We start from the raw sequence: 109,565 nt of genomic DNA on the forward strand, positions 1-109,565 counted from the left end.
CTCAATCGCCGCCAGATCGCAAGCCTTGCCGGGCTTGCTCCCTTCGTCCGTCAGTCCGGCCGATGGAAAGGCCGGAGTAAGATCGGTGGCGGACGCACCGCCTTGCGGGCAGCTCTTTACATGGCCGCCCTGTCGGCCATCCGATGCCACACGAAGCTCAAGCTCTTCTATCGTCACCTCGTCAGCGCCGGTAAGCCGAAAATGGTCGCCCTCATCGCCGTGGCCCGCAAGCTCATCACCATCCTCAACGCCATGCTCAGGGATCGAAAACCATGGCAACCCGCTTGACAAAGAACACAGTCGCTGAGGTGCGCGCCATGCGACGCGAAGCGGCGTATGGGAAGCCTCGAAGGATGCACGGCCCCGCTGATACGGCCGGGCCGTCGCCCTTCGAGGGCCGCTGAAGAAGCGAGCCACCTCAGGGTGACGGTGATGGTGTGCGCGGTACGCAGCTGTAGCAACAATCCCTCAATTACAGGGCTTGCTGTCCTTGACGTCGAACTTGCCCATCGCGCCGGAAATGACAAAGTCGTTGTAATCGAGCACGAGCTGGCGCGAGACGCCGTTTTCGTAGAGCTCGAACGCCATCGCATAGACCGGCGTCTGCTCGCCCTCTTTCTGCTGGGCCTCGCGGTCGAAATAGCTGACCGTGACGGGCCAGCGCTTGAGCGATTTCATGTGCTCGTCGGAGGTCGACGGATCCGGCGCGGCGGCGCGGTCGGCGGGGATCGGCTGGCCGATCACGGTCAGCGTGTTGTAGACCTTCTGGCCGTCGTCGGAGCCGTCATAGACGGAGAGCTCGAGCAGCGGCTTGCCGTCCTTGGCGGCGGCGATGATGCGCTGGATCTGCTCGGTCGGGAATACGATCTTGCCGTCGAGGGTGAAATTCTTCGGCGCCGGCAGCTTCAGCTTGACGTTGATGTGGTCGCCGTCGCGCTCGGCCGAGCCGTCAACGCGGCCGGCATCGGCCTCGTTCATGCGGGTCTCGATCTTGAAGCGGTAGCTTTTTCCCCCGGCGTCTTCCCAGGAGTTGGAGCGGAGGTCGCTGAGCGTGACCTTGCCCTCGCCGCTGTCGAGCTCGGACACCTGGCGGAATTCGGACGTGTAGCCCTCGCACGAGCTTCCGGAGAAGTTGTAGAGGATGCGCCCGCGCGCGCTATTGACCGAATTGGAGCGCGATTTCACCAGGCTCAGGTCGTAAAGCGCCTGGTGCGCGAGGAACGGGCCGCTGGCGGCCTGCGCGGCGTCGCCAAGGCCTAAATCGCCAAGTCCGAAACTGGCCGCCGCGAGCGCCATTACACCGAGCGAAGTCCGGAAAAGGTGCACCATGTCTGTTCCTTGGGGACGCGTCCTTGGGATGCGCAGATTCGACATTTTAATGACCGTTCCATTGCGTCGCAACTGAGGCCGTTTCACGTAAAGTTGCGGCCCTGCCGTTGAACCTGCGGCCTCACCTCGACAAAAGGCAGCCTGCCGCGGGTTGCTTGCATGTGGCGGCACGATGGGCGAAACAGGGCGCGGCCGGCCCCCACGGATGCGCCGGAGCGAATGGAATTTCTGGACAACGAGGTCGAACATGGCGGGCACGGTCGAGCAAAAGCTGGCGGAACAGGGCATCAAGCTGCACGAGGCCCCCACCCCCGTGGCCAATTACGTCCCGTTCGTGCGCACTGGTAATTTGCTGTTCGTCTCCGGCCAGGTCTGCTTCGACCCCGCCGGCAAGCTGATCGCCAAGGGCAAGCTGGGCGCCGGCGTCTCGATCGAAGACGGCGCGGCGGCCGCCCGCGGCTGCGCGGTCAATCTGCTGGCCCAGGTCAAGGCGGCGCTCGGCGACCTCGACAAGGTGGTGCGCGTGGTGCGCCTCGGTGGCTTCATCAACTCGGCCCCCGACTTCCTGGACGGGCCGAAGGTGCTCAACGGCGCCTCCGACCTGATGGTCGCCGCCTTCGGTGACAAGGGCCGCCATGCCCGCACCACGGTCGGCGTCGCCTCGTTGCCGGCAGACGCGGCGGTCGAGGTCGAAGGCGTGTTCGAGGTCGCCTGACGGACAATGCGCGCTCCTGATTGGCTGACAGCCCGGCCGGTCGCCCATCGCGGCCTGCATGACATTTCCCGCGGCATTGTCGAGAACATGCCGGGCGCGGTGCAGGCTGCGATCGCAGGCAATTTCGCGATCGAGGTGGACATCCAGCTCTCGGCCGACGGCGAGGCCATGGTGCATCACGACCATGCGCTCGGCCGCCTCACCGAGGCCACCGGCGAGGTCGTGTCGAAGACCGCCGCGGAGCTGAAGGCCGTCACATTCAAGGACACCGACGAGCGGATGATGTCGCTGTCCGACCTCTGCTCCTTGGTCGCCGGCCGCGTGCCGCTGGTGATCGAGGTGAAGAGCCATTTTGGCGGCGACCGCAAGCTGGTGAAGCGGATGGCCGAGGTGCTGGCGTCCTATGACGGCCCCGCCGTCGGCATGTCGTTCGATCCCGACCAGGTGCTGGCGCTGCGCGAGCTGTTGCCCTCCCGTCCGCGCGGCATCGTCGCGCAGCGGACCTATGAGGACGACTACTGGGCCAAGCTCACGCAGGAGCGGCGCGATAGCATGCTCTACCTGCGCCATGGCTTTCAGACCCAGCCCCATTTCGTCGCCTTCAGGGTCGACGACCTCCCGGCCCCCGCCCCCTGGATCGCCCGCAACCTGTTCGGCTGCGCCCTGCTCGGCTGGACCGTCCGCACCCCGGAGCAGCGGGCACGCGTCGGGCAATATGCCGACCAGATGATCTTTGAGGGGTTCGTGCCGTAGGCCTCGCCCGTGTCCCGGACGCGCTGCAACGCGCAAGCGTTGCTGCGCTGAGCCGGGACCCAGAAGGCGGCACGCGACGCAGCGAGTTGGGCCGCGGCTCGGCAGCGCGTCGCTGAAGGGCGCTGCGCTGCGTCCGGGGCACGAGAGCGCGTTCCCCGCCCCCTTGAAGTCACTGCTGCAATGCACGATCTTGGGCAACGATGGCATCATCCGAAATCACGCTCGAGGCCGTACCTTCGATTGGCGAGGTATCCCCGGAGGACTGGGACGCCTGTGCCAATCCCGGCAAATGCAACGGGCTTGGCGCGGAAACCTCATCCGGACTTCCAGGCGATTCCCTCGGCCTCTCAAAACCTGCCTATAACCCGTTCGTCTCACACGCCTTTCTCTCGGCCGTTGAGAAATCGGGTTCGGCGACAATCCGCACCGGCTGGGGACCGCGGCATCTCGTGGCCAAGGTCGACGGCCGCGTCGCCGGTGTCGTGCCCTGCTATCTGAAATCGCATTCGCAGGGCGAGTACGTCTTCGACCGCGGCTGGGCGGACGCCTATGAGCGCGCCGGCGGGCGCTACTATCCGAAGCTCCAGGTCTCGGTTCCCTTCACCCCTGCCACAGGCCCGCGGCTACTGGTCCGCGACGGCGTCGATCACGAGCGCATCATGGACGCACTGGCGAGCGGGCTGGTGGCGCTGTGCGGCGTCAGCAAGGCCTCCTCGGTGCATGTCACCTTCGCGCGCGAGGCGGAATGGAAGCTGCTCGCCGAGCACGGCTTCCTGCAGCGCACCGACCAGCAGTTCCATTGGCACAATGAGGGCTTTGCGAACTTCGACGATTTTCTTAGTACCCTGAACTCGCGCCACCGCAAATCGATCAAGCGCGAGCGGCGCGATGCGCTGCCCGCCGGCATCACCATCCACTGGCTGACGGGCAAGGACATCACCGAGGATGCCTGGGACGCCTTCTTCGCATTCTACATGGAGACCGGCTCGCGCAAATGGGGCCGTCCCTATCTGACGCGCGAGTTCTTCTCGCTGATCGGCGAGACCATGAGCGAGGACGTGCTGTTGGTGATGGTCCGCCGCAACAATCGCTGGATTGCGGGCGCGATCAACTTCATCGGCTCGGACACGCTGTTCGGCCGCAACTGGGGCGCGGTCGAGCATCATCCGTTCCTGCATTTCGAGGTCTGCTATTACCAGGCGATCGACTTCGCCATCCAACGCGGCCTCACCCATGTCGAGGCCGGCGCGCAAGGCGAGCACAAGATCGCGCGCGGCTACCTGCCACGCACCACCCATTCCGCGCACTTCATCGCCGATCCCGGCCTGCGCCGCGCGATCGATGATTACCTCAAGCGCGAGCGCGCCTATGTCGCCGAGGCCGGACGGGAGCTTGCCGAGCTCGGCCCGTTCCGGAAAGGCGCCGACGAGGCGCCTTGACGGTTTGCCGCGGCTGGTGACAGTAAGCGCAAAATCTCTAGGGAGCCGTCATGACCGCCTACGACACCAACAACATCTTCGCGAAGATCCTGCGCAGCGAGCTGCCCTGCTCCAAGGTCTACGAGGACGAGCACGTCTTCGCGTTCCTCGACATCATGCCGCGCGTGCCTGGCCACACGCTGGTGATCCCGAAGTCCCCTGCCCGCAACATCCTCGACATCAAACCCGACGATTACGCCCATGTCGCCCGTGGCGCGCACAAGATCGCAGCCGCCGCAATGAAGGCCTTCAAGGCCGACGGCATCACCATCCAGCAGTTCAACGAGCCCGCCGGCGGACAAGTGGTGTTTCACCTGCATATGCACGTGATGCCGCGCCACGACGGCGTGGCGATGCTGCCGCCCGCCAGCCGCAAGGAAGAGGCCAAGGTGCTGGAAGAGCATGCGGCGAAGCTGATCGCGGCGTTGAAGAGCTGATTGTCAATCCGGGGCGTGTCCCCTTGGTGCGAGCCCGGAATCCATTTCACCACCGACTCTGACGCCTGACGGATTCCGGGCTCGCGCCTTCGGCGCGCGCCGGAATGACAGATTACTCCGTCTCGAAATCCCCTGGCTGGGGCGCCGCCAATGGCGTGAACTCGCACCGATCTGGCTTGATGTCGATCAGCGGCGTGTTGTCGAGGCAATCGAGGCCGCGCACCAGGATCGCATTACCCTCGATGCCGACCAGCTTCACGATCGACGTGCCGATCGGATTGGGACGCACCGGCGAGCGCAGCGAGAAGGTGCCGCGGGTCTTCTCGTTGTTCTTCGGGCTCTGCAGGATGATGTCGCGGCGCGATTGGTCGAGCCAGTAAAGCACTTCGAGATTGCTGTAGAAGTCGACGCCCTTGATGGCCGGCACGAAAGGCTCGAAGATCTCGAGCCGGCAGATCGGGCCATCCTGACGTCCCTGCCGCGGTGTCTCCATCCGCGAGGTCCAGGGCGTGCGGATGCGGCCGATGAAGACCAGGCCGGCATCCTGCGCGGGCGGCAAATCGATGGCGACCTCGCCCTCGCGGAGCTCGTTTTTACGAACCATATTTCCAGTTCCTTGCTGTTGGGCAGCGTTTTAGCCCAACCACCAGGTGCCGGCCAGCATGAAGACTTCGCCGGTCACGACGCCCGCAAAGATCGAGCGGCGGGTCAGCAGGAACACGACGAGGCCGGCGGCCACCGCGCCGTAGCGCAAGGTATCAGGCACGCTGGCGAGCGCGCCCGGCGGCTCGACCACGATCTGCGCGATGACACCGGCGAGGATCGCGGTCGCGACCGCCCGCACCCAGACCAGCAGCTCGGAGCCTTCGTCGATGCCGCCGCCGAACCACAGGCCCAGCATGCGCCAGATCTGGTTGGGAATGACGCCGGCGACGAACAGCACCGCCAGCGCATGCCAATCGCCGATGGCCTGCGCAAAACTCATGCGCGCACCTCGCGCCACCAATGCACGCCATAGGCGATCGTGCCGGCCACCACCCCGCTGACCAGGATATCGACGCCGGAGTTCATCTTCGCGGCCAGCGGATACAGCAAGATGCCCAGCACCAGCGCGACGACGTCGGCGACCTCGCGGCTGTTGCGCGCAGTCGAGAACAGGAAGGACAGCGGCGTCAGCAGCAGGATCGCCGCTCCGAGCGTTTGCGTCAGGTTGGCGGCGAGGAAATAGCCCACCGTGTTGGCGACCAGGCACACCGAGACGAGGCCACAGCCGAGCCCGTGAACGAAGGCGATGCGCCGCTCACGCGGCACCTGCGGCAGGAAACGGTGGCACTCGACCCACAGCGTCACCGCGGTGAGATGCGCGGCAAAGACCAGCTCACGCCGTTTGGTCATCGGCGTGCGCATCAGCGGCAGCACCGAGACCACCATCGGGAACAGCCTGATGGCGCTGACGGTGACTGCAATCGCCGACTGGATGACGGTGGCGCCCGAGCCGAGTGTGGTGATCAGGATGATCTGTGCCGGCCCTGCCCACACGAACAGCGTCGAGGCGAGCGCCCAGACCAGGCTGAAATGGGTGTCATGGGCCAGCGCGCCGATGCCGAGATAGGTCACGAACAGCACGATGGTGAGGATCGTCTGCGTGATCGAGCGCAGCCCCCAGCCGAAGGCACGCCAGGGACTATTCCATTGCGATGAATCGAGCGGAGGAAGCGCCACGGAGTTTTGGCCGGGTTGCGGAATCGTGCCCGCATAACGGGTGACGCGGCGTCTCGCGTCAAGGAAACACGTGGCGGGGCTGGCATGCGCGCCGACGAGGCCCCCTACCCGCTCACACCCCTGTTCTTCAGCACGAAGCACGCGCCGCCTGCCTTCCTGATCCGGTTGCAGAGATCATCCGCCTCGCTGCGCGTGTCGGCGCCGATGCGTACCTGGTAGAACGCGCGGGTGCCGCGGCTGCGCATCACCGATGACAGCAGACTCGGATCGTGATCGCCGATCGCGGCGCCGAGCCGCGTGACCGCGCGGGAATACATCACCAGTGCCCTGTTGCGGTCGAAGCCGGCGGCAAGCTGCACGCCCCAGACCTTTGCGGCCGCGAGCTCCACATGCTGCTCGAGCTCAGCGACGAAGGCATTCGGCGCGCGCTTGAGCAGCGCCATCAGATCCCGGCAGCTCGTCGGCGGCGAGCTCGGCGGGCCCTTGCCGGTCGCACCTGCCTTGGCCCAGGCATCGACGCTGGTCCCGGTGATGGCGAAAACGTAATTGCGGGTCTGCTCCGGCATGCCGCCGGTGCCGGCGAGCCATTCCTGCACGCGCCGCGGACCTGCGTTGTAGGCAGCGGCCGCAAGGCCGAGATTGCCGAACTGGTTGCGCAGCTCGTTGAGGAATTCCGCCGACTTCGGCAACGCCTGCACCGGATTGAACGGATTGAGCAGCCCGCGCTCGCTCGCGGTGCCCGGCATGAACTGCGCGATCCCCTGTGCGTGCTCGCCGCTGCGTGTCGTGGGTCCTACCGCATCGGCCTGGAAGCGGCTTTCCTGCCAGATCACGCGGGCGAAGAATTCCAGCGGGAGATTGGCATCGCGCGCGGCGGCCTCGATGATCAGGCAGATCGACTCCCGCGTGTCGCTCTCGTGCGCCGACTCGGGCGATGGCGACGGTTTTGCGGGGGCTTCGGGGCCGAGCTGCGTGGGAGGAACCGGTGCGTCCTCGGCCAGCGCCGGCGCGCAGACGAACGCTGCCACGAGCAACTGCCAGATCAGCTTCTGGACCCCACCAAGCCGCATTTCGCTCCAAGCCCTTGAACTCGGGCCCCAAGCCAACTAGCAACGGCCGGAATAATCAACGCTGAGCTCGGCCAAAATGCGGACAATCTATTTTGATCTCGACGGCACACTCACCGATCCAAAGCCCGGGATCACCGGTTCGATCCAGTATGCCCTGAAAAAACTCGACCAGCCGGTCCCGAGCCAGGACGAGCTGACCTGGTGCATTGGGCCGCCGCTGCATGCCAGCCTGAAGAGGCTCGTCGGAACCGACGAACTTGCTGACCGGGCGCTGCTACTCTACCGCGAGCGGTTTTCCGAGGTCGGCCTGTTCGAGAATGCGCTCTATCAGGGCATCCACGACACGCTCGCCGCGGTGGCCGCAACGACGCCGCGCATGTTCGTGGCGACCAGCAAGCCCGCGGTCTACGCTACCCGCATCGTCGATCATTTCGGCCTGAAGCCGTACTTCGAGCGCGTGTTCGGCTCCGAGCTCGACGGCACCCGCGTCGACAAGCGCGATCTGCTGCGCTACGCGCTCGACGAGACCAAGGTCGATGCCGGCAGCGCGATCATGATCGGCGACCGCAGCCACGACGTGATTGGCGCCCGGACCAACGGCATGACCGCGATCGGCGTGCTCTATGGCTATGGCAGCGAGGCCGAGCTCAGGGACGCCGGCGCGCATCACATCTGCGCCGCACATCCCGAGCTGCTTGGTCATTGCGTGGGCTAGGCGCTGACGGCCTCCACCGCCGTCAACATGCCGGTCTTGGGATGGCAGTTCAGATATTCGAAGAACTGCTCGTCCGCAGCTGCCACCGTGACCTCGTGATAGAGCCGCAGCTTGGCTGACGGGCCGAGCGTGGACAGATATTTCATCGCGGCACCAAAAATCCGGACATGGGTCGGATGCGACTCCGCCCAGCGTTCGAGCGCCGCCAGGCTCTTCCACCAGCTCTGGCCGTAGGACTTTTCGCTCACGCTGCCATCGGCCTGTAGCACCTGCATGTAGCGGTTGGCATAGCAGCCGATCGCAAGACCCTCGTCGCGCAGGAAATCCATGCCTTCGCGCAGCACCGGCTCGACGTCGTCGAGATAGAGCTTTCGCTCCGATGCCTCGGTATCGCTCCAGTCCTGCCCGGACCTGATCAGGCAGAGATTGTCGTGCGCCCTCACGCGGAGCCGCGCGCCGTCGCGGACCAGTTCCGGCGCGCCGCCGGGCGTCATCGCGTCGGTTTGCGACAGCGGGATACGGTCGCGCATGCCGCCCCAATAAGCGTGCTCCTGCACCTCGCCGCTCATGCCGCCGGCGATGGCGGCGACACCTTCGGGCCGGTCAGGCGAGGAGAACAGCGTCTCGTGCCGCGCCACAATGGGACGCAGCACCTCGATGAAGGTGCCGACGCCCTCGCGCTGCCTCCCGGTCCATGCCGCGCGTGCCGGTTCGAGCCAGGCGTCGAAGCGTACAATGTCGTCCCAATAGGCGACCGAGACGATGGTCTCATAGCCGGCCTGGTCGACATAGCGCGCGCGATCCCAATGCAAAGGCCCGCTTTCGGCCGAAAAGCGCTCCGCGATCTCAAGGAACGCCTCCGTTGCGGCAGCCGGCGCCGTGCCGCGATACTGCACGCCGAAATAAGCCATCACGACGCGGCTCACGCCGGGCCTGTAGCGCGCCACGAACGACGGATATGGCGGCTGGTAATCATCAGGCACGCGCTTGTGGCGCGTACGCTGAGTCTCGAGATGCTGAGGAATTGCAGATTCCATGATCGTACCCTCCCCTCGATCTCGGTGATCAGCTCGCCGCCGCGGCAATGTCGGCGGGCTCGACGGTGTCCACCGGCAACGCAAATTGCTCGACGCGTTGGTACCGCTTCTTGTTGAGCAGCAGCCGCGTCACGTCGGGCCGCGAATAATGCCCGGCCGGATCTGCCGCGTTCTTGGCAACACCGATGGCGCCGAGATCGATCTCGGCGATCAATAGCCCCTCCTGATCCGGCGCTAGCTTCTCGCCGATCTGGCTGCCGTCGGGACCGTAGATCGCGGCAAAGCCGCCGCCGGCATGCAGCAGCGCGTGCTTGTCCGGCCGGTCGCAGAGCTCATCGATCATCGCTTGCGAGACCGTCGCGCAAGGCGCCAGCACGAAGCAGGAGCCCTCCACCGCATAGACACGCGAGGCGGCGTTGTTGACCTCGGCCCCAAGCGCCGGCGCGAAGGGATCGTAGAGCGAGAAGCTCGGCCAGGCCGCGACATGCACCTGCTCGTTCTGGGCGTACATCGCGTATTTGGACAGCGGCTGGAGATGCTCCCAGCAGCACAGCGCGCCGAGACGGCCGATGTCGGCCCTCGCATGCACGGCGAGATCGCTGCCGTCGCCCTCGCCGTAGACGGTACGCTCGGCATGGGTCGGCCGCAGCTTGCGGCGCTTGGCGATGGTCTCGCCATCGGGCCCGATCAACCACTGCGCCAGATAGAGGCTGCCGCCGTCGCGTTCGGACAGGCCGATCACGGCGGTGAGCTTGGCTTTCCGCACTTCGTCGCGCAGCCGCTCGGCCTGCGGGCTGTCATAGGACAGCGAATTGTCGAAATAGCGCTGCACGAAGCCGCGGCCGATCGCCCAGGCCGGCGAGTCCATCCAGATGTGCCAGGGGTAGCCGGGGATGAAGGCCTCGGGAAAGGCGATCAGCCTGGCGCCCTTTTCCGCGGCCTCCCTGATCAGCGCGATCGACTTGTCGATCGAGGCGTCGAGATCGAGCCAGGCCGGCGCCGCCTGCACCACCGCCACCTTGTATTTCGGATGTTCGATGCCCATTGCCGCCTCCATTGCCGGTTGATCGGAAGCCATCTCCGATGCAGTCTATTGGGCCAAAGCGGGCAACCGGCCGCTCGACCGCGGCGGAACAAAAACTCGACCGGCCGGGATTTCGGCCCGGTACGGGATTTGCCTCGGATCGGCTTGAATCTGCGCCAACATGCGATTTCGCTGGATGTGAAAGGGAGGCCTGTCGATGCCAATCCAGTTCACGACGGACGGCAGCCCGGGCTACCGGCGGCTCGCCCTCTGGCAGGACATCGTCTGCGACGTCTTCGTCGGGCTCGACTGCAAGTCCGATCTCGGCAGCGCCTTTCGCGGCTCGGTGACGCAAGCCGCGCTCGGCAAGGCGGTGTGCTCCGAGGTCTGCTCCGATCGCCAGCATGTGTTCCGCACGCCCTCCCGCATCGCGCGCTCGGATCAGGATTTCGTCCTGGTGGCGCTCGGTCATCGGGGCGACGGCGGCGTGGTGCAGGACGGCCGCGAGACCATGGTTCATCCCGGCGAATTCGCGCTCTACGACACCACGCGCCCCTATGAGCTGAAGTTCAACGACGCTTTCACGCAGACCATCTTCAAGGTGCCGCGCGAAATGTTGCAGCGCCGGCTCGGCGGCACGGAGACGCTGACCGCGATGTCGTTCGGCACAGAGGCACCGCTCGAGCGGCTCGCCTATGATTTCATCTTCCGGCTTTGCCAGAGCGCCGACCGGCTCGCCCCTGGCAACGCCGCTGTTCTGTCGGAACAGGCCGTCGATCTGCTCGCGATGGCGCTGAGCGAGCGGCTCGGCAAGACGTCGCTGCCATCCTCGACCCACCGCTCCGCGCTGATATACCGGCTCAAGGCGCATGTGCGCGCGCACCTCGCCGACCCCGACCTTTCATTGTCGGAGACCGCGGCCGCGCTCGGCATTTCGCCGCGCTACGTGAACGACCTTCTCGCCGACGAGGAGACCTCGTTCCAGCGTTACGTCCTCGCCGAGCGCCTTGCGCAGTGCCGGCGCGACCTCGTCTCGCCCATGCTCGTCCATCGCCACATCAGCGAGATCGCCTTCGCCTGGGGTTTTAACGACCTCTCGCATTTCGGCCGGGTCTTCCGCGAGCATTTTGGGATGTCGCCGCGCGATTTCAGGCAGAGCCAGCTGCGGCACTGAGCAGCCATCTTCGCAAGCCTTCGTCCTGGCCGAAGGCAACGCTCGCCAATTCCAGATTGTCTTGCGTTGCGGCGTGGATCAGGCTGCCACGCATGAGGACTCAGTCCACGATAAGCGGAACGGAGCTGTTGCTGAGCGTCATCGCGATCCGTCTCGCCGTGCTGGTCGTGGTGGGATGGGGTTTGACTCTCCTGCCGCAGCAGACGCGCAATCGAGAGCTCGGCTGCGCTCCCCCATCCCAGGCGAGGGACGAGGCGAAACTTTCGGCGAAGATTGTCGGCCCGCGCATCGTTGATGCCGCGTTCGACGACATGCTTCGGCACGATTAGGGCGTCCAAGCAAGGCCGGTATGTGAGCGCGTGATAGGACAAGGCGTCCGCTTGCGCTAACCTCAGTGCCAAGGCGACAACGATCAATCAGCGGCCAGCCGAGGAGCATATCGATGGAATACCGACGCTTGGGCCGGTCAGGCCTCATGGTGCCCGCTTTGAGCCTTGGCACCGGCACCTTCGGCGGCGTCGGCCGCCTTGCCGCGTGGGGCACGACCGACGCGACCGAGGCGCGGCGCCTGCTGGATATCTGCCTCGAGGCCGGCGTGTCGATGTTCGACACCGCGGACGTCTATTCGCTCGGCGAGTCCGAACGCGTTCTCGGCGAGGCCATCAAAGGCCGCCGCGACAAGGTGCTGGTTTCGACCAAGGCAACGTTTCGCTTCGGCGATGGCCCCAACGACATCGGCTCGTCACGGCAGCATCTGCTCGCAGCCATCGACGGTTCACTGAGCCGGCTCGGCACCGACTACATCGACCTGTTCCAACTCCACGGCTTCGACGCCTTCACCCCGCCCGAGGAGGTGCTCGCGACCCTCGATACGCTCGTGCGCGCCGGCAAGATCCGCTATGTCGGCGTTTCGAATTTCTCGGGCTGGCACCTGATGAAGTCACTCGCCGTCGCCGACAAGCACGGTTTTCCGCGCTACGTCGCCAACCAGACCTATTATTCGCTGATCGGGCGCGATTACGAATGGGAGTTGATGCCGCTCGGCCTCGACCAGGGGCTAGGTGCCGTGGTCTGGTCGCCGCTCGGATGGGGACGCCTCACCGGCAAGCTTCGCCGAGGTCAGCCGAAGCCCGAGGTGAGCCGCCTGCCCAAGACCGCCGAGTTCGGCCCGCCGGTGCCGGACGAGCATGTCTATCGGGTCGTCGATGCCATCGACGAGATCGCGAAGGAAACCGGCAAGAGCGTCTCGCAGATCGCGCTGAATTGGCTGCTGCAGCGCCCGACCGTATCGACGCTGATCATCGGCGCGCGCAACGAGACGCAGCTGCGTGAAAATCTCGGCGCGGTCGGCTGGTCCTTGACCAAGGACCAGATCGCCAAGCTCGACGCCGCGAGCAAGGTGACGCTGCCATACCCCTACTGGCACCAGCGCACGACCTTTACCGACCGCAATCCGCCGGCGGTGTAGCGCAAGAATCTTTGTGTTTGCCGAGCCGCCACGAGTGCTTCCGTTGGGGAACTGCGGAAAGCCTGACGGGTTGCCGTCAATCCGGCAATTTCCTAATCCGGAGATGAAACACGGCTCGAATCAAGCGCGCCTCCATCATGTCGTCCGCCCCCATCGAGCACGCCGACGGCCTGCCGCAGCCGCAGCGCAACCAGGCTGTGCTGACCATTGCGCTGGGCATCATCATGGCGGTGGTCGACAGCGCCATCGCCAATGTCGCGCTGCCGACGATCGCGGCCGACCTCGACGCAAGTCCAGCCTTCTCGATCTGGATCGTCAACGGCTACCAGCTCGCGATCACGATCTCGCTGCTGCCGCTGGCTTCGCTCGGCGAGATCGTCGGCTATCGCCGCGTCTATCTGGTCGGGCTGGTGCTGTTCACGCTGGCATCCGCCTTCTGCGCGCTGGCGCATACGCTGCCGCTGCTCACGCTCGCGCGCATCCTCCAGGGCTTTGGCGCGGCCGGCATCATGAGCGTCAACGCGGCGCTGGTGCGCTTCACCTACCCGCGCAGCCAGCTCGGCCGCGGCATCGGGCTCAACGCGCTCGTCGTCGCCTTCTCGGCTGCCATCGGCCCGACGCTCGCCGCAGGCATCCTGGCGGTCGGAAGCTGGCCGTGGCTGTTCGCCATCAACGTGCCGCTCGGCGCGGTGACGCTGGTGCTGGGCCTGCGCAGCCTGCCGCACACAAAGCCCGCCAGCCATTCGTTCGACTGGCAGAGCGCGGGGCTTTCGGCGATCACCTTCGGCGTCGGGATCGCGGCCGTCGACAGCGTCGGTCATGGCGAGGCCGCGGTCACCTGCCTGATCCAGTTCGCCATCGCTCTCGTCGCAGGCGCGCTGCTGATCTGGCGCGAAACCCACATGACCTCGCCGCTGCTGCCGGTCGACCTGTTGCGTATCCCCGTGTTCGCGCTGTCCATTGCGACCTCGATCGCCTCGTTCTGCGGGCAGATGCTGGCCTTCGTCGCGATCCCCTTCTACCTCCAGAGCCGCTTCGGCTATTCGGCGGTGCATATGGGCCTCCTGATCACGCCATGGCCGATCGCAGTGGCCTTCGCGGCCCCCCTCGCCGGCCGCCTGGTCGAGCGTTATCCGGCCGGCCTGCTCGGCGGCATCGGCCTCACGCTGTTCGCCTGCGGCCTCGCCGCGCTCGCCTTCCTGCCGGCAGCGCCTACGGCGCTCGACGTGATCTGGCGCATGGCGCTGGCCGGCGCCGGGTTCGGCCTGTTCCAGACCCCCAACAACCGCACCATGATCGCAGCCGCCCCGCGCGAGCGCGCCGGCGGCGCCAGCGGCATGCTGGGCACGGCGCGCCTGCTCGGCCAGACCACTGGCGCCGCGCTGGTGGCGCTGTTGCTCGGACGGTATCCGGTTGAGGGGACCAGGCTGGCACTGCTCGTGGGCGTCGGGTTTGCACTCTGCGGCGCGGTGCTGAGCATGTTGCGGCTGTCTCCGGTTGGCGCGCGCGGCGCCGAACAGGTCCGCGTGCAGGACGATCAGCGCCTGCGGGGCGACTGACAGAGCCCCACGTGCAGGTACGGGCCATTCCCGTGCACAACCCCTGCGTGGCTTAACTATCAGGACCAATGACCTATTGCCCTCGCGCTCCGGTTGCGCTTCATTGGCGTGGGGAATAAGGGGCATTTCATGCGTTTAGTGGGAATTGTGGCGCTCAGCGTCATGCTGGGCGGTTGCGCGTCTGTGACACGCGGCACGACCGAAAATATCAGCATCTCATCGACACCGTCAGGCGTGGAAGCCATGGTCTCCGGGCTCGAAGTGCCCACCACCTGCACCACACCCTGCGCCATCGTCGCCAAGCGGAATGCCGACATCACGATCACCTTCGAGAAGGAAGGCTATCAATCCCAGACGGTGCAGCTCACCAAGGAAGTTTCAGGCACCGGGGCCACCGGCTTCGCCGGCAACCTCTTGCTCGGCGGCGTCGTCGGGATGGGAGTCGATGCCGCAACGGGGGCGGCCACCGATCACAAGCCCAATCCGGTCATCGTGACGATGCAGCCGTCGGTCCGCGCGCGGCCGGCCGCGCCGAAGAAGCCACGGCCTCCTGCGGCGGCGCCCGCGCCTGAAGCAGGGACGTAACGGGTCACGCACAACCTCACAAACAAAAAGGCCGGCTTTTCAGCCGGCCTTTTCGATTCATGGCGTGCCGATCAAGCCTTGACCAGCGGGCCCCTGGAGGTCGGGCCCTTCGAGCCGCCGGGGCCGCCCGGCTTGGACTTGCCCGGCGGGCGCTTGCGGGTGCCAGGGAGCTTCTCCTGCTTCGGCGTGACCGGCCCCTCGACGAATTCGAAGCCGATCTTGTCCTTGGTCTCGTCAGCCTCGTCCTTGACCAAGATGACGCGGACGTGGCCGCCGCCCTTCAGCTTGCCGAACAGCACCTCGTCGGCGAGCGGCTTCTTGATGTGCTCCTGGATCACGCGGGCCATGGGACGTGCGCCCATCTGCTCGTCGTAACCATGCTGGACCAGCCAGGCCTTGGCGGGCTCGGACAGCTCGATGGTGACGTCGCGGTCGCCGAGCTGGGCTTCGAGCTGAAGCACGAACTTCTCGACCACGGTGCCGATCACCTCGACGCTGAGATGGCCGAACGAGACGATGGCATCGAGACGGTTGCGGAATTCCGGCGCGAACTGCCGGTTGATCGCCTCGTGGTCGTCGCCTTCCCGCTTGGAGCGCGTGAAGCCGAACGCCTGCTTGGCGAGATCGGAAGCACCCGCGTTCGTGGTCATGATCAGGATCACGTTGCGGAAATTGACCTGCTTGCCGTTGTGGTCGGTGAGCCGGCCGTGATCCATGATCTGCAGCAGCACGTTGTAGAGATCGGGATGCGCCTTCTCGATTTCGTCGAGCAGCACCACGCAATGCGGATGCTGGTCGACGCCGTCGGTGAGCAGGCCGCCCTGGTCGAAGCCGACATAGCCGGGAGGCGCGCCGATCAGGCGCGATACGGTGTGCCGCTCCATGTATTCGGACATGTCGAAGCGTAACAGCTCGACGCCGAGGCTTGCCGCGAGCTGCTTTGCAACCTCGGTCTTGCCGACGCCGGTCGGACCTGAGAACAAGTAGCAGCCGATCGGCTTCTCCGGCTCGCGCAAGCCGGCGCGCGCCAGCTTGATCGATGCCGCAAGCGACTCGATCGCCTTGTCCTGACCGAACACGGTGCGCTTCAGCGTCTGCTCGAGATGCTTGAGCACCTCGGCATCATCCTTCGACACGCTCTTCGGCGGGATCCGCGCCATCGAGGCGATCGTGGTCTCGATCTCCTTGATGCCGATGGTCTTCTTGCGCTTGTTCTCGGCGACCAGCATCTGCGCCGCGCCGGACTCGTCGATCACGTCGATCGCTTTGTCCGGCAGCTTGCGGTCGTGGATGTAGCGCGAGGAGAGCTGAACCGCGGCCTCGATCGCCTCGTTGGTGTACTTCAGCCGGTGGTAGTCCTCGAAGTACGGCTTGAGACCCTTGAGGATCGCAATGGCGTCTTCGACCGTCGGCTCGTTGATGTCGATCTTCTGGAAGCGCCGCACCAGCGCGCGGTCCTTCTCGAAGTGCTGACGGTATTCCTTGTAGGTGGTCGAGCCCATGCAGCGGATGGTGCCCGAGGCCAGCGCGGGCTTGAGCAGGTTCGAGGCATCCATCGCCCCGCCCGACGTCGCGCCCGCACCGATCACGGTGTGGATCTCGTCGATGAACAGGATGGCGTTGGGATGCGCCTCGAGCTCCTTCAGCACTTGCTTCAGGCGCTCTTCGAAGTCGCCGCGATAGCGCGTGCCCGCGAGCAGTGTGCCCATGTCTAGCGAGAACACCGTGGCAGCAGCCAGAACTTCCGGCACTTCGCTGTCGACGATGCGCTTGGCGAGGCCCTCCGCGATCGCGGTCTTGCCGACGCCGGCTTCGCCGACAAACAACGGGTTGTTCTTCTGCCGGCGGCACAGCACCTGGATCGCACGGTTGATTTCGGAATTGCGTCCGATCACAGGATCGATCTTGCCGTCGCGCGCCTTCTTGTTGAGGTTGACGCAATAGGTCTCGAGCGCCTCGCCCTTCTTCTTGGCGTCCTCGGCGCCCTTGGTCTCGGTCTCCTCGTCGACGCCGCGCACCGGCCGCGCCTCGGAGACGCCAGGCCGCTTGGCAATGCCGTGACTGATATAGTTGACCGCGTCATAGCGCGTCATGTCCTGCTCCTGCAGGAAATACGCGGCGTGGCTCTCGCGCTCGGCGAAGATCGCGATCAGCACGTTGGCACCGGTCACCTCTTCACGGCCGGAGGACTGCACGTGAATCACGGCGCGCTGGATCACGCGCTGGAAGCCGGCGGTCGGCTTGGCGTCGTCCGCGCCATCGGTGACCAGATTCTCGAACTCGGTCTCAAGATAATTAACCAGGCTCGTGCGGAGCTTGTCGAGATCGACACTACAGGCGCGCATCACGGCGGCTGCATCGGAGTCGTCGATCAGGGAGAGCAACAGATGCTCGAGCGTCGCGTATTGGTGATGACGCTCGTTTGCGATCGCCAGTGCACGATGCAGGGATTGTTCAAGGCTTTGGGAAAAAGTCGGCATTCGCGTCCTCTATGGCCCCCACCATCATGGTCGTGATCGCCCGGTCAGGCAACAACAACCTTTGTCACATATAGTTATACAAGACCGCGGCGAAAGACCGGTTCCGCGACTCTGGCAGCGACACACCCGCGGTATTTTCGATGCAAAACCCGTTCCGATTTGGGCAGACTACCCATTTGGGCAGGGTTGACGCCGGCGCCGAAGTTTACCGGATCATGCAGCAGGATGCGCTGCCATCACACACCGCACGAGCAGAACCACTCTAAAGATGGGACCGGCGACTACTTCTTTTCCATCACGCATTGCAGCGGATGCTGGTGCTTGCGGGCGAAATCCATCACCTGCGTCACCTTGGTCTCGGCGATCTCGTAAGTGAACACGCCGCACTCCCCGATGCCATGATGATGGACGTGCAGCATGATCTTGGTCGCGGCCTCGATGTCCTTGTTGAAGAACTTCTCCAGCACGTGGACGACGAACTCCATCGGCGTGTAGTCGTCGTTCAGGATCAGCACGCGGTAGAGGTTCGGCCGTTTGGTCTTGGGCTTGACCTTGGTGATGACCGAAGTGTTCGGACCCGAGGGGTTGCCCGAACGGTTCTCGTCATTGCTCATGCGAGGAGCGTAGGCAGCGGCTGGCGCGGACAGGTCGAGTCTGGAAGTCAATTGCGGCATGGCTCAGGCGTTCAAATTCCCCATGGAAGCGAATGGCGGTCGCCGCGCGACCCCGCCCTTCGGAGCCTGGCGCAGGCGCGCCGCCTTGTTGGATCGCCGCTCCCGACAATCCGGTCCAAGCCGGATCGTTCGCCAGCAATATGGGCCTGCCCCCGGCCCGCCGCAAGCGGGCAAAGGTCCGGCCGATGCGGCCACGGCAGTCCCGATTCCCGGTCCGGGCGATCAGGAGCAAGGTTAAACAATCCGGACCGATTTGACAAAAATTTCGCCCCCGCACGTTTAGAACATGTTGACCAGGAACCCCGGCTGTTAACCCGGCTGCGACCGTTTCACGCGGTGGCTCCGGTTTTCTACGGTCCAATTTACCTGCCGTTCAATGGCGTGGCGCGAAATCGGGCAAAACACCGATTTCGGGGATCGTCATGTCTCGCCTGCCGCTCGTCAGCCGCCTTGGTCGGCAATTCGCCCGCTTTGCAGTGGCCGAGCAAGGCAATATCGCCGTGATCTTCGCCATCGCGCTGGTCCCGGTGCTGAGCTTCGTCGGTGCCGCGATCGATTATAGCCGCGCCGCCCAGGCCCGCGCCTCCATGCAGTCAGCCCTCGACTCAACCGCGCTGATGCTCTCCAGGGACCTGTCATCCAGCACGATCACGACGTCGCAGATCAGCAGCAAGGCGCAAACCTATTTCAATGCCCTGTTCACCGACACCACGACCCTGCCATCGGTCACCGTTGGGGCCACCTACAACGCGAGCACCAGCCTTGGCTCGACAATCCAGCTCACCGGAACCGGCACCTACACGACCAGCTTCATGAAGATCGCCGGCTTCCCGACACTCGGCATCGACACCTCCTCCACCAGCGCCTGGGGCTTGACGCGCATGCGCGTGGCCCTTGTGCTCGACAACACCGGGTCGATGGCCAGCGACGGCAAGATGGCGGCGATGCAGACGGCCGCGAAGAACCTGGTCGATCAGCTCAGCACGCTCGCCAAGAATACCGGCGACGTCTACATCTCGATCGTTCCCTTCGCGAAGGACGTCAATGTCGGCGCCAGCAACTACAACAAGTACTGGGTCGATTTCAGCGATTGGGAAGCCGCGAACGGCAGCTGGAGCTGCACCTCCGGCAACAACTGGAACTGCAACAACTGGAAATGGACGCCGGCCAACCAGAACACCTGGACCGGTTGCGTCACCGACCGCGACCAGGATTACGACACCAAGAACACGACGCCGACCAGCGGCAATGTGGGGACGCTCTTCCCGGCCGAGCAATACTCCTACTGCAACATGGGTAGCTCATCCTATCTGCAGCCGATCATGCCGCTGAGCTACGACTGGAGCTCGCTCAAGGACCGGATCGACGCCATGAAGCCCACCGGCAACACCAACCAGGGCATCGGCCTGGCCTGGGGTTGGATGACGCTATCGGGCGGGGATCCCATGGACGCGCCGGCGAAGGACAACAACTACACCTACAAGGACGCGATCGTGCTTCTTTCCGACGGTCTCAACACGCAGAACCGCTGGTACAGCGACGCCTCGCAGATCGACGCCAGGCAGAAGAAGCTCTGCGACAACGCCAAGGCCCAGCCCAACAATATCACGATCTACACCGTGCAGGTGAACACCGGCAGCGATCCGACCTCGAGCGTGCTGCAATATTGCGCCAGCAGCTCCGACAAGTTCTATCTCGTCACGTCGGCCAGTCAGACCGTTTCGGTGTTCAAGGACATCGGCACCTCGCTGTCGAAGCTGCGCGTGGCGCGCTGACGGATCGACCGCGTGCAAACAAAAAGCCCGGCTGGTTCAGCCGGGCTTTTCGATTCCAGGACGTCCTGAAAAATTTACTGAGCAGCCGGGGTGAACTTCGACACGATGGTCTCGACCGGCTTGAACGCCTGCTTGGCGAGGTCGCTGTAGAGGCCGGCGATCTTCTGCGATTCCGCAACGAAGGTCTCGTAGGAGGAACGGGCGAAATCGGTCTGCGCTTCCATGGCCTTGTCCAGCGACTTCACGCCGGAAAGCTTCTCGACGAAGGACTTGGTGTCTTCGAACGACTTCTTCGTATAGTCGCCATAGGCGCTGGCGATCGCCTGGAGGCCGTGCTGCACCGAGGTCGCGGAGGCGACGTACTGCTCGAAGTGGTCTTTCCCGTAGTTCTGAAAGTCTTCAACCTTGAACATTTCGGAATCCTTTTCCCTGGCTCTCGTCGGGAAGCCCCGGCTCCCTGACTCTGCCCACAATTAGTGCAACGCACAAGAAAGTCAAGAATCTTTGTGCGGCGCACAAAATTGGACTCACTTCGCGGAAATTCCCGGGGTTTCCCGCAAGGGTTCTTTAAGCATTTGGAAACCGCGGGCCCCTACCCTGATTCCCTGGACGTGTTCAACTTCCGCAGACGGTCAAAAGCCGTTTGAGACCATCACCTTAGCCAGAATAGCGGTTCAGGCCCAACGTCCCCCGCGGCGAACACCAGCGGAGGGACAGCCTGAGCAGGTAATGATCCCGGGTCCATTGGGCACAATTTCGCCTCACGAGCCGGTGATCAGTTGAGAAACGGGGACGGGGTTCCATGCTTCGTAAAAACTTGTCTTCCTCGCGCTTGGCGCGGGTTGGCGTTTTCGGGCTTCTTACGGTCACCACCGCGGTCATCTTCACCACCGATGCCGCCGAGGCGCGGCGTCATCGGCGCCATTACGCGCACCACCGGGTGCAGCGCGATGTGTCCGAGAGCTCCAGCCCGAAATTCGCGTCCATCATCGTCGACGGCAATTCCGGCGCGGTGCTTCAGTCGAACGCCCCGGACGGCATCCGCCACCCCGCCTCGCTCACCAAGATCATGACGCTCTATCTGCTGTTCGAGCGTCTCGAGTCCGGCAAGATGAAGCTCGACACCGAGATGCCGGTGTCCCAGCACGCCGCCGATCAGGATCCCACCAAGCTGAATTTGCGCGCCGGCCAGACCATTCGCGTCGAGGACGCGATCAAGGGTCTCGTCACCCGCTCCGCCAACGACGCAGCCGTGGTGATCGCGGAAGCGATCGGCGGCGACGAGGACGACTTCGCCCAGATGATGACGCGCAAGGCGCGCTCGCTCGGCATGTCCAAGACGGTGTACCGCAACGCCAACGGCCTTCCCAACGACGAGCAGGTCACGACCGCGCGCGACCAGGCCACGCTCGGCCGCGCCATCCAGGAGCGCTTCCCGCGCTACTATCGCTATTTCGCGACCGCGACCTTCAACTGGCGCGGACAGTCGATCCGCAACCACAATCACCTGCTCGGCAATGTCGAGGGCGTTGACGGCATCAAGACCGGCTACACCCGCGCCTCCGGCTTCAATCTCGTGACCTCGATGCGCCGCGGCAACCGTCATCTGATCGGTGTCGTGCTCGGCGGCCGCAGCGGCGGCTCGCGCGATGCCATCATGCGCAACCTGCTCGCGGAGAATCTCGAGAAGGGTGCGACCACCCACACCGTCGCCGCGGTCACGGAGCGCAACGGCGCGGACGCCAGCACCGAGGTCGCCGACGCCTCGCCTACCCCGGCCCGCGCCGTTCCGCAGGTTCAGGCCGCTTCTGCCCCTGCTCCTGAAGCCGCTCCGTCGCGTCTGGCCGCACGCCTGTCGACGCTCGCGGCTGCGACTGCCGCGGTGCCGCCGGCCCAGCCCAGATCCGAAGCCAAGCCTGAAGTTCGACCGACGGAATCCAAGATCGAGCCGGCGCCGCTCACCAATGGCGTGATCTCGAGCCAGCCGCTCTCCATCATCCCCGGCTCGTCCGAGCCGATGAAGCCGGTCCGGGTCAAGACGGTTCAGGTCAAGGCCGGCGCCGTGAAGGTCGCTTCCGCCGCCCCCGCCCAGGTCCCACCGCCGGTTACCAACACCATTTCGTCCCGTTCCGACGTCGCGGAAACCTCCACCGCCGTCGTCGCCCGGGCCGATCTCATCAACAAGCCCGAGGTGGTCAGCCAGCCGGAAGCCCCGAAGGCCGAGATCGCCCGCACCGAGCTGCCGCGCCAGCCCGCGGGCTTCGGCACCGGCAACGGCCTCCTCGGGGTACTGCCGGCCGCAACGGCTGCTGCGCCCGCCCCGGCCGCTCCGAAGCTGGCCTCCGCCGACCCGATGCCGATCCAGATGAGCGCCACCACCAAGCCGATGGTCACCCACAGCGGCTGGATCGTCCAGGTCGGCGCGCTCGAGAGCGAGAACGAGGCCCAGCAGCGCATCGACGCCGCGCGCAGCTCCGCCCGCGGCCTGCTCAGCAAGGCCGATCCGTTCACCGAGGTCGTCGCCAAGGACAATCGCAAGCTCTATCGCGCCCGCTTCGCCGGGCTCGAGCGCGACCAGGCCGAAGCCGTCTGCCGTACCCTGAAGCGCGCCGACATCTCCTGCATCACCGTCCGCAACTGATCTTTCGCGACCTTCCGATCAAAATGCCCGCGCCTTGCGCGGGCATTTTTGTTTTTGGCGGATCTCGATGCCAGTTCCGCGACAACTTCTCGTCAAGGATTTACGGTTAAAACTTTACTGAAGAGATCAACCACGCCGACAATGGCGGGTGTCAGGGCGACGGCAGACAGAGCAAGCGGAGCTCACGCGGTACGGGCGTTTGTAGCGTGGTGCCGGAGTTAGCCGTTATGCGTACGAAGCAGAGTATCCTTGGCCTCGTTTACACGGGCAGCGAGATAGTTCGACCCCCCCTGGTCGGGATGGAGTTTCTTCATCAGGGTCTTGTGGGCCCGGCTGATGTCGTCACGCCCCGCCCCCGGCTGCAAGCCAAGGATCTGATAGGCCTCCTCCGCTGTCATTTTGCCGCTCGCCGCCGTGCGGCGCTGCCCCCCTGCCGCATCGCTCTGCGCGTTCTGACGCCAGGCGGGAAACCGGCGGTCCAGATAGCTTTCAAGTAAGGCCACGCTCTCGGCGTCGAATGTCGGGACCATGGCCAGCAGGCTAGCGAGATCGAACTCGCCGAGATCGCGCCCGGCGTGAGGCCCGGCGACGATCTGCCCACCGAGCTGGCCAGAGCTGTGGTCGAGCCGCATATCCAGGAATTGCGAACGCACGCGTGAGGACTGCCCCGACGCGGGCGCAGCACCGCCGCCGCCAAACAGCCCACCGAGATTGCCGAAGCCGGCATTTGCCAGCGGTGTCCAGCCCAGCAGCCCGGCGCCGAAAATCCCGAGCGGGATCGCCACCACCAGCTCGCCCCGCAAGCCCGTGAAGGCTGCGACCGCCAGCGCCACCACGCCGCCGCCGAACCTGATGGCCCTCGCCAGCACCGCCGGATTGGCAGCGCGAAACATCTGGAGCAGCAGATAAAGCGTGATAATTGCGACAGCGCCGGCGATCAGGGTCATGAGCGGAATATAGTCGCCCTCGCGGCAAAATGCATGGCATACGCCTCGCCGCGACGCCTGAGCGCTACTTCATTTGGCGGATCAGCCGGGCCGCGCCGCTCGCAGTCTTCGCCAGTTTCAACAGCGCCTCGCGACCGCCAGCGGCATAGGCCGCAGCGGCCCGCAGCAGCTCGCGCAACTGCGCCGCCGCGCCCAGATCGAACCGGCACCAGGCGCCACCCGTCAGGCGCGCGATCTCGCGAAAGGCCTGCTCGGCGACGGCGTCATGACCTTCCTGAAACACGAACACGGGCACTTTGAGCATGCCGAGCTCGCCGGCCTTGGCGCAGAGCTCGTCGACCTTCTCCTCCATGGCATCGCCGACGAAGACGACGGCACGCACGCCCGATGCGACCGCTTCGCGCCGCGCCTCGGTCAGCACCTTGCCGATCTGGGTGTCGCCGCCGCGGCAATCGATCTTGCTCATCAGCGCCGCAAGCCTGGTGCTGTCGGAGATCCACCCCGTGGTGCGGCACTCGTTGAAGCCGCGATAATAGACCAGCCGGATGTCGAGACTGCCGAGCGCGGCGGTCTCGCGAAACATGTCGGCCTGGAGCGCGCAGGCCATGTCCCAGGTCGGCTGCCGGCTCATCGTCGCATCCAGCGCGAAGATCAGCCGCCCCTTCGCGCCCGGCGCATGCGGTGACATCGCCTGCGCCTTGGCGACGAAGGCGGCGATGTCTTCCGCAGTCGATGTTCCGGCCTGCGGCACCGCACCGCTTGCTTGCGCCGAGACGGCATCGCCGCTGCGCGGTTTGATGGGTTCGCCCGACATGCCTTGACCCTGCGTGGGCGGCTAATGTGGTTAGCGCAAGCAGCCCGGTCAATGTGCAAAGCCCCCGCCGGCAGAGGCCGGCGGGGGCTTTGCAGATCGTGACTGACGATGTGGGCGCCGTCAGGGCGAAGACGTCAGCTCTTGGCAGGCCCCATCAAGGCGACCGGACCGGGCTCGAGGATATTGGGCGGCGAGGATTGCGTGTCGACCGGCGCGATCTCGCTGTCGGTCGCGCTCAGGAATTTGTCGAGCATGCCCTGGATCGAGTTCTTGGCGACATCCGGACCGGTGTCGCGCATGTCGTTGTGCTGGAATTCGGTCTTCACGACCTGGATACCCGCCTTCTCGCATTCCTCGTCCGTCGGGATCACGCCCACATCGGCCTTGAACTGCGGATCGGTGGAGCGGAACGACAGGATCTTGAACTTGCCGGCGGTGACGAAGGGCACGCGCAAATTGTCGAGCGTGACGACTTTTTTGACTTCATCCGGATACTGTTTGGCGAAATACATCGTGATGTCGCCGCCCATGGAATGGCCGACCATGGTGACCTTGTCGTAGTCGGCGTTCGGCTGAAGCTTCCTCATTTCCTGTACGGCGAGATGGATGTTGGCGACACCGCGCAGGATCTGCGGCAGGCGGCCGACATAGAGCTCGCCGGGCTTGGTCACCATCGGAGGATCGGTCGGCAAGTCATGCTGCGGGCTCAGGACCATGTAGCCGCGCGCAGCGAAGATGTTGGCGAGGAAGCCGTACTCGGTGTTCTTGACGGTGTTGCCGTGATTGATGACTGCGACCGGCAGCGTGATCATGCCGGCATTGGCCTGCATTTCCTTGTCGCGACGCACCGCGATGTCGACGGGCACCGGGCGATTGTCGCGCGAGGCGTCGTAGAAGGTAATGGTCTCGTGCTTGATCGCCCACTTGCTCGCCGTGAAATAGGCGATGCCGCAGAGAGCACTGACCGAAACCAGAACGGCAATTCCACGCTTCATTTTCGTCCTCAGCCTCAGGCTCTTGCGGCCTGAATCCCTGTTGAAAATCGTGTTCTTCCGGGGCTCTTCGGCCCCTTGTCGCCTATTCGCTAATATATGTCACAGGCGCGTGACAGGAAGGCCAAATATTGTGAGCCGGCAGCCCTTTCATTGTGCGCCGCACACGTTTTATGGGCATCCCGTCCTCGCCAAGCTACGTCAGGATGCACTTCACCATCCGACGCAACCGGTCTCAATTGGGTTCAATTTCACAGTCAACGTAAGGTGAAAACGGCGGAACGCGGCCACAGTTCCCGGAACCGGCCCCACAGATCAATCAGATCGATCGGAAGTAGCGATATACCGCCGGCTCAGGCGCCGAGGATGTCGTGAACCTCGAGCGGCTTGTCGACCTGATTGAACCACTCGGCCCGGTTTGCGGCGCGGCGACGGCCGCGCTCGTCCAGCGGCAGCTTGAGCTGGCGGAGCAGGCCCGTCACCTCCTCCCGTGCGGTCAGATGGCCGAGATTGGGCCGCATGCCGAGCGTGGCCTCGTCGATCTCGTCGAGGGCCGTCAGGCCGCGCGGGAAAAATTCGCGATAGACGACGCGTTCGGCGAAGCCGTCGACGTAGCGGAAGCCGAGCCGCAGCGACAGATCCTTCAGCCCCTCGGCGACGAGCTGCTTGTTGCGCGAGCCGAGCATCGACAGGCGATTGCGCACGACGATCCAGTCGGTGGTCGAGCCGTCGAGCTGGCGGCGCTTGCGCCTGACGTCGCGCACCATCTCGGCGTAGTGGCTCTCGCCCGTCACCGCGTAGTTGGCGGGATCGACGGTGCCGAGCACGTCGAAATCGAGGAAGCTGTCGTTGATCGGCGTGACCAGCGTGTCGGCCATCGAGTGCGCCAGCCGCATCAGATAACTGTCGGTGCCCGGCGTATCGATGACGATGAAGTCGAAGCTGCTCTCGACCGCCGAGACCGCCTCCATGAACTGCTGGAACTCGGAATTCTCGTTCTCGGCGATCTGCATGGTCTCGCCTAGCTTGATGCAGCGATGCACCGGCAGTTCGAGGTCGAGCTTGGTGCGGCGTGCCCAGGCGGCACGGTTGCCGATGTAGCGGGTGAAGCTCTGCTGACGGCAGTCGAGGTCGATGGTGGCGACGCGCTGGCCGGCCTTCAGGAGCGCAACCGCGATGTGCAAGGCGGTGGTCGACTTGCCGGAGCCGCCCTTCTCGTTGCCGAGCACGACCACATGCGCCGAGCCGGATTGGCCTTGGCTAGCCTGCACAAGCATGGCGATCCTCAACACCCCTGATGAATATCTTCGAGTTGGCCGCGTCTGCGGTCAAGTGAAATGCGTGACAGGTAATGCAAAACGCAGCGCGCCCTGCTTCTCATGAATCGCGGCGCCGTCTTTCTGTCTGTGATCCAGCCACAATGTCGCGACATCGCGCGCGACCTTGCGCGGGATGCTGTGCCGCATCCGGATGCATGGCGTCCACGATCGCCGCTTGTTAAGGTTAGTCGCCCCTGGCGCCAGGCCATGCCGCGCCGATTCCCAACCCTGTCGAGTCCTGATGTCAGCAAGCCCTTTGATCGCCCGCACGGTCCCAACCTTGCGCCGCGCCGTCGACAATCTCCGCAAGCGAAAGGCCACGATCGCGCTGGTCCCGACCATGGGGGCCCTCCATGACGGCCATGTGTCTCTCGTCCGCCTCGCCAAGCGGCGCGCCAGCCGCGTCATGGTCTCGATCTTCGTCAACCCGACCCAGTTCGCCCCCACCGAGGACTTCGGCGCCTATCCGCGCACCTGGAAGGCCGACATCGCCAAGCTCGCAGCCGAGGATGTCGATATCGTCTGGCACCCAGGCGTCGAGGCGATGTATCCGGACGGCTTTGCCACCCGCATCGTGCCGGAGGGACCGGCGATTGCCGGCCTCGAGGACCGCTTCCGCCCGCATTTCTTCGGCGGCGTCGCCACCGTCGTCGGCAAGCTGTTCACGCAGTGCCGGCCGGACTTCGCGATCTTCGGCGAAAAGGATTTTCAGCAGTTGCGGGTGGTGTCGCAGATGGCGCGCGACCTCGACCTCGGCGTCAAGGTCGTCGGCTCCCGCACCGTGCGCGAGCGCGACGGGCTCGCGATGTCCTCGCGCAACGTCTATCTGTCGCCCGAGGAGCGGCAGACCGCCCCCATCCTCTACCGCGCCATGAAGGACAGCGCCGGCCGCATCCGTGCCGGCGAAGCCGTTGCGTCGGCAATGAAGCGTGGCGCCGCGACGATCGAGGCGGCCGGCTTTGCGCTCGACTATTACGAAGCGCGCCATGCCGAGACGCTGGCGCCCCTCACCTCGCGCAAGGACGGCCCGTTGCGGATCCTGGTCGCCGCCAAGCTCGGCACGACCCGGCTGATCGACAATATCGCGGTTTAGAGCAGCCCGAGATCGCGCAATTCGCGCCGCATCGGCTCCGGCATCGCCGCGATCGAGCCGGCGGCGGACTTGCCGAGATCGGGCGGCACGGAATCATCAGTGAGATAGCGCCAGCCCTGGAACGGGCGCATCGGCCGCGGCGACACCGAGACCACTTTCGGCTGCATCACGATCCGGCAGCGGCCGATGCCGTCCTTGTCCCGGAACGGCTCGATGCCGATGATCTTTTCCCGCGCGGCGATCTCGCCCTTGATCACCCAATAGAGCGACCCGCCGGCGAGGATCTCGGCATCGCGCTTGGGGACCATGCGGGTGATGTGGATGTGATGTTGCGGCAGACCCTTCTTCTTGGCGGTCTGCATCCGTTCGGCGATCCACTCCTTCAATTCCTTGACGGAGTCGCAACCGACGGCGAGCTTGATCAGATGTAGCGGCATGCCCAAGCATTAGCCGGGCAGCACCGCATTTGGAATGCCGATCTACTCGTTATCCGCAGCCGCGGGCGCGGCCGCCGAGGCTGGCGGCGGAGCGAGCGGAACCGGTGCTGCCGCGGGAGCACGCGCCGCCTTCGGAGCCGGCGGCTTCTTCGCGGCCGGTGGTGCGGCGGCCTGTGCCGACGTCGCAGCGGGCGCGCGCGGTGCCGGCGCTGCGTTCGCGGCGGCGGGCGCCGCCTGACGCGTCGTCGCCGTGGGCTCCGGATTCATGATGCTCACTGGCGGCGTCGACGAGGCGCTCGGGAACTCAGCGCTGGTCGGCTTGCCCGTCGGCATCGCGGGCGGCAGCCCGGCAAGCGCGGCCGTGGCCGGCATCGCCGACGCCGTTGCAGGCGCGTTCCAGGTTGGGGCATAGCGCGCGACCAGCATGTCGTAGAGATGGGCGTCCATGTTGGCGGCAACCCGCTGCTGGTCGGTCAACGAGCGGAACGCGGCGCAGTCGAACTGCGTGCAGCCGTCGCGCACGACCAGCACCTGCGCCACGAGGCCGTAGCGATCGTGCTCCAGCGCCTTGCGCAGCACCTTCATGTCGGTCGTCAGGCTCTTCTCGGCGATCGCGGCATCACCGAGCGCGGTCAGCCGGTCGATTCGGGCCGCGGTGTAGGAGACGGCGGTAGCTGCGGCATCCGGCGAGCCGAACAGCGCCTTCTCGCAGCCGATGGCGACCGCATCACCGGCGAGATCGTCGAGACAGGACAGCGCCGGCAGGCTCGCGATGACGGCCCCTTGCGCGCGCGCTTCAGTCGGAGCGTCCTGCCCCGCCGGTCCATAGACGCGCACGGTGGCAGCTCCAGCGATCGCGATGGACAGCAGCGTGATCACGGTCAGCGCGCCGTTGGCGACCGACCTGTCGGCGCGCAGCAGCGTGATCAGCAGGATCAATCCGAAGAATCCGGCAGCCGCCAGCGTCATCCACATCGGAAATGCCGGCGAGCGCCAGATTTGGTCGAGCGGAGTGGCCCAGGCCCAGTTCATGCGCGACGTACCCTCACGCGAGCAGAGAGCGAATGGTCAAGCGAGCACCGCGAGTCGGCAACTGCCCCCAAGCCCACCTTGGGAAGGTGAAGCGGGCCTTTTGACGGCGACAGGACACAATTCCGCAGAGGCGCGAATGCGCGGGGAGCGTCGGTCTTCAGGAGAGCGCGAGCTGGCTTTCCTTGGCGACGCGTTCGAAGGCTTCGGTCGAGCTCTTGATCCGGTACTGGCAGTCGTCGCCGTCGGTCGGCAGCAGGCGGATGACCTCGTACGAGCCGCTGGCAGCAGGGCGCGCGACGTTGCTGGCCGTGAACAATACGCGCGTTCCAATCGGGAATTTGTGCTTCAACACCCTCTCCATCACTCAAACAACGCCTGCCTCGCCCATGGTCCCACTGCGACGGCCGGCCAGAAACCCAGCGCTGTATAGCACGCGGCCAGCCGATTTGGCCAGCGCCATGCCACCATAGCGAATGGGTAAATCTTACAGTCTTTTCAGAATGATAGGGATGGAACCGGCGGGCCGATGATACCGCCGGGGCCGCATGTTCAGGCGGCATGTCGCAGGGCCGGTCGCAGCCCGATTGGCATATGGCCCCGGTCAATGTCCGGAACGTGAGCGCCGCCGGCCGGCACACAGCCAGCGGCCTCGTTCGGACCGACCGGTCAGGCGTCCTCGAACTTCTCGATGACCAGGGTTTCGGCCAGCCCGTCGCGGGTCCATTCCTGGAAGGCCGGCAGCGCCATCATCGTCTCCATGTAGGCCTTGGTGTCCGGCGCGACGTCGATCGCGTAGGTGCGCAGGCGATGCACCACCGGCGCGTACATCGCATCGGCCGCACCGAAGCGGCCGAACAGGAACGGACCCTTGGCACCATAGCGCGTGCGGCACTCGCGCCAGATCTCCTCGATGCGCGCGACGTTGGCCTTGGCGTCGGCCGACAGCACCAAGGGCCGGACCGGCCGGTGCAGGTTCATGCCGCATTCGTTGCGCAGGGGCACGAAGCCGGAATGCATCTCGGCGCACACCGATCGGGCATGCGCGCGCGCGGCGACGTCGTCGGGCCACAGCTTCACTTCCGGATAGCGCTCGGCGATGTATTCGATGATGGCGAGCGAATCCCACACCGTGACGTCGCCGTCGACCAGCACCGGCACCTTGCCGGCACGGCTGAAGGACAGGATCTGCTCCTTGTCCGCGGGATTGTCGGTGTAGAGCGGGATCAGCGTCTCCACGAACGGGATGTCGTTGGCGCGAAGCGCGAGCCATGGACGCATCGACCATGACGAGTAGTTCTTGTTACCGATCGCGAGTTTCAGCGCAGCCATGTCATCAGTCCTTCCCGAGACGTCCTAGAGCGAGCCGCTTTTAACGCCATCCCCTGCCGCCAATCAATCGTTGCTGCGTCCCGCCATGCGTGGCAATCGTTGCGGTCCTCGCCAAGAGACGGACAAGAGACGGACATGAGACAGACATGAGCAGGCACTGGGTCGACATCACCGCGGTCGGCTTCTTCATCATCGAATGGCTGGTCTATGCCCTGACGCTGGAGCATTCGGCCTACGGCCGCGACAGCCTGTCGGCGCGCATGAACCGCTATCGCGAGGTCTGGGTGCGCCGGCTGCTCGACCGCGAGACGCGCATGGTCGACATGCAGATCATGGCCTCGCTGCAGAACGGAACCGCTTTCTTCGCCTCGACCAGCCTGATCGCGCTCGGCGGCGCGCTGGCGCTGCTACACGCCACCAACGATGCGATCACGATTTTGAGCAAGCTGCCGATCGACCTCAGCACGTCGCCGGCGATGTGGGAGCTGAAATGCGTCGGCCTCGTGCTGATCTGCGTCTATGCCTTCTTCAAATTCGCCTGGTCCTATCGCCTGTTCAACTATGTCGCGATCCTGTTCGGCGGCATGCCGCCGGCTGAGCGGCGCGACACGCCGGAGGCGGAGGCCCATGTCATCCGCACCACGCGCCTGTTCGAATCCGCCGGCCGCCATTTCAACCGCGGCCAGCGCGCCTTCTTCTTCGCGCTCGGCTATCTCGGCTGGTTCGTCAGCCCCTGGGTACTGTTCGTGACTACGGCGGCGGTGGTGGTCGTGACCTGGCGCCGGCAATTCGCATCGAGCGCATGGGCGGCGATGGCACCGGAGGTGGGGGATGATGAGGGGATGAAGCGCGGTCATTGAGGCACGTGTCCCGGACGCGACGCAGCGCGAAGCGCTGCTTCGCAGAGCCGGGACCCAGAAGGCGACAGGGCGCGATGCGGCGAGGTGGGCCCCGGCTCTGCAGCGCACCACTTCCGGACGATGCTTCGCATCGCCGGCAGCGCTGCGCTGCGTCCGGGGCGCGAGAGCGGAGTGTGGCGCGCGCTCTCCACATGATTGCGATGTCCAGTCCAGATCCCAGCAGCGCTGCCGTAGGGTGGGCAAAGGCGCAGAGCGCCGTGCCCACGATCTCCGTCCATAAGCAACAAGGCGTGGGCACGCTGCGCTTTGCCCACCCTACGAGATCGAGTTTGTGGCACGCAGCTCAGCTCACGGACACGCCTTCGCGGCCTCGCGGCTTAATTCGCCCGAGCTTTGCTTCGTCGCTCCACCCTCTAATCCAAGAGGGCGCAGGGAAGACCGGGTGCCGGCTCGCACCCGCGGTCCGCTGCGCGAAAAGCACACGCAGAAAGAATCGCACAGCAGCATACAGGTGGCGCCGATCACTCGGCCTTCCCTGCGCGATGGTCGGACGGCTTATGCCGTGCTCTCCCGGGAGCCGAGTTCCCTCTGGCCTCCCTCGCCGCTCGAATTGACGATGCAGTCCGCCCGGTTGGGCTCGCGCGCACCTTCGCAGACAGCTTGACCGTAGCAACGACGGCCAGGACCACACGGTTTTGCCGTACGCGCGGCCCGCCATTTCGCCGCAGTTTTTCCAGCCCTGTCGACGGAGCGGAAACTTACAGACGAGACGAACCTGACAGCGCCGCTCGTCGCACGAAGCCTCAGGCTCACAGGGACTACCCGCCCTGCCCGCGCCCCTCGTGCCGACGCTGCCGCGTCCACCGCAAGCCCGGCTCGCGACAGTGACGACACATAGTCGCCCCTCTTGGTGAGCCGGGATGCGCAACACATACGCCGAAACCGAATTTCGGTAAAGTGGAATATTTTTGTGAAGGTCGATTGACAGCATCCTGGGTGTTTTGCCCGTCGGGTAACCGAACGAACCTTATTCGACAATGGCGATTACGCGCTCTATCGCGAGCCTGTTGGCGGAGACGACTGGCGCCAAGTGAAATTAAGAGAGTGCTCAATAGACCGCCGCACGGCGCGCAGCCCGTGCGTCCGAGACAGGAGCTCGCGGCCCGGCGACGGCACGACGCTCGCGCCGCCATTGCCCAGGCGACATTCCAGTCGTCGCCTTGAAGGCCCGGCTGAGCGCGACGTCTGTGCCATAGCCGGTTTGCTCGGCTGCCGCCGCGATCGAGTGGCCCGCTGCGAGCAAAAGCTTGGCCCGGTAGATGCGCCACGTGGCGATATAGGTCAGCGGCGGCACGCCGACGACCGATTTGAAGAGCGCCGCGAACGATGAGCGCGACATCGCGGCGTGGCGGGCAAGCTGCTCCAGCGTCCATGGGCGGGCAAGATCGGCATGGATCAGGCTTAAGGTTCGGGCAAGCTGGCGATGGGTCAGGCCCGCGAGCCAGCCATCGGACACGTTGCCCTCGGACGAGGCCCAAGTCCGGATCGCCTGAATGAAGAGCACGTCGAGCAGGCGGCCGACAACGTAAGAACCGCCCAGCGACCCCTGTGCTTCCTCCGCTCCAATCTGTTCGAGGATCGAGACCATCTGCCCTGCGTCGCGGTCGGCCATCGTGACATGGACGACGTCGGGCAGCAGCGCCGACAACGGCTCGCCCGCGGCATGATCGAAGGTGAACAGCGTCGAGAAGAACTCGCACGGCTCGCCGTCGCCGCCGAAGGCGACCAGTTCTCCCGTCACGTGATCGGCCACCTGCCAACAGGGGATCGCGGCGCGATCGGACGTGTCGCCTAATATTCCCTTAACCCCCTGCTTGATGATGAGGCAGTGCCCAGCCTGGACGACGACGGGCGGGTGCCCGACCTGGGTGAACCAGCCCTGCCCCTTTGCCACGACTACCAGCCGCGCCTGTCCCCCGCTGTCGAACGAAATCGCCCAGGGTGCATGCCCGCGCAAGCGGACGAAGAGCGAGCTCTCAAGCTGCATCGCGCTCAGGACGGAATCGAAGGGGTGCATGGGACCTTTGGACGATGGGTTAGGAAACCTACACTCCAGGTAATGGATCATCTGGTCAAGTCCGACCTACATGCCTCCCAGAACCGGAGTAACTTGCATGAAGATCTATCGTCTGCGGAAGATCGGCTCGATCGACGGCCTGGAATTGTGCGAGGAGCCCAAGCCGCAGCCCGGTCGGGGCGAAGTCCTGGTCAACATCAAGGCGATCTCACTCAATTTTCGCGACCTCACGATCGTCAATGGCTGGTCGCCGTTTCCCCTGGAGGAAGGCCGCGCGCAGGTGTCCGACGCCGCCGGGGTGGTCGAGGCCGTCGGCTCGGGGGTCACCCGCTTCGCGGTCGGCGACCGGGTGGCGAACAATTTCATGCCGGGCTGGTATGCGGGGCCCTTCCGTGAGTTCGCGCCGCAATACGGCAGCCAGATCGATGGCTGGATGGCCGAGTATCGCGTTGTCGATCAGCACGAACTGGTTGCCATTCCCGCCTCCATCAGCTTCGCCGACGCCGCGACTCTGCCATGCGCCGCGGTCACTGGTTGGAATGCGGTCGCCGGCGTTGGTCCGCAGCACCGCGTGCTGACGCAGGGGACCGGTGGTGTGTCGCTGTTCGCGCTTCAATTCGCCAAGGCGCGCGGCGCCGAGGTCATCGCGACGACCTCGTCGAACGAGAAGGCGGAGCGGCTGCGCGCCTTGGGCGCCGATCATGTCATCAACTATGCCGAGAATCCCAACTGGGGCGAGCAGGCCAAAGCACTCACCGGCGGGCGCGGCGTCGACCGCGTGGTCGAGGTTGGCGGACCCGGCACCTTCGCCCAGTCGCTGAAAGCGGTCGCGCTGAGCGGCCAGGTGTCGATGGTCGGCGTGCTCGCACAAGGTGAGATGCCCGGCTACCTCGACATGTTTCTCACCTTCGCTCGGTTCCAGACGATCGCGACTGGTAACCGCCAGGACCTCGAGGACGTGATTGCGGCCGTCGCGCAGAACGGCACCCGTCCAGTGATCGACAGCCGCTTCACGTTCGCCGACGGCAAGGCTGCGTTCGAGCACTTCGGCAAGCGCAATGTGTTCGGCAAGGTCGTCATCACCAACGGCGCGTGATCGGTGCGAAGCAGTCTCTTCCGGCCGACTGCACCAACACTCTGAGAGCAAACCCTACGGAGCTTCTTACCCATGAGCGCCTATGCCATCTTCATTCGCGAACGCAATCCGGGTGAACTGCGGACCTATGCAGACATGGTCTCCCCCTTCTCAACATCACGGAAGCGACCATTCTCGCCGCCTACGGCCCTCAGGACGTTCTTGAAGGACCTTCTCCCGAGGGTGTGGTGATCGTCAGATTCCCGACTATCGAAGCCGGACGCGCATTCTATGATAGCGCCGAATACCGCGCCGCCGTCCAACACCGCTTTCTGGGCGCAGACTATCGATCCATCCTCGTTCAGAGGATCGACGACTAACCTGTTCGGCAAGGTCGTCATCACGATGGATGCATGGGTAGAGAGAGGGGGGCGTCTTGAACTCGCCCCGATCAGGAACCGCCGAAATCCCGTGGGCTAAACGGCAGGTCCATGATCTTCCATTCCCCGTACAGATTTGCCGGCAGCATCTTGTAAGGTTGGCAGTTCTGGAGCGCGCTCATGGCGGACTTCACGAGTGCCACGCCTTTCGCGGACGGCGGAGCCTCGATCAGGATCGGCTCGCGCGCCAGCGTGCCGTCGGTCGCGAACACCGTGCGTAGCTTGATGTGAACGGCGTCGGTGGGGCTGAGTCCGGCCGGCAATTTCGCACAGCTGCGCAAATGGCGACGAAGCGCGGCGATGACTTCCTGCGGCAGCTTGGCTGCGATTGAATCCTTGGCATCGCCGCCATCGTCCTTGGGGGCGTCTTTCGGCAGCTCCGGCGGCAATTCCGGCGGCAGGCCCAACATGACGCCGTACTTGACGGTGACGTCAGGCTGCGGAGCCTGATAGGCCGGCGGCGGCGCGGCCTCCGGCTGCTGCATCGCTTGCGGCGGCGGCTGCATCGGTGGCTGCGGCATCGCCTGGGGCGGTTGTTGCTGCGCTTGCGGCGGCGGCTGTTGCGACGGCTGTGGCTGTTGAGGCTGCGGCTGCACGTTGGCCTCACGCTGCTTCGGCGCCGGCGAGGGTTGAGGCTGCTTCTGCTGCGGTTCAGGTGGCGTCTGCTGCGGCGACGGTGCCGCGGCCTGCTGCTTGGCCGCGGGCTTGTCCGCCGCTTCGGACTTGTCGGTGAAATCGAGCTTCGGCAGCTTCAGATCGGGCGTGGGCTCCGGCGGCTTCTCCTTGGCCGCCTCCTTCGTCTCCTGCTCCTTGATCTCTTCCTTCACCTGCTCCGGCGTGACGATGTCGACGGTCACGGTCTCCGGCGGCTGGCTGCGAAACGGATGGACCTCGCTGATCACGATGATCAGCGCCACCAGCGTCAGATGCGCGATTGCTGACGCCGCAATGTCCGTCCGTATGATCTTCCGCAGTTCCATCGACCGATCTTGGGTTGCCGTCGCGGTCCTAGCATACCCCAGCCCCCTCTCAATCCCATTTCGGGGCGAAGCCGAAGTCGGTCAGCCGGCCCTTCGGACTGGCGAGTGCGGCGATCCGGCTCATCTCGTCCTCCGACAGCTCGAAATCGAAGATCTCGATGTTTTCAGACAGGCGTTCGATGCGCGAGGTGCGCGGGATCGCAGCGACATTCTGTTGCACCAGCCAGCGCAGGCAGACCTGCGCCGGCGTCTTGCGGTGGGCGCGTCCGATCTCGGCCAGCCTCTGGTCGGACTTGATGCGTCCCTTGGCGATCGGGCTGTAGGCTACGAGCGCAAGGCCATGCTGGTCGCAGGCCGCCCTCACCTTCGCCTGATCGAGATAAGGGTGGTATTCGACCTGGTTGCAGACCAGCGGCTCCGGCGACAGCGCGACCGCCTGCTCGATCAGCGCCACCGTGAAATTGGAGACGCCGATGTGGCGGGTCAGGCCCATGGCCTTCGCATGCGACAGCGCGCCGAGCGTCTCCGCCAACGGCACGTGCGAATTCGGCCAGTGCAGCAGCAACAAATCGACGGAGGGAAGCCGCATGCGGACCAGGCTCTCCTTGACCGAGCGCTCGAGATCGTGGGGCGCGAAATGGTTGGTCCAGACCTTGGTGGTGAGGAAGATTTCGTCCCGGCGCACGCCGGAGGCGCGCAAGCCGTCGCCGACCTCGCGTTCATTCTCGTAGACCTGCGCGGTGTCGATGTGGCGATAGCCGAACCGCAGCGCCTGCTCGACCACGCGCGCGGCAGGCCTTCCGCTCAGCTCCCAGGTCCCGAGCCCGATCGCCGGGATCCTTGCGCCATTGGTCTCGACGAACAGCATGAGGAATCCTCTCTGTCGCGGTCGCCCCAAATCATCGTCCAGGTGTCATTATGGACCCGGCCCGTCACGGTGCCAACGGACGACGCCGGCCGCCGGGCCGGATCTTCAGCGCAATGCTAACGGGAGGTTCGCGCCAGGCCTTGATGTCAGGCCTTTGACGTCAGGCCTTGAGGCCTTAGCTCAGGCTTTGGCGAGCGCCTGGAACACCGTATCCGGCGCATGCGCGATCACGGCGAGCAGCGCGCGGGCCGGTCCCCGCGGGGCGCGCTTGCCCTGCTCCCAGTTGCGGATGGTCTCGACGGGAACACCGAGCTTGGCGGCGAACTCCATCTGGGTCAGGCAGGCGCGGCGACGCAAATCGCGCACCGCGAGCGGGTTGGCGTCGGCCGGCGCGGCATTGGCCGTGGGCTCGACCGGAGACGGCTGGACCGGAAATTCCTGTCCATCGCGCAACTCAACGACCCGTCCGTCCGCCTTCAGCCGCAACCGCATGCTCATTCCCCCAAGCGAGGCGATGATGCGGCAGGTCGCTTAAGTTCGGATTAAAGATACGAGGTCTCGTGCCCCGGACGCACGCAGCGCGCCGCGTTCGCGGCGTGGTGCGCTGCTGAGCCGGGGCCCATTTCGCCGGGCGGACCGTGTCGCCATCTGGGTCCCCGTTCTGCGCAGCAGCGCTACGCGCCGCAGCGGGCCCGGGACACAAGAGCGAGAGCGCCGCCCTACCTCAGCCCGAACCAGAGCGTCGCGATGCCGAGGAAGGAGAAGAAGCCGACCACATCCGTTACCGTGGTGACGAAGGTGCCCGACGCCACCGCGGGGTCGGCCCTGACGCGTTCGAGCGCCATCGGGATCAGGATGCCGCCGAGCGCGCCGGCGATGAGGTTGCAGACCATCGCCAGCCCGATGACGATGCCGAGGCCGGGGATCTTGAACCAGGCCACCGCCGCAATCCCCGTGATCACGGCGAAGGCGAGCCCGTTGACGAGACCGACCAGCGCCTCGCGCATCACCACGCGCCAGGCGTTGGAAGAACCGAGCTCGCGCGTCGCCAGCGCCCGCACCGCCACCGTCATGGTCTGGGTCGCGGCGTTCCCGCCCTGGCTCGCCACGATCGGCGCCAGCACAGCGAGCGCGACCATCTTCTCCAGCTGGCCCTCGAACAGGCCGAGCACCGAGGATGCCAGGAAGGCGGTGGCGAGATTGACCAGCAGCCAGTTGAACCGCGCGCGCGCAATCGTCAGGAAGGTGTCCGACAGCTCTTCGTCGCTGGTGACGCCGCCGAGCGCCTTGAGATCCTCGTCCGCCTCCTCCTCGATGACGTCGACGACGTCATCGACGGTGATGACGCCGACCAGGCGGTCCTGGGTGTCGAGCACGGGAGCTGCGACGAGATTGTACTTGCCGAACATGCGCGCGACCTCTTCCTGGTCCTCCAGAACGGAGACGCGGCGGCGGTCCTCGTCGGTGAGCTCGGTGAGCGGCACTGGCCGGCGCGCGCGCAGCAGCACGTCGAGGGGGACTGCGCCCTGCCAGTGCTGGTCCTTGTCGACGACGTAGATCTCGTAGAAGCGGTCGGGCAGATCCGGCGTCTCGCGCATGTAGTCGATCGCCTGCCCCACGGTGAAATCCTGGGGCACCGCGATGAACTCGGTCTGCATCCGGCGGCCCGCGGAATTCTCGGGGTACAGCAGGCTGCGTTCGAGCGCGACGCGCTCCTTGAGCGGCAGCTTTTCGAGGATCTCCTCCTGCTCGGCCTGGTCGAGGGTCTCGAGCAGCTCGACGGCGTCGTCGGATTCGAGCTCGCGAACACCTTCCGCGACGGTCTCCGGCGGCAGTTCCTCGAGGATCTCCTCGCGCACGCCCTCGTCGAGCTCGTTCAGCGCGGAGAAGTCGAAATCGCGGCCGGTCAGCTCGACCAGGCGGACGCGGTCGTTGGGCTCCAGAGCGCCGATGAGATCGCCGAGATCGGCCTCGTGCAGCTCGGCGACGCAGGCGCGCAGCGAGGCGCTGTCGCCGGCCTCGATCGCATGAGCGATTTCCTCGACGAATTCGTGCCTGATATCGCCGTCTTCATTGCGCATCGGCACGTGGTCGAGTACCGAATCCGCGACGGATCGGGCAACGTCCATATGTTCATCCATGGCGCGCCTCGCCGTTTGACAGGTTGGAACGAATGGTCTGGGCTGACGGTCAGGCAATACCCACAAGGCAACTCCGAGCGCAATGACAAAGATGCTTCGACTGCGGTGGACCTCGATGTCATCAGGCGCGGCCCTCGCTGCCCTGATCGGCATCGCTTCGGCCGTGGCCGCCGAGTGTCCGCGCAAGGACGCGCTCGGCACCTCGCGCGTGCTGAGTGTCGATGCCAGGAGCACGCCGCGCGTGGGCCTGAAGAGCTTTCCGCAGACGCTTGCGCTGGCCGATCACGAGGTCGTGCTGACCTTCGACGACGGGCCGAACCCGCCGACGACGTCGAAGGTGCTGGCGGCGCTGGCGCAGGAATGCGTGCGCGCGACCTTCTTCCTGATCGGCCTGCACGCCAGCCAGCATCCCGACATGGTCAAGCGCATCGCGCGCGAGGGCCACAGCATCGGCCACCACACCTTCTCGCATCCGTTCATGGCGCGGATCCCGTTCGACAAGGCCAAGAGCGAGGTCGACCGCGGCATCGCGGCCGTCGAGATGGCGCTGCACGGCGCCTCGACCACGACGCCTTCGACGCCGTTCTTCCGTTTCCCCTATTTCGAGGCCACGCAGGCCGAGCTCGATCTGTTGCAATCACGCGGCATCGTCGTGTTCGGCGCTGACCTCTGGGCCAGCGACTGGAACGAGATGACGCCGGAGCAGGAATTGAAGCTGGTCACGGAGCGCCTCGCAGCTAGCGGCAAGGGCATCGTCCTCTTCCACGACCCCAAGGCGCGCACCGCCGCGATCATGCCGGCCTTCCTGCGGTATCTGAGGGAGAACGGTTTTCGCGTGGTCCACATCGTGCCGGCCGGCCCGCCGCAGAAGAGCGCCGATGCGCGCTGATGCCGGAATGTCACGCCGGCGCAAAATGGGGTGATTTGGGGCCTATTAACACTCTGTTCATGATACCCCATGCAAATGGATGGGGATTTTGTGACGGGAAAGGTTCTTTGGGCCTGAACCGTTTCCTGATGTCTCCGACCTACTATGGCGGCAATCGCACATGAGGGCAGACAGGGTTCATGATCGGAAGTAGCGTTGTCTTGCGGACGCGATCGTGGATCGTCCTTTGCCTCGGCGGATTCCTTGGATGTTCGACCATCGGATCGCCGGCGGCGCTTGCCGCCGACTGCCCGGGCCATCCCGACGCGCTCGGGACGTCCCGCACCCTGGTGGTCGATCCGCGCGAGCATCCGCTGATCGGCACCATGCAGTACCGCGAGACGCTGCCGCTCAGGGATCATGAGGTCGTCCTGACCTTCGACGACGGTCCGCTGCCGAAATATTCCAACCAGGTCCTCAAGATGCTCGACGACGAGTGCATCAAGGCGACCTTCTTCATCATCGGCAGCCAGGCCAAGGCGAACCCCGAAGGCGTGCGCAAGCTGGTGGCGGCGGGCCACACGGTCGGCACCCACAGCATGAACCATCCGCTGACCTTCGACCGGATGCCGATCGAGAAGGCCGAGGCCGAGATCAACGGCGGCATCGAATGGACCTCGGCCGCGATGACCGATCCGTCCAAGCTGGCGCCGTTCTTCCGCATTCCCGGCCTGATGCGCGCCGAAGGCGTCGAGCATCATCTGATCTCGCGCGGCATCCAGGTGTGGAGCGCCGACTTCCCCGCCGACGACTGGCGCCATGTGTCGTCCGACCGCGTCTATCAGCTCGCGATCCAGCGGCTGGAGGCCAAGGGCAAGGGCATTTTGTTGCTGCACGACATCCAGGCGCGGACGGTGGCGGCGCTGCCAAAAATCATCCGCGACCTCAAGGCGCGCGGCTATCGCATCGTGCATGTGGTGCCGGCGACCGCCGAGCGGCCGGCAACGCCGACCACGCCAGTGGAATGGCTGCTGCATCCGCCGACCGAGACCGTGCCGATCGCGCGCTGGCCTTCCGTTCCGAGCTTCGTGTTCACGCAGACCAGGACGCTGCCGGCGCCTTCGCTCGCCGACCTCAATGCGCAGACCGAGCATCAGCCGCTGCTGCCGCGCCGGACCAAGGGTCAGATGGACATCGCCTCCGCCCTGCCCGTGCCCGGCCGCGCTCTGTTCGCGATTCCGGAAGGCTCGGTCGAGGTGCTGCTGTCCACGACATTGTCGCGGCGTGCCGCAACGCGGCTGGCAATGGCGGCCGAGACGCCGCATGCGGCCAGGGGCAAGGCAGCCAAGGGCACGACGGCCAAGTTCCAGGCTCGACATACCGCGCATGCGGCACCGGCCGCACCGAAGCCTGCCCCGCAGGCCAAGAGCGCGACGCCGCGCTCGACCCGCATCGCCAGTCTGAAGAAGCGCGCTTAGTCCCTACCTACTGCCGCATGATGGCGGCGACGCAGAGCAGCACGATCAGCGCCAGGAAGAACAGGTCCATATAGGACTTGAGCTCGCCGTCGCGGCGCAGCCGGGCCACGTCGGCGACCACCTGCTTGCGCGCGTTCGTTCCCCCGGAGCCGTCATTGATCGGACCCTGAAGGCGCCTCGTCTCGGCTTCCAGCTTCTCGATCTTCTGGAAGAAGTAGAACGCGCGCAGCGTCGAGACCGCACGCATCGACGCATAGACCAGCACCAGGATCGCCAGGATCGCCCGGTTCGGATACTTCTCCATGAAGTTCAGGCTGAAATAGACCACCGCCATGAACGCGAAGTTGGTGATGAAGCGGTAGACGAAGCTGAGAAAAACCATGCTGGCTCGAGCCTTGAGGGGTGCGCAGCCGGATCGTGCTGCGAATTCGCGATCGGGACCCAGACCGGGAGCTGGGTTGTGACGGCCCGTCTACGCCAACCTTGTTTCAACAAAGATACTGCAAGTCGCCGCCTTTTAGCCACACGCCGCCATAATGCAAGCCGGACCATGGCGGTGGCGCCTGCCCTGACGCAGCGCACCCGCTATGGCTCAATGGCGATTTGGCGGAAGTCGCGTTAGACTGGACGCTGCCGCCACATCTGGGGTCTGCCGATGCCGAAGAAGGGAATCACCGGCCACGACGACTGGGTTCTGACCGAGGCCCTCGCGACCGCCCTGGTCGCGCTGGAGCAGCTCGAACCAAAGCACCAGCCGAACGCGCATATGGACGACATCCGCAAGATACTGGCGAACGGCAAGGAGCCGGCGGCGGTGAGCCTGCACCTCGCCCAGGCCAAATGCCGCCTGTTTCCCGACCTCGACCCGCTGGAGATCTACCGGGAATACGGCATCGGCGAGGAATATGGCTGAGGCGGCCGTCGCCTGTCTCGACGAGAAGCGCTAGTTTCGTGACGTCTTGAGCAAGGGGCATTCGCTGTCACTGAGGGGCAGAAAGGCGTCCTCGGCAGGTATCTTCTCGACGACGTTGTAATAGTCCCACGGCGTCTTCACGTCCGAGGGCTTCTTGACCTCGACGAGATAGAAATCGTGCACCAGCTTGTTGTCGGCGCGCAGCCGCGCGCCCCGCGCGTAGAAATCGTCGACCGGCATCGCGCGCATCTGCTCCAGAACGGCGTTGGTCTCGTCCGTTCCCGCCGCAGACGCGGCCTTCAGATATTGCGACACGGCGGAGTAGACGGCGGCCTGCGGCGCGGTCGGCATGGCGTTGTGAAGCTTGTAGAACCTCTGGGCGAACGCGCGCGTTTCCTCGTTGAGCGCCCAATACCAGGCAGTGACGGTCGTCAGCCCCTTGGCCGTTTCGGCCCCCATGGCGTGCACGTCGGTCAGGAACATCAGCTCGGCGACCGCCTTCTGCGGCCCCGCGTTCATTCCGAACTCGTTCCATTGCTTCATCGAGGTCACGAGCTGCTCGCCGGCATTGGCGAACGCAACCACCTTGGCTTTGGAAGCCTGGGCCTGCAGCAGGAAGGAGCCGTAATCGGCATTTCCCAGCGGATGAAAGACCGCGCCCAGCGACTTGGCGCCCGCCGCCGCCAGCACGCGCTGGGACACCTCCACCATGTTGCGTCCGAACGCGTAGTCGGACGCGATGAAGAACCAGCTGTCGTAGCCTTGCGACACCAGCTTTCGGACCGATCCGGCGACCAGATTGTAATTGTCGTGCAGCCACATCAGGCCGGTGCGCGAGCATTGCTTGCCGCCGATCTCGGTGGTGCCGACCGCCGAATAGATCACGATCCTGTTCTTGTCGCGCGCGATCGACTGGATGGCGAGCGCCACCGCGGAGTTTCCGACGTCGGCCACCATGTCGACGCCATCCACGTCGAACCATTTGCGGACGATCTGGGCGCCGATATCCGGCTTGTTCTGATGGTCGGCGACGACGATCTCGGCCTTCAGCCCCGGCGTTGCGCGTTGAAAATCGTCCACGGCCATCCGCGCGGCAACGACGGAGCCGGGTCCGGCCAAGTCCGACAACGGTCCGGTCTGGTCATTGATGATGCCGATCCTGACCACGCCACCGGAGAAATCGGCGGCCGCGCTCCGTTCGGCGAGCGCTGCCGGACCGAGCGCCAGGATGAGGCCGAAGGTCAAACGGCAAAGCCGGCTGCGCCGCGATAGCAATTCTCCAACACGACAAGGCGCCATTGCCCCCTCCGCTTCAGCATCGCGACGGCATGTCGGCGATGATCGATCGATGTCCCCTCGCCCACCGCGCACCGTGCGCCGATCCACGCGGCGCACGGCCGGTCGAAGCTGCCTCGCTATCCCTGCCGCTCGACGGCCTTCCTGACGAACTCCAGCCGCCGCGCCTGCGCAGGCGCAACCCGTTCCTTCATGGCAGCGACGATTACCGCTGGCGCCGTATCCGGCGAGCCGGCCGCAAAGGGCGGTGCGGGATTGTACTCCATGCGCAGCTGGATCATCTCCGCCGCGGCGCGGCCCCGCAGCATCGACACCAGGGTGAGCGCGAAGTCGATGCCGGCGGTGATGCCGCCGCCCGTCATGCGATTGCGGTCGACGCAGACCCTCTCCAGCGACAGCTCGGCTCCGAACAACGGCAATGCATCCCTCGCCGTCCAGTGCGTGGCCGCGCGATATCCCTTCAACAGACCGGCGGCACCAAGCACGAGCGAGCCGGTGCAGACCGACGTCACGTATTGCGCGCGCCTCTCCTGCTGTCGCAGAAAGGCGAGAACGTCCTCGTCCAGCATCAGCTCGTCGGTGCCGTAGCCGCCGGGAACGCAGATCACGTCGAGCTGCGGGCAATCCGCGAAGGTGACGGTCGGCGTCAGCGCGATGACGGAATCGCTCGGCACGGGCTCGATGCGTTTCCAGATCAGATGCACGGTCACGTCAGGCAGGCTGGAGAAGACCTGGGCCGGACCGGTGAGATCGAGCTGGGTGACGCGCGGAAAAACCAGAAGACCGATCTGCAACGGGCCCGACATGTCCAACCTCGACAACGCGCTTGACGGTTGCAGCCTGCCATGTTGGCCTTGCGGTCGAAATGGCTTAATTCCCTCAATTCTGGACACGCCCATGATCGGCTTCCTGATCTTTCCCGAATTCCAGTTGCTGGACGCGGCCGGTCCGATCTCGGTGTTCGAGATCGCCAGGCGTCATACGCCGAATGCGCCGCGCGTGATCACGGTCGCAACGAAGGCGGGCGCCGTGCGCAGCTCGTCAGGCATCGAGATGCTGGCGCGCAATCTGCGATCGGCAAGCTCGGTCACGACGCTATTCGTCGCCGGTGGAGAGGGCGTGGAAGCGGCGGCGCGCTGCAAGACGACGATCGCTTTCATTCAGCGACTGGCGAGCCGCGGCGTGCGCATCGCAAGCGTTTGCAACGGCGCCTATCTTCTCGCGCAGGCGGGACTGCTGGATGGCCGCTGCGCGACCACGCACTGGTCCTGCACCCGCGACTTCATCGGACGCTACCCGAAGGTGAGGCTCGAACCGGACCAGATCTTCATCCGCGACGATCGGGTGTGGACGTCGGCCGGCATCACGGCCGGGATTGATCTGGCGCTCGCCATGATCGCGCAGGACCATGGCGAGGAGATCTCGCAAGCGACCGCGCGGCAGCTGGTGCTCTATCATCGCCGCAGCGGCGGACAATCGCAGTTCTCGAGCTTGCTCGAGCTCAAGACGCCGAACGGCCGCTTCGGCAGCCTGTTGTCATGGGTGCGCGAGAATCTGGATGCGCATCTCACAGTCGAGGCGCTCGCCGAACGCGCCGGATTGAGCGCCCGGCATTTCGTCCGTTCCTTCACCGCCGAGACCGGATCCACGCCGACCAAGGCGGTCGAGCGCCTGCGGGTCGAGGTGGCGCGCGAGCGGGTGCAGTCCTCCGGGGAGGCCATCGAGCGCGTCGCTCAATCCACCGGCTTTCGCGACCCCGAGCGGATGCGCAGAGCCTTCATCCGCGCATTCGGTCAGCCGCCGCAGTCGCTGCGACGCGCGGCACGAAGCGCATGAGAAGCGGCCGGTCGAACCTAAGGCCCGCCGGCGACTGATCCCGCGATCACCATAACGAGGGCGCCAAGGTCGATCTTGCCGTTGACGGTCAGCTCCTCCGAGCTTTTCATCTCTCCCGCGCCCTGGACCTTGAGAGATTGTGGCCGGTCGGCGGCCTGCCGCTGCAACTCGCCGATGATGGCGTCCTTCAGTTTCTCTTCCAGCATGCGCTCTTCCTTCAGGCCTGCATTGCGCGTCGATGTCGCGCGTCCCGCTCAACCAAGGCAAAGCCGCGCCCTTCGTTCCCGGTCATGCGAGGCGCCGCGGCAGGCTGTGGTGGATGGTGCAGGCGGCAAGCGCGGCGTGGCCGAATGCGACCGAGATCTGGTGCAGGTCGGTGACGACGTCGCCGATGCCGTAAAGGCCGTCAACCGAGGTGCGCTGATGGTCGTCGACCTTCAGATAGCCCTCCCCGGTATGCTCGGCGCCCAGCGAGACCGCGAGCTGCGAACGCACCTCGGCACCCATCGCCGGATAGACCGTGTCGAACTGCATCGTGCGGCCATCGGCCAGGACGGCCTCGAGGCCCCCCACCCTCCGCCGCAAACGCAGGCCGGGCGCGAACACGATGTCGACGCCGGCCTCGGCCAGCTCCGATGTCACGCTCTCCTCCTCATCCTGTCCGGTCGCGAGCAGCGTCACCTCGCGCGAGTAGCCGCGCAGGAACAGCGCCTTGCCGGCGGCCCGGCCAAGCGGGCCGACGATTCCGATGCGTCGGCCGATCACCTCGAAGGCGTCGCAGACGGGACAATAGCGCAACAGCCCGTCCGCAACCGCGGCGCGCCACTGCTCGAACGGCGGATGGCTGTCGACGATGCCGCTGGCGAGGATGACGGTGGTGGCCTCAAGCGCGCCGCCGTTCCAGATCGCCTGAAATCCGTCGTCGCGCCGCTGCAAGGCAGTGATCTCGGCCTCCACGCGCTCGACGGCGAGCTCGCCCAACTGCGCCGAGATGCGCGCGATCAGGTCCGCGCCGGAGAGACCGTGGACGAAGCCGGGAACATTGTGGCTGCGGGGGATCAACGCGGCCCGGCTGGCGCCAGTGTCCACGACGCAGACGCTGCGGCGGAAGCGTGCCAGATAGATCGCGGCCATCAGCCCGGCGGGGCCGCCGCCGACGACCAGGCAATCGAACTGCGCCGTCATTTGGGGTTCGGATCCGCAAGACCGGCGCCGGGCTCCTGCAGGTGCCCGCTGCGCGCCAGCCGGACTGCGTTGCCGAGCGCGCGCGCCGCGTTCTGCACCTCCTGCTGGAATTCCCCGTCGTCATCGAGCTCGCGATGCGAGGTGGCATATGGCTCCATGTAACCGACATAGCCGTCGAGCTCGGCGAAGCGGCCAGCTGAGACCAGCTGCATGTCGGTCAGCCAGTCCGACAAGGCGCGGCGCACGCCCTCGGCACCGACGGCGTCACCATGAACGACCACGCCGAAATGACGGCCGGCGAGATGGCGCGGATAGGGCCAGCCCTTCAGCTCCATCGCCTTGGCCTCGCCGGCCTTCTTGCCATGCGTCGAGGTCGGATCGGGATTGCCGCCGTCGGCGCAGACCATGCGGTCCATCATCGCCTTCAGCCCGGAAGGCACGTGGTACCAATTCACCGGCGTCACGATCAGGATGCCGTGGGCCGCGACCCACAGCGGATAGATCTCGTTCATCCAGTCGCCGGTCTGCCCCAGCGAATAGTTCGGATAGCAGCTGCACGGCCAGTGGCAGAGCGGCATCGCGGTCGAGACGCAGGATTTGCAGGGATGAATGGTCTTGCCGAATTCCGAGGCGAGGCGCGACAGATCGAGGATGTCCACGGCAAACCCCATCTCGACGAAGACGGGCTCGGCCAGCTTGACCAGACGCCAGGTCTTGGACATCTCGCCGGGGCAGCTGTGCTCGCTGCGGGCCGAGCCGTTGATGACGAGAATGCGCGGCGTCCCCTGCGCATCGTCATGCCGACGCTGCGCTGCCAGGATCTTCGCGCGCGCATCGAGCCAATCGACGGCAATGTCGTAATCGGGGTCGGAGAAACCTGCGCCCGCCTTGCGCGTCAGTGGTGCCTTGCGCGAATGGCTATAGGCGTCCCAGGCGGCACCGACGACGGCATCGAGCTCGCGCTGCAGCGGGGCAAAGGCGGGATCGACGAACTGACGCTTGTAGCGCCGCTCGAACTCCTCGCGCGACAGCTTGACGGGCGGCATCCCCTTGCGAATTTCGGCGTCCGTCATGCTGGCTCCCGGCGAAGGCGGTATCATCCGACCAACCCGGCGGGCAGCACCCGGTTCCTTGCCGCTACTGGCGCGCCACGTCCTGCGGCGTATCGAATTTCGCGATACGCTGGTCCAGCCGCCACAACTCGATGCGATGGGCCAGCACGAGCGAGGCGGCCTCGCGCTTGGCCTGCTCGTCATTATCGCAGACGAGATTGATGCATCCGAACACATGCCCGTCCGGATCGATCTGGAACGCGCGGTAATGCTTGATACTTCGCATGATCATCCTCCGCGTCTTGGGTAGACCGGCGCGCTCAGCCAGTCCGTCAGGTTCGAGGTCACGTCGTTCTGCTTGGCGCGCTGCAGCAGCAGCTCACGCTCCTTGCCCGGCGGCAGGCTGAGTGCGCGCTCGCGGGCGTTTTCGGCAAATGCGGCCAATCGCTCCTGGAGCGATTGGGTCTGTTTCCTGCGGTTGCGTTTGGCGGTCATTGTTCTTCGCGGTGATTTCGGTTGGACGGAAATCGGCCCCGGCCGGGATCGGGTGCCGGGGTCGAGGTTCTCTTGTCATTCAGCTTCCGTCGCAACGGCGGGTTCCGGCATTTCAAAAAGTTAAAGCTGCGCGATTTTGCGCGAGGACGGCGGCATGGTCCCTCGTGCTCGCGTGCCGCTCGTCACGACAATCGACTGCGCCGGAACCGAATTACTGATTCGCTTGTTCATGAAGGACTTGAAGGAGGATCATCATGGCAAAAGCAGCATGGAAACGGCCGGGCTCACCGATCGGCCGCAAGGGACCGCGCAAGGCCAATCCCGCGTACAAGCGCCGCGCGCGCCAACCGTGGACGCCTGCGGATGTGAGCAAGCTGAAGCAGCTCGCGAAGGGAAACACGCCGACCGGCGTGATGAGCATCAAGCTGCAGCGCCCGGTCGCGGCCATTCGCAGCAAGGCCCATCGCGAAGGGATTTCGCTGCGTCCGGCCAACCGCTCACCCTACAACCGGCGAACCAAAGCCGCGAAGCGGCGTTGACGGAAGGCACCGCCGGGTGACAACCGGACACAACGGGGACGATGGACGTGGCGCTCATTTTTCCGGTTTCTGCCCACGACACCAGCGCATCGGTACGCGCCGACATCTAACCCGTTCCCGGCGCGTGCAGCCTGATACGCTGCACTCTTCGCTCCCTGTCACACGGACAGGGCGAGCCCGTCAATCGCGCGCAGGCGACGCTCCCACAACGTTCCAGAGGCGGAACGGTTACTGGCCGGCGTCGGAAGCACGACGGGACTCTGCGAGACAAGCTCGCTTGCGTAACATGGGTTAAATTAGTCGGTGGCCAAATTTGCTAATTTAGGAACGTCGGATGACCGCCTGGGATTGGCGCAAATGAACAACTATCGCCGACTGCAGAAAACCTGCGAGAGCCAGGCCGCTCTCAGCTCCTCGCCCGCAGCGCGAACTGCGCTACTAGAAATGGCGGAGGAGTATCGCGCGCGAGCCGAATACAAGGCGCTTCATGGGTCCGAGCCAGCCAATCCCGAACGCACTGAAGGTCTCGGCCGAACCAGCCGTCCCCGATCTTGATCAACTACGCCGATAGAGCTGCAGATAGCTCGGCGAGTACAGCGCGGTGTCCTTGAGCGCGTCGAGATCGTTGATGGTCAGGATGCGATCGCGCAGCACGATCAGGCCGGACGCACGCAGCTCCTGCACCGTCCGATTGAGATGGACGACCGACAGGCCGGTGGCATCGGCGAGGTCCATCTGCGTGACCGGCATGACGCAGGAATTTGCGTCGACCATCCCGACGGGGCGAAGCCGCTCGAATATCTCGCAAAACAGATGCGCCACGCGCTCCAGGGCGGTGCGGCGACCAAGGTTGATGGCCCATTCGCGCTGGATGGCGTTGTTGACGAGGGTCTCGCACCAGAACGCCTCGGCGAGCGAGCGAGCGTCCCTCGTCAAACTCTCGAAACGCGCGCGCTTGATCTCGGCGTAGACCACCGGCGTCATTGTCGCGATGGAATGGTCCATCACGGGGAGCAAGAACGCGTGCGAGTCGCAACTCTCGCCGGGAAAGATGAAATTGACGATCTGGCGCCGGCCGTCCTCGAGCGACTTGTAGCGGCAGAGCCAGCCCGATAGCACAACCCGGACGCTATCGACGGGATCGCCCTCCGAAATCAGGTCTTCACCCGCCCCCGCGTGCTCGAGACCTTCGAGCAACGCATATTCGAGCGATGCACGGGCCTCCGTCGACAACGGCCGCAGCACATTCAGCCGGCGAATGACCAGCTCCACCAGGCTGCGATCGGAGGTCGACAAGGACATCAATCAGCCACCGCCGGTGTGTGGAACGCGCGCTTGCTCCGCGGAATGGCGATGGTGCATTGTAACCCCGCGGGGTCGAATGCCAGGGTGGTCTCCCCCTTGAACTCGAACGCCAGCGTCCGCTCCAGAAGCTCCGTGCCAAAACCCTTTCGGAGCGGCGGCTTGACCTGTGGCCCTCCGTGCTCGCGCCATTTGAACACGAGCTCCGCGGGCTGGGCGCCTTCATCGAGGCGCCAGGAGATTTCAACACGTCCGCTCGGCTGGCTCAAGGCGCCATATTTCAGCGCGTTCGTCGCAAGCTCGTGGATCGCGAGCGCGAACGTTTCGGCGGCCTTGGGCTGGAAGCGCACCTTGGGACCTGAGACCTGCATCTGCTCGCCCTCGCGCGCATTATAGGCGAGAAGCTCCTCGACCACGAGATATTCCAGGTCGACACCGCCCTCGGGATCGCGTGTCACCAGCGCCTGGGTGCGGGCAAATGCGTTGAGCCGTCCGTCGAGATGGGATGCATATTCCTCGACAGTGGTGGCGGAGTCGGCCGAACGGCGGGCGATGGAGCGCACCACGCCAAGCGTATTGCGAACGCGGTGCTGCAGCTCGGCCAAAAGCAGGCGCTGCCGCTCCTCGGCGCGGGTGATCGCCGGAACATTGATGAAAGTGACGACGACGCCGGCGATGACATCGTCGATGCTGCGATAAGGCAGGATGCGCACGATGTAGCGCGTGCCGCCGTCCAGCGCGCTCAGCTCACGCTCGGTGCTCGCAAGCGTACGCAGCACGCGGCGAATGTCGTCATAGAGCTCCTCGATCGGGATGCGCGCCTTGATGTGAGCGATCGGCCTGCCCGTGTCGGTCTCCACGAGATGCAGGACCTGGGTAATCGCCGGTGTGAAGTTCATCACGCGCAGCTCATTGTCGAGAAAGACGGTCGCGATGCGCGTGCTCTCCAGGAAACTCTTGAGATCGCGGGTGGCGCGCGTCAATTCCTCGACACGGTGCGTCAGCTCGCCGTTGATGATGGTCAGCTCCTCGTTGACCAACTGCAACTCCTCGGGCGAAGCTCCGGGCTCCTCGTGGGCCAAATGTAACTCCTCGTTGAGAGACTGGTATCCTCGTGGACGGTTTCGGCTACTCAGGGATGCTCTTCAGGGTTGCTCTCGAACTCCTCGAATGTGGCCTGGAGGCGCTCGCCTGTGGCGCGCAGCTCGCTCCCGGCACGCTTGACATGCCCGGCGTGCACTGGTCCCTACCATAGCAAAAATCGATATTCTCCCAACGGATCAAAACCAAATGACGAAGGAGTCGCGTTTGGCGATGGAACCCACCTTGGCTTCCATCGTTGGGACCAAACCGGCCTCCGACGCTATGTTCCCATCGGTCCGGCAGGCTTGCTGGAGGGATCATGTCTGTATCCACCGCCCCGCCTAGGCCAAGCTCGCCACTAGCGGGTCGCCGTATCCTTGTGGTCGAGGATGAATATTTTCTCGCCGACGACATCGGTAAGGCGCTGCGCGCGCTCGGCGCGGAGATCGCCGGTCCCGTCGGCCACATCGAGGATGCAGTCGAGATGCTGCACGATGGCGGCGTTCTGGATGCAGCCGTGCTCGACGTGAACATCCGCGCCAAGCCGATCTTTCCCGTCGCCCGGGAGCTTAGGGCACGCCAGGTGCCCTTCGTGTTCACCACGGGCTACGACAGGATCAGCATCGAGCCGGAATTCCAGGACGTGCCGATCTGGGAGAAGCCGATCGACATCGTGGCCATGGTGCGGAATCTGGCGAGCCTCGTCGACGGTCAACCGTCATCGCCGCAGCAATCATCGCCTGAACGGGCTGCGCCTGCGGGATGAGCGAGCCCGCAACCAAACCCGGATCAAAACAGATGCGCGAAGGCGAGCCAGGCGGTCACCGCCAGGCACAACACAACGCGACGTAAGGTAGCGCGATGCGCAAGACGGCAAGCCTTTCCGCGTCAGCTCATCATCATCCAGGTAAATGCCGCCACCATCACGAGAAAACCCGTGATCGCGGTCGCGACAAAGGCCTGTTCGATGCGATCCATCGCCATCGCAGCCCCCTTTCCAGCCCACGCAATGTGACCGCTTCGGGGCCGCCCCGCATTAGGCTATGTGAATCGGCCTTCCTCCTTCTGTCGGCCCGCTTGTTGAGCCACGCTGCGCCGCGGAAATTGCGACGACATCGGTCTACGACTTCGCCGTGCCCGGCTCGGCCATCTTGCGGTGCTGCCTGGCCAGCATCTCGTTCGGCGTGACGTTGGCGACCGTGGTCTGGATCTTGTTCTTCAGACCGGTGACGACATCGGCCTCGCCGCGCAGCATCGCATCGAACCCCGCCTTGGCGACGTCGTACGCGCCGTCCTTCTTCTCGGTGCCGACCTTGGTGTCCATCATCCCGGCGCGGCGGAAAAACTCGGTCTCGGTGGCGCCCGGCATCAGGCAGGTGACGGTGACGCCGCTGTCGCGCAGCTCCTCGCGCAGCGCGAAGGAGAATGAGTCCAGGAACGCCTTGCTGGCGTTATAGGCCGCCTGGAAACTGCCGGGCGTGAAGCCCGCGATCGAGCCCGTGATCAGGATGCGCCCGGACTTGCGCCGCAGCATCTCGTTGCCGGCGCGATGGATCAGATAGAGCGTCCCGGTGATGTTGGTGTCGACGAGATGCTTGATCCTGGCGAAGTCCTGATCGAGGAACGCCTTGCCGAGGCCGATTCCGGCGTTGGCCAAGAGCGCATCGATCGGCCGGTCGCCGACCGCGGCACAGAGCTTGTCGACGCCCTCGGTGGTGGCGAGATCGGCTTCAATGGCCTCCACGCTGACGCCGAGCCTGCGCAGATCGACTGCCACCCGCTCGATCATCGGCTCATCAGCCGCGATGACGAGGTTGAAACCCGCCTGGGCACAGCATCTTGCGAGTTCCAGGCCGATACCGGTGGAAGCGCCGGTGACGATTGCGAGTTGATTGGCGGGCATGAGCGTGTCCTCGCTTGAGGTTGATCACGCCCAATCACTGCCCTGCGCTCTCGTTCCTATCCGCGTCGCGATTTGCGCGAGCCGGTGCAGCGCGAAGAATTTGCGCGCGGCGTTAGCAACCATCGTTCACGCCTCGACTTAGATGGCCAACTGGTTCAGTCGGGAGGACGAAGGATGAAGGCGCTGGTTTGGCATGGCAAGGAGGACATCCGCTGCGACACCGTCACCGACCCGGAGATCCAAGACCCGCGCGATGCCATCATCAAGGTCACGAGCTGCGCGATCTGCGGCTCCGACCTGCACCTCTTCCACAATTTCATTCCGGGCATGCTGCCCGGTGACATCATGGGCCACGAGACCATGGGCGAAGTGGTCGAGGTCGGCTCCGGCGTCGACGGCAAGCTGAAGAAGGGCGATCGCATCGTCGTGCCCTTCACCATCATCTGCGGCGAATGCGACCAGTGCAAGCGCGGCAATTTTTCCGTGTGCGAGACGACCAACCGCAAGCGCCATCTGGCCGACAAGGTGTTCGGACACACGACGGCCGGCCTGTTCGGCTACACCCATCTGACCGGCGGCTATCCAGGCGGCCAGGCCGAATATCTCCGCGTGCCCTATGCCGATGCCACCCACATCAAGGTGCCACCGGGCATTCCCGACGAGCAGCTGCTGTTCCTCAGCGACATCTTCCCGACCGGCTGGCAGGCCGCCGTGCAATGCGACATCGAGCCCACCGACACCGTCGCGATCTGGGGCTGCGGTCCCGTGGGGCAGATGGCGATCCGCAGCGCCATCCTGCTCGGCGCCAATCAGGTGATCGCGATCGACTGCCTGCCCGAACGGCTCAGCATGGCGGAAGCCGGCGGCGCCACCACCATCAACTTCGAGACCGAGAGCGTGGTGGAGCGGCTGAACGATCTCACCGACGGCAGGGGACCGGAAAAGTGCATCGACTGCGTCGGCATGGAATCCCATGTGATGGCCTCCCTGCCCGACACGCTGCTCGACCGCGCCAAGCAGATGGTGATGGCGGAAAGCGACCGCCCCCACGTGCTGCGCGAGATGATCTATGTCTGCCGGCCCGGCGGCATCATCTCGGTGCCAGGCGTGTACAGCGGCCTGTCCGACATGCTGCCGATGGGCGCCTTCATGAACAAGGGCCTGACGATGCGGACCGGCCAGACCCACGTCAACCGCTGGACCGACGATTTGCTCCGCCGCATCGAGGAGGGCGAGATCGATCCCTCCTTCGTCATCACCCACACCGTCCCGCTCGAACAAGGACCGGAGATGTACCAGGTGTTTCGCGACAAGCGCGATTCCTGCGTCAAGGTCGTGCTGAGGCCCTGAAGGAGCAAGCCATGTTTCATTTCTCCAACATCGTCCGCACCAAGGGCGATCCGAAAATCGTCGAGGGCGGGCCGAGCCTGAAGCGGCCGGAAGATCAGCTCGCCCGCGCGCTCGGCTGGTTCAGCATCGGCCTTGGCGTCGTCGAATTCTTCGCGCCGAGACGCGTCACGGAAACGCTGGGCATGGAAGGCCATGAGACCATGGTCCGCGCCTTCGGCGTGCGCGAGATCCTGGCCGGGATCATGTCGCTGTCGGTCGACAAGAACGCCGGCCTGTGGGCCCGCGTCGGCGGCGACGGTCTCGATGCCGCCGCGCTGCTGTCGGGGCTGACAGCCGACAATCCCAAGAAGGGCAACATCGCGCTGGCGCTCTTAATGGTCGGCGGCATCGCCATGCTCGACTACCGCGCCGCGCAGGACACCAAGCCGAGGCGCCCGCCGCGCGAGGCACGACGCAAGCTGTATCCGAACCGCAGCGGCTTTCCCAAGGGCATCGAGAGCGTCAGAACGGCGGCCAGGCAGATTGCGGCGCCGGCCGGTAATGAGGTGAAGCAAGGCGATGAGCGTCGAGTCCCGTGATAAAGCTGCGTGGTGGGAATCCGCCGTCATCTACGAGATCGCACCGATCTCCTTCCAGGACTCCAACGGCGACGGCAAGGGCGATCTCGCCGGCTTGCTGTCGCGGATCGACTACCTGAAATGGCTCGGCGTCGACGCAGTCTGGCTGACGCCGATCTACAAAAGCCCGTTCCGCGACCTCGGCTACGACATCTCCGACTATTGCGCGATCGATCATGCCTTCGGCAGCCTCGAGGATTTCGACCGGCTGCTCGAAGCCCTGCACGCCGAAGGCATCCGGCTCATCCTCGATCTCGTCCCCAATCACACCGCCAATGATCACGAATGGTTCGTCGAGAGCTCCAGCTCGCCCGCCAGCGCCAAGGCCGACTGGTACATCTGGGCCGATGCGGCCGAGAACGGCGGCCCGCCCAACAACTGGCTGAGCCGCTTCGGCGGCAGCGGCTGGGAATGGTGCGAGGCACGGCGGCAATACTATTATCATTCCTTCCTGGTGGAGCAGCCCGACCTCAACTGGCGCAATCCGCAGGTGCGCGGCGCGATCGCCGATGTGATGCGGTTCTGGCTCCACCGCGGTGTCGACGGCTTTCGCGTCGATGCCAGCGCGGTCCTGATCAAGGACGAATTCCTTCGCGACAATCCGCCGAATCCGGCGGCCAAGGGCAAGCCGCCGCCGCAGCGCCAGACGCCCGTCTTTACCGACGACCGGCCGGAGACGATGGATTGCATCGAATTCATCCGCGAGGTGATCGACGGCTATCGGGGGCGCATGCTCTGCGGCGAAGTCCAGGGCAAGACCGACCGCATCGGCCACTTCTACGGCAACGACAGGCCGCGCCTGCATCTGCCGCTCAATTTCGCCCTGCTCGACTCGCAATGGGACGCACTGTCGCTGCAGGCAACGATCGATGCGTATTTCAACGCCATCCCCGAGCACGCCTGGCCGGTCTGGATCGTCGGCGGCCACGACAAGCAGCGGGTCGCGAGCAAGATCGGTGAGGCGCAGATGCGCGTGCTGGCGATGCTGCTGATGACGCTGCGGGGAACGCCGTTCCTCTTCATGGGCGACGAGATCGGCCGCAAGCGCGTGCCCATTCCGCCCGACCGCGTCCACGATCCCTTCGAGAGGCTGGTGCCGGGATATGGCCTCTGCCGCGATCCCGAGCGCGCACCGATGCGATGGGACGACAGCCCCGACGGCGGCTTCACCACGGGCCGTCCGTGGCTGCCGCTGGAGCCTCCCGATGGCGCGACCAATGTTGCCGGGCAGCGGCGCGACGAGCGTTCGATCCTGGCGCTGTTTCGCGCGCTGATCGCGCTGCGGCGCGAGCATGAGGGCCTGCATCACGGCGGTCATGAGCCCCTGCGCGCGCAGAACGACGTTCTCGCCTACAAGCGGACCGACGGCCGCAACGAATTTCTGGTCGCGCTCAACATCGCCGCCGAGCCGCGCAAATGGCACTGGCTGGGCCGCGGCCGCCTGCTGATGTCGACGCATCTCGACCGGCCGCCGGAGCCGTTGCCGGACGCGTCCATCCTGCTGCGGGGCAATGAAGGCGTGATCATCGCGCTCGATCCGCGCTGAAGGCCGCGAGGAACCATCCGCGCGGCAGAGAGTCTGATCAACGCCTCCGACGTCCCCCCTGCCGGAGGCAGACTGCACGAAACCGCAACCCCGGCGCTCACCGCCCCTTCAGGCGCCGGGGTTAGCGGCGTGGGTCTGGAGGCAGGTCACCTTGGAGACAAGCCATTTGGAGACATCCATGGGCAAGACAAAGGGACTTCAGCAACGCATCGTCGGCAAGACCAGACAAGCCGTCGGCGAGATCATCGGCGACCAGGATCTGCACGATGACGGCAAGGCCGAGGCCCAGCGCGGCCGCGACGAACAGGACAAGCCGAGCAAGCTCAACCCGCTGAAGAAGCTCAAGCAGCTGACGTGAACGCAGAGCCGCGACCAGCACTTGCCAATGCAGCGCGGCGCACTGACAAAGGCCTGTCGCCGGTCACGGGGAGACGACGACGTTCGCGCTGGATTGCCGCCGCCGAGCTCGGCCTGATCAGCAGCACCTTCTCGACCATCGTCAGCCAGCTCTTCGCCGCCCGGATCGGCCGCGATGCCGCAGTCGACTGGATGACGGTCGCCGCCATTCCCGCGCGCGACTGGGCGATCAGCGCGGAGCCGTCCTGGACTGCGGTCCTGACCGGGATCGCCTTCCATCAATGGGCGGATTTTTCCTGGGCGCTGGTGTTCTTCGGTGTGCTGGGACGCTGGACCGCCGACTTGCGGCCGGCGACCATCCTGCTGCTCGCGCTGCCCTGGGCGGTGTTCTCGTCAGCCACGGAATGGTTCGTGCTGGTGCCGCTGTTTCCGTTCTGGCAGCCGCTGTTCACGCTGCAGCAGCCCTATTGGATCGGCCTGCTCGTTCATGGCACCTCGGCCCTGATGTATCCTCTGTTCGCCCGGTTGCGCTGGAGACGCGGCGCTGCAGCCGAGCGCGACATCCGCTTCACCAACGCCTGGATCACCGGTGCGCTGGTCGTGGTGGCGCTGTTAGGCGCGATCGCGTTGTTCGGCAGCCACGGCTACGAGCCGCCGTGGATGGGCCGCGACAGGGATGCGGACCAGACCTATATCCGTCACATGACAGCGCATCATGCCCAGGGCATCGATCTGGCCCGGATCGCCGTGGAGCGCGCCCAGGACCCGCATCTGCGCAAGCTCGCGATGCTGATGGTCGCGAGCCAGGCCGGCGAGAGCCGGATCTTCGAGAACTGGTGGCTGAGCTGGTTCGACACGGAGATGCCCGACTGCAGCACCGAAGAGCGTGCCGCCATGCCGGGCTTCCTGACTCAGGCCGAGATGCGACAGGTCAAGGCCGCGCCGGCGGACCGGTTCGACGCGGTGTTCGTGGAGACCATGAGCAAGCATCACATGGGCGCGGTCAGGATGGCCGACCAGATGTGGCACAGTGGCGGAGACCCACGGCTGCGCATCATGGCGCATGCCATTCGTCACGCCCAGCAGGGCGAGATCGCGCTGATGCACGATGCGAGCGGCATTCCGGCGGTCGCCACGGCCGTCCGCAACATGCTCGGCGACAACGTCAACTAGGGCGCCCCTACTCGCGCCAGAACTCCGCAAGCTCCTCCGCGGTCACCAGGTCGACCTGGCCGTGAAAGCGGGTGCGGTACATCGTCATGAGCGCGTCGTGCCCGACGTCGGACGAACTGCACAAGGCGTCCTCGACGATGACGACCCTGAAGCCGAGATCGACCGCGCTCAGGACCGTCGAGAGCACGCAGACGTCGGTCTCGGCGCCCGAGATCACGACCGTGCCGACGTTCTTGTCGATCAGCCGGCCCGCAAGGGCGGGATTGCTGAACGCGGAATAGGCCGGCTTGTCGATGATGGCAGCCGGCGGAACGAACTTGCTCAGCGCGGGCACCAGCTCGAGTGCGGATGGCGGCAGATGCTTGCGCGTGGCCTGGCTCCAGCGATGAAAATAGCTCTGCCACTGGCCGGGCCGATCTTCCGGATTCTGCGGCGTGATGAAGCGCGTGAAGATGGTTCTGGCCTGGTGGCGCGCAACGATCGAGACGATCGCCGGCAAGACCCGCTCCATCCACGGCGTCGCCCACAGACCGCCGGGGGCGAAAATGTTCTGCATATCGATGCAGAGGTGAACGGCCTCCCTGATCTCGGCCACTTCCGACGTGCTGTCCCTCATCGTCCTCCACCGTCAAGCATTCGGCGATCAATTGCGAATGCGAAGGCGACGGTTTTGGTTCCGAACCGCCGCGGTGCAGAGGTGGACTTGGAACCCGCGACGCGCGGTTACGCCGGCGTTGCGGTCGGCGCCACGTCGAGGCGAACCGCAATCCCATTCAGCTCCGGGCTTGGCGCCGGGTAGAGCTTCATGACGAGCGGATCATGGCCGGGGACGATGTGCTCCGCGCTAGGCGCCGTGGCGCGCAGCTTGTCGAAGCCCACCAGCATGTCGCCGACATGAAACGCCGTCGTGAACGGTCGCTCGCTGGTCATGTTCTCGTAGAAATGACTGACGTCGGAGGCGAGCACGACAGGGCCGCGGCGTGTGTTGACGCGGACGAATTGAAGACCGGCCGAGTGGCCGCCGGCCGCATGCACCGTCAGACCGGGCGCAATCTCTGCATCGCCATCGTAGAACAGCACCCGGCGCGCGTAATTCAGCCGCACGATCCCGCAGACGTCCTCGACCTCGAACGAATGCGACAGCCGCGGATATTGCATATAGCGCCCGGTGGCATAGGCGAGCTCGCGTTCCTGGAGATGAAATCGCGCATTGGGAAGCCGGTCGAAATTACCGACATGGTCGTAGTGCAGATGGGTGAGGATCACGTCCTTGACGTCGGCGGGGTCGATATCGAACGCGGCAAGCGTCTCCACCGGGCAGCGCAGGAAATTCCGCCTGCGCTGCCTGGCCACTTCCGCGTTGAAGCCGGTGTCGATGACGAAGCTGCGCCCGCCTCCCCGCGCCAGCCACATGAAATAGTCCATCGGCATCGGCCCGTCATGCGGGTCGCCGCCGATGAAGTGCTCGCTCCGCTGCGCCTCCCGCGTTGCGTAGCGGATGGCGAAGAGCTCGTAGTCCGGGTCAGCCATGGGATTTGCTCAGGAACCCGCCGCGTCGACCTCGTTGAAGGCCTCGCGCGCATTGCGGAAGGCGTCGATGCCGGCGGGCACGCCGCAATAGACCGCGACCTGGAGCAGGATCTCCTTGATCTCCTCCTTGGTCAGCCCGTTCTTCAGGGCGCCTTTGATGTGCAGCTTCAGCTCATGCGGCCGGTTCAGCGCGCCGAGCATCGCCAGATTGACGATCGAGCGCGTGCGCCGGTCGACGCCGGGCCGCGTCCACAAGGCACCCCAGCAGAATTCGGTCGACCATTCCGCCATCGTACGCGTGAACTCGTCGGCCCCGGCAATCGACTTGTTGACGTAGTCCTCGCCGAGCACCTCTTTACGAACCTTGAGGCCCTTTTCGAACAGTTCGGTCTTGCTCATGATCGTCCCTTTCAGGTCTTGAGAGAGTTGAGTTGGAAGCGGTGTGGGGCGACGCCGACGGCGGCCGCAGCGATTGCAGGAGAGTGGCGACGTCATCCACCGCGTCGAGGTGCCAGATCGCGTTGATGATCCGGTCCGCATCCCAATCGCTTCGGCCGGTCCGCACGGCCTCGCGCAGCTTGGCCTCGAGGTCGCGATCTGTGAGCGGCGCGGCGAGACTGCCACGCGGCGCGATCACGGTCTCGGTGAGGACCTCACCGGACGACAAGCGCAACGTCACGCGCGCGGCGCCATCGGGCATCTCGCTATCCAGCTTCGCCCTCACCTTCTGCCGCAGCTGCGCGATGTCGGTCCGGATCACCGTCTCATGCGCGAATTCGGCCACCCCGGCCGTGCCGAGCAATAATCCGCACGCCACGCAATGATGGATGCTGACGCGCGCATCGCGCTCGTTGTTGACCGGGCGATCGCCGCGGGCGAGCAGCAGCGCCGAGCCCTGCACCGTCACCAACTCGATCTGGTCGACCCGCCCGCCGATGCGCTCGCGCAATGAGAGGCAGGCATCGATCACCGCGTGAAAGACGATGCCGGCGGGGTAAGGCTTGTAGGTGTTCTTCGCAATCTCCCAGGTCTTGCCGAGACCGTCGAGCAGGCGAGCAATATCGGGCTCGTCTCCCATGGTGCGCGCCCAGCCGAGCGGGCCTTCGATGGCGCGGGGCGCCGCCTCAAAGCCCTGCTGCGCCAGCAGTGCCGCGAACAACCCGTTCCGCGCCGCGTTGCCCACGCTAACATTCTTGGCGGCACTGGGCAGGTTCTCGACGTTGCCGGCCGACTGGCTGGCCGCAAGTCCAATCGCGTTTGCGATCCCCTCAGCGGGCAGGCCTAGTAGTTTCGCGCACGCCGCCGCCGCGCCAAAAATCCCGCAGGTCGAGGTGATGTGCCAGCCGCGCGCGTAGTGGCGTGGCGAGACTGCATTGCCGATGCGGCACTCCACATCCACGCCGAGAATGAACGCGGTCAATACCTCCCGCCCCGACAGTTTGCGCATCTCCGAAAGCGCCAATATCGGCGCGGCAACCGGTGCGGCGGGATGAATGATTGTCTCGGGATGGGTGTCGTCGAAGTCGAGCAGATTAGCCGAGATGGCATTGAGAAATGACGCGCACAACGCATCCATCGGCTGCGAGTGACCAATGACCGTCGATGTCGCGGTCCCGCTGAACGGCGACAGCGTTCGCATCGCCGCGATGACGACAGGATCGCGTGCGGAGCCGAGCGCCGTCGCGAAGAAATTGAGGATCGATCGTAGCGCCTCAAGGCTCTGCGCCTCCACCTCCGCCCAGGACGAAGCAGCGACGAAATCGGCGAGCGTCTTGCTCACACTCGGAATTGGAACTTGCGGCACGCGGAGTGTCTTCCTCGTTTTCCCGAACCTTATGCCGATCCGCGGCAAACTGTCGACCCCAAATGTTATGCTTGACAGCTTGTCTGACAATCATAACAATCCAGCCCGTTGGCGCGGGATCCCCGCTGCCACGACGACGGTGGCCGAGACGGCCCGCCGGCGAACGCGTTCGACCAACGAGATGAAGAAGGCGCGCCCGTCACGGGATCGCGCGACAGGGAGCAGACGATGGCGGGAGAGATTCTCGGCGTAATCGGCACGGGCCGTATGGGCGGTCCGATGGCGGGACGATTGATGGACGCGGGCTATTCGCTCGTCGTCTATGACACGCAGGCCGAGGCGACTCAGCCGCTGGTCAAGCGCGGCGCGCTCCTCGCCAGTTCGCCGGCCGACGTCGCCTCACGCTCCGACATCGTGCTCGCCAGCCTGCCGACGCCCGACATCGTCAAGGCCGTTGCGCTCGGCCAGGACGGCATCAGCAGCGGCAACCGTGCGAAGATCGTCATCGATCTCTCGACCTCGGGTCCAGGCGCGGCGAAGTTCGTCGCGGAAGGCCTCAAAGCGAAAGGTATGACACTGGTCGATGCGCCCGTGAGCGGCGGCATCAAGGGCGCCGTCAACGGCACGCTGGCGGTGATGGTCTCGTGCCCGCAGGCGACTTACGACACCGTGCAACCGATCCTGAAGAACTTTGGCAAGCTGTTCTACACCGGCGACAAGCCCGGCGTGGCGCAGACGGCCAAGCTCGCCAACAACCTGATGGCGGCCACAGCCCTCGTGATCACCTCGGAAGCCGTCGCGATGGGCGTCAAGGGCGGCGTCAACGCCAAGGTGCTGATCGACATCATAAACGCCAGCAGCGGTCGCAACAGCGCCTCCGAAGACAAATTCCCCCGTGCGGTGCTGCCCGGCACCTTCGATTTCGGCTTCGCCACCGGCCTCTCCTACAAGGACGTCCGTCTTTGCGTGGACGAGGCCGAGGCCATGGGCGTGCCGATGGTCTGCGGCGCGGTGGTGCGGCAGATGCTCGCGATCACCAACGCCAAATACGGCGCCTCATCCGACTTCACCTCGATCGCCAAGGTGCTCGAAGAGTGGGCCGGGGTCGAGATGCGCGGCTGATCGCGCAAGCCAGGGGAGAGCGACCCGCGATGACGATCGGCCCGACCGTATCAGGCAAGGTCCCGCTCTCGCGCCAGATGGCGCGGAGCGTGCTTGCGCTGGATATTGGTGATTTCGGGCCGGAAGTCGTGGCCAAGGCAAAGCTCTGCCTGCTCGACTTCCTGTCCTGCGCCTTCGAGGCCGGCCGTCATCCCTGGAGCCGTCAGGCGATTGCGATCGCACATGACGGCGGCAGCGCGACGATCATCGGGACGTCGCAACTCTCCTCACGGGCCGATGCGGCCTTCGCCAATGCGGTGATGGGGCATGGCCTCGTGCGGGAAGACATGCATGCGGCCAGCATCGCGCACCACGGCGTCGTGATCTGGCCGACCCTGCTCGCGCTGTCCGAACAGACGCCGCTGCACGGCGCGAAGCTGCTGGCGGCCGCCATTATCGGCTATGAAACGGGCGCGCGGATCGGCCGCGCGCTGCTGACCTCGGACCTCGCACGCCTCTATCGGCCCACCGGCCTCGTGGCCCCTCTGGGCGCCGCGCTGGCGGGGAGTTTTGCACTCGGTCTTTCCGAGGATGCCGCCACCAGCGCGATCGCGATCGCGGCCAATACCTCCAGCGGTCTCAACGAGTGGCCGCATGCCGGCGGCTCCGACATGTATTTCCATCCCGGCTTTGCCGCCAGCAATGCGATCAAGGCGGTCGGCCTTGCCGGGGCCGGCGCCTTCGGCTCGGAAACCATACTGGAGGGTGAAGCCGGCCTGTTCGCCGCCTATCGCCGCCAGGCCGCGCCGGACAGCATCGCGCTCTTCCCAAACGGCGCGTGCGAGATCATGGCCGTCTACAACAAGCCGGTGCCCGCCTGCAATTTCGCGCAAACCGCCGCGCAAGCCGCGCTGCGCGTTTCGCACGAACTCGCCAGCACGGAGGAGATCGACCGCGTCGTCATCCGTGCGCCGGATGCCGCCGTTCGCTATCCCGGCTGCGACTCCACGGGTCCCTACCGCAATGCGCTTCAGGCCAAGATGAGCATTCCCTTCAGCGTCGCGGCGACGCTGGCGCGGGGCGAGATCGAGGAAGAGAACTACGCGGGGCTCGATGATGCCGACATCATCCGCCTGGTCGCGATCACCGAGCTCAAGGCAGACGCAGGCTTCACCGCCGCCTTCCCCGGCAAGCAGGGTGCGGAGGTGACCGTGCAGCTGCGCGACGGCCGGACCATCCGGCACGCTCTGCCCGACGTCATTGCCGCAACACCTGCGGATATTCGCGCACGCTTTCGCAGCTCGGCAGCCGGAGTCCTCGGCGAGGACCGCGCGCATCGGCTCGAGCAACTCATCGACGGCTGCGAGCAGCTCGGCAATGCAGGCGACATCGCCGCGCAGTGCCGCCTGAACGCAACGGAACGGGTTTTACGATCGGCATCATGAGAAGTGCCGGAAAGTACGGGGGAAACATGGTCGATCTGGAGACCAGCTTAGATTTGTCAGCGGCGCGGAGGCGGGGCTGATGGAAGGCTTTCTGCAAGCGCTCGCCGCGGGGCTTTTGATCGGCGCCGTCTACGGCCTGATGTGCGTCGGGCTCGGCCTGATCTTCGGCGTCATGCGTGTCATCAACTTCGCCCATGGCGATTTCATGATGCTCGGCATGTACACCGCCTTCTATCTCTTCACCGCCGCCGGCATCCAGACACTGTTCGGCAATGCCGTGGGGCCGTTCATCGCCATCCTGCTGGCCGGGCCCGTGCTCGCCGTGTTCGGCTATTTCGTGCATCTGGCTCTGATTTCGCACGTCTCCGGGACACGCACTGCCTCGCTCGAAGGCGAAGGCCATTACGCCCAGCTCATCCTCACGCTCGGCATCGCACTGATCCTGCAGAACGGCGGCCTCATCGTGTTCGGCTCCGTGCTGGCCTCGATCCGTACGCCGCTGTCGAGCTCGGCCTGGGAGCTCGGGCCCTTCTTCGACATGAGCATCTTCCTGAACAAGGCCCGCAGCATCGATATGATCGTCTCGCTGGCAATCATGATCCTGCTCTCGCTGCTGATCACGCGCACGCGGATCGGCAAGTCGCTCCGCGCCGCCGCGGACAATCCGACGGCTGCGACCTATATGGGCATCGACGTCGACCGCGCGCATCGCACCGCCTTCGCACTCGGCTGCGGCATCACCGCGATTGCCGGCGGCCTGCTCGCCACCAACTACCCGTTCCACCCCTTCGTCGGTCTTGAATACGTCATCGTCATGTATGCCGGCGTCGTGCTCGGCGGCATGGGCAGCATCATCGGCGCCTTCTGGGGCGGCATGACGATCGGCCTCGTGCAGCAGATGTCGACGCTGATCCTGCCGACGCAATTGCAGAACGCCGCGATCTTCGCCGTCTTCCTCCTCATCATCTTCTTCCGTCCGCAGGGCTTCTTCGGGCGCATGGTCGAGAGGACGTGACCATGCTCCGGATGCGCTCCTTTCTGCCTCCCCTGTTCTTCACGCTCGCCTATGCGGTCGTATCGCTCGGCGTCACCAACTCCTACTATCAGCTCATCCTGACGCTGGTGCCGGTGTGGGCGGTGTTCGGGCTGTCGTGGAATCTGCTCAGCGGCTATACCGGCCTGATCTCGTTCGGCCACGCCGCCTTTTTCGGGATCGGCGCCTACGCGACCGCGCTCGGCCAGATCTATTTCGACATCTCGCCCTGGCTGCTGATTCCCATCGCCGCCATGCTCGGCGGCATCGCCGGGCTGCTGATCGGCTTTCCGACCTTTCGTCTGCAGGGCCACTACTTCGCGCTGGCGATGCTCGCCTACCCGCTCGCCATTCTCTACGTGTTCGAGTGGCTCGGCTTCCAGGAGGTGACGCTTCCGATCAAGCGCGAGGCGCCGATCGCCTACATGCAGTTCGCCGATCCGCACCTATACACGCTCCTCGGGCTGGCGCTCATGCTCGCCACCATCGTTCTGACGCAAATGATCGAGCGATCGCGCTTCGGCATGGCGCTGCTCGCGATCAAGCAGAACGAGGCTGCGGCCGAAGCCGCCGGCATCAATACGCTCGCCTGGAAGCTGCGCGCGATCACGCTGAGCGGGGCGATTGCCGCCGCCATCGGCGGGTTTTACGCGCAGGTGCTGCTGGTCGTGACCCCGGCATCGGTGTTCGGCATGCTGGTGTCCGCGCAGGCGCTGACGGTCGCGATGTTCGGCGGCGTCGGTACGGTCTGGGGCCCGGTGATCGGCTCGGTGATCCTGATCCCGCTCGCCGAGATCCTGCACGCCGAAGCCGGCGCGCGCATCCCCGGCATCCAGGGCGTCATCTTCGGCATCGCCATAGTCTGCGTCATTCTCCTCGCGCCGGAGGGCCTGTTCTGGAAGCTGCGCGATCTCCTGCGCAAGCGCACCACATCGAAGGCGGCGGTCAGTGAAACCCCGGAAGCGGCAGCTGCCAACGTGACGGCCCTGAAGCCCGCCTCCCGGCAGCGTGCCGCCACCGGCGAGGTCGTGCTCGAAGTGAAGAACCTCTCGCGCTCCTTCGGCGGCCTGAAGGCGGTGCAAGATGTCAGCTTCAAGCTGCACAAGAACGAGATCCTCGGCATCATCGGCCCCAACGGCGCCGGCAAGACCACGCTGTTCAATCTCCTCAACGGCTTCCTCAAACCGAGCCAGGGCGAGGTGCTGATCGACGGCCGCAACATGTCGGGCCAGAGGCCGCACGTGATCTGCGAGGCCGGCATCGGCCGCACCTTCCAGGTGATGCGGCCGTTCCTGCGCATGTCGATCCTCGACAACGTCGTGGTCGGCGCCTATGTGCGCGCCCGCTCCGACGATGAAGCCCGCAAGCTTGCCGCCGACGCCGTCGCCCGCGTCGGGCTGTCTGCGGTGGCAGACCGTGTCGCCGGCGAACTCTCGACCAAGGAACTGCGGCTGATGGAGCTGGCCCGCGCGATCGCGGGCCAGCCGCGCATCCTGTTGCTGGACGAGACGCTCGCCGGTCTCGGCCATGGCGAGGCCGACGAGGTCGTTGCGGTGATCCAGCAACTCGCGCGCGACGGCATGACCATCGCGATCATCGAGCACACCATGCAAGCGATGGTCCGGCTGGTCGACAGATTCCTCGTGCTCGACCACGGCGCCGTCATCACCGAAGGCCTGCCGGAAGTGGTGACGCGCGACAACCGCGTGATCGAGGCCTATCTCGGCAAGAAGTGGGTGGGCCATGCTGCGAATTGAGGGATTGAGCGCGGGCTATTCGGCCAAGCCCGTCCTGAACGACGTCTCGATCAATGTCGGCGCGGGCCAGTTCGTCGCGATCGTCGGACCCAACGGCGCCGGCAAGACCACGCTGTTCAAGACGATCTCCGGCATCGTCAAGCCGAGTGGCGGCGCGATCACGTTCGACGGCGTCGACCTGCTCGCGGTGCCGCCGCCACAGCGCGCCCATCTCGGCATCGCCCACGTCCCGGAGGGACGACAGGTCTTCCCGTCGCTGACGGTGATGGAGAATCTGGAAATGGGCGCGATGACCGAAAGCGGCCGGCGGGACTGGCAGGCCAATATCGAGCGCATCTTCGAATGGCTGCCGGTGCTGAAGGAGCGCCGCGATCAATTCGCAGGCACGATGTCCGGCGGCCAGCAGCAGATGCTCGCGATCGGCCGCGGCCTCGCCTCCTCCCCGAAGCTTCTGATGCTGGACGAGCCCTCGATGGGGCTCGCGCCCTCGACCGCGGACTTCATCTTCGAGCGGCTGATCGAGATCCGGCGCCAGTCCGGGCTGACCATGCTGCTGGTCGAGCAGCGCGTCGCGGAAGCGCTGGAATCCGCCGACCACGGCTATGTCCTCGAAGCCGGACACGTCGTGCTCGAAGGCAACAACGCCACGCTGCGCGCCGACGACCGCGTGCGGAAGGCCTATCTCGGCATGTGACCAACAAAAAAACAGAGATCAGGGAGAAAACAAAATGAACAAGACTTCAAAAGGACTGAGTCGCCGCACCGTGCTCTCCGGCGCCGCCGCCGTCGGCCTCGCGGGCGTTGCGCGCGCGCAGGCACCTGGCGAGATCAAGGTCGGACTGATCGTGCCACTGTCAGGCATCTACACCCGCCCCGGCCAGGTGATGAAGATGGGCGCCGAGATGGGCATCGAGCACATCAACGCACAGGGCGGCATCAAGGCGCTCGGCGGCGCCAAGCTGAAGCTGGTCGTGATCGACTGCGGCGACACCACCGAGAAGGCCAAGAACGCGGCGCAGCGCATGGTGGCGCAGGAGCCTGATCTGGTCGCCGCCACCGGCTCCTATCTCTCCTCCTTCACGCTCGCAGTCACTGAGGTGACCGAGCGCGCCGAACTGCCGGTGCTGACGCTGTCCTATTCGGACCTACTGACTGACCGCGGCTTCAAGTACATCTTCCAGACCGCGGCGACCGCGAGCCGCCAGTCCGAGCTCGGCCTGCCGACGCTGATGAAGCTCGCCGAGAACGCCTCGGGCAAGAAGCCGAAGACCGTGGCGATGTTGATGGACAACACCGCGACGTCGGTGGCCACCGCCAAGGCTCTCAAGGAGCGGCTGTTCGCGCAGGAGGGCCTCCAGCTCGTCGTCGAGGAAGTCTGGACCCCGCCGCTGTCGGATGCGACGCCGCTGATCCAGAAGGTCCGCTCGGCCAAGCCCGATCTGCTGCTGTTCATGCCCAATGCGGTGTCGGATGCCAAGCTCGGCCTCGAGAAGATCAGCGAGTTCGGCCTCGGTCAGGGCAAGATCCCCACCGTGTCCTTCAGCATCACCATTGCCGAGCCCGACATGCTGCAGAGCGTGAGCCAGGAGACCGTGCAAGGCATCATGACCATCGTCGCCAATTGGGGCTCGAAGGGCCACGAGGCGCTGATCGCCGAGCTCAAGGCCAAATACAAGGAGCCCTGGATGACGCAGAACGTCATCTCGACCTATGGCGACATGTGGCTGATGAAGGAAGCGCTGGAGAAGGCCGGCAAGGCCGACCGCAATGCGGTCGCGCAGGCCTTCCGCGCCATGGATGCCGGCCCGTCGAAATATTATCCGGGCGGTCAGCTCAAATTCGACGAGAAGGGCCGCCGGGTCGGCGCCGGCGTCGTCATCGTGCAATGGCAATCGGGCGTGCCTGTCACCGTTTATCCGCCCGAGCTCGCGCAGGCGCAGCCGTTCTGGCCGAAAAAATCCTGACAACGTCGCGCAATTTTTCAGGGAGGAGATTGTCATGACTGCCAAGAGCAAGATCACGATATCGCGGCGAACGCTGCTGGCCGGCGCCTCCGGCACGCTGATCGCGTCCCGGGCCGGCTGGGCGCAGCAGCCTTCTGAAGTGAAGGTCGGCCTGCTGGTGCCGATCTCGGGGCTCTATGCCCGTCCGGGAACGGTGATGCGCGAAGGCGCCGAGATGGCGATCGGCCACATCAACGCGCAAGGCGGCGTCAAGGCGCTCGGCGGCGCCAAGCTGAAGCTCGTCGTGCTCGATTCCGGCGACACCACCGAGAAGGCCAAGAACGCGGCACAGCGTATGGTCGCGCAAGAGACCGACCTGGTTGCGGCCAGCGGCGCCTATCTGTCCTCGTTCACGCTCGCCGTGACTGAAGTGACCGAGCGCGCCAACCTGCCCATGCTTACCCTCTCCTACTCCGACCTGATCACCGAGCGCGGATTCAAATACGTGTTCCAGACCGCGGCCACCGCGGGGTCGCAGGCACGGCAAGCGTTGCCCCAGCTCATCAAGCTGGCGGAGACGGCCTCGGGCAAGCGGGCGAAGACGGTCGCGATCCTCACCGACAACACGGGGGCCTCGATCGCCTCCGCCAAGGCGATGCGCGAAGGCCTGCTGGCAGAGAACCAGTTGCAGCTGATCGTCGACGAGACCTTCACGCCGCCGCTGGCGGATGCGACGTCCCTGGTGCAGAAGATCCGTTCGGCCAAGCCCGATCTGCTGTTCTTCCTGCCGACCGTGATCTCGGACGCAAAACTGCTGCTCGAGAAGATGAACGAGTTCGGCCTCGGCCAGGGCAAGGTGCCGACGATCTCGTTCGGCATCGCGATCGCCGAGCCGGACATGCTGCAGACCGTCAGCCCCGAGCTGCTCCAGGGCGTCTTGACCTGCGTCGCCAGTTGGGGCGCCAAGGGCCACGAGGCCCTGATCGCCGAGTTGAAGACCCGCTACAAGGAGCCGTGGATGACGCAGAACGCGATCTCCACCTATGGCGACATGTGGGTGATCAAGGACGCGCTGGAAAAGGCCGGCAAGGCCGATCGCGTCGCCGTCGGCGAAGCGCTGCGCACCATGGATGGCGGCCCCTCCAAATATTACCCGCTGGGCGAGATCAAGTTCGACGAGAAAGGCCGCCGCGTTGGCGCGGGCATGACCATCGTGCAGTGGCAAGCCGGCATTCCAGTAACGGTGTTCCCGCCCGAACTCGCGCTGGCAAAGCCGTTCTGGCCGAAGAGCTGATAACGGGCGAACAAGAAACGGAGACCACAATGGACAAGGCGACCTACGACCGCGGCCTCGAAATCCGCAAGAGCGTGCTCGGCAACGAATTCGTCGACAAGGCGATCGCCTCCGCGGACGAGTTCAACCGGCCGATGCAGGACCTCACCACGGAATATTGCTGGGGTTACGTTTGGGGCCGCGAGGGCCTCACCCGCAAGACGCGCAGCTTCCTCAACCTCGCAATGCTCTGCGCGCTCAATCGCCCGCACGAGCTGAAGACCCATGTCCGTGGCGCGCTCGCCAATGGCGCGACCAAGGAGGAAATCCGCGAGGTGTTCATGCAGGTGGCGATCTATTGCGGGGTGCCGGCCGGCGTGGATGCATTCAGGAACGCGAAGGAAGTCTTCGCCGAGCTCGACAAGAAGTAGCGGAGCGTGGCTGCCATGAAGGGCAAATGGGCACTCGTGACCGGCGCGACCGCAGGCCTCGGCCTCGCCGTGGCGGAAGGCCTTGCCGGCGCTGGCGCCAATATCGTCCTTCACGATCTCGTCACGCCGAAGCGGGCCGCGGATGATCTGCGCGCCCGCTTCGGCGTGGAGGTCGTCGCCGCCGGCGTCGATCTGTCCCGGCGCGAGGCGATCGAGGCCATGATGGCGGACCTGCTCGATCGCTGCGGTGCCATCGACATCCTCGTCAACAATGCCGTGGTGCGGCACTTCTCTGCCATCGAACAGTTTCCGCCCGATCGCTGGGACGAGGCGCTGGCCGTCAACCTGTCGGCGCCGTTCCACCTCATTCGCCTGGCGCTGCCGGCGATGAAGCAGCGCGGCTGGGGCCGGATCATCAACATGGGTTCGATCTATTCGAGCCGCGCGGTCGAGGACCGCATCGACTACGTCACCACCAAAACGGCGATCGCAGGCATGACCCGCGCCGTCGCCATCGAGACAGCGCGCAGCGGCGTCACCTGCAACACGCTCTGCCCCGGCACGCTGCCGACGCCCGCCATCCTGAACAAGATCGCGACGATGGCATCGAACAGCGATCGTTCGGTCGAGGACGTGACGCGCGACTATCTCGGCGAGCGCCAGCCGACGCAGCGCTTCGTCGAAATGGATGCGGTCGCCGCCATGGTCGTCTTCCTCTGCGGCACCGCCGCAAACGACATCACCGGCGCCAGCCTGCCGATCGACGGCGGCTGGTCGGTGGCATGAGAACTGGAACGGGAGTGTTGCGATGACTGAACAATCAGGCCAGACCGTCGTGCTGACGGGTGCCGCCGGCGGCATGGGACGAGCCATCACCAAGGCGCTGCTCGACAGCGGCCGCCGCGTCGTGCTGGTCGATCGCGACGCCAAGGCGCTTCAGGAGCTGGCGGCGACAGTGGGCGATCCGGTGTTTCCGATCCAGCTCGACGTCAGCGATGCAAAGGCCGTCGATCGCCTGCCCGATGCCATTCCCGGTCATTTTAGGCCGGTCGACGTTCTCATCAACAATGCCGGCCACGACATCGGCGGCCGGACGCGCTTCGACATCGGTTCTGCGGACGACTGGTCCAACATCATCCAGACCAATCTGATCGGCCTGATGCGCGTCACGCGCGCGATCCTCCCCGGCATGGTCCAGCGCAACGCCGGCCATGTCGTCAACATCAGCTCCATCAACGCGGTGCGGATCGTGCCTGACATGGCCGCGTACAGCACCAGCAAGGCGGGCGTGCACATGTTCACCGAGACCCTCCGTGGCGAGCTGGCGGACACCGCGATCCGGGTCACCGAGCTGCAGCCCGGCCTGACCCGGACCAATATCATCCTGACCCGCTATCGCGGCGATACGCAGAAGGAAAAGGACTATTTCGACCAGTTCAGGATGGCACTCGATCCGGCCGATATCGCCCGTTCGATCGTCTTCGCGCTCGACCAGCCCGCCCACGTTCAAATTGCCGAAATGATGATTCTGCCTGTAAACCGGTACTGAGTTTTCCCGAACAGGACCCGGACATGGAAAGACGCAACGAATTGCAGTCAACACTCCGCATCGAAGACGTCCCGACCGTCCGGGCGATGGTGGCGCAGAAGCTGCGTGAGGCGATCATGTCGGGAACGCTGAAGCCGGGCCAGCGCCTGGTCGAGCGCGAGCTCTGCGAGATGATGGGCGTCAGCCGCCCCTCGATCCGCGAAGCGCTGCGTGCGCTCGAAGCCGACGGGCTGGTCAATATGGTCCCGCACCGCGGCCCCGTGGTGTCCACGATCAGCCTCGAAGAGGCCCGGCAGCTCTACGCCGCACGCGCGGTGCTCGAAGGCTTCGCCGGCCGCGAATGCGCCAGACTTCATGACCCCGAGGTGGCGCGCCGGATCGGCGACGCCCTGACACGGCTGAAGGCGGCCGCGGCCAAGCAAGACCTCGTCGGATGCCTCGAAGCCAAGACCGATTTCTACGCAGCGCTGATCGGCGGCTGCCGCAATGCGTTTATCCAGCGCATGCTCAAGCCGCTGCACGATCGCATCCAGCTGCTGCGGATCACATCGATGTCGCAGCCGAAGCGGATCAACAAGAGCCTTCGCGAGGTCACCGCGATCTGGCGTGCGATCCAGAACGGCGATCCGGATCTCGCCGAACGTTGCTGCGTCGACCACATCAATGCGGCCGCGGTGGCCGCGCTCGACATGATCGAAAAATCGTCGGCGGCCAAGGAGGCGGCGCCTTCCGACGACTAGAACAATGCCGCCAGGGAGTGTTCGATGAAGTTTCTCGTACGATCGCTGATCCTGTTCCTCCTGCTCTGCCCTCGGGACGCGGCGATCGCGGACGAGTACCCCTCCCGCCCGGTCACGGTCATCGTGCCGTTCTCCGCCGGCGGTCCCGGCGACGTCATCGCACGTATCCTCGGCAGCGCCATGAGCGCAACGCTGAAACAGTCCATCGTCATCGAGAATGTCGTCGGTGCCGGCGGCACGCTGGGCACCAACCGCGTCGCCAAGGCGGCTGCGGATGGCTACACGCTGCTGCTGATGCATGTCGGCCAGGCGGCTGCCCCTGCCCTCTACGCCAAGCTGCCGTTCGATCCGGTTGGCGATTTCGCTCCGATCGGGCTGGTCACCGACGTCCCGATGATCCTGGTGGCGCGACCGAACTTTCCCGCCAAGGATCTCAGCGAGCTGGTCGCGCACATCCGCAATGCCGGTGACAAGGTCACTTTCGGCAATGTCGGTCTCGGCTCGGCCTCGCAGCTCTGCGGCCTGATGTTCATGAGCGCCACGGATACCAAGCTCACCCCGATCTACTACAAGGGCGGCGGGCCGGCGCTGAACGACGTCATCGCCGGCCATATCGACGTCTATTGCGATCCCGCGACAGGGCCGACGCCGTACATCCAGTCGAAGACGATCAAGGGCTATGCCATCACCAGCAAGACGCGTGTCGCGACGCTGCCTGAAGTGCCGACCTCGACTGAAGCCGGCGTTCCCGAGTTCAATGTCACGACCTGGTACGGCCTCTACGCACCGCGTGGCACGCCCAAGCCCGTCGTCGACCATCTCGTCGGCGCGCTGCAGACGGCGCTGAAGGATCCCGCGCTGATCAGCCGCTTTGCCGAGCTCAGCATGGCGCCGGTCGAGCCCGAGCGCGCGACGCCGGAAGCCCTCGAAGCTTTCCTGAAAGCGGAGATCGGCAAATGGGGGCGGATCATCAAAGCGGCCGGAATCGAGCCGCAGTAGGTTCGCGCCATGTTCTGATCACGTCCAGAATATCCGTGATTTCAAAGGGAAGATTGACTTTGGGGCACTCGAGTGGTGGTCGCGTTGAGAGTTCAGGTGCAGTTCCAGCTGATCGGTGCACTTTTCCGTAGGTCGGCCGAGCCCCATTGCGGGACTTCGTCGCGAGGCGTAACTTTCAACTCTACGTAGCTCATTCGAAAGCATCTATCGGGTTCGGCCAAGCGGGAGCAAGCGATGGCGGATGTCCCATGGCACCTTTCCGGTGACTATTTCGAGAATTGCAGTTGCAGCATCGTGTGTCCCTGCCTGGTGTCGGCGGCGCCTCCATTGACCGCGCGACCGACCGAGGGCTTCTGCAACGTACCGCTGATCTTCCACATCGAGAGCGGCCGCTATGGCGATATCGCGCTCGATGGGCTGAATGTGCTTGTCGTCCTCCACGCACCTGGGGTCATGGCAGACGGAGATTGGTCGGTGGCTGCCTATATCGATCAGCGCGCCAGCGATGAGCAGACCGAGGCCCTGGCTGCGATCTTCACCGGCGGTGCCGGCGGTCCGATGGCCGCGTTCGCGCCGCTGATCAGCAAGAACCTTGGGGTGCGCAAGGTCCCGATCACGTTCCGGATCGACGGCAAGACGCGGTCCGCAGAAATCCCCGGCATCCTGCACATGTCCGTCGATCCCCTGCCAACCATGCATCCGAGCGGGGAGATGTGGACGAACATCGGCCATCCGGTCAGCCCCGATGCCATGGTGATGGCCGTCGGCGCGCCCGGCAATACCTTCAGCGATCATGGCATGCGCTGGGATAATTCCGGCAGGAACGGCCTCTATGCGCCGATCCGCTGGTCGAACCAGGCGTGATGTAATCTTCCGATACCGGCCGGCGTCAGGGCCGGGCAATTTCGGTCGCAAATGAAGGACAGCCCTCTGGAAACCGTGCTGCGTCGCGATCGCTGGATCGTTGGCGGCGCGATCGGCGTCATGGTCGCACTGGCATGGAGCTATGTGCTCTGGCTCGCCAACGACATGGACATGGGCGGCATGGACATGACCGGATTCCGCATGATCCCGGCCGGGATCGGAATCATGCTGCCGACGAGCGAGCCGTGGCGAACGTTCGAGTTCGCCTACGTGCTGCTGATGTGGGCGGTGATGATGATCGGAATGATGGCCCCCTCAGCCGCGCCAATGATCCTGATGTACGCCCGCGTAGGCCGACAGGGCAAAGCACAGGGCAAGCCGTTCGCCGCGACCGGCTGGTTTGCGGCCGGTTATCTCCTCGCCTGGTGCGGCTTGTCGCTGGCAGCCACCTTTCTTCAATGGGCGGTCGAGCGGGCCACCTTGCTGGACTCCCGGATGGCGCTCGCAAGCAACTTGCTCGGCGCCATCGTGCTGGTCGCGGCAGGTGTCTATCAATGGACACCGCTGAAGGACGTCTGTCTCGCCCAATGCCAGTCGCCGTTTCTGTTCCTGATGCGCCATGGCGGCTTTCGCAGCGACCTGCGCGGCTGCCTGCTGCTGGGACTTCGGCACGGAGGCTATTGTGTCGGCTGCTGCTGGGGTTTGATGGCGCTGTTGTTCGTGGGCGGAGTGATGAACGTGCTCTGGATTGCGATTTTAGCGCTGCTTGTCCTCCTGGAGAAAGTTACGCCGGTCGGACGATGGATCGCGCGCGCTGCCGGCATCGCATGTGTGGCCGCGGGCGCCTGGCTGCTGGTGTTCTTGCCGCAGTGATGTGCCGTTCAGTTCGATTTCTACGCCGCCCGTTCTTCGGGCGCACCGCTGTCCGGCATTTTGCCTGCCCCGACCGCTCCCACAGGGCAAAGAACAATCAGTTGAACGTTCGTAACTTCAGCTGAACCGCAAAACGGCTTGACGAGGACGCCGACAATGAATGTAATGTTATAACATTACATAGTCGGTCCCATGCCCCCTCGTCACTCTATCCCCTTGAAAAGACTGTTCGATCTCCATGCAAAAACTCCCCGTCACCGTCTTGTCCGGCTTCCTCGGGGCTGGAAAGACCACTTTGCTGAACCACGTCCTGAACAACCGGCATGGCCTGAAAGTGGCGGTGATCGTCAACGACATGAGCGAGGTGAACATCGATGCGGATTTGGTCCGTGGTGGCGGTGCGAGCCTGTCCAGGACTGACGAGAAGCTCGTCGAGATGACCAACGGGTGCATCTGCTGCACGCTGCGCGACGACCTCCTGAAGGAGGTGCGCGCCCTCGCCGAAAACGACCGGTTCGATTATCTGCTGATCGAATCCACCGGCATCTCCGAGCCGCTGCCGGTTGCAGCGACCTTCGACTTCCGTGCCGAGGACGGCGAAAGCCTCTCCGACGTGGCACGCCTCGACACCATGGTCACCGTGGTCGACGCGGTGAATCTGCTGAGGGATTATTCATCGACGGATTTCCTGGAGCAGCGCGGCGAAGCGCTGGCGAACGACAAGCGCACGCTGGTCGATCTCCTCGTCGAGCAGATCGAATTTGCCGACGTGATCGTGCTCAATAAGGTCGATGACGCCTCGCCGGCACAACGCGAAGCAGCGCGAAAGATCATCCGCGCGCTCAATCCGGAAGCAGAGCTGATCGAAGCCAACCACAGCCGGGTCGCCTTCGATCGCATTCTCGACACCGGCCGGTTCGACTTCGAAAAGGCGCAAGCGCATCCGCTCTGGTTCAAGGAACTCTACGGTTTTGCCGATCACGTGCCGGAGACAGAGGAATACGGCGTGAGCAGCTTCGTCTATCGCGCGCGTCGGCCGTTCGATCCCGAAAAGTTCGACAAGTTCGTGCGAGAGCCCTGGCCCGGCGTCATTCGCGCCAAGGGACATTTCTGGCTGGCGACGCGCCCGCAATGGCTTGGCGAGATCAGCCAGGCCGGCGCGATCACGCGCACCGAGGCCCTTGGATTCTGGTGGGCGAGCGTGCCAGCGGAACGTTGGCCGGACGACCCGTTCTGGCGCAAGCGGTTGCGCGCGAACTGGAACGACGTCTATGGCGATCGTCGCCAGGAAATCGTGTTCATCGGCGCGGGCATGGACGAGAGCGCGCTCCGCGCACGCCTGGACGCCTGCCTTGTCCCGGGCAAGCCGGCCATGAACGTCACGGAATGGGCGAAGCTCGCAGACCCGTTTCCGGTCTGGCGACGCGTGAACGAAGTTTTGGAACGCGAATGACCAAAATCGTCAGCTTCGCCTCGAAATCCGAACTCGAGCGGCAGCGCCTCATCCGCGAGGCGCGTGCGATCTACGAAAGCATCTTCCCGCCGGACGTCCCCGCCGGCGGCTGCGCGCATGATCCGTCAGATCAATGGGCGGCGCACGAGGCGACTGCCGAAATCCGGAACAACAATGAGAGATGAAGGTGGTGCGCTCGGAGGGACTCGAACCCCCACGATTTTACTCACTGCCACCTCAAGGCAGCGCGTCTACCAATTCCGCCACGAGCGCGTTGGGGATGCCGGCTTGAGGCCTGAAGGGACCAGCCGGATCAACGGCGCCGATCTAACAAATCCATCAGAGGGGTACAAGCCTGCAAAGGCCCTGAATTCCACAGCTTTGCAGGAAAGTTCCGGGCCTTCCCCCGAATCGGGCCTTACCGCAGGTCCCGGCCGCTACTGTGCCCGGGACGATGCCCGTGCCCGGGCCGCTACTGAGTGCCCGGGCCCTAACGGGTCCCCGGCGTGCGCGGCAGCATCTGCTTGACCTCGACCGCGATCCGGTTGCGGTCGACCAGCACGACGCCGGAGGCGACCGGCAGATTATTGGCCAAAACCTTGACCTCATCGGCCTCAGTTGCGTCCAGCTCGATGATGGCGCCGCGGGAAAGACGTAATACTTGATGGATCGGCATCGTGGTCGTCCCGAGGACGACCATGAGATCCACGGTGACTTTATCGAGAGTGGGCACTGTCAGGACCGCCGCAACCAGGGACTAAGGACCAAGGACTTAGAACAAGGCCTTGGCATTTGCGCCTGCAATGATCACCACGTTATGGTTAGCCAATGATTAATTTGCCCCAAAACCCGCGCCAGGAGCTGGATTTGACGTCGTTTTCGGCGTCCCACGGCCAGCCCGTAGAGTGGCGAATCTCGAACGCGCCGGTGCCCTATCCGGAGGCGGTAGCCGCCATGGAAGCCCGGGTCGCCGCGATTGCAGCGGGCGAGGCCGCGGAGCTGGTCTGGCTGCTCGAACACCCCCCGCTCTACACCTCCGGAACCTCAGGCAAGGAAGCCGACCTGCTCGATCCCCGATTCCCGATCTTCGCCACCGGGCGCGGCGGGCAGCTCACCTATCACGGGCCGGGCCAGCGGGTGGCCTATGTCATGCTCGACCTCAAGCGCCGCCGGCCGGATGTCCGGGCCTATGTCGCGAGCCTGGAGGAGCTGATTCTGCGCACACTCGCCGCCTTCAACGTCCGCGGCGAGCGGCGTGAGGATCGGGTCGGCGTCTGGGTCAGGCGGCCCGACAAGGGAGCCGACCACGAGGACAAGATCGCGGCGATCGGCGTGAGGCTGAAGCGCTGGGTCTCGTTCCACGGCATCGCCATCAATGTCGAGCCGGAGCTGTCGCATTTCACCGGCATCGTGCCGTGCGGCGTGGTCGATCCCCGCTACGGCGTCACCTCGCTGGTCGATCTCGGCCAGCTCGTGACCATGGCTGACGTCGACATTGCGCTTCGACAGGCGTTCGAGGAGCTGTTCGGGCCGACCAAAGCGTTGGTGCCGGAAGCGGCCGCCTAGCATTTTTTGTGGCGCCCAACCGCGCCCGGTCCCAGCTCGTCGCGGAATCGGCTATGCTCGCGTCAGGTGTCGCCCACGCCTCCCCCCTCCGCCGGGAAAGCAGACTTCATGCCGGGCGATGAGATCATCGGCCGACTGTTCGAGCGCCAGGCATAAGGAGGGATTGCGCTTTCTGCTCGCAATGGGAGGTTTTGACGATGAGATTGTCCGCACCGATCTATCATCTGAAACGCAAGGCGAAGCGCCTGTCCCGCGAGGAAGGCATTCCGCTGCACGATGCTCTTGATCGCATCGCGACGACGGAAGGGTTTTCCGCCTGGAGCATGCTCGTAGCGAAAGCCGCGGCCATCACGCCGGCCAACAGGCTCTTTCCGCAATTCCGGCCCGGCGATTTGGTGCTGGTCGGCGCGCGTCCCGGCCAGGGCAAGACTCTGATGAGCCTCGAACTTGCAGTGGAAGCCATGCGGTCGGGCCATCGCGCTGCGTTCTTCTCGCTCGAATACACCGAGAAGGATGTGCTGGAGCGCTTCCAGGCGATCGGCGTGAACCCCGCGCAATTCCACGAGCTCTTCGCGGTCGACTGCTCCGACGCCATCAACGCCGATTACGTCGTCAAGGAGATGGCCGCGGCACCACGCGGCACGTTCGTGGTGATCGACTATCTGCAATTGCTCGACCAGAGGCGCGAAAACCCCGACCTCTCCGTTCAGGTTCGCGCACTGAAATCGTTCGCACGCGACAAGGGACTGATCGTCGTCTTCGTCTCGCAGATCGACCGGTCCTACGATCCCGCAGTCAAGCCCTGCCCCGACCTCGGCGATGTCCGTTTGCCAAATCCGCTGGACCTGAAGCTGTTCGACAAGACGTGCTTCCTGAACAATTCCGAAGTTCAGTTCCGGGCAGCAAGCTGACGATCAGGCCGCGGGTGAGATGGCTCACCCGCGGCTTGCAGCCTCACGCCGCCTGCAGCGACACGTCGAGCTTGCCGGCGATGTAGCGGCGCTCCTGGGTGAGGCCGCCAAAACCGTAGGCGTCGCCCTTGACCTCGTCGACATGCAGATAGGTCTCGGGATGCAACGGGCCCAAAATCTCGGCCATGCGCTTGAACATGGCGGCAAGATAGGTGGCCTTCTCGTCCTTGGTGTTGGTGCCTTCGGTGACGTGGATGTCGATCCAGTAGCTGGCGAGCTTCTGCTCGGCGAGCGACTTGCCGCCGGCGAACCAGTCGCTGGCCTCGACCGACTTCACGATGATGGCAGTCACCTTGGGATCCTTGTGCAGGATCTTTGCGGTGAGCTCGGACACGGCGTTGGCGATCTCGGCCTTCAGCGAGGGCGACTGGCGGGACGAGGTGTAGGACACGGTGATCAGCGGCATGGTGGCTCTCCTCAAGATGCAGCGACGGAATTTGCGCGGCGTTGGTGAGAAGCTAGACCTCCCCCCGTCATTTTGGTATCTTATCTCTATTGATACCAATGATAACGATCCATAATGACAGCCACCCTCGACATCGCCACGATCCAGGCCTTCCTGCTGGTCGCCGACCTCCAGAGCTTCACCCGCGCTGCGGAGGCGCTAGGCACGACGCAGGCCGCCGTCAGCCTGAAGCTGCAGCGGCTGGAGACATTGCTGGCAAAACGCCTCGTCGAGCGCTCGCCGCGCGCGGTCCGGCTCACAGCCGAAGGCGCCAGCTTCCTCGATCGCGCCCGCGCGCTGATAGCGGCGCATGACCGCGCGCTGTCGGGCGAGGCCCCAGCCGCACAATCGCTCTCGCTCGGCATCTCCGATCACGCCGCGGGCCCCGAGCTGGTACCGCTGCTGGAACGCCTGCACGCGATGTCGGCGAATCTCGCCCTCGCCGTCACCATCGGCTTCTCGCGCGAGATGCAGGACGCCTATGACGCCGGCGAGCTGGACGCTGTGATCGTCCGCCAGGAAGGCAGCCGCCGCGGCGGCGAGAAGCTGACCGAGGACGAGTTCGGCTGGTTCGCGTCACGGCGCTTCACCGTGCCGAAGGGCGAAGCGCTGCCGCTTGCGACCCTCGCCCCGCCCTGCGGCGTCCGCGCCATCGCCGTGCGTTCGCTCGACAAGGCCGGCCTCGCCTGGCGCGAGCGCTTTGTCGGCGGCGGCGTCACCGCGGTGGTCGCAGCTGCGCTCGCGGGACTTGCGATTGCGCCACTGGCGCGGCGGATCGCGCCGCCCGGGCTGGTCGATATCGGGCCCGCGCACAAGCTGCCAACACTCGGCAGCTCGAAGGTGATGCTGCATTCGAAGGTCAGCGACCCCGCAAAACTCGCGGCGTTACGCGCGGTGGCGGCAACGTTTCGGAGCGTGGCGGCCACGTGATGTCTCACAAAATCGCCTCGAACGCACTGCGCAGCGTCTCGTGGCGGAACACAAAACCTCGGCTCAGCGCCTTGTTGGGCAGCACGCGCTGACCGCCGAGCAGGAGCTCGTCGGCAAAGCCACCGCCGATCCGGCGCAAGAGGCCGCCGGGAATGCGGAAGATCGCGGGCCGATGCAGGCGGCGGCCGAGCTCCTCGGTGAATTTTGCATTGGTGACGGGGATCGGCGCGGTGGCGTTGACAGGCCCCGACAGATCAGGCGTTGCCATTACATAGGCGATCAGCCGGATCAAATCGTCGCGCTCGATCCAGGACATCCACTGCCGCCCGGTGCCGATGGGACCACCGAGGCCGAACTCGAACGGCGTCAGCATGCGCGTGACGAAGCCGCCTTCGGTGCCGAGCACGAGGCCGATGCGCAAACAGACCACGCGCACGCCGAGCTCCTCCGCCGGCCGCGCCGCCTTCTCCCAGGCCGCGCAGAGCTCGTGGCTGAAACAGGTGTGCGACTTGGCTGACTCCGTCAGCACCTGGTCGGCCCACAATCCGTACCAGCCGATCGCGGAGCCGCTGACCAGCACCTCGGGCTTGCGCTCGAGCCGTGCGATCAGCCTCACGACCTCCGCGGTCATGTCGATGCGCGAACCAAGAATCGTCGCGCGCTTCGCCTCGGTCCACAAGCCGTTGCCGATCGGCTCGCCGGCGAGATTGACGATGGCGTCGATTGGCGTGTCCGAAGCGAGCTGATCGAGGCTGGTGATCAGCGTGACCGGTGGCGGCAGCATCTCCGCCTTCGCGGGATTGCGGATCAGCGCGATGACGTGATGCCCTGCCCCGCCAAGGCTCGCCGCGAGGCGACTGCCGATGAAGCCGGTGGCACCTGTTATCAGCACGGTCTTGCGGCCCGGGAGCTTTTCGACAAGCCCCTCGGCGGGAACGCTGCGCATCCGGCCGAGCCGGCGCATTGCGGCAAAATCCCTGAGGCCGCAGAGCGCGGCGCCAACCGCGCAGGCGGTCGCGGCGATGCTGAGCAGACCCTGGTTCATGACGCTCACGCCGAAGGGCTGCATCGCCCAATCGGTCAGCACCAGCAACAGCAGCACGAGAATGGCGCCGTAATTGATCGCGAGCAGCGTGTGATTGATGCGCTCGCTCGGCGGCAGTTTCCGGCTCAGATCCTCCTCGACGAAATCCATCAGCGTGATGACGATCTCGGCGACCAGGATCGCGACGATCAGCATTGCGAGCACGCCATAGACCTCGAGCCAGCCGAGCAGCAGGAATAAGAGCGCATAGAGCATGTTGCGGATGCCATGCAGCTTGAGTTCGAAGCGCTGCGACACCCGCCAGGCCAGGCGCTCGGTGAATTCGTGGTGATAGAAGGTGTCGAACACGCCCATCACGATCTGGATGGCGATGAGCGTCCACAACAGCGGCGTCATGATACGGCCTCCCTGAAGGTGGCGGACTGGTGGATCAGCGCGCCGTAACGTGGATGGATGACATCGAGGGTGAAGCGGAATGCGCCGTCGCCGAGGTCGCGGTGCGTCACCGTGAGATCGCCCGGCGTCAGCCAGCGCGGCAAGGGGATCCACAGGCGTCCGAGCTGGAGCCCATAACCGGCGCTGCGGAAGGTCAGCGTCTGGTCCTCGACCGCGGTGCGGAGCGCCATCGAGACGCCGAAGCCGACATATTCCTCGAGCCCGGTCGGACCGGCAAAACGCTTGGCGGAATGGATCACGTGCGGAAAGCCGCGCTTGCGCGCGCAGATGCGGGTCCAGGTCTGACCGCCGGTCGTGCCGTCCTCGGTCACGGTGACGATCATGGGAACACCGGCATCGCGGCCGGTCGGCAGCGGGCCACCAATCAGGCGCGCAGCTTGGGCGAACCACCAGCCGATCTCGCTGAAGAATATCTCGTCGACCACGCCGACATAGACGACGCTCTCGCCGTCCGCGACGCGTTTAGAGAAACGCCGCCAGGTCGCGAGCGGCAGGCGGCCCCAATCCTCGTCCGACAGCAACGCACGAAATCGGCGGTCGTCTAGCAGTTTGGTGTGAGCGGAGGTCGATGCGTTGGAGCTTGATAGTCGAGCCGACGTCATCGCACCCTCCTCAGCTATTTGGCCTTGCCCAGCGGCAGCAGGCTGACGATCTTCTCGCCAAGCCGCATCAAGGCGACCAGCCGCGGCCGCGGCACCTTCAGCATCTGCATGAACCAGTGATCGGCGAGCTCGGTGAAGGCGAGCATCTCCTTCAGCCGCTTGGCTGCGACCGGATTGATGGTGGGATCGCCGGCGGCATCGGACACGCAGGCCCTGAGCGCCGTGATCGCCGGATCGAGCTCCCGCTCCTTGCGCCGCGCCGCTATTCTGGCGGCGACCTCCCAGATGTCGGTCTCGGCTTCGTAATGGTCGCGGCGGTCACCGAGGATCGGCACCCGCCGGATCAGGTTCCAGGCGAGCAGCTCCTTGAGCGAGTTGGAGACGTTCGAGCGTGCCATGCCGAGCGTGTCGGCAATGTCCTCCGCCGTCATCGGCCCCTCGGCGAGATAGAGCAGCCCGTGAATCTGGCTGACCGAGCGATTGACGCCCCACTCGTCCCCCATGTCGCCCCAATGCAGGATGAAGCGCTCGACGGCGGCTGGGAGTTTCTTCTTTCCGGTTATTTCTGTCATTACAGAAATATCTGACGATAACGTCCCCTTGTCAAGCGGGCTTGGTCCCGTATACGGGTGCGGGATATCTGCCTAAAAATGTCCCAACTTCAGGGAACCATCCGCTTTCTGTGGCGTTTGCTCCCGTCGAGGCAGGGTCCCGGAATGATCGGAAAGTTCAGTCAACAGCGAGACTTGTTCGAGAGCGAGCGCAGTTTCCGGCTGTTGGTTGAGGGAGTTGCGGACTACGCGCTCTACATGCTCGATCCCAGGGGGATCATCACCAGCTGGAATATCGGCGGCGAGCGCATCAAGGGCTATTCGCCCGGGGAGATCCTCGGCCAGCATTTCTCCCGCTTCTACACCGAGACCGACCGTGCCAACGGCAAGCCGGCCCGCGCGCTCGGCATCGCGCGGGAAAAGGGCCGCTATGAGGAGGAAGGCTGGCGCGTCCGCAAGGACGGCACCTTCTTCTGGGCAAGCGTCGTGATCGACCCGATCTACGAGGACGGCGAGCTGGTCGGCTTCGCCAAGATCACGCGCGACATCACAGAACGCCGCAATACGCAGCTCAAGCTCGAGGCGATGCAGAAGCAGCTCGCCGAGTCCCAGAAGTTCGATGCGCTGGGGCAGCTCACCGGCGGGGTCGCGCACGACTTCAACAACCTCCTGATGATCATCAGCGGCAGCCTGCATATGCTGAAGCGGGGCCCCAACGACGCGGCCAAGGTTCAGCGCGCGATCTCGGCGATCGAGACCGCCACCAAGCGCGGCGCGGCGCTGACCAACCAGCTCCTCACCTTCGCGCGGCGGCAGAGCGTCAATCCGCAGGCGATCGATTTCGCCGAACGCATCGCGGCGATCCGCGAGGTGCTCGATGCCGGCGTCGGCAGTTCCGTACGCCTGGCCTTCGACATCGGCCCCGACGTCTGGCCGGTCAAGACCGACGCCTCCGAGCTCGAGACCGCGCTGCTCAACCTCGTCATCAATGCCCGCGACGCAATGCCCGACGGCGGCACGGTGACGATCGGCGCGCACAATGTCGTGCTGGACGAGGCGCCCCTCGCCGGCGACTTCGTCGCAATCGACGTCACCGATACCGGGCTCGGCATTCCCTCCGACGTTCTCGACAAGATCTTCGAGCCGTTCTTCACCACCAAGCCGATCGGAAAGGGCACCGGCCTCGGCCTGTCCCAGGTGCACGGCTTTGCCCACCAGGCCGGCGGCACGGTGAAGGTCGCGAGTGCGCTCGGCAAGGGCACGACGTTCACCATCCTGCTGCCGCGCGGAGAAGACACGCCACCGCGAGAGGCGGCTGGAGGACCATCCTTCCAAGGCAGCGGCACGGTGCTGCTGGTCGAGGACAATCCCGACGTTGCGCTCGTCAGCATCGGTCTTCTGGAGCAGCTGGGCTACCACGTCCGCCGGGTCGCCGACGCCGAAGCCGCCTTGCGCGAGATCGAGAAAAACGGCGTCGACTTCGTGTTCTCGGACATCGTCATGCCCGGCAAGATGGACGGGCTCAGCCTCGCCCATCGCCTCCGTCAGATCCGCCCTGGCCTGCCGATCCTGCTCGCCACCGGCTACAGCGACGTCGCCGCCGGCGTGCGCGGCGATTTCCCGATCCTGCGCAAGCCCTACGAAATCCACGAGCTGAGCGAGGCGATCGCCAAGCTGCCAAGGTGAGGCTTCGTCTTCACCTCTCCCCGTAAGAACGGGGCGGGGAGCGCACCGTCTGCGGAGCGAGAAACTACCTACACCGTCGGCAACACCGAGAACGCTTCCCCTGCCCTGCGCAGGTTCAACTCATCGGCGCTGGCGGTCTCGCTCGTCACGCTGTCCACGCGGGAGGACGGCGGGCCGTGGCGACATAGCGCGACCATGTCGGCGACGTGCTTCGGCGCGCCCGCGAACAGCGCCTCGACGCAGCCGTCGCGGCGATTGCGGACCCAGCCTTCGAGGCCGCTCGCAGTTGCCTGGTACTCGACCCAGGCCCGGTAGCCGACGCCCTGGACGCGGCCGCGGATCATCACCTGGAGGATCGCCCGGCTCATTTTTTCAGCCCGAGAAAGTCGGCGCCGCGCGCCTTGACATCGGCCTCGCGCACGACGCGGTTGGTCAGGTCCGATGATGCCAGACCTCTCAGCGCCTTCGGCGCCGCGCCCTCGCGCAGCGCTTTCTGCGTTTCATACACGGCTTGCGTCGCAGCGGCGATCGGCGCGTGGCCCTGAAGCGCGATACGCACGCGCTGGCTGGCGAGATAGTCGAGCGCGCTCAGCTCCTCCGGCGCGCCGCCGAGCACGATCGGCAGGCGCGTGGCGGCTGCGACGGCCTCGAGCTCCGCGCGCGATTTGATGCCGGTGAAGAACAGCGCATCGACACCACTCGCCTCATAGGCCTGCGCACGGCGGATCGCGTCCTCGATCGAGGTGATCGAGGCAGCTCCGGTGCGGCCCATGATGACCAGCGAAGGATCGCTGCGGCCATCGAGCGCCGCCTTCATCTTGCCGACGCCTTCCTCGAGCGAGATCAGCTGCGTCTTCGCCTCACCGAAGGCGGCCGGCAGCAGCGTGTCCTCGATGGTGAGGCCTGCGGCGCCAGCGGTCTCCAGTTCCTGCACCGTGCGACGAACATTGAGCGCATTGCCATAGCCGTGATCGGCATCGACCAGCACCGGCAGCACTGCCGCGCGCGACATCCGCCGCATCTGCTCGGCAAGCTCGGTGAGCGTGATCAGCGTGACGTCAGGGTCGCCGAGCACCGCGAGCGAGGCGACCGAGCCGCCGAACATGCCGAGCGGAAAGCCGAGATCCTCGGCGATGCGGATCGAGATCGCATCGTAGACCGAGCCGGGATGGATGCAGGCCGAGCCCGACAGGATGAGGCGCAGTTTCTCGCGGCGGGAACGAAAGGCCATGTTGCTGTCTCGGTTAGGTCACGGAGCCGCAGCATACTCCGTCATTGCGAGCGAAGCGAAGCAATCCAGAAATGCATCCGCGGAAGCAGTCTGGATTGCTTCGTCGCTACGCTCCTCGCAATGACGGCGTTTGTGGCCCCACCGGGCCCACTCACACTTACGCAAACTCCAAGATCAGCGCGTCCACCGCGAGCGTCGCGCCGGCGCTGGCGTGAACCTTCTTCACGGTGCCGTCCTGCTCGGCGCGCAGCACGTTCTGCATCTTCATGGCTTCGACCACCGCGAGCGTCTCGCCGGCCTTGACCTCCTGCCCCTCGGTCACCGCGATCGAGACGATGAGCCCGGGCATCGGGCACAGCAGCTTCTTGCCCGTGTCGGAGGCCGTCGTCACCGGCATCAGCCGCGCCGAGGTCGCTTCCGCTTCGGTCCAGACATAGACCGGGACCTCGACGCCTTGATGCGCGAGGCGGATGCCGTTCGGGATCGGCCGCGCCTGCACCGCGACGACATGGCCGTCGATGGTGCCCTGCCAGACCGGATCGCCCGGCTTCCACGGCGAGGCCAGCAGGTGCGAATTGCCGGCCTTGCCCTCGGCGTCGATGAAGCGCACCGCGATCGCCTCGCCTTCGCGTCCGACCTCGAGCTGGATCTCCTGACGGTCGAGCCAGACCGCGCGGCGCCGCTCGCGCTGCACGACGCGGCCGCCCATCTGCCCCGAGATCTGGCGCTTGCGCTCACCCAGCACGTGATCGATGGCGGCGCCGACCGCGGCGATGCGCCGGGCGACCTCGCCTTCGGGCACGCGCACCGCAAAGCCCTTGGGGAATTCCTCGGCGATGAAGCCGGTCGAGAGCCGCCCCTCGCGCCAGCGCGGATGATGCATCAGCGCCGACAGGAACGGGATGTTGTGCCTGATGCCGTCGACATAGAACGAATCCAGCGCGGTCGCCTGCGCCTCGATCGCGGCCGCGCGCGAGGGCGCATGCGTGACGAGTTTTGCGATCATCGGATCGTAATGGATCGAGATCTCGCCGCCCTCCTGCACGCCGGTGTCGTTGCGGATGGTGATGCCGTCCTTGCTGGCTTCCGCCGGCGGGCGATACTTCACGAGCCGCCCGATCGAGGGCAGAAAGTTGCGGAACGGGTCTTCGGCGTAGAGGCGCGATTCCACCGCCCAGCCCGTCAGCGTGACGTCCTTCTGCGCGATGCCGAGCTTCTCGCCGGCGGCAACGCGGATCATCTGCTCGACGAGGTCGATGCCGGTGACGAGCTCGGTGACGGGATGTTCGACCTGGAGACGTGTGTTCATCTCCAGGAAGTAGAAGCTCTTGTCCTGCCCCGCGACGAACTCGACGGTGCCGGCGGAATCGTAATTCACGGCCTTGGCCAGCGCGACGGCCTGCTCGCCCATCTTGCGGCGGGTAGCCTCGTCGAGCAGCGGCGACGGCGCCTCCTCGATGACCTTCTGGTTGCGGCGCTGGATCGAGCATTCGCGCTCGCCGAGATAGATGACGTTGCCGTGCTTATCGCCCAGCACCTGGATCTCGATGTGGCGGGGATCGACGATGAACTTTTCGACGAAGACGCGATCATCACCGAACGAGGCCTTGGCCTCGGCCTTGGCGAGGTTGAAACCTTCCGCGACTTCGGAGGTCGAATGCGCGATGCGCATGCCCTTGCCGCCGCCGCCGGCGGACGCCTTGATCATCACGGGATAGCCGATCTCGTCGGCGATCTTGACCGCGTGCCTGTCGTCCTCGATGACGCCGAGATAGCCGGGTACGGTCGAGACCTTGGCCTTGGCGGCCGCCTTCTTCGACTCGATCTTGTCGCCCATCGCCGCGATCGCGCCCGGGTTCGGGCCGATGAAGACGATGCCGGCGGCCTCCAGCGCGCGCGGAAACGCCTCTCGCTCGGACAGGAAGCCATAACCGGGATGCACGGCCTCGGCGCCCGTCTTGCGGCAGGCCTCGACGATCTTCTCGATCAGCAGATAGCTCTCGGCTGCCGCCGGCGGGCCGATCAGCACGGCCTCGTCGGCCATCTCGACATGGAGGGCGTCGCGGTCGGCTTCGGAATAGACGGCAACCGTCTCGATTCCCATCTTGCGGGCAGTCTTGATGACCCGGCAGGCGATTTCGCCGCGATTGGCGATCAGAATGCGTTTGAACATGCTTTTCTTGAGTCTCGACCTTGGGCGGGACCCTTCCCTGGCCGTTGGGGCCTATGGGGGACGGGCCGTGTGGCTCCCGTGGTACATCAAAATCGGCCGGAGGCAACGGTCTAAATCCGGGCCATCTGGCGTACCAGCGCAAGACCGAAACCGGCCTGACGAGCCCTCGGACGACCTACGGCTTGCCGGGCCTCGACACGGACTTGGCGACGTCCCGGACCAGGCCATGAACAAAACCCAGCTTGCCGACCACCGCGGGCGACAGGATGAAGGGATAGAGGTCGCGCAGGCCCATGGCGCGGTTGACGCTGTTCATGGCGAAGGTGAAGGGCAGCCATGCGTTGACCAGCGCCTCGACGTCCCTCGCCTCGTAGGGGTTGAAGCGGATGCGCGCCGTCAACTCCCCGTCGCGGTCGACCTTGGGGCGAACCTCCATGCCGAACTCGGCGGCCATCTCCAGGGTGTCGACGATGTGAAGATAATGCGCCCAGGTCTCGGCGAAATCTTCCCAGGGGTGCATCGTGGCATAGGCCGAGACGTAGTTCTGCTGCCAGTCCGGCGGCGCGCCTTCGGCATAGTGACGCTGCAGGGCCTGGCCGTAATCGGTGGAATCGTCACCGAATACCGCGCGGCATTCCTCGAGCTTGCCGCCGCCCTGCACCAGCACATCCCAGAAATAGTGCCCGACCTCGTGCCGGAAATGCCCGAGCAGCGTACGATAGGGTTCTCCCATCTCGAGCCTGCGCCGCTCGCGCTCGATGTCGTCGGTCTCGGTGAGCGCAATCGTGATCAGGCCGTTGTCGTGGCCGGTCATGACCTTCTCCGCGCTGTTCGGATCGTCGGCGAGGAAATTGAAGATCAGACCATGCTCGGGATCATCTTGCCGGGCCTGGAGCGGCAGCTTCCAGCGGATCAGGGAATAGAACAGACGGTGTTTCGCCACCTCCAGCTCGCGCCAGCCGGCAAGCTGGGCAGGGTCGGACAAATCCGGCACGATGCCGTTGTGGCGGCAGGCGCGGCAATAGCCGTTGCCCTCGCCCGTATCCGTCAGCCAGTTGCAGGCATCGTACTCGGCATTCCGGCACAGCATCCGGCTTTCGCCCTTGTCGGCCAGGATCCGCCAGGCCTCTCCGTCGGGCTCGATCGCCGACATCGTCTCCTTCTCCGGCAGGAAGGCGACCCGATGGCCGCAGCGTTCGCAGGCACGGTTCTCGAAATAGAGAACGTTGCCGCAGGCCTGGCAGACAAAGAGCTTCAAGATTTATCCTCTTCGGAAAGGGAGCCTTATCAAAGACATTCGCGACGCCTCGCGAAGACGCGTCCGCCGGCCGATCGTTCCAGTCTCCGGAACAAATTGCCAGACCCGGCGTTTCGTTCATGCGCTATCCGTTTCATGGCGCCTTTCCCAGCCTAATTCCTCTAAACAATGGCCATCACGCTCCGTCTGTGTGAATATCGGTCCGGCACGTGCGCTCCCGCATGACAACGGCCGATGCCTTGAACGATCCCTTGCCCGAGACCATAGCCGCCGAAAGGCTGCGTCAACACCTCGAAGACGTCGCGCGCGAGCGCGACAACGCCTATCGCGCGCTCCAGGAGCGCGAGGCCGAGCTGGCGCGCATCCAGCGCATCGGCAAGGTCGGCGGCGTTGAGGTCGATTTTCGCGAAGGCTTCAAGAACCGCCGCTCGCCCGAATACCTCATGATCCATGGCCTGCCGCCGGAGGCTGCGGAGGAGTCGCACGAGGATTGGGTCAATCGCATCCATCCCGACGACCGCGACGCCACCGTCAAGCACTTCATCGATGCACTCGCCGGTACGAGCGAAGACTACAGCGCCGAGTACCGCATCGTCCGCCCCAATGACGGCGAAACCCGCTGGATCCGGGTCGTCGCCAAGATCGAGCGCGACAAGGACGGCCGCGCCATCCGCCTCGTCGGCGCCCATATCGACATGACCGACCAGGCGCTCGCGCGCGAGACGCTGCGCGAGAGCGAGGAGCGCTTCCGGCTGATCGCCGACAGCGCGCCCGTGCCGATCTGGGTGACCAAGCTCGATCGCAAGCGCTCCTTCGCCAACCAGGCCTATGTCGACTTCGTCGGCCTGCCCTACGATCAGGCCATCGACTTCGACTGGCGCAAGGTGCTGCACCCCGACGACCTGCCGCATGTGCTGCAGCAATCGGTCCAGGGTGAAGCGTCGCTCAAGCCCTTCGTGCTGGAAGCGCGTTACAAGAACGCCGGCGGCGAATGGCGCTGGCTGCGCTCGGAATCGCAGCCGCGCTGGGATCCGACCGGCAAGCATATCGGGTTCATCGGCGTCGCCCACGACATCACCGTCGCCAAGCAGGCCGAGATCGAGCTGCGGCAGCTCAACGAGACGCTGGAAGAGCGCATCGCCGAGCGCACCGCCCAGCTCGAATCCAACGAGGCGCGGCTGCGCGCGATCCTGGAGACCAGCAACCAGTATCAAGGCCTGGTCAATCTCAGGGGCGAGCTGCTTTACGCCAACAACACCGCACTCGATGGCATCGGGGCGAACTCGTCGGATGTGATCGGAAAGCCGTTGTGGGAGACGCCCTGGTTCAGCGCAACGGAGGGCATGAGCGCGCTGGTGCGCGAGGCCTTCCACACCGTGCTCAAGGGCGAAGCCGTGCGGCTGGAGATGCGGCTGCGCCTTCCCATCGGCGAGCGCGATTTCGACTTCGGCATGCGCCCCGTGCTCGACCGTCACGGCAACATCACCGGCGCCGTCCCTGAAGCCGTCGACATCACCGAGCGCCGCCGCGGCGAGGAAGCACTGCGGCAGTCGCAGAAGATGGAGGCGATCGGCCAGCTCACCGGCGGCGTCGCCCACGACTTCAACAATCTCCTCACCATCATCCGCTCGGCCACCGATTTCCTGCGCCGCCGCGAGTTGCCGGAAGAGCGCCGCCGCCGCTATGTCGATGCCATCTCCGAGACCGTCGAGCGTGCCTCCAAATTGACCGCCCAGCTTCTGGCGTTCGCGCGCCGGCAGCCGCTGAAGCCGCAGATCTTCAACGTCGGCAGCCAGGTCGAGGGCGTCGCGCAGCTGGTCCGGCCGCTGGTCGGCGGCCGTATCGACATCGCGGTGGAGATTCACGATGCCGACTGCTTTACCGTCGCCGACATCGCCCAGTTCGAGGCCGCGCTGATCAACCTCGCCATCAACGCCCGAGATGCCATGAACGGCGAAGGCCGCCTCATCATCGCCGTGCGCAAGGTCTCCGGGATTCCCAGCCTACGCGCGCAATCGGCGCGCGGCGGCGACTACGTCGCCATCTCCGTCACCGACACCGGCAGCGGCATCGCGCCGGAACATCTCGACTCGATCTTCGAGCCGTTTTTCACCACCAAGGAGGTCGGCAAGGGCACCGGCCTCGGCCTCAGCCAGGCTTTTGGTTTCGCCAAGCAGTCCGAGGGTGACGTCGCGGTGACGAGCACCCAGGGCAAGGGCGCGACCTTCACCATCTATCTGCCGCAGGCACAAAGCCCCGCGACCGACAAGGAAGCCGCGGCACTGACCCATGAGGCCGCGGCCACCGGGCGCGGCTATCGCGTGCTCGTGGTCGAGGACGACGACGAAGTCGGCCGCTTCTCGACCGAGCTTCTGGAAGATCTCGGCTACGTCGTTCGCCGCGTCGCCAACGCCAACGCCGCGCTGGCGATCCTCGGCGAGAACGAATTTGCCGTCGACCTCGTGTTCTCCGACGTCATCATGCCCGGCATGAACGGCGTCGAGCTCGCCGGCATCATCCGCGAGCGCTATCCGGGCCTGCCCGTGGTGCTCACCTCCGGCTACAGCAACGTGCTCGCAGAAAACGCCCATCGCGGTTTCGAATTGATCCAGAAGCCGTATTCGGTGGAATCGCTCTCACGCATCCTGCGCAAGGCGATCACGGAGAAGCTGTCGGTCGCAAGGTGACGTGAGCCGAGATTTGAGGCTGGCGGATCGATCCGGGGCACGGTAGTCAGGAGCGGTTTTTCCGGAGATCAACTTGCCGACCGTGCCGTCTGACGCCATCTGGGCCTGGAGCATCATCGTCGTCGCGACAGCAGGCGTCATCATCCGCCCCTTCCGCCTGCCCGAGGCGGTCTGGGCGGTGATCGGCGCGAGCGCCCTGGTGCTATCAGGCTTGCTGCCGTGGCAAGACGCGCTTGCCGGCATCGAAAAAGGCCTCGACGTCTACCTCTTCCTGATCGGCATGATGCTGATCGCCGAGCTCGCGCGCCTCGAAGGCCTGTTCGACTATCTCGCCGCGCTCGCGGTCGAATACGCGGCCGGCTCGCCGCAGCGGCTGTTCCTGCTGATCTATCTCGTCGGCACGCTCGTCACGGTGCTGCTCTCCAACGATGCCACCGCAATCGTGCTGACGCCGGCCGTCTATGCCGCGACGCGCGCAGCCGGCGCCAAGCCACTGCCCTATCTCTTCGTCTGCGCCTTCATCGCGAATGCCGCGAGCTTCGTGCTGCCGATCTCCAACCCCGCCAATCTCGTCGTGTTCGGTGCGCGTATGCCGCACCTGGCGGAATGGCTGCGCCTGTTCGCCCTGCCCTCGGCGGCCTCCATCCTGCTGACCTACATCGTGCTGCGCCTGACCCAGCACCGGGCCCTGAAGGAGGAGACGATTGCGCGCCGCGTGCCGCATCCAAAACTCGGCCACGGCGGCAAGCTGACGGCGATCGGCATCGTCGCGATCGGCGCTGTGCTGGTCACGGCGTCGGCGCTGGACAAGCAACTGGGCCTGCCGACCTTCATCTGCGGCGGCGTGACGGCCGCCATCGTGCTGCTGCTCAGTCGGCAATCGCCATTGCCCGTGCTGCGCGGCGTGTCCTGGAGCGTGCTGCCGCTGGTCGGCGGGCTCTTCGTCATGGTGGAGGCGCTGATCAAGACCGGAGTGATCGCGCAGCTCAGCGCGTTGCTGCACCAGGCGGTGGCTCAATCGGTCCCGAAGGCGGCCTGGAGCGTCGGCATTGCAACCGCGCTCGCCGACAACATCGCCAACAACCTGCCGGTCGGCCTCGTCGCCGGCTCGGTCGCCGCCAGCGATCATTTGCCCGCCCCGGTCGTCAGCGCCATCCTGATCGGCGTCGACCTCGGCCCCAATTTGTCGGTGACGGGCTCGCTCGCCACCATCCTCTGGCTGGTCGCGCTCCGGCGGGAGAAGATCGAGGTCGGCGCCTGGCCCTTCCTCAAGCTCGGCCTGCTGGTGACGCCGCCCGCCCTGATCGCCGCACTGGCGGCGGCAATCAGGTAACGCAGGCTCCGGCCTTCGAAATTAAGTGCAAGCTATTTGCGGTGCGTCAATGCCGGCAGCCACGCTGCGGCTAGAATTCCGATGTCGCGCAGTCACGCGGCAAGGAAGGTTCATCATGCAGATCCAATCGAAGGCGTTGCCGCAGAGCTCTTTTCTGCGTCGTGCGATTCGGAGCCTCTTCGCAGCGGGCGAGAGCAGCGCCGAGACGGCTCATCCCCTGCTGGTCGTCTCCGCAGTGGCGTTGTTCACACTGTTCGTCATCGTGGAGGTCGACCTCCACTCCGCCCAGCTTCAGGCCCTCGGCCTGCTCGGCCATGGGATGGGAATCGATCCGGTCTTCTTGAGCCCGTAGTCGCCGGCCGCAGCGTTCCGAAGTCAGTCCCGATCGCGGCGACGACGCCGCGACCGGGAAGCGCATCGTCAGTCGTTCTCGTAGCCGTAGACTTCCGGCAGGATGAAGATCGCGGCGAGCAATCCGATCAGCGGGAAGATCGCGACCATCAGCGTGGCATTCGCCTGCCCGATCGCGGCGAACACCGTCGGGAACAGGAAGATCGCCAGGAACGACGGCAGCTTCACGAACATGTAGGCGAAGCCGCTGGCGGTGCCGCGATATTTCGGCTTGGCGACCATGGTCGGGATCGTCATGCAGTTCGACGCGTCCCAATAATGGCCCCACAGCATCGCGGCGGCCGCGAACGGCAGCAGGATCTTGTTGTCGGTGTAGAGCGCGAAGGCGGCGACCAGCAGCGAGGCGAACACGATCGAGAATCCGGCGATCGCGATGCCGCGGTGGCCGATCTTCGGCGTCAGCAGCGGCCCGACCCAGCCGGACAGAGCGGCGAAGGAGAACAGCGCCATCGTCACCAGGTTGATGCCGAGCACGCTCGACACGCCGACCATCACGAACAGCACCGGCAAATAGAACGCGAAGGTCGAGAACTCGCTCGCCTGGGTGAAGCAGGCGATCCAGCCGTAGACCGTGGCGCGCCAGCGGATCGGATCCTTCTTGAGGTCGGCGAGGAACGCACGCGTGCTGGTCTTCGGAACAACCACATCCCGATCCGGCAGCATGTCGAGATTGTCGTTGAACATCTCGCGCGCCACCCGCTTGGCCTCGCGATAGCGCCCCTTCTGCACCAGCCACACCGCCGTCTCCGGCACGTCGTGGCGCATGAGAAGGATGATCAGCGCCGGCACCGCGCCGAGGCCGAGCGTCACGCGCCACAGCATCTCGTGCTGCATGTCGATCAAGAGAAAGATCACGATGACGCCGATGGTCAGGACCTCGCCGACCGCGAACATGAATTGCCAGCGATTGCCCATGACCTCGCGCTCGCCCTTGGCCATGGATTCCATGATGTAGGTGTAGCCGGTCGAGATGTCCGAGCCGAGCGGGATGCCAAGCAGGAAGCGGATCACGATGAGCCAGGTGACGTCAGGCACGAAGGCCTGCGCCAGCGCCAGCACGATGAACATCACCATCGTCACCAGGAACATGACGCGGCGGCCGATCTTGTCGGACAGCCAGCCGCCCAGCAGCGCGCCGATCAGGGCACCGCCCTGCGTGCCCGCCGCGGCAAGGCCCAGCATCAGCGCCGTGGGATTGTACTGCTCCTTGATGAAGATCAGCACGAAGGCGATCGAATAGAGGTCCCAGGCTTCGACCAGGATCGAGGCCATCATCAGCCAGCCGACCTTGTTGCCCTTGGGACTGTAGTTCGTGATGAGGTAGCGGACCGCGGCTTCGCTCGCGGTCGGTTGTGGCATCGCCATCGTTGTCATGCTTGGTCCTCTTTTCAAAACTCGCTACGTGCCGAGCAGCGGCTCGATGCTGCAATCGAGCAGGCGCGGATCGATCCCCGCTTCCATGCCCGTGAATATCTCGCCCATGTAGTCGATCAGTGCATCGCTCGCCTTCACTGCGTCATCGACGCGGCGGCTGGCCACCGCGGCGAGAATGGCGAGATGACAATCGATCGTGCCCGACAGATCGGCCTGCCCCGGCATGAAGCGGTGGTGGATGTAGCCGATGCGCCGGTACAGCGTGTGCAGCGGCCGCAGCGTGTGCACCAGGAACGGCTCGCCGGCGGCTTCCAGCACCAGCGCGTCGATGCGGCGGTCGATGCTGTTGAATTCGTCGAGGGTGAGGCTGGCGCGGCGCTCGCGCAGGAGACGCTCGATGTGCAGCGCCTGATTGCGATGCGAAAGGCTGGCGCGATCGGCCGCAAGGCGGATCACGAAACGCTCCATGTCGCGGCGCAAGGCCAGCAGCATGCGTTCGCGCGCAAGATCGATCGGAGCAATGTGCAGACCGTGGCGCGGACGGATGATGATGAGCGTATCGGCGGAGAGACGATTGACGGCGTGGTGCACCGGCGTGCGCCCGAAGCCGGTGATCTGCTGCAATTCCAGCATGGTCATGAACTGACCGGGCTTGAGCTCGCAATGAACGAGGAGTTCCTCGATCCTCTGATAGGCCAGCTCGAAGAAGTTGAGGCGGTTGCGCCGGGAGGGCCTTCCCTCGCCGTCATCGTCGCTTCTCACCACTTCGAGCGCGCGCTTGCGCCGTGCCATGTTGTCCTCCCTGCCACCCTGCCACCCTGCTCGCGCTGCCGAGCGGCGGCTTATTTGTGATATCCTTAAAACATGTTGTGATATATTACAAGCGGGCGTATGACTGCCTGCCGAGATCGCCGCTTTTGACCGGCATAGACACGAAGAACAAGACGGGCGCGAGGCGCCTTATCATGGGAGGACTGTTGCAGTGAAGATCACTTCGATCGAGACCCTGCGCACCGAGGAATTCTCCAACGTCATCTGGGTGCGAATCCACACCGACACCGGCGTGATCGGGCTCGGCGAGACCTTCTACGGCGCGGGCGCGGTCGAGGCGCAGATCCACGACACTTTTGCCGGCCGCCTGCTCGGCCGCAATCCTCTGCACATCGAGGCGATCCACCGCGACATGCTGAACCTGCCGATGGCGCAGTCCTCCACCGGCGTGGAATATCGCGCGGCGTCCGCGATCGACATCGGGTTGTGGGACCTGTTCGGCAAGGTTTGCAATCAGCCGGTGCACCAGATGCTCGGCGGTCTCTGCCGCGACAAGCAGCGCATCTACAACACCTGCGCCGGCACGCAATATGTCCGCTCGACCAATATCAGCCCGGTCTCCAACTGGAATCTCGGCGCCTCCAAGGGCCCCTATGAAGATCTCGACGGCTTCATGAACCGCGCCGATGCGCTGGCCGAAAGCCTTTTGGAGAGCGGCATCTCCGCGATGAAGATCTGGCCGTTCGATCCGGCGGCGCAGGAAAACAAGGGCCTCTACATCACCGCCGCCCAGATGAAGCAGGCGATCGAGCCGTTCGAGAAGATCCGCAAGGCCGTCGGCGACAAGATGGAGATCATGGTCGAGCTCCACTCGCTGTGGAACCTGCCGACCGCCAAGCAGATCGCGCGCGCGCTCGAGCCGTACAAGCCGACCTGGTACGAGGACCCGATCCGGATGAACTCGCCGCAGGCGCTGGCCGAATACGCCCGCTCGACCGACGTCTGGGTCTGCGCCAGCGAGACGCTGGGCTCGCGCTTCCCCTACAAGGACATGCTCGACCGCGACGCCATGCATGTGGTGATGGCGGATCTATGCTGGACCGGCGGCCTCACCGAGGGCCGCAAGATCGCGGCGATGGCCGAGACCTATCACCGGCCCTTCGCGCCGCACGATTGCATCGGCCCGATCGGCTTCATCGCCGCCATCCACATGTCGTTCAGCCAGCCCAACACGCTGATCCAGGAATCGGTGCGCGCCTTCTACAAAGGCTGGTACAATGAGCTCGTCACCACGATGCCCGTGATCAAGGACGGTTTTGTCTATCCGATGGAAGGCCCCGGTCTCGGCGTCGACCTCCTGCCCGCCGTCTTCGAGCGCACCGATCTCACCGTGCGCCGCTCCAACGTCTGAGGAATTCTTGAGATGAGCACCTCCCTCTTCGATCTCTCCGGCCGCACCGCGCTCGTGACCGGCTCCTCCCGCGGCCTCGGCCGCGCCATCGCCGAGGGCATGGCCAAGGCCGGCGCGAAGATCATCGTCAACGGCGTCGATCCCAAGCGAGTCGAGCAGGCCGTCGCCGAGTTTCGCGCCGCCGGGCATCAGGCCGAAGGCGCGGCCTTCAACGTCACCGACGAGCCAGCGATCGTCGCGGCGTTCAACGACTTCGACAAGAAGAACATCGCCGTCGACATCGTCGTCAACAATGCCGGCATCCAGCACCGCAAGCCGCTGGTGGAGTTCACCACCGACGAATGGCGCAAGGTGATCGAGACCAACCTCACCAGCGCCTTCGTGATCGGCCGCGAGGCGGCCAAGCGCATGATCCCGCGCAAGCACGGGAAGATCATCAATATCGGCTCGCTCGGCAGCGAGCTCGCCCGCCCCACCATCGCGCCCTACACCGCGGCCAAGGGTGGCATCAAGAACCTGACCCGCTCGATGGCGGTGGAATGGGCTCAGCACGGCATCCAGGCCAATGCGATCGGTCCCGGCTACATGCTGACCGACATGAACGAGGCGCTGGTCAACAACACCGATTTCAATAACTGGCTGATGGGCCGCATCCCCTCCAAGCGCTGGGGCAAGCCGGACGAGCTGGTGGGCGCGGCGATCTTCCTCGCGTCCGACGCCTCGACCTATGTCAACGGCCAGATCATCTATGTCGATGGCGGCATGATCGCCGCGATGTGATCGCGAAGACAACGAAGGAGCAAGCCATGCGCGCCGTCGTCATCCACGCCCCGAAAGATCTGCGGATCGACACCTACCCGGATCCGGCGCCCGGCCAGGGCGAGGTCCGCGTCAAGATCGCCAATGGCGGCATCTGCGGCTCTGATTTGCACTACTACCATCACGGCGGTTTCGGCGTCGTCCGCATCCAGCAGCCGATGGCACTGGGGCATGAGATCGCCGGCGTGGTCGCCGCCGTTGGCGACGGCGTCACCAGCGTGAAAGCAGGCACGCGCGTTGCGGTCAATCCGAGCAAGCCGTGCGGCCAGTGCCTGCATTGCCAGGAGGGCATGCGCAACCAGTGCCTCGACATGCGCTTCCTCGGCAGCGCGATGCGCTTTCCCCATGTTCAGGGCGGCTTTCGCGAGTTCATCACGGTCGATGCCACGCAGGCGGTGCCGATCGCCGACAAGCTCTCGCTGGCGGAAGCTGCGGTCGCCGAGCCGCTCGCGGTGTGCCTGCATGCCGGCAAGCAGGCCGGCCCCCTGCTCGGCAAGCGCGTGCTGATCACGGGCTGCGGCCCAATCGGGGCGCTGATGATCCTGGTGTCGCGCTTCGGCGGCGCGGCGGAGATCGTGGTGACCGACGTTGCCGAGGCGCCGCTCGCAGTCGCGAGAAAACTCGGCGCGACGCACGCCATCAATGTCGCAGCCAATGCCAGCGCGCTCGATCCCTGGCGCGCCGGCAAAGGCGTGTTCGACACGCTGTTCGAAGCCTCCGGCAATCAAGCGGCGCTGCGCACCGCGCTCGACGTGCTAAGGCCCGGCGCGACGCTGGTGCAACTCGGCCTCGGCGGCGAGATGACGCTGCCGATCAATTCCATCGTCGCCAAGGAATTGCAGCTCCGCGGCACCTTCCGCTTCGATCCCGAATTCGAGCTCGCTGTGCGCCTGATGGGCGAAGGCCTGATCGACGTGAAGCCGCTGATCACGGCCACCATGCCGTTCGAGAACGCGGTCGCCGCCTTCGAGCTGGCCAGCGACCGCTCGCAGTCGATGAAGGTGCAGCTTACCTTTTAGCGGCGCCCTCGGCCTGCTGGCTCTCGATCAGCCGGTCGCTGATCAGCCGCACGGCGCCCCGTTTCCACGAATAGTCTGCGCCGAGGCGCAGGCCGCTGTCGCCGCGCGCCAGCACCGCGCCGGTGCGGGCATCACGCAGCTGGAAGCCGAGCGTGTATTCGGTGCGGCTGACCCGCCGCACCACGCCGATCAGCGATTGATCCGCGCCGAGCTCCTTCGCAATCGCGACCTCGCAGCCACCGCAGTCGCGTAACGCGCGCGCCTTCGCCGCCTCGCCGCTCGCGCTGCCGACGTCGACGATGCGGTAGCGGCCGGACTGGCTGAGCACGTCACGCACGCCGCCGGTGGTCTCGGCGAGGTACGATACGTCCGAAGCGCCCAGGGTGCTCCCTGATGCGGCCGTCATGTCCTCGAGCTCGAAATCGAACACGGCGAGCGCGACCGGCGCAGGCGTGCCGAGCGCCGCTATGACCTCGCGGGCGAGGAACGCCTCGGCACGGTCCCAGGCCTCGTCATTGTCGCCGCGGAACGTGTAGAGCTTCTCGAACAGGACCTTCTTGGCCGCGGTATCGATCACGGCGACCCGCGCCCATTGCACCAGCGTGCTCGTCTTCTGGACGCCGCCGACGACCTTGAATTTTGCATCGGCTTGCCCGGCGGGCGTGAGCTGATAGCGCTTGTCCGCTCCGACATCCCGCCGCAGCGCGGCCATGAACGCGCTCAGCCGCTTCTCGTGGGCGGCGGTCTGATCGACCGGCTCGCCGGACGTATCCAGGTACTGGAAATCCTCGATCGACACACCGGCCGGTGCTGCGGCGGCCGCCTCGGTGCCCGCGCCGGCAGGCCGGACACCCACGAGGACAGCAAGGAGAAAAGCAGGGAGGATCAACCGGGAGAGGTACATGAGCGTGGCCTCGCAGATGGAGCGATCAGCAAATCTCGGCGGCAGCCCGACGCCCTGCAATGGGGCCCGTCCCGGCGAGCGCCGGGAAAATTTCACGTCGTTGCACTGCGGTAACGCGCAGCGCTTTGCGCGGCTGGCGTTCTGCCGTTTAATGCGGCGGCGACAAGCCCGTTCGCGCTAGGTGCTGCCCGATGTGGAACCGCCCGAGATTCGATCTCAAGGTCCGTCTGACGTTGCGCGTCGCCGCCATAACGGCCGCCTGCTTCGCCGCAATCTCCGCCTATTTCCTGATCGCGGCCGACCGCGCGGTGCACGCGCGCATCGACGGCATCGCCGCGATCGTGGCGAAGTCGCTGGAGCTGCAACAGGGCAAGATCCAGTGGGTGGCCGGCCCGCGCGACTTTCCCAACCTTGATCCCGTCGCGGCCTATGTGATGACGCCCGGCCTGTGTCTGGCTTTCCGTGGCCCCAGCGGCGAGATGCTCCAGCGATTCTGCAGCGGCGCGCCTGCCCCGGCGAGCCCGTCGCCGCAAATCTTCGCGGCCTTCTATCGCAGCCTGTTCGACCCCGGCCGCGAAGCGGCACGGCCGGTGGTCGTGCGCGGCGCCAAGCTCGGCGAGACCGTGGTCTCGGTCGATCCGGCCGTGCAGACGGCGGAGGCCTGGCACGAGGCCGGCCGCCTGATGATTGCGCTTGCGATCGCGCTGCCGCTGCTGTGCTTGCTGGTCTACGCCGCGCTGGCGCGCGCGCTGCGCCCGACCCGCCTGATCCGCACCGGCCTCGAGCGGATCGCCGCCAACGACCTCTCGGCGCGGCTGCCGCCGTTCGATCTGGCCGAACTCTCCGCGATCCGCGACGGCTTCAACCATCTCGCCGAAAGCCTCGACAATGCGCTCGCCGAGCGCAGCGAGCTGACGCGCAAGCTGATCGCGCTCCAGGACGACGAGCGCCGCCATCTCGCGCGCGAGCTGCATGACGAGTTCGGCCAGTCGCTGGCCGCCATCCGCGCGCTCGCCTCCTCCGCCCGCCAGACCGCCGCGCAGGACTGCCCCGCTTTGCTCGGCGAATGCGACGGTATCGCGCGGACCGCGACCAGCATGATGGAGACGCTGCGCGGTGCGCTGTTCCGGCTGCGCCCGCCCGACGTCGAGGAGCTCGGGCTGGTGGCGAGCCTGGAAGGCCTCGTCGCGGGCTGGAACGGTCGCAGCCGCGGCGAGACGCGCTTTTCGATCCATTTCGACGGCGCGTTCGAGACTCTGCCCGCAGCGATCAGCGCCAACCTCTACCGCATCGTGCAGGAGGCGCTGACCAACGCCGCCAAGCACGCCGGCGCCACCAAGGTGGACCTGCATTTGACGATGGCGGCAGACGAGATCGCGCTTGCCATCGACGACGATGGCCGGCCGAGCGATGCGTCGGTCAAATCCGGCATGGGCCTGCTCGGCATGCGCGAGCGCGTTGCGGCTTTGCGCGGCCGGATGAGCTTCGAAGTCGGTGCCAACGGCGGCTCGGCCCTGCGCGTCGTCATTCCGCTCACCGCCGCCGAGCGGCAGGCGCTGGAGCATGCGGCATGAGCGCGGCCGATGCCTCCATCCTGCTGGTCGACGACCATTCCGTCGTCCGCGAGGGCTATCGCTCCGTGCTCCAGAAGCAGCCGGGCCTGCGCGTCATCGCCGAGGCGGCCGACGGCGCGGAGGCCTACCGGCTGTACAAATCCGAGGCGCCCGACCTCGTCATCATGGATCTGAGCATGCCCGGCATCGGCGGCATCGAGGCGGTCAGGCGGATCAGGCAATGGGACAAGGGCGCCAGGATCCTCATCTTCACCATGCATCAGAATGCGGGCTTCGCCGTGCAGGCGATCCGCGCCGGCGCCAGGGGTTACGTCACCAAGACCAGCCCGCCGGAAACGCTGGTGCGGGCCGTGATGGACGTGCTCGCCGGCAAGATCGCCATCAGCCCCGACATCGACCACGAGCTGGCGCTGAGCCGGCTCGGCGGCGAAAGCTCGGCCGCCGACGTCCTCACCGCGCGCGAGTTCGAGGTGATGCGGCTGCTGCTCGCGGAGCGGACGACGGAGGAGATCGCAGAAACGCTGCATGTCAGCCCGAAGACGGTGGCGAACCTGCATTCCCTGATCAAGGACAAGCTCGGCGTCGGCTCCGACATCGAGCTGGTCCGCCTGGCCTTGCGCCAGGGACTGTTGACCGAGCCCGATCTCGGCGAGGCCTGATCGTTCAGGCCAGATACCGCGCCAGATAGCCTTCCATCGCATAGAGCGCGCAGAGTGCCAGGCTCGACCACACCGCGGCGCTGAAATACAGGAACATCCAGGTCAGCTCGCCCTTCCAATGCGCGATGTCGTGGGTCACCACCCAGCGCGTCGAGACGTCATGCAGGCCTTCGAGGAAGCCCAGGAACCTGCCGCCCTCGGCGTGCCCGGCCCGCCAGCGGCTGAGATACATCGGCACGTCGACGGTGACGAGGAAGGCGAGGAAGCAGGCGATGCCGACGATGCCTGACATCAGCGCCCAGCGCACCACGCCCTGGAATTCCGGCATCAGGCGGCACAGCGCGATGCCGGCGAGGAAGAAGGTCACCGCCCACAACGAGTTCTCGATCGCGTTGTAGAGGAAGTTGGTCGTCACCACCGCGTACCAGGAGAAGCACTCCGCGATGATGATGATCGGCACGATGACGAGCGCGATGTTCACCGCGGTCTCGGCGCCCGTCATCTTGCCGAGCTGATGCAGGATGATGGCCCATTGCGCGACGAAGCAGAGCTCGGCCACGGTCGCGACCGTTCGGCCAACGACGACGCTCGATAGCCAGGTGTCGAACAGGCAGATGCGCTGCACGTCGGCCCGCGGCAGGAACGAGCGGAACGCGCAGCCGAACACATAGCCGGCGCACAGCAGCAACATCAGCCCGATGTCCGAGCCGCCACTGAGGCTGCCCGCAGGTGTCGGGTAGAATTCGCGGTAGAGCATGAACCACACCAGGATATTGGCGCCGCTCACGAGCGTGAGGGATCCCCACCACCACGCGAGGGGATTTGACCGCGCCTGCCACTGCAACATGAACCGCTCCGCAAATTATCGATCTGACATGTCGTCGTAATAATCCTGTCACAACACGACATGCAATCACGACAAAAATCTGTGTGTGCGGCCCGGTCCGGCGCGTCCTTCAACGAAGACGTCGACGCGATATCAGTGTCCACATATCGGACAATTTCGTCGATTCTGTCGAATCTATTGGACAGAAGCGATTTGACCGTCTGATATTCGGGGATGGCCCCGAGAGATTCATCCAAACCGCGACATCCGCTCTCCTCCGCCGCCGCAGTGCTGGCCGAGAGTGTCGATGACGCCGCCTTCGCGACGACACTGGCAAAGGGACTCGTCGTGCTCGAGGCGTTCAAGGCCGGGAGCACGCTGCTGGGTAACATGGAGCTGTCGGCGCTGACGGGCATCCCGCGGCCGACGGTGGCGCGGTTGACGCACACGCTCGCCGAGCTCGGCTACCTCCGCTACGACGCCGAGCGCGCCAAGTACCGCGTCGCTGCGCGGGCACTGCGGATCGCGCATCCTCTGCTTGCCGGAATGCAATTCCGCCAGATGGCGCGGCCCATGATGCAGGAGCTGGCGCTTAGCGTCCGCGGCACGGTCTCGATCGGCCTGCTCGACGCGACGTCGATGATCTATGTGGAGACCGCGCGCTCCGGCGATGTCGGACCCCACGCGCCGGACATCGGCATGCCGATTCCCGTGGTGATGACCGCCATGGGACGCGCCGCGGCGGCGACCTTGCCGCCGGCCGATGCAGACCGGCTCGAGCGGAACATCGGTGCTGAAGACCCCGAGCTGTGGTCGGCCTTTCGCGACAAATACCGGGCCGGGATCGCGCAATGCAAAAGCCGGGGCTTCTGCACCTGTTGGGGCGAGTACATGGCCTCCATCCATGCCGTCGCCGCGCCGCTGTTTCGCGCCAGCGAATCGAGGCAGTCGTTCTCGATCAATTGCGGCATCCCCGCCTTCCGGCTCCAGCCGGGCCAGCTGGAAGGCGAGATCGGCCCGCGCATCGCGGCGCTTGCCGACAGCATCCGCGCCATCGTCGGGCAGACCGAGCTCGCGCCGCCGCGCAAGACCAAGAAAATCACAAGCGCCGGAAAATGACATGGCTGGACCGCTCGAGGGACTGAAAGTTCTCGACATCGCGACGATCATTGCAGCGCCGTTCGCTGCCACGCTGCTGGCCGACTACGGCGCCGAGGTGCTCAAGATCGAGATGCCCGGACACGGTGACGGCGTAAGGTCGTTTCCGCCGTTCAAGGACGGCAAGCCGCTGTGGTGGAAGGCCGCCAATCGCAACAAGAAGTTTGCCACGCTCGATCTGCGCACTGGGGAAGGACTTGCGCTGTTCAAGCAGCTGCTTCCGCGCTTCGACGTGCTGATCGAGAATTTCCGTCCGGGAACGCTCGATCGCTGGGGCTTGCCTAAGGAGGTGCTGTGGTCGATCCAGCCGCGCCTCGTGATCCTGCGCGCCACCGCCTTCGGGCAGGATGGACCTTATCGCGAGCGACCCGGCTTTGCCCGCATCTTCGAGGCCATGGGCGGGCTCACCTACATCACGGGGGAGAGTGACGGCGAACCGACCCATCCGGGATACCCGATCGGGGATTCGATCGGCGGCCTGTTCGGCGCAGTCGGCGTGCTCGCGGCGCTGTGGAAACGGGCACGCGACCCGAATGCGCCCGGCGAGGAGATCGATCTTTCGCTGACTGAGGCAACCTTCCGCCTACTCGACGTCCTCGCCATCGAGCACGACCAGCTCAGCACCGTTCGCAGCCGCACCGGCAATGCCAACGGCTATTCGGCGCCGGCCGCCGTGTTTCGCACCAGCGACGATCATTGGGTGACGCTGGCAGGTTCGACCAACGCCCTGTTTGCGGCGAACTGCCGGGCGATCGAACGCCCCGATCTCATCGACGATCCGCGCTTCGCCAGCAACGACCGGCGCGTCAAGCACGCCGCCGAGCTCAACGACATCTTCGCCGGCTGGTGTGCCGCCCATCCCCTCGACGAGGTCCTCGCGCGATTCAATGCCGCGCAGGGCACGCTCGCCCCGATCTATTCGATCGACCAGATCGCCGACGACCCGCAAGTGAGGGCGCGCGAGGTGATCACCCGAGTTGTCGACAAGCATTTCGGCACGGTTGCCATGACCAATGTCGTTCCGCGCTTCACCAATGACCCCGCGCGGTTGCGTCACGCCGCCGGCGACGTCGGCGAGGACAATGACGAGGTGTTTCGAAATTGGCTCGGCCTTTCGGACCAGGAGATCGAAAGGCTCACCGCGCGAAAGGTGATCTGAAATTAACAAGAAGACCAACAATAAAAAGGGAGGAAGAAAACAGTGACATCATTCAAGGTCACACGCCGAACCCTGCTTGGCACGCTCGCAGGCGGGCTCGCCGCCGGCTCAGGCCTGACGGTACAGGCCGAGGATGCATGGCCCTCGCGCATGGTGCGGCTGATCTCGCCCTACGGGCCCGGTGGCTCCAACGACATCTCGTTGCGCCTGCTGGCCGAAGAGTTCGGCCGCAGTCTCCGTCAGCAGTTCATCGTCGAGAACAAGCCCGGTGCCGGCACCCGCATCGCCAATGACATGGTCGCCCATGCCCCGGGCGACGGCTACACCCTTCTCTATGTCGCGGCCCCCTACGCGACCGCCGAGGCGCTGTTCGCCAAGCTGACCTATGACCGCAAGGATCTGCAGCCGGTGGCGATGGTCGTGGTCGCGCCGCTCTTCCTCATCATCAGCGCCGACGCGCCGTTTAAGACGCTCCCCGAGCTGATCGCCTACGGCAAGTCGAAACCGGATGGGCTGACCTTCGCGTCTCCCGGCGCCGGCTCGCAGCCGCACCTCGCCGGAGAGCTCCTGTTTCGCGACGCCGGCGTCAAGGGCCTGAACATTCCGTTCCGGGGCGATGCCGCCTCCTACACCGAGCTGCTCGCCGGCCGCGTCGATGCTACGCTGACAGCGCTGCCGACCGCCCTGCCCTACATCCAGAGCGGCAAGTTCATCGTGCTCGGCGTCGCCTCGCCCGAGCGCAGCGCGCTCTACCCGCAGGCACTGACACTGCGCGAGCAGGGCTTTCCCAACGTCGCAGCCGCAGGCTGGTACGGCTTCATGGCGCCCGCCACGACGCCGCGCGCGATCGTCGACAAGTTTCAGGCCGAAGTTCTGCGCGCACTCGCCGAACCCAGGATCAAGGACAAGCTGACCGCTCAGGGCCTCGAAGTGCGCGCCGGCACTGCGGCCGAGTTCGGCCAGTTCATCGACGCCGAGACCCAGAAATGGACCAAGCTGATCCGCGACGCCGGTCTCAAGGGCGAATAGCAATCGGGAAGGACCGGACATGACAAGCACACTGCTCAAACACATCGCGGCCTCCGCACTGCTTCTCGCGCTATCGAGCGCGGCAGTGCAGGCGCAGAAGAAATACGATTCCGGCGCGTCCGACACGGCGATCAGGGTCGGTCAGACCGTGCCGCTCAGCGGCCCGGCCTCCGTCTATGCCGTGATCGGCAAGACCCAGGCCGCCTATATGAGGATGATCAACGACCAGGGCGGGGTGAACGGCCGCAAGGTCGAGTTGATCCAGTATGATGATGCCTATTCGCCGCCGAAAACCGTGGAGCAGACCCGCAGGCTGGTCGAAAGCGACGAGGTGCTGCTGACGTTCCAGATCATCGGCACCGCGCCGAACGTCGCCGTGCAGAAATATCTCAACGCCAAGAAAATCCCTCAGCTGTTTGCCGCGACCGGCGCTGCGCGCTTCACCGATCCCAAGAACTTTCCCTGGACCATGGGATTCAATCCCTCCTATCTGGTCGAAGGCCGCATCTACGCGCAATATTTGCTGAAGAATCACCCGAACGCGAAGATCGGCGTGCTCTACCAGAACGACGACCTCGGCAAGGATTATCTCACCGGCCTCAAAGCCGGCCTTGGCGACCAGGCGAAGATGATCGTGGCCGAGACATCCTACGAGATCACCGAGCCGACGATCGACTCGCAGATCCTGCGGCTGAAGGATGCCGGCGCCGACGTGCTGTTCAGCGCCACGACGCCGAAACAGGCGGCGCAGGCGATCAAGAAGGTCGCCGAGATCGGCTGGAAGCCGCTGCACATCATCGACATCAACGCCTCCTCGCTCAGCGCCGTGCTGAAGCCGGCGGGTCTGGATAATTCCAAGGGCGTCGTCAGCGTCGGTTACGTCAAGGATGCCGCCGATCCCGAATGGAAGGACGATCCCGGCATGAAGCGCTACCTCGCCTTCATGGCAAAATACTATCCCGACGGCGACAAGGATTCGAACCTGAACGTCTATGGGTACATCACGGCCCAGCTGCTGGTTCAGGTGCTGAAGCAATGCGGCGACGACCTCACTCGCGACAACGTGATGCGGCAGGCCGCCAGTCTCAAGAACGTCGAGCTCGACCTGACGCTGCCGGGGATCTCGGTCACGACCACGCCGACCGACTATCGCGTCAACAAGCAGTTCCAGATGGTGCAGTTCGACGGCCAGCGCTGGCAGAAGCTCGGCGACATCGTGACGGACGAAGCGAAGGAGTGAGGCGGCGAGAAGCGTAATGCCGTTGCGGCGCTCATTGCCCTCCAGCAAGACGGCTGCCGCTGCGGATGACATCGTCGCGTTGGCCGACATGGCGCTGATATTCGGAGATCGCGCGGTTGGCCATCCGGATCCGGTTCGTCTGCCCCTCCTCGACCATCATGGTGATGCGCTGTGCCAGGAACACGCAGGCCTCGAACTCGTCGCCGATGGCGCCCGTCCGCGTGAGAAAGTTCCAGGCGATCTCATAGGCCTGCTCGGCGGCGGGGTTGCGGTAGTCGCTGAAGATAATGTGCGTCATCACCGGCAAAGCCGCAGGCGGGCGATCGTTCCTGTGGTCCCTTCCTACCTCCCCCTTATCACGGGCTGCATGAGTCCCCGATGGATGTCCGGTCTCTGGAACGAAATGCACTTGCGCTGGCAGACACGTTCCGACGCTGGGTCGTAGGCCTCCAGTTCGATGCACCCGGAACGTCTTGCGCAGGAACGGTTGCTGTCGCGCGTGATTGGTCCGTCATGTGCAACAGGAGACGCAACATGCGTAAGACAATTCTGACGATCTTCACAGCAGCCGTTCTGGCTGGTGCTTCAGTCGGCGCAGCGGTCGCACAAGGTGCCGGCGGTGGTGCCGGGGGTGCGGGTGGTGCGGGAGGTGCAGGCGCCGGTGGGGCGGGTGCCGGAGGGGCGGGTGCCGGAGCGGGAGCAGGTGCTGGTGCAGGCGGCAGCGGCGCTGCCGGAGGAAGCGGAAGCGCTGGAGACGGCTCAGGCGGCGGCAGTGGCGGAATCACCCATACGCAACGTGGCGGACAGGGCGCGTCCAGCGCTCCAGGCATGCGCAACGAGACCACTCCGCCGACGAGCGGCACCGCACCGCGGCGCTAGAGCATGATCCGGAAAAGTGTGCGGCGGTTTCCGAAGAGATCATGCTCAAATGATAAATAAAGCGCGATGACGATTCATCCTGATCTCATCGCGCTTCAGTTGCCTCGTCGATCGCCCTCTTCGGAAACCGATCCTTCGAGGTGTACGAAAGCGGTCCCGGGGAATCCTTCGCCGGGACCGCTTTGTCTTCACCGCTTCATGCCCGCCACATAGGCCGCGAGCTTGTCCAGCGTCTGATAGCCATATTCGACAGCGCCGAAGCCGATCATGCCATCGCGCTGCGCGGTGCTCGAGGCCAGCTGGCGCATCATCAGCACGGTCTTGCCATTGCTCTGCTCGGCAAAGGTGACGGTGAAGCGGAACATGCCGGGATCCTCGTCCTGGTCGACGCCGTGATCCATCTCCATCAGCTGCGGCCGCTCGATGCGGCGGAAGCGCATGCGGTTCGGATAGACCGTGCCGTCGGGGCCGATCATGTTGAAGCGCCAGACGCCGCCGACGCGTACGTCGATCTCGAAGGTCTCGACCTTGAACCCCTTCGGCCCGAACCATTGCGGCAGGTGCTTCGGG

114 protein-coding genes, 1 tRNA gene and 1 pseudogene (1 of these 116 running past the window's edge) are annotated in these 109,565 nt (G+C 65.2%); 61 read left to right on the forward strand and 55 right to left on the reverse strand.

The annotated features are described in order from the left end of the window. The coding region (locus tag GA0061098_RS14815; RefSeq protein ID WP_129590865.1) for a transposase at nucleotides 1–288 on the forward strand (288 nt) is incomplete at its 5' end. 180 nt (nucleotides 289–468) lie between these two features. On the opposite strand, the gene GA0061098_RS14820 is transcribed toward GA0061098_RS14815, so the two are convergent. Continuing rightward, nucleotides 469–1,329 (reverse strand): cell envelope integrity EipB family protein, encoded by an 861-nt coding sequence (locus GA0061098_RS14820; protein WP_165637372.1) that lies wholly within the window; start codon nucleotides 1,327–1,329, stop codon nucleotides 469–471. A 247-nt stretch (nucleotides 1,330–1,576) separates the two neighbouring features. Here GA0061098_RS14820 and GA0061098_RS14825 point away from each other — a divergent pair, with 247 nt between their 5' ends. The 4 genes from GA0061098_RS14825 to GA0061098_RS14840 all read left to right on the forward strand — a co-directional run bounded on the left by GA0061098_RS14825 (nucleotide 1,577) and on the right by GA0061098_RS14840 (nucleotide 4,712). After that, nucleotides 1,577–2,044 carry a RidA family protein gene (locus GA0061098_RS14825; protein WP_014494672.1) on the forward strand — a complete coding sequence of 156 codons (468 nt, stop codon included), beginning with the start codon at nucleotides 1,577–1,579 and terminating at the stop codon, nucleotides 2,042–2,044. Between the two features lie 6 nt (nucleotides 2,045–2,050). Beyond that, the gene (locus GA0061098_RS14830; RefSeq protein ID WP_091956997.1) at nucleotides 2,051–2,797 is read left to right on the forward strand and encodes a glycerophosphodiester phosphodiesterase; all 747 of its coding nucleotides are present in this window, start codon (nucleotides 2,051–2,053) and stop codon (nucleotides 2,795–2,797) included. Nucleotides 2,798–2,997: 200 nt separating this feature from the next. Next, on the forward strand, nucleotides 2,998–4,236 hold the full coding sequence (locus GA0061098_RS14835) for a GNAT family N-acetyltransferase (RefSeq protein WP_091956998.1): 1,239 nt from the start codon (nucleotides 2,998–3,000) through the stop codon (nucleotides 4,234–4,236). A 50-nt stretch (nucleotides 4,237–4,286) separates the two neighbouring features. After that, on the forward strand, nucleotides 4,287–4,712 hold the full coding sequence (locus GA0061098_RS14840; RefSeq protein ID WP_091956999.1) for an HIT domain-containing protein: 426 nt from the start codon (nucleotides 4,287–4,289) through the stop codon (nucleotides 4,710–4,712). A 112-nt stretch (nucleotides 4,713–4,824) separates the two neighbouring features. Here GA0061098_RS14840 and tsaA read toward each other — a convergent pair whose 3' ends face one another. The 4 genes from tsaA to GA0061098_RS14860 form a co-directional block, all read right to left on the reverse strand. Further along, nucleotides 4,825–5,316 carry a tRNA (N6-threonylcarbamoyladenosine(37)-N6)-methyltransferase TrmO gene (gene tsaA, locus GA0061098_RS14845; protein ID WP_091957000.1) on the reverse strand — a complete coding sequence of 164 codons (492 nt, stop codon included), beginning with the start codon at nucleotides 5,314–5,316 and terminating at the stop codon, nucleotides 4,825–4,827. A 30-nt stretch (nucleotides 5,317–5,346) separates the two neighbouring features. Further along, the gene (locus GA0061098_RS14850; RefSeq protein WP_091957001.1) at nucleotides 5,347–5,697 is read right to left on the reverse strand and encodes an AzlD domain-containing protein; all 351 of its coding nucleotides are present in this window, start codon (nucleotides 5,695–5,697) and stop codon (nucleotides 5,347–5,349) included. After that, a complete protein-coding gene (locus GA0061098_RS14855; protein ID WP_091957002.1) occupies nucleotides 5,694–6,434 on the reverse strand; it encodes an AzlC family ABC transporter permease in 741 nt (246 codons plus the stop codon). The genes GA0061098_RS14850 and GA0061098_RS14855 overlap by 4 nt, the downstream gene beginning before the upstream one ends. 104 nt (nucleotides 6,435–6,538) lie before the next feature. Then, nucleotides 6,539–7,504 carry a lytic transglycosylase domain-containing protein gene (locus tag GA0061098_RS14860; protein ID WP_091957003.1) on the reverse strand — a complete coding sequence of 322 codons (966 nt, stop codon included), beginning with the start codon at nucleotides 7,502–7,504 and terminating at the stop codon, nucleotides 6,539–6,541. A gap of 76 nt (nucleotides 7,505–7,580) precedes the next feature. Between GA0061098_RS14860 and GA0061098_RS14865 the strand changes: the two genes are divergently transcribed. After that, a complete protein-coding gene (locus GA0061098_RS14865) occupies nucleotides 7,581–8,219 on the forward strand; it encodes an HAD family hydrolase (RefSeq protein WP_091957004.1) in 639 nt (212 codons plus the stop codon). Here GA0061098_RS14865 and GA0061098_RS14870 read toward each other — a convergent pair. Continuing rightward, the gene (locus GA0061098_RS14870) at nucleotides 8,216–9,256 is read right to left on the reverse strand and encodes a phenylacetaldoxime dehydratase family protein (protein WP_091957005.1); all 1,041 of its coding nucleotides are present in this window, start codon (nucleotides 9,254–9,256) and stop codon (nucleotides 8,216–8,218) included. The two genes, GA0061098_RS14865 and GA0061098_RS14870, sit on opposite strands and share 4 nt — an antisense overlap. A gap of 28 nt (nucleotides 9,257–9,284) precedes the next feature. After that, a complete protein-coding gene (locus tag GA0061098_RS14875; RefSeq protein WP_091957766.1) occupies nucleotides 9,285–10,301 on the reverse strand; it encodes a carbon-nitrogen hydrolase family protein in 1,017 nt (338 codons plus the stop codon). Between the two features lie 196 nt (nucleotides 10,302–10,497). Here GA0061098_RS14875 and GA0061098_RS14880 point away from each other — a divergent pair, with 196 nt between their 5' ends. From GA0061098_RS14880 to GA0061098_RS14900, 5 genes are all read left to right on the forward strand, one after another. Continuing rightward, entirely contained in the window at nucleotides 10,498–11,454 is a 957-nt protein-coding gene (locus GA0061098_RS14880; protein WP_091957006.1) for an AraC-like ligand-binding domain-containing protein, read from the forward strand. Nucleotides 11,455–11,582: 128 nt separating this feature from the next. Further along, a complete protein-coding gene (locus tag GA0061098_RS14885) occupies nucleotides 11,583–11,783 on the forward strand; it encodes a hypothetical protein (protein WP_245323342.1) in 201 nt (66 codons plus the stop codon). A 113-nt stretch (nucleotides 11,784–11,896) separates the two neighbouring features. Beyond that, nucleotides 11,897–12,922, forward strand: coding sequence for an aldo/keto reductase (locus GA0061098_RS14890; protein WP_165637373.1), 1,026 nt, complete (start codon nucleotides 11,897–11,899; stop codon nucleotides 12,920–12,922). A 137-nt stretch (nucleotides 12,923–13,059) separates the two neighbouring features. After that, a complete protein-coding gene (locus GA0061098_RS14895; protein ID WP_091957009.1) occupies nucleotides 13,060–14,481 on the forward strand; it encodes an MFS transporter in 1,422 nt (473 codons plus the stop codon). Between the two features lie 129 nt (nucleotides 14,482–14,610). After that, nucleotides 14,611–15,066: a PEGA domain-containing protein gene (locus GA0061098_RS14900; RefSeq protein WP_091957010.1), complete on the forward strand. Its 456-nt coding sequence runs from the start codon at nucleotides 14,611–14,613 to the stop codon at nucleotides 15,064–15,066. Nucleotides 15,067–15,137: 71 nt separating this feature from the next. On the opposite strand, the gene clpA is transcribed toward GA0061098_RS14900, so the two are convergent. Both clpA and clpS read right to left on the reverse strand, forming a co-directional pair. Beyond that, nucleotides 15,138–17,546: an ATP-dependent Clp protease ATP-binding subunit ClpA gene (gene clpA / locus GA0061098_RS14905; protein WP_091957011.1), complete on the reverse strand. Its 2,409-nt coding sequence runs from the start codon at nucleotides 17,544–17,546 to the stop codon at nucleotides 15,138–15,140. Nucleotides 17,547–17,827: 281 nt separating this feature from the next. Next, complete coding sequence (gene clpS / locus GA0061098_RS14910) at nucleotides 17,828–18,160, reverse strand: ATP-dependent Clp protease adapter ClpS (protein WP_026202494.1); 333 nt, start codon at nucleotides 18,158–18,160, stop codon at nucleotides 17,828–17,830. A gap of 482 nt (nucleotides 18,161–18,642) precedes the next feature. Between clpS and GA0061098_RS14915 the strand changes: the two genes are divergently transcribed. Further along, nucleotides 18,643–19,995: a TadE/TadG family type IV pilus assembly protein gene (locus GA0061098_RS14915; RefSeq protein WP_091957012.1), complete on the forward strand. Its 1,353-nt coding sequence runs from the start codon at nucleotides 18,643–18,645 to the stop codon at nucleotides 19,993–19,995. Nucleotides 19,996–20,069: 74 nt separating this feature from the next. On the opposite strand, the gene GA0061098_RS14920 is transcribed toward GA0061098_RS14915, so the two are convergent. Beyond that, complete coding sequence (locus GA0061098_RS14920; protein WP_091957013.1) at nucleotides 20,070–20,408, reverse strand: phasin family protein; 339 nt, start codon at nucleotides 20,406–20,408, stop codon at nucleotides 20,070–20,072. A 389-nt stretch (nucleotides 20,409–20,797) separates the two neighbouring features. On the opposite strand from GA0061098_RS14920, the gene GA0061098_RS14925 reads away from it, so the two are divergent. Then, nucleotides 20,798–22,636, forward strand: coding sequence for a D-alanyl-D-alanine carboxypeptidase (locus GA0061098_RS14925; protein ID WP_091957014.1), 1,839 nt, complete (start codon nucleotides 20,798–20,800; stop codon nucleotides 22,634–22,636). A gap of 218 nt (nucleotides 22,637–22,854) precedes the next feature. Here the strand turns inward: GA0061098_RS14925 and GA0061098_RS14930 are convergent, their stop codons facing one another. From GA0061098_RS14930 to GA0061098_RS44980, 5 genes are all read right to left on the reverse strand, one after another. Next, entirely contained in the window at nucleotides 22,855–23,583 is a 729-nt protein-coding gene (locus tag GA0061098_RS14930; protein ID WP_091957015.1) for a DnaJ domain-containing protein, read from the reverse strand. Nucleotides 23,584–23,647: 64 nt separating this feature from the next. Next, entirely contained in the window at nucleotides 23,648–24,397 is a 750-nt protein-coding gene (locus tag GA0061098_RS14935; protein ID WP_091957016.1) for a vWA domain-containing protein, read from the reverse strand. Between the two features lie 134 nt (nucleotides 24,398–24,531). Further along, the gene (locus tag GA0061098_RS14940) at nucleotides 24,532–25,392 is read right to left on the reverse strand and encodes an alpha/beta fold hydrolase (RefSeq protein ID WP_091957017.1); all 861 of its coding nucleotides are present in this window, start codon (nucleotides 25,390–25,392) and stop codon (nucleotides 24,532–24,534) included. A gap of 350 nt (nucleotides 25,393–25,742) precedes the next feature. Then, entirely contained in the window at nucleotides 25,743–26,666 is a 924-nt protein-coding gene (locus GA0061098_RS14945) for a division plane positioning ATPase MipZ (RefSeq protein WP_091957019.1), read from the reverse strand. A gap of 51 nt (nucleotides 26,667–26,717) precedes the next feature. Next, nucleotides 26,718–26,855 carry a hypothetical protein gene (locus GA0061098_RS44980; protein ID WP_165637374.1) on the reverse strand — a complete coding sequence of 46 codons (138 nt, stop codon included), beginning with the start codon at nucleotides 26,853–26,855 and terminating at the stop codon, nucleotides 26,718–26,720. Between the two features lie 94 nt (nucleotides 26,856–26,949). Between GA0061098_RS44980 and panC the strand changes: the two genes are divergently transcribed. After that, entirely contained in the window at nucleotides 26,950–27,801 is an 852-nt protein-coding gene (gene panC / locus GA0061098_RS14950; RefSeq protein ID WP_091957021.1) for a pantoate--beta-alanine ligase, read from the forward strand. Here panC and GA0061098_RS14955 read toward each other — a convergent pair. From GA0061098_RS14955 to GA0061098_RS14970, 4 genes are all read right to left on the reverse strand, one after another. Next, on the reverse strand, nucleotides 27,798–28,238 hold the full coding sequence (locus tag GA0061098_RS14955) for a DUF1489 family protein (RefSeq protein ID WP_091957023.1): 441 nt from the start codon (nucleotides 28,236–28,238) through the stop codon (nucleotides 27,798–27,800). The two genes, panC and GA0061098_RS14955, sit on opposite strands and share 4 nt — an antisense overlap. Nucleotides 28,239–28,280: 42 nt before the next feature. Next, entirely contained in the window at nucleotides 28,281–29,270 is a 990-nt protein-coding gene (locus GA0061098_RS14960) for a hypothetical protein (RefSeq protein ID WP_091957026.1), read from the reverse strand. 157 nt (nucleotides 29,271–29,427) lie between these two features. Next, nucleotides 29,428–29,631, reverse strand: coding sequence for a hypothetical protein (locus GA0061098_RS14965; protein WP_018321158.1), 204 nt, complete (start codon nucleotides 29,629–29,631; stop codon nucleotides 29,428–29,430). A gap of 305 nt (nucleotides 29,632–29,936) precedes the next feature. Then, complete coding sequence (locus tag GA0061098_RS14970; protein ID WP_091957029.1) at nucleotides 29,937–30,599, reverse strand: glutathione S-transferase family protein; 663 nt, start codon at nucleotides 30,597–30,599, stop codon at nucleotides 29,937–29,939. A gap of 146 nt (nucleotides 30,600–30,745) precedes the next feature. Here GA0061098_RS14970 and GA0061098_RS14975 point away from each other — a divergent pair, with 146 nt between their 5' ends. Further along, on the forward strand, nucleotides 30,746–31,459 hold the full coding sequence (locus GA0061098_RS14975) for a DUF599 domain-containing protein (RefSeq protein WP_091957032.1): 714 nt from the start codon (nucleotides 30,746–30,748) through the stop codon (nucleotides 31,457–31,459). Nucleotides 31,460–32,567: 1,108 nt separating this feature from the next. On the opposite strand, the gene GA0061098_RS14990 is transcribed toward GA0061098_RS14975, so the two are convergent. Continuing rightward, nucleotides 32,568–33,587, reverse strand: a complete 1,020-nt coding sequence (locus tag GA0061098_RS14990; protein WP_245323346.1) for an AraC family transcriptional regulator — start codon at nucleotides 33,585–33,587, stop codon at nucleotides 32,568–32,570. A 46-nt stretch (nucleotides 33,588–33,633) separates the two neighbouring features. Here GA0061098_RS14990 and GA0061098_RS14995 point away from each other — a divergent pair, with 46 nt between their 5' ends. Together GA0061098_RS14995 and GA0061098_RS15000 are read left to right on the forward strand one after the other, a co-directional pair. Then, nucleotides 33,634–34,632 (forward strand): zinc-dependent alcohol dehydrogenase family protein, encoded by a 999-nt coding sequence (locus tag GA0061098_RS14995; protein ID WP_091957037.1) that lies wholly within the window; start codon nucleotides 33,634–33,636, stop codon nucleotides 34,630–34,632. Nucleotides 34,633–34,802: 170 nt separating this feature from the next. After that, entirely contained in the window at nucleotides 34,803–34,991 is a 189-nt protein-coding gene (locus GA0061098_RS15000; protein ID WP_245323377.1) for a DUF1330 domain-containing protein, read from the forward strand. Nucleotides 34,992–35,062: 71 nt separating this feature from the next. On the opposite strand, the gene GA0061098_RS15005 is transcribed toward GA0061098_RS15000, so the two are convergent. The 4 genes from GA0061098_RS15005 to mgtE form a co-directional block, all read right to left on the reverse strand. Further along, a complete protein-coding gene (locus GA0061098_RS15005; protein ID WP_091957040.1) occupies nucleotides 35,063–36,031 on the reverse strand; it encodes a hypothetical protein in 969 nt (322 codons plus the stop codon). Between the two features lie 49 nt (nucleotides 36,032–36,080). Then, a complete protein-coding gene (locus GA0061098_RS15010) occupies nucleotides 36,081–36,899 on the reverse strand; it encodes an aldo/keto reductase (RefSeq protein ID WP_091957041.1) in 819 nt (272 codons plus the stop codon). A 180-nt stretch (nucleotides 36,900–37,079) separates the two neighbouring features. Further along, on the reverse strand, nucleotides 37,080–37,397 hold the full coding sequence (locus GA0061098_RS15015) for a helix-turn-helix domain-containing protein (RefSeq protein ID WP_038949950.1): 318 nt from the start codon (nucleotides 37,395–37,397) through the stop codon (nucleotides 37,080–37,082). A 221-nt stretch (nucleotides 37,398–37,618) separates the two neighbouring features. Continuing rightward, nucleotides 37,619–39,040 carry a magnesium transporter gene (gene mgtE / locus GA0061098_RS15020; protein WP_091957042.1) on the reverse strand — a complete coding sequence of 474 codons (1,422 nt, stop codon included), beginning with the start codon at nucleotides 39,038–39,040 and terminating at the stop codon, nucleotides 37,619–37,621. An 82-nt stretch (nucleotides 39,041–39,122) separates the two neighbouring features. Between mgtE and GA0061098_RS15025 the strand changes: the two genes are divergently transcribed. Together GA0061098_RS15025 and GA0061098_RS15030 are read left to right on the forward strand one after the other, a co-directional pair. Next, complete coding sequence (locus GA0061098_RS15025) at nucleotides 39,123–39,929, forward strand: polysaccharide deacetylase family protein (RefSeq protein ID WP_091957043.1); 807 nt, start codon at nucleotides 39,123–39,125, stop codon at nucleotides 39,927–39,929. Nucleotides 39,930–40,108: 179 nt separating this feature from the next. After that, nucleotides 40,109–41,386, forward strand: a complete 1,278-nt coding sequence (locus GA0061098_RS15030) for a polysaccharide deacetylase family protein (protein WP_091957044.1) — start codon at nucleotides 40,109–40,111, stop codon at nucleotides 41,384–41,386. Between the two features lie 7 nt (nucleotides 41,387–41,393). On the opposite strand, the gene GA0061098_RS15035 is transcribed toward GA0061098_RS15030, so the two are convergent. Then, nucleotides 41,394–41,768, reverse strand: a complete 375-nt coding sequence (locus tag GA0061098_RS15035; RefSeq protein WP_091957046.1) for a hypothetical protein — start codon at nucleotides 41,766–41,768, stop codon at nucleotides 41,394–41,396. Between the two features lie 273 nt (nucleotides 41,769–42,041). Here GA0061098_RS15035 and GA0061098_RS44985 point away from each other — a divergent pair, with 273 nt between their 5' ends. Next, nucleotides 42,042–42,299, forward strand: coding sequence for a hypothetical protein (locus tag GA0061098_RS44985; protein ID WP_028140543.1), 258 nt, complete (start codon nucleotides 42,042–42,044; stop codon nucleotides 42,297–42,299). Nucleotides 42,300–42,329: 30 nt separating this feature from the next. Here GA0061098_RS44985 and GA0061098_RS15045 read toward each other — a convergent pair whose 3' ends face one another. Both GA0061098_RS15045 and GA0061098_RS15050 read right to left on the reverse strand, forming a co-directional pair. Next, entirely contained in the window at nucleotides 42,330–43,598 is a 1,269-nt protein-coding gene (locus GA0061098_RS15045; protein ID WP_245323349.1) for an ABC transporter substrate-binding protein, read from the reverse strand. Between the two features lie 116 nt (nucleotides 43,599–43,714). After that, nucleotides 43,715–44,401: a DJ-1/PfpI family protein gene (locus tag GA0061098_RS15050; RefSeq protein ID WP_091957051.1), complete on the reverse strand. Its 687-nt coding sequence runs from the start codon at nucleotides 44,399–44,401 to the stop codon at nucleotides 43,715–43,717. A 91-nt stretch (nucleotides 44,402–44,492) separates the two neighbouring features. On the opposite strand from GA0061098_RS15050, the gene GA0061098_RS15055 reads away from it, so the two are divergent. Next, nucleotides 44,493–45,431 carry a GlxA family transcriptional regulator gene (locus GA0061098_RS15055; RefSeq protein WP_018320595.1) on the forward strand — a complete coding sequence of 313 codons (939 nt, stop codon included), beginning with the start codon at nucleotides 44,493–44,495 and terminating at the stop codon, nucleotides 45,429–45,431. A gap of 17 nt (nucleotides 45,432–45,448) precedes the next feature. On the opposite strand, the gene GA0061098_RS15060 is transcribed toward GA0061098_RS15055, so the two are convergent. From GA0061098_RS15060 to GA0061098_RS15080, 5 genes are all read right to left on the reverse strand, one after another. Next, nucleotides 45,449–45,637: a hypothetical protein gene (locus tag GA0061098_RS15060; RefSeq protein WP_091957054.1), complete on the reverse strand. Its 189-nt coding sequence runs from the start codon at nucleotides 45,635–45,637 to the stop codon at nucleotides 45,449–45,451. 82 nt (nucleotides 45,638–45,719) lie between these two features. Continuing rightward, entirely contained in the window at nucleotides 45,720–46,616 is an 897-nt protein-coding gene (locus GA0061098_RS15065; RefSeq protein ID WP_091957056.1) for an NAD(P)/FAD-dependent oxidoreductase, read from the reverse strand. Then, nucleotides 46,613–47,689, reverse strand: coding sequence for a flavodoxin family protein (locus tag GA0061098_RS15070; RefSeq protein WP_091957059.1), 1,077 nt, complete (start codon nucleotides 47,687–47,689; stop codon nucleotides 46,613–46,615). Before GA0061098_RS15070 ends, GA0061098_RS15065 begins: the two co-directional genes overlap by 4 nt. Nucleotides 47,690–47,753: 64 nt before the next feature. Next, nucleotides 47,754–47,954: a hypothetical protein gene (locus tag GA0061098_RS15075; protein ID WP_091957771.1), complete on the reverse strand. Its 201-nt coding sequence runs from the start codon at nucleotides 47,952–47,954 to the stop codon at nucleotides 47,754–47,756. A gap of 2 nt (nucleotides 47,955–47,956) precedes the next feature. Next, the gene (locus GA0061098_RS15080; protein WP_091957062.1) at nucleotides 47,957–48,163 is read right to left on the reverse strand and encodes a hypothetical protein; all 207 of its coding nucleotides are present in this window, start codon (nucleotides 48,161–48,163) and stop codon (nucleotides 47,957–47,959) included. 254 nt (nucleotides 48,164–48,417) lie between these two features. On the opposite strand from GA0061098_RS15080, the gene GA0061098_RS15085 reads away from it, so the two are divergent. Next, entirely contained in the window at nucleotides 48,418–48,702 is a 285-nt protein-coding gene (locus GA0061098_RS15085; RefSeq protein ID WP_091957065.1) for a hypothetical protein, read from the forward strand. Between the two features lie 555 nt (nucleotides 48,703–49,257). On the opposite strand, the gene GA0061098_RS15090 is transcribed toward GA0061098_RS15085, so the two are convergent. Both GA0061098_RS15090 and GA0061098_RS15095 read right to left on the reverse strand, forming a co-directional pair. After that, entirely contained in the window at nucleotides 49,258–50,004 is a 747-nt protein-coding gene (locus tag GA0061098_RS15090) for a Crp/Fnr family transcriptional regulator (protein WP_091957066.1), read from the reverse strand. Next, nucleotides 50,004–51,244: pseudogene (locus tag GA0061098_RS15095) on the reverse strand (sensor histidine kinase); the annotation flags it as partial. The gene GA0061098_RS15090 and the pseudogene GA0061098_RS15095, both read right to left, overlap by 1 nt. A 162-nt stretch (nucleotides 51,245–51,406) precedes the next feature. Between GA0061098_RS15095 and GA0061098_RS15100 the strand changes: the two are divergent. Continuing rightward, nucleotides 51,407–51,853 (forward strand): response regulator, encoded by a 447-nt coding sequence (locus tag GA0061098_RS15100; protein ID WP_091957069.1) that lies wholly within the window; start codon nucleotides 51,407–51,409, stop codon nucleotides 51,851–51,853. Nucleotides 51,854–52,207: 354 nt separating this feature from the next. On the opposite strand, the gene GA0061098_RS15105 is transcribed toward GA0061098_RS15100, so the two are convergent. Further along, complete coding sequence (locus GA0061098_RS15105; protein WP_091957071.1) at nucleotides 52,208–52,990, reverse strand: SDR family NAD(P)-dependent oxidoreductase; 783 nt, start codon at nucleotides 52,988–52,990, stop codon at nucleotides 52,208–52,210. 174 nt (nucleotides 52,991–53,164) lie between these two features. On the opposite strand from GA0061098_RS15105, the gene GA0061098_RS15110 reads away from it, so the two are divergent. From GA0061098_RS15110 to GA0061098_RS15130, 5 genes are all read left to right on the forward strand, one after another. After that, nucleotides 53,165–54,340, forward strand: coding sequence for a zinc-dependent alcohol dehydrogenase (locus GA0061098_RS15110; RefSeq protein WP_028140556.1), 1,176 nt, complete (start codon nucleotides 53,165–53,167; stop codon nucleotides 54,338–54,340). Nucleotides 54,341–54,351: 11 nt separating this feature from the next. Then, nucleotides 54,352–54,918 (forward strand): hypothetical protein, encoded by a 567-nt coding sequence (locus GA0061098_RS15115; protein WP_091957073.1) that lies wholly within the window; start codon nucleotides 54,352–54,354, stop codon nucleotides 54,916–54,918. Next, nucleotides 54,899–56,503 (forward strand): alpha-amylase family glycosyl hydrolase, encoded by a 1,605-nt coding sequence (locus GA0061098_RS15120; RefSeq protein WP_091957076.1) that lies wholly within the window; start codon nucleotides 54,899–54,901, stop codon nucleotides 56,501–56,503. Before GA0061098_RS15115 ends, GA0061098_RS15120 begins: the two co-directional genes overlap by 20 nt. A gap of 178 nt (nucleotides 56,504–56,681) precedes the next feature. Continuing rightward, on the forward strand, nucleotides 56,682–56,861 hold the full coding sequence (locus GA0061098_RS15125) for a CsbD family protein (protein WP_091957079.1): 180 nt from the start codon (nucleotides 56,682–56,684) through the stop codon (nucleotides 56,859–56,861). Then, nucleotides 56,858–58,033 carry a DUF305 domain-containing protein gene (locus GA0061098_RS15130; RefSeq protein WP_091957081.1) on the forward strand — a complete coding sequence of 392 codons (1,176 nt, stop codon included), beginning with the start codon at nucleotides 56,858–56,860 and terminating at the stop codon, nucleotides 58,031–58,033. The genes GA0061098_RS15125 and GA0061098_RS15130 overlap by 4 nt, the downstream gene beginning before the upstream one ends. Before the next feature lie 7 nt (nucleotides 58,034–58,040). Here the strand turns inward: GA0061098_RS15130 and GA0061098_RS15135 are convergent, their stop codons facing one another. The 4 genes from GA0061098_RS15135 to GA0061098_RS15150 form a co-directional block, all read right to left on the reverse strand. Beyond that, the gene (locus tag GA0061098_RS15135) at nucleotides 58,041–58,649 is read right to left on the reverse strand and encodes a cysteine hydrolase family protein (protein WP_091957084.1); all 609 of its coding nucleotides are present in this window, start codon (nucleotides 58,647–58,649) and stop codon (nucleotides 58,041–58,043) included. Nucleotides 58,650–58,756: 107 nt separating this feature from the next. Further along, nucleotides 58,757–59,563 carry an N-acyl homoserine lactonase family protein gene (locus GA0061098_RS15140; RefSeq protein WP_091957086.1) on the reverse strand — a complete coding sequence of 269 codons (807 nt, stop codon included), beginning with the start codon at nucleotides 59,561–59,563 and terminating at the stop codon, nucleotides 58,757–58,759. Between the two features lie 9 nt (nucleotides 59,564–59,572). Further along, nucleotides 59,573–59,962: a carboxymuconolactone decarboxylase family protein gene (locus tag GA0061098_RS15145; RefSeq protein WP_091957089.1), complete on the reverse strand. Its 390-nt coding sequence runs from the start codon at nucleotides 59,960–59,962 to the stop codon at nucleotides 59,573–59,575. Continuing rightward, nucleotides 59,919–61,415 (reverse strand): MmgE/PrpD family protein, encoded by a 1,497-nt coding sequence (locus tag GA0061098_RS15150; protein WP_245323352.1) that lies wholly within the window; start codon nucleotides 61,413–61,415, stop codon nucleotides 59,919–59,921. Before GA0061098_RS15150 ends, GA0061098_RS15145 begins: the two co-directional genes overlap by 44 nt. 60 nt (nucleotides 61,416–61,475) lie before the next feature. Here GA0061098_RS15150 and GA0061098_RS15155 point away from each other — a divergent pair, with 60 nt between their 5' ends. From GA0061098_RS15155 to GA0061098_RS15230, 16 genes are all read left to right on the forward strand, one after another. Next, nucleotides 61,476–62,489: an NAD(P)-dependent oxidoreductase gene (locus tag GA0061098_RS15155; protein WP_283807992.1), complete on the forward strand. Its 1,014-nt coding sequence runs from the start codon at nucleotides 61,476–61,478 to the stop codon at nucleotides 62,487–62,489. A gap of 29 nt (nucleotides 62,490–62,518) precedes the next feature. After that, a complete protein-coding gene (locus tag GA0061098_RS15160; protein ID WP_091957099.1) occupies nucleotides 62,519–63,913 on the forward strand; it encodes an MmgE/PrpD family protein in 1,395 nt (464 codons plus the stop codon). A 79-nt stretch (nucleotides 63,914–63,992) separates the two neighbouring features. Next, on the forward strand, nucleotides 63,993–64,928 hold the full coding sequence (locus GA0061098_RS15165; RefSeq protein WP_091957102.1) for a branched-chain amino acid ABC transporter permease: 936 nt from the start codon (nucleotides 63,993–63,995) through the stop codon (nucleotides 64,926–64,928). A gap of 2 nt (nucleotides 64,929–64,930) precedes the next feature. Next, entirely contained in the window at nucleotides 64,931–66,703 is a 1,773-nt protein-coding gene (locus GA0061098_RS15170) for a branched-chain amino acid ABC transporter ATP-binding protein/permease (RefSeq protein WP_208610653.1), read from the forward strand. Continuing rightward, nucleotides 66,690–67,397, forward strand: coding sequence for an ABC transporter ATP-binding protein (locus GA0061098_RS15175; RefSeq protein ID WP_028140567.1), 708 nt, complete (start codon nucleotides 66,690–66,692; stop codon nucleotides 67,395–67,397). The genes GA0061098_RS15170 and GA0061098_RS15175 overlap by 14 nt, the downstream gene beginning before the upstream one ends. A gap of 34 nt (nucleotides 67,398–67,431) precedes the next feature. Continuing rightward, complete coding sequence (locus GA0061098_RS15180; protein ID WP_091957107.1) at nucleotides 67,432–68,667, forward strand: ABC transporter substrate-binding protein; 1,236 nt, start codon at nucleotides 67,432–67,434, stop codon at nucleotides 68,665–68,667. 34 nt (nucleotides 68,668–68,701) lie between these two features. Continuing rightward, a complete protein-coding gene (locus tag GA0061098_RS15185) occupies nucleotides 68,702–69,940 on the forward strand; it encodes an ABC transporter substrate-binding protein (protein WP_091957111.1) in 1,239 nt (412 codons plus the stop codon). 29 nt (nucleotides 69,941–69,969) lie between these two features. Then, entirely contained in the window at nucleotides 69,970–70,350 is a 381-nt protein-coding gene (locus GA0061098_RS15190) for a carboxymuconolactone decarboxylase family protein (protein ID WP_028137140.1), read from the forward strand. A gap of 15 nt (nucleotides 70,351–70,365) precedes the next feature. Beyond that, nucleotides 70,366–71,136 carry an SDR family oxidoreductase gene (locus GA0061098_RS15195; protein ID WP_091957113.1) on the forward strand — a complete coding sequence of 257 codons (771 nt, stop codon included), beginning with the start codon at nucleotides 70,366–70,368 and terminating at the stop codon, nucleotides 71,134–71,136. A gap of 22 nt (nucleotides 71,137–71,158) precedes the next feature. Beyond that, the gene (locus GA0061098_RS15200) at nucleotides 71,159–71,899 is read left to right on the forward strand and encodes an SDR family oxidoreductase (protein WP_091957116.1); all 741 of its coding nucleotides are present in this window, start codon (nucleotides 71,159–71,161) and stop codon (nucleotides 71,897–71,899) included. 23 nt (nucleotides 71,900–71,922) lie between these two features. Next, a complete protein-coding gene (locus GA0061098_RS15205; RefSeq protein ID WP_091957119.1) occupies nucleotides 71,923–72,639 on the forward strand; it encodes a GntR family transcriptional regulator in 717 nt (238 codons plus the stop codon). Between the two features lie 24 nt (nucleotides 72,640–72,663). Continuing rightward, complete coding sequence (locus GA0061098_RS15210; RefSeq protein WP_091957122.1) at nucleotides 72,664–73,638, forward strand: tripartite tricarboxylate transporter substrate-binding protein; 975 nt, start codon at nucleotides 72,664–72,666, stop codon at nucleotides 73,636–73,638. Nucleotides 73,639–73,872: 234 nt separating this feature from the next. Beyond that, nucleotides 73,873–74,502 (forward strand): DUF1326 domain-containing protein, encoded by a 630-nt coding sequence (locus GA0061098_RS15215; RefSeq protein ID WP_091957125.1) that lies wholly within the window; start codon nucleotides 73,873–73,875, stop codon nucleotides 74,500–74,502. Nucleotides 74,503–74,553: 51 nt separating this feature from the next. After that, nucleotides 74,554–75,375 carry a DUF2182 domain-containing protein gene (locus GA0061098_RS15220; protein WP_091957127.1) on the forward strand — a complete coding sequence of 274 codons (822 nt, stop codon included), beginning with the start codon at nucleotides 74,554–74,556 and terminating at the stop codon, nucleotides 75,373–75,375. Between the two features lie 238 nt (nucleotides 75,376–75,613). After that, a complete protein-coding gene (gene zigA / locus GA0061098_RS15225) occupies nucleotides 75,614–76,828 on the forward strand; it encodes a zinc metallochaperone GTPase ZigA (protein WP_091957130.1) in 1,215 nt (404 codons plus the stop codon). After that, nucleotides 76,825–77,013: a hypothetical protein gene (locus GA0061098_RS15230; protein ID WP_091957133.1), complete on the forward strand. Its 189-nt coding sequence runs from the start codon at nucleotides 76,825–76,827 to the stop codon at nucleotides 77,011–77,013. Before zigA ends, GA0061098_RS15230 begins: the two co-directional genes overlap by 4 nt. A gap of 3 nt (nucleotides 77,014–77,016) precedes the next feature. On the opposite strand, the gene GA0061098_RS15235 is transcribed toward GA0061098_RS15230, so the two are convergent. Together GA0061098_RS15235 and GA0061098_RS15240 are read right to left on the reverse strand one after the other, a co-directional pair. Next, nucleotides 77,017–77,101, reverse strand: a tRNA-Leu gene (locus GA0061098_RS15235). Nucleotides 77,102–77,318: 217 nt separating this feature from the next. Next, nucleotides 77,319–77,561: a FliM/FliN family flagellar motor switch protein gene (locus GA0061098_RS15240; protein WP_011088012.1), complete on the reverse strand. Its 243-nt coding sequence runs from the start codon at nucleotides 77,559–77,561 to the stop codon at nucleotides 77,319–77,321. Nucleotides 77,562–77,656: 95 nt separating this feature from the next. On the opposite strand from GA0061098_RS15240, the gene lipB reads away from it, so the two are divergent. Both lipB and GA0061098_RS15250 read left to right on the forward strand, forming a co-directional pair. Further along, nucleotides 77,657–78,394: a lipoyl(octanoyl) transferase LipB gene (gene lipB / locus GA0061098_RS15245; RefSeq protein ID WP_091957136.1), complete on the forward strand. Its 738-nt coding sequence runs from the start codon at nucleotides 77,657–77,659 to the stop codon at nucleotides 78,392–78,394. A 197-nt stretch (nucleotides 78,395–78,591) separates the two neighbouring features. Then, nucleotides 78,592–79,305 (forward strand): DNA helicase, encoded by a 714-nt coding sequence (locus GA0061098_RS15250; RefSeq protein WP_165637376.1) that lies wholly within the window; start codon nucleotides 78,592–78,594, stop codon nucleotides 79,303–79,305. A gap of 43 nt (nucleotides 79,306–79,348) precedes the next feature. On the opposite strand, the gene GA0061098_RS15255 is transcribed toward GA0061098_RS15250, so the two are convergent. Further along, the gene (locus GA0061098_RS15255) at nucleotides 79,349–79,771 is read right to left on the reverse strand and encodes a tautomerase family protein (RefSeq protein WP_091957139.1); all 423 of its coding nucleotides are present in this window, start codon (nucleotides 79,769–79,771) and stop codon (nucleotides 79,349–79,351) included. A 114-nt stretch (nucleotides 79,772–79,885) separates the two neighbouring features. On the opposite strand from GA0061098_RS15255, the gene GA0061098_RS15260 reads away from it, so the two are divergent. Then, a complete protein-coding gene (locus GA0061098_RS15260; RefSeq protein ID WP_091957143.1) occupies nucleotides 79,886–80,740 on the forward strand; it encodes a LysR family transcriptional regulator in 855 nt (284 codons plus the stop codon). 4 nt (nucleotides 80,741–80,744) lie between these two features. Here GA0061098_RS15260 and GA0061098_RS15265 read toward each other — a convergent pair whose 3' ends face one another. From GA0061098_RS15265 to GA0061098_RS15275, 3 genes are read right to left on the reverse strand one after another with little or no spacing between them, the layout of a single operon-like run. Further along, nucleotides 80,745–82,181 carry a TIGR01777 family oxidoreductase gene (locus GA0061098_RS15265; protein ID WP_091957146.1) on the reverse strand — a complete coding sequence of 479 codons (1,437 nt, stop codon included), beginning with the start codon at nucleotides 82,179–82,181 and terminating at the stop codon, nucleotides 80,745–80,747. Then, nucleotides 82,178–82,843 (reverse strand): DUF4166 domain-containing protein, encoded by a 666-nt coding sequence (locus GA0061098_RS15270; RefSeq protein ID WP_091957150.1) that lies wholly within the window; start codon nucleotides 82,841–82,843, stop codon nucleotides 82,178–82,180. The genes GA0061098_RS15265 and GA0061098_RS15270 overlap by 4 nt, the downstream gene beginning before the upstream one ends. Nucleotides 82,844–82,857: 14 nt before the next feature. Then, entirely contained in the window at nucleotides 82,858–83,415 is a 558-nt protein-coding gene (locus GA0061098_RS15275) for a GbsR/MarR family transcriptional regulator (protein WP_091957152.1), read from the reverse strand. 144 nt (nucleotides 83,416–83,559) lie between these two features. On the opposite strand from GA0061098_RS15275, the gene GA0061098_RS15280 reads away from it, so the two are divergent. Then, nucleotides 83,560–85,080 carry a PAS domain-containing sensor histidine kinase gene (locus GA0061098_RS15280; RefSeq protein ID WP_091957155.1) on the forward strand — a complete coding sequence of 507 codons (1,521 nt, stop codon included), beginning with the start codon at nucleotides 83,560–83,562 and terminating at the stop codon, nucleotides 85,078–85,080. A 68-nt stretch (nucleotides 85,081–85,148) separates the two neighbouring features. Here GA0061098_RS15280 and GA0061098_RS15285 read toward each other — a convergent pair whose 3' ends face one another. The 4 genes from GA0061098_RS15285 to GA0061098_RS15300 form a co-directional block, all read right to left on the reverse strand. Continuing rightward, nucleotides 85,149–85,448 carry an acylphosphatase gene (locus GA0061098_RS15285; protein ID WP_018320639.1) on the reverse strand — a complete coding sequence of 100 codons (300 nt, stop codon included), beginning with the start codon at nucleotides 85,446–85,448 and terminating at the stop codon, nucleotides 85,149–85,151. Then, nucleotides 85,445–86,311, reverse strand: coding sequence for an isocitrate lyase/PEP mutase family protein (locus tag GA0061098_RS15290; RefSeq protein WP_091957158.1), 867 nt, complete (start codon nucleotides 86,309–86,311; stop codon nucleotides 85,445–85,447). Before GA0061098_RS15290 ends, GA0061098_RS15285 begins: the two co-directional genes overlap by 4 nt. 157 nt (nucleotides 86,312–86,468) lie before the next feature. After that, the gene (locus tag GA0061098_RS15295) at nucleotides 86,469–88,484 is read right to left on the reverse strand and encodes an acetyl-CoA carboxylase biotin carboxylase subunit (protein WP_091957161.1); all 2,016 of its coding nucleotides are present in this window, start codon (nucleotides 88,482–88,484) and stop codon (nucleotides 86,469–86,471) included. Between the two features lie 175 nt (nucleotides 88,485–88,659). Continuing rightward, the gene (locus GA0061098_RS15300; protein WP_091957165.1) at nucleotides 88,660–89,742 is read right to left on the reverse strand and encodes a zinc-binding metallopeptidase family protein; all 1,083 of its coding nucleotides are present in this window, start codon (nucleotides 89,740–89,742) and stop codon (nucleotides 88,660–88,662) included. A 209-nt stretch (nucleotides 89,743–89,951) separates the two neighbouring features. On the opposite strand from GA0061098_RS15300, the gene GA0061098_RS15305 reads away from it, so the two are divergent. From GA0061098_RS15305 to GA0061098_RS15315, 3 genes are all read left to right on the forward strand, one after another. Further along, entirely contained in the window at nucleotides 89,952–92,429 is a 2,478-nt protein-coding gene (locus GA0061098_RS15305; RefSeq protein ID WP_091957168.1) for a hybrid sensor histidine kinase/response regulator, read from the forward strand. 82 nt (nucleotides 92,430–92,511) lie between these two features. Continuing rightward, entirely contained in the window at nucleotides 92,512–93,762 is a 1,251-nt protein-coding gene (locus tag GA0061098_RS15310; protein WP_091957775.1) for an arsenic transporter, read from the forward strand. 115 nt (nucleotides 93,763–93,877) lie between these two features. Continuing rightward, nucleotides 93,878–94,114 carry a hypothetical protein gene (locus tag GA0061098_RS15315; RefSeq protein ID WP_091957779.1) on the forward strand — a complete coding sequence of 79 codons (237 nt, stop codon included), beginning with the start codon at nucleotides 93,878–93,880 and terminating at the stop codon, nucleotides 94,112–94,114. A gap of 68 nt (nucleotides 94,115–94,182) precedes the next feature. On the opposite strand, the gene GA0061098_RS15320 is transcribed toward GA0061098_RS15315, so the two are convergent. Beyond that, a complete protein-coding gene (locus GA0061098_RS15320) occupies nucleotides 94,183–95,547 on the reverse strand; it encodes an MFS transporter (protein ID WP_091957171.1) in 1,365 nt (454 codons plus the stop codon). Nucleotides 95,548–95,571: 24 nt separating this feature from the next. Then, nucleotides 95,572–96,339 (reverse strand): GntR family transcriptional regulator, encoded by a 768-nt coding sequence (locus GA0061098_RS15325; protein WP_018320647.1) that lies wholly within the window; start codon nucleotides 96,337–96,339, stop codon nucleotides 95,572–95,574. 190 nt (nucleotides 96,340–96,529) lie between these two features. On the opposite strand from GA0061098_RS15325, the gene GA0061098_RS15330 reads away from it, so the two are divergent. The 3 genes from GA0061098_RS15330 to GA0061098_RS15340 are packed head-to-tail and all read left to right on the forward strand — an operon-like array spanning nucleotide 96,530 to nucleotide 99,567. Then, complete coding sequence (locus GA0061098_RS15330) at nucleotides 96,530–97,729, forward strand: mandelate racemase/muconate lactonizing enzyme family protein (protein ID WP_091957174.1); 1,200 nt, start codon at nucleotides 96,530–96,532, stop codon at nucleotides 97,727–97,729. Nucleotides 97,730–97,741: 12 nt separating this feature from the next. Further along, a complete protein-coding gene (locus GA0061098_RS15335) occupies nucleotides 97,742–98,509 on the forward strand; it encodes a glucose 1-dehydrogenase (RefSeq protein WP_091957176.1) in 768 nt (255 codons plus the stop codon). A 26-nt stretch (nucleotides 98,510–98,535) separates the two neighbouring features. Continuing rightward, on the forward strand, nucleotides 98,536–99,567 hold the full coding sequence (locus GA0061098_RS15340) for an L-idonate 5-dehydrogenase (protein WP_091957783.1): 1,032 nt from the start codon (nucleotides 98,536–98,538) through the stop codon (nucleotides 99,565–99,567). Here the strand turns inward: GA0061098_RS15340 and GA0061098_RS15345 are convergent. Further along, on the reverse strand, nucleotides 99,557–100,471 hold the full coding sequence (locus tag GA0061098_RS15345; protein ID WP_165637377.1) for a DUF3280 domain-containing protein: 915 nt from the start codon (nucleotides 100,469–100,471) through the stop codon (nucleotides 99,557–99,559). The genes GA0061098_RS15340 and GA0061098_RS15345 overlap by 11 nt on opposite strands. On the opposite strand from GA0061098_RS15345, the gene GA0061098_RS44990 reads away from it, so the two are divergent. Genes GA0061098_RS44990 through GA0061098_RS15355 form a run of 3 tightly spaced genes read left to right on the forward strand, consistent with a single transcriptional unit; the run spans nucleotide 100,470 to nucleotide 102,704 of the window. Continuing rightward, entirely contained in the window at nucleotides 100,470–100,652 is a 183-nt protein-coding gene (locus GA0061098_RS44990) for a hypothetical protein (protein WP_165637378.1), read from the forward strand. The two genes, GA0061098_RS15345 and GA0061098_RS44990, sit on opposite strands and share 2 nt — an antisense overlap. A 10-nt stretch (nucleotides 100,653–100,662) precedes the next feature. Further along, nucleotides 100,663–102,045, forward strand: coding sequence for a sensor histidine kinase (locus tag GA0061098_RS15350; protein ID WP_091957182.1), 1,383 nt, complete (start codon nucleotides 100,663–100,665; stop codon nucleotides 102,043–102,045). Continuing rightward, nucleotides 102,042–102,704: a response regulator gene (locus GA0061098_RS15355; RefSeq protein WP_028140919.1), complete on the forward strand. Its 663-nt coding sequence runs from the start codon at nucleotides 102,042–102,044 to the stop codon at nucleotides 102,702–102,704. Before GA0061098_RS15350 ends, GA0061098_RS15355 begins: the two co-directional genes overlap by 4 nt. A 4-nt stretch (nucleotides 102,705–102,708) precedes the next feature. Here the strand turns inward: GA0061098_RS15355 and GA0061098_RS15360 are convergent, their stop codons facing one another. Beyond that, complete coding sequence (locus tag GA0061098_RS15360; protein WP_091957185.1) at nucleotides 102,709–103,551, reverse strand: hypothetical protein; 843 nt, start codon at nucleotides 103,549–103,551, stop codon at nucleotides 102,709–102,711. Between the two features lie 213 nt (nucleotides 103,552–103,764). On the opposite strand from GA0061098_RS15360, the gene GA0061098_RS15365 reads away from it, so the two are divergent. Genes GA0061098_RS15365 through GA0061098_RS15380 form a run of 4 tightly spaced genes read left to right on the forward strand, consistent with a single transcriptional unit; the run spans nucleotide 103,765 to nucleotide 108,116 of the window. Then, complete coding sequence (locus tag GA0061098_RS15365; RefSeq protein WP_091957187.1) at nucleotides 103,765–104,649, forward strand: IclR family transcriptional regulator; 885 nt, start codon at nucleotides 103,765–103,767, stop codon at nucleotides 104,647–104,649. 1 nt (nucleotide 104,650) lies between these two features. Then, entirely contained in the window at nucleotides 104,651–105,847 is a 1,197-nt protein-coding gene (locus tag GA0061098_RS15370; RefSeq protein WP_091957189.1) for a CaiB/BaiF CoA transferase family protein, read from the forward strand. A gap of 42 nt (nucleotides 105,848–105,889) precedes the next feature. Then, nucleotides 105,890–106,876 carry a Bug family tripartite tricarboxylate transporter substrate binding protein gene (locus GA0061098_RS15375; RefSeq protein WP_091957192.1) on the forward strand — a complete coding sequence of 329 codons (987 nt, stop codon included), beginning with the start codon at nucleotides 105,890–105,892 and terminating at the stop codon, nucleotides 106,874–106,876. 19 nt (nucleotides 106,877–106,895) lie between these two features. Then, on the forward strand, nucleotides 106,896–108,116 hold the full coding sequence (locus GA0061098_RS15380) for an ABC transporter substrate-binding protein (protein WP_091957195.1): 1,221 nt from the start codon (nucleotides 106,896–106,898) through the stop codon (nucleotides 108,114–108,116). A gap of 31 nt (nucleotides 108,117–108,147) precedes the next feature. On the opposite strand, the gene GA0061098_RS15385 is transcribed toward GA0061098_RS15380, so the two are convergent. Both GA0061098_RS15385 and GA0061098_RS15395 read right to left on the reverse strand, forming a co-directional pair. Further along, complete coding sequence (locus GA0061098_RS15385) at nucleotides 108,148–108,414, reverse strand: hypothetical protein (protein ID WP_091957198.1); 267 nt, start codon at nucleotides 108,412–108,414, stop codon at nucleotides 108,148–108,150. A gap of 769 nt (nucleotides 108,415–109,183) precedes the next feature. Next, a protein-coding gene (locus GA0061098_RS15395) for an SRPBCC family protein (RefSeq protein ID WP_165637379.1) crosses the window boundary here: on the reverse strand, nucleotides 109,184–109,565 show its 3' portion. It continues 110 nt past the right edge of the window; 382 of the gene's 492 nt are visible here — the last part of the coding sequence; its start codon lies off the right edge, out of view; it ends in the stop codon at nucleotides 109,184–109,186.

It is taken from the genome of Bradyrhizobium shewense, assembly GCF_900094605.1.
Taxonomy (GTDB): Bacteria; Pseudomonadota; Alphaproteobacteria; order Rhizobiales; family Xanthobacteraceae; genus Bradyrhizobium; species Bradyrhizobium shewense.

Coding starts and splice junctions, on each gene's coding strand:
- GA0061098_RS15275 (WP_091957152.1), bottom strand. CDS start 83,415: ATGACAGAAATAACCGGAAAGAAGAAACTCCCAGCCGCCGTCGAGCGC.
- GA0061098_RS15030 (WP_091957044.1), top strand. CDS start 40,109: ATGATCGGAAGTAGCGTTGTCTTGCGGACGCGATCGTGGATCGTCCTT.
- GA0061098_RS15195 (WP_091957113.1), top strand. CDS start 70,366: ATGAAGGGCAAATGGGCACTCGTGACCGGCGCGACCGCAGGCCTCGGC.
- GA0061098_RS15260 (WP_091957143.1), top strand. CDS start 79,886: ATGACAGCCACCCTCGACATCGCCACGATCCAGGCCTTCCTGCTGGTC.
- GA0061098_RS14865 (WP_091957004.1), top strand. CDS start 7,581: ATGCGGACAATCTATTTTGATCTCGACGGCACACTCACCGATCCAAAG.
- GA0061098_RS14825 (WP_014494672.1), top strand. CDS start 1,577: ATGGCGGGCACGGTCGAGCAAAAGCTGGCGGAACAGGGCATCAAGCTG.
- GA0061098_RS15175 (WP_028140567.1), top strand. CDS start 66,690: ATGCTGCGAATTGAGGGATTGAGCGCGGGCTATTCGGCCAAGCCCGTC.
- GA0061098_RS15055 (WP_018320595.1), top strand. CDS start 44,493: ATGATCGGCTTCCTGATCTTTCCCGAATTCCAGTTGCTGGACGCGGCC.
- GA0061098_RS15315 (WP_091957779.1), top strand. CDS start 93,878: ATGCAGATCCAATCGAAGGCGTTGCCGCAGAGCTCTTTTCTGCGTCGT.
- GA0061098_RS14850 (WP_091957001.1), bottom strand. CDS start 5,697: ATGAGTTTTGCGCAGGCCATCGGCGATTGGCATGCGCTGGCGGTGCTG.
- mgtE (WP_091957042.1), bottom strand. CDS start 39,040: ATGGATGAACATATGGACGTTGCCCGATCCGTCGCGGATTCGGTACTC.
- GA0061098_RS14880 (WP_091957006.1), top strand. CDS start 10,498: ATGCCAATCCAGTTCACGACGGACGGCAGCCCGGGCTACCGGCGGCTC.
- GA0061098_RS15385 (WP_091957198.1), bottom strand. CDS start 108,414: ATGACGCACATTATCTTCAGCGACTACCGCAACCCCGCCGCCGAGCAG.
- GA0061098_RS14870 (WP_091957005.1), bottom strand. CDS start 9,256: ATGGAATCTGCAATTCCTCAGCATCTCGAGACTCAGCGTACGCGCCAC.
- GA0061098_RS14915 (WP_091957012.1), top strand. CDS start 18,643: ATGTCTCGCCTGCCGCTCGTCAGCCGCCTTGGTCGGCAATTCGCCCGC.
- GA0061098_RS14955 (WP_091957023.1), bottom strand. CDS start 28,238: ATGCCGCTACATCTGATCAAGCTCGCCGTCGGTTGCGACTCCGTCAAG.
- GA0061098_RS44990 (WP_165637378.1), top strand. CDS start 100,470: ATGAGCGTGGCCTCGCAGATGGAGCGATCAGCAAATCTCGGCGGCAGC.
- GA0061098_RS15125 (WP_091957079.1), top strand. CDS start 56,682: ATGGGCAAGACAAAGGGACTTCAGCAACGCATCGTCGGCAAGACCAGA.
- GA0061098_RS15110 (WP_028140556.1), top strand. CDS start 53,165: ATGAAGGCGCTGGTTTGGCATGGCAAGGAGGACATCCGCTGCGACACC.
- GA0061098_RS15010 (WP_091957041.1), bottom strand. CDS start 36,899: ATGCTGTTCGTCGAGACCAATGGCGCAAGGATCCCGGCGATCGGGCTC.
- GA0061098_RS15075 (WP_091957771.1), bottom strand. CDS start 47,954: ATGCGAAGTATCAAGCATTACCGCGCGTTCCAGATCGATCCGGACGGG.
- GA0061098_RS14930 (WP_091957015.1), bottom strand. CDS start 23,583: ATGACCCTGATCGCCGGCGCTGTCGCAATTATCACGCTTTATCTGCTG.
- GA0061098_RS44980 (WP_165637374.1), bottom strand. CDS start 26,855: ATGCGGCACAGCATCCCGCGCAAGGTCGCGCGCGATGTCGCGACATTG.
- GA0061098_RS15205 (WP_091957119.1), top strand. CDS start 71,923: ATGGAAAGACGCAACGAATTGCAGTCAACACTCCGCATCGAAGACGTC.
- GA0061098_RS15280 (WP_091957155.1), top strand. CDS start 83,560: ATGATCGGAAAGTTCAGTCAACAGCGAGACTTGTTCGAGAGCGAGCGC.
- GA0061098_RS15345 (WP_165637377.1), bottom strand. CDS start 100,471: ATGTACCTCTCCCGGTTGATCCTCCCTGCTTTTCTCCTTGCTGTCCTC.
- GA0061098_RS14925 (WP_091957014.1), top strand. CDS start 20,798: ATGCTTCGTAAAAACTTGTCTTCCTCGCGCTTGGCGCGGGTTGGCGTT.
- GA0061098_RS15160 (WP_091957099.1), top strand. CDS start 62,519: ATGACGATCGGCCCGACCGTATCAGGCAAGGTCCCGCTCTCGCGCCAG.
- GA0061098_RS15350 (WP_091957182.1), top strand. CDS start 100,663: ATGTGGAACCGCCCGAGATTCGATCTCAAGGTCCGTCTGACGTTGCGC.
- GA0061098_RS14830 (WP_091956997.1), top strand. CDS start 2,051: ATGCGCGCTCCTGATTGGCTGACAGCCCGGCCGGTCGCCCATCGCGGC.
- GA0061098_RS14860 (WP_091957003.1), bottom strand. CDS start 7,504: ATGCGGCTTGGTGGGGTCCAGAAGCTGATCTGGCAGTTGCTCGTGGCA.
- GA0061098_RS15100 (WP_091957069.1), top strand. CDS start 51,407: ATGTCTGTATCCACCGCCCCGCCTAGGCCAAGCTCGCCACTAGCGGGT.
- GA0061098_RS15380 (WP_091957195.1), top strand. CDS start 106,896: ATGACAAGCACACTGCTCAAACACATCGCGGCCTCCGCACTGCTTCTC.
- GA0061098_RS14945 (WP_091957019.1), bottom strand. CDS start 26,666: ATGCTTGTGCAGGCTAGCCAAGGCCAATCCGGCTCGGCGCATGTGGTC.
- GA0061098_RS15115 (WP_091957073.1), top strand. CDS start 54,352: ATGTTTCATTTCTCCAACATCGTCCGCACCAAGGGCGATCCGAAAATC.
- zigA (WP_091957130.1), top strand. CDS start 75,614: ATGCAAAAACTCCCCGTCACCGTCTTGTCCGGCTTCCTCGGGGCTGGA.
- GA0061098_RS15265 (WP_091957146.1), bottom strand. CDS start 82,181: ATGACGCCGCTGTTGTGGACGCTCATCGCCATCCAGATCGTGATGGGC.
- GA0061098_RS15325 (WP_018320647.1), bottom strand. CDS start 96,339: ATGGCACGGCGCAAGCGCGCGCTCGAAGTGGTGAGAAGCGACGATGAC.
- GA0061098_RS15210 (WP_091957122.1), top strand. CDS start 72,664: ATGAAGTTTCTCGTACGATCGCTGATCCTGTTCCTCCTGCTCTGCCCT.
- tsaA (WP_091957000.1), bottom strand. CDS start 5,316: ATGGTTCGTAAAAACGAGCTCCGCGAGGGCGAGGTCGCCATCGATTTG.
- GA0061098_RS15045 (WP_245323349.1), bottom strand. CDS start 43,598: ATGGCGCCTTGTCGTGTTGGAGAATTGCTATCGCGGCGCAGCCGGCTT.
- GA0061098_RS15285 (WP_018320639.1), bottom strand. CDS start 85,448: ATGAGCCGGGCGATCCTCCAGGTGATGATCCGCGGCCGCGTCCAGGGC.
- GA0061098_RS15185 (WP_091957111.1), top strand. CDS start 68,702: ATGACTGCCAAGAGCAAGATCACGATATCGCGGCGAACGCTGCTGGCC.
- GA0061098_RS15005 (WP_091957040.1), bottom strand. CDS start 36,031: ATGGAACTGCGGAAGATCATACGGACGGACATTGCGGCGTCAGCAATC.
- GA0061098_RS15035 (WP_091957046.1), bottom strand. CDS start 41,768: ATGGTTTTTCTCAGCTTCGTCTACCGCTTCATCACCAACTTCGCGTTC.
- clpS (WP_026202494.1), bottom strand. CDS start 18,160: ATGAGCAATGACGAGAACCGTTCGGGCAACCCCTCGGGTCCGAACACT.
- GA0061098_RS14820 (WP_165637372.1), bottom strand. CDS start 1,329: ATGGTGCACCTTTTCCGGACTTCGCTCGGTGTAATGGCGCTCGCGGCG.
- GA0061098_RS15050 (WP_091957051.1), bottom strand. CDS start 44,401: ATGTCGGGCCCGTTGCAGATCGGTCTTCTGGTTTTTCCGCGCGTCACC.
- GA0061098_RS14990 (WP_245323346.1), bottom strand. CDS start 33,587: ATGATCCATTACCTGGAGTGTAGGTTTCCTAACCCATCGTCCAAAGGT.
- GA0061098_RS15340 (WP_091957783.1), top strand. CDS start 98,536: ATGCGCGCCGTCGTCATCCACGCCCCGAAAGATCTGCGGATCGACACC.
- GA0061098_RS44985 (WP_028140543.1), top strand. CDS start 42,042: ATGCCGAAGAAGGGAATCACCGGCCACGACGACTGGGTTCTGACCGAG.
- GA0061098_RS15295 (WP_091957161.1), bottom strand. CDS start 88,484: ATGTTCAAACGCATTCTGATCGCCAATCGCGGCGAAATCGCCTGCCGG.
- GA0061098_RS15165 (WP_091957102.1), top strand. CDS start 63,993: ATGGAAGGCTTTCTGCAAGCGCTCGCCGCGGGGCTTTTGATCGGCGCC.
- GA0061098_RS15230 (WP_091957133.1), top strand. CDS start 76,825: ATGACCAAAATCGTCAGCTTCGCCTCGAAATCCGAACTCGAGCGGCAG.
- GA0061098_RS15085 (WP_091957065.1), top strand. CDS start 48,418: ATGGCAAAAGCAGCATGGAAACGGCCGGGCTCACCGATCGGCCGCAAG.
- GA0061098_RS15120 (WP_091957076.1), top strand. CDS start 54,899: ATGAGCGTCGAGTCCCGTGATAAAGCTGCGTGGTGGGAATCCGCCGTC.
- GA0061098_RS15190 (WP_028137140.1), top strand. CDS start 69,970: ATGGACAAGGCGACCTACGACCGCGGCCTCGAAATCCGCAAGAGCGTG.
- GA0061098_RS15255 (WP_091957139.1), bottom strand. CDS start 79,771: ATGCCGCTGATCACCGTGTCCTACACCTCGTCCCGCCAGTCGCCCTCG.
- GA0061098_RS14975 (WP_091957032.1), top strand. CDS start 30,746: ATGAGCAGGCACTGGGTCGACATCACCGCGGTCGGCTTCTTCATCATC.
- GA0061098_RS14935 (WP_091957016.1), bottom strand. CDS start 24,397: ATGTCGGGCGAACCCATCAAACCGCGCAGCGGCGATGCCGTCTCGGCG.
- GA0061098_RS15145 (WP_091957089.1), bottom strand. CDS start 59,962: ATGAGCAAGACCGAACTGTTCGAAAAGGGCCTCAAGGTTCGTAAAGAG.
- GA0061098_RS15290 (WP_091957158.1), bottom strand. CDS start 86,311: ATGGCCTTTCGTTCCCGCCGCGAGAAACTGCGCCTCATCCTGTCGGGC.
- GA0061098_RS15180 (WP_091957107.1), top strand. CDS start 67,432: ATGAACAAGACTTCAAAAGGACTGAGTCGCCGCACCGTGCTCTCCGGC.
- GA0061098_RS15060 (WP_091957054.1), bottom strand. CDS start 45,637: ATGCTGGAAGAGAAACTGAAGGACGCCATCATCGGCGAGTTGCAGCGG.
- GA0061098_RS14875 (WP_091957766.1), bottom strand. CDS start 10,301: ATGGGCATCGAACATCCGAAATACAAGGTGGCGGTGGTGCAGGCGGCG.
- GA0061098_RS15070 (WP_091957059.1), bottom strand. CDS start 47,689: ATGACGGACGCCGAAATTCGCAAGGGGATGCCGCCCGTCAAGCTGTCG.
- GA0061098_RS14900 (WP_091957010.1), top strand. CDS start 14,611: ATGCGTTTAGTGGGAATTGTGGCGCTCAGCGTCATGCTGGGCGGTTGC.
- GA0061098_RS15335 (WP_091957176.1), top strand. CDS start 97,742: ATGAGCACCTCCCTCTTCGATCTCTCCGGCCGCACCGCGCTCGTGACC.
- GA0061098_RS15215 (WP_091957125.1), top strand. CDS start 73,873: ATGGCGGATGTCCCATGGCACCTTTCCGGTGACTATTTCGAGAATTGC.
- GA0061098_RS15365 (WP_091957187.1), top strand. CDS start 103,765: ATGGCCCCGAGAGATTCATCCAAACCGCGACATCCGCTCTCCTCCGCC.
- GA0061098_RS14995 (WP_091957037.1), top strand. CDS start 33,634: ATGAAGATCTATCGTCTGCGGAAGATCGGCTCGATCGACGGCCTGGAA.
- GA0061098_RS15270 (WP_091957150.1), bottom strand. CDS start 82,843: ATGACGTCGGCTCGACTATCAAGCTCCAACGCATCGACCTCCGCTCAC.
- GA0061098_RS15360 (WP_091957185.1), bottom strand. CDS start 103,551: ATGTTGCAGTGGCAGGCGCGGTCAAATCCCCTCGCGTGGTGGTGGGGA.
- GA0061098_RS15370 (WP_091957189.1), top strand. CDS start 104,651: ATGGCTGGACCGCTCGAGGGACTGAAAGTTCTCGACATCGCGACGATC.
- GA0061098_RS15090 (WP_091957066.1), bottom strand. CDS start 50,004: ATGTCCTTGTCGACCTCCGATCGCAGCCTGGTGGAGCTGGTCATTCGC.
- GA0061098_RS15250 (WP_165637376.1), top strand. CDS start 78,592: ATGAGATTGTCCGCACCGATCTATCATCTGAAACGCAAGGCGAAGCGC.
- panC (WP_091957021.1), top strand. CDS start 26,950: ATGTCAGCAAGCCCTTTGATCGCCCGCACGGTCCCAACCTTGCGCCGC.
- GA0061098_RS14965 (WP_018321158.1), bottom strand. CDS start 29,631: ATGGAGAGGGTGTTGAAGCACAAATTCCCGATTGGAACGCGCGTATTG.
- GA0061098_RS15080 (WP_091957062.1), bottom strand. CDS start 48,163: ATGACCGCCAAACGCAACCGCAGGAAACAGACCCAATCGCTCCAGGAG.
- GA0061098_RS15015 (WP_038949950.1), bottom strand. CDS start 37,397: ATGAGCATGCGGTTGCGGCTGAAGGCGGACGGACGGGTCGTTGAGTTG.
- GA0061098_RS15025 (WP_091957043.1), top strand. CDS start 39,123: ATGACAAAGATGCTTCGACTGCGGTGGACCTCGATGTCATCAGGCGCG.
- GA0061098_RS15355 (WP_028140919.1), top strand. CDS start 102,042: ATGAGCGCGGCCGATGCCTCCATCCTGCTGGTCGACGACCATTCCGTC.
- GA0061098_RS14970 (WP_091957029.1), bottom strand. CDS start 30,599: ATGGCTGCGCTGAAACTCGCGATCGGTAACAAGAACTACTCGTCATGG.
- GA0061098_RS15105 (WP_091957071.1), bottom strand. CDS start 52,990: ATGCCCGCCAATCAACTCGCAATCGTCACCGGCGCTTCCACCGGTATC.
- GA0061098_RS15135 (WP_091957084.1), bottom strand. CDS start 58,649: ATGAGGGACAGCACGTCGGAAGTGGCCGAGATCAGGGAGGCCGTTCAC.
- GA0061098_RS15170 (WP_208610653.1), top strand. CDS start 64,931: ATGCTCCGGATGCGCTCCTTTCTGCCTCCCCTGTTCTTCACGCTCGCC.
- GA0061098_RS15200 (WP_091957116.1), top strand. CDS start 71,159: ATGACTGAACAATCAGGCCAGACCGTCGTGCTGACGGGTGCCGCCGGC.
- lipB (WP_091957136.1), top strand. CDS start 77,657: ATGATTAATTTGCCCCAAAACCCGCGCCAGGAGCTGGATTTGACGTCG.
- GA0061098_RS15065 (WP_091957056.1), bottom strand. CDS start 46,616: ATGACGGCGCAGTTCGATTGCCTGGTCGTCGGCGGCGGCCCCGCCGGG.
- GA0061098_RS14920 (WP_091957013.1), bottom strand. CDS start 20,408: ATGTTCAAGGTTGAAGACTTTCAGAACTACGGGAAAGACCACTTCGAG.
- GA0061098_RS15140 (WP_091957086.1), bottom strand. CDS start 59,563: ATGGCTGACCCGGACTACGAGCTCTTCGCCATCCGCTACGCAACGCGG.
- GA0061098_RS15320 (WP_091957171.1), bottom strand. CDS start 95,547: ATGACAACGATGGCGATGCCACAACCGACCGCGAGCGAAGCCGCGGTC.
- GA0061098_RS14835 (WP_091956998.1), top strand. CDS start 2,998: ATGGCATCATCCGAAATCACGCTCGAGGCCGTACCTTCGATTGGCGAG.
- clpA (WP_091957011.1), bottom strand. CDS start 17,546: ATGCCGACTTTTTCCCAAAGCCTTGAACAATCCCTGCATCGTGCACTG.
- GA0061098_RS14840 (WP_091956999.1), top strand. CDS start 4,287: ATGACCGCCTACGACACCAACAACATCTTCGCGAAGATCCTGCGCAGC.
- GA0061098_RS14940 (WP_091957017.1), bottom strand. CDS start 25,392: ATGAAGCGTGGAATTGCCGTTCTGGTTTCGGTCAGTGCTCTCTGCGGC.
- GA0061098_RS14890 (WP_165637373.1), top strand. CDS start 11,897: ATGGAATACCGACGCTTGGGCCGGTCAGGCCTCATGGTGCCCGCTTTG.
- GA0061098_RS15220 (WP_091957127.1), top strand. CDS start 74,554: ATGAAGGACAGCCCTCTGGAAACCGTGCTGCGTCGCGATCGCTGGATC.
- GA0061098_RS14960 (WP_091957026.1), bottom strand. CDS start 29,270: ATGAACTGGGCCTGGGCCACTCCGCTCGACCAAATCTGGCGCTCGCCG.
- GA0061098_RS14895 (WP_091957009.1), top strand. CDS start 13,060: ATGTCGTCCGCCCCCATCGAGCACGCCGACGGCCTGCCGCAGCCGCAG.